The sequence below is a fragment of the Streptomyces sp. NPDC051217 genome (assembly GCF_044455465.1).
Taxonomy (GTDB): Bacteria; Actinomycetota; Actinomycetes; order Streptomycetales; family Streptomycetaceae; genus Streptomyces.
The window spans coordinates 352,103-464,105 of the sequence record NZ_JBITEV010000004.1; the positions used below are offsets into that span (position 1 = coordinate 352,103).

The following is a 112,003-nucleotide window of genomic DNA, read 5'->3' on the forward strand; positions in this document are numbered from 1 at the left end:
CCAGGGCGTCCCCGCACCGTGCTGGAGCACGTCACGCAGCCCCTCGGAGAGGGCCGAGATCGGCAGCAGACCGAGCAGCGTCTGTGCCACGTCCGGGAATTTCTCCATCGGCACGGTCACGCCGCCGCCCACCAGCAGCAGCACGAACACCAGATTCGCCGCGGCCAGCGTCGCCTCGGCCCTGAGCGTGCCCGCCATCAGCAGCCCGAGCCCGGAGAAGGCCGCCGTACCGAGGACGAGCAGCAGCAGGACGGCGAGGGGGTTGCCCTCGGGCGACCAGCCGAGCGCGAACGCGATGACCGTCAGCAGCACGATCTGGAGCACTTCGGTGACCAGGACGGAGAGCGTCTTGGCGGTCATCAGGGCCCAGCGCGGCAGGGGCGACGCGCCGAGCCGCTTCAGTACCCCGTAACGCCGTTCGAAGCCCGTCGCGATGGCCTGTCCGGTGAAGGCCGTCGACATCACGGCCAGCGCGAGGACACCGGGGGCCAGGAAGTCGACCGACGCGCCCGAGCCCGTGTCGATGATGTCGACCGTCGAGAACAGCACCAGCAGCAGACTCGGGATGATCACGGTCAGCAGCAGCTGCTCGCCGTTGCGCAGCAGCATCCTCGTCTCGAAGGACGTCTGCGCGGCGATCATCCGGGGCAGCGGCGCCGCGCCCGGTGCGGGGGAGTACCTGCCGGCGCCCCTGTCCGTACCCGTGGTCATGGACGCAGCTCCTTGCCGGTCAGTTCGAGGAAGACGTCCTCCAGCGTGTGCCGCTCGACGGAGATCTTCTCCGGCATCACACCGTGCTGCGCGCACCAGGTCGTCACCGTCGCGAGCAGCTGCGGATCGATCGTGCCGCCGATCCGGTAGGCGCCCGGCACCAGTTCGGCCGCGGCCGATCCGTCGGGCAGCGCCTTGAGCAGCGAGCCGAGGTCGAGCCCGGGGCGGCCGGTGAAGCGCAGGGTGTTCTCGGCGCCGCCCCGGCACAGCTCCTCGACGGTGCCGTGCGCCACGACCTGGCCGGCGTCGACGATGGCGACGTCGTCGGCCAGTTCCTCGGCCTCGTCCATGAAGTGCGTGGTCAGCACCGTGGTCACGCCGTCGGCGCGCAGCTCGCGCACCAGGTCCCAGGTGGAGCGGCGGGCCTGCGGGTCGAGCCCCGCGGTCGGCTCGTCCAGGAACACCAGCTCGGGCCGGCCGACGACCGCCATGGCCAGCGAGAGCCGCTGCTGCTGGCCCCCGGAGAGCCTCCGGTAGGCCGTTCGGCCGCAGCCGCCGAGCCCGAGACGCTCGATCAGCGCAGTCACGTCCAGCGGGTTCGCGTGCAGCGCGGCCATGTGGCGCAGCATCTCCTCCGCGCGGGCGCCGGAGTACACGCCCCCCGACTGGAGCATCACGCCTATGCGGGGGCGCAGCCGCGCCGCGTCCGCCACGGGATCGAGGCCGAGGACGCGTACGTCTCCCGCGTCCGGTCTGCGATAGCCCTCGCAGGTCTCGATCGTGGTGGTCTTGCCGGCTCCGTTGGGGCCGAGGACCGCCGACACCGTGCCCGCCCGGACGTCGAGATCCAGGCCGTTCACCGCGGTTCTGGCCCCGTACCGCTTGACCAGGCCCCGGACCTGGACCACCGGCTCTCCGACGACGCTGCGCATGCCGTGAGTCTAGGCAGCGGCCAGGGAGGCCCCGGGTCCGGGGGCGGGCGAACCCTCACCGGCGCATCAGCCCCGGAGTTCTTAGGTAACCCTAAGTGACGCAGGGCACGACTCGTCGTACCGGACGGCTGTTGTCACTGTCGAGGGAATTACGCAACAATGGCGTTGTGAAATACGTTGGCGAGGCTCCGCAGGAGGAACTCGCGACCGGTGAGCGTTCGACACGCAACCGGGTCGCGCGCTCCATCCTGGACCACGGCCCCTCCACCGTCTCCGACCTCGCGGGGCGCCTGAGGCTCACCCAGGCCGCCGTCCGCCGCCATCTCGACGCGCTCGTCGCCGACGACGTCGTGGAGCCGCGCGACCAGCGGGTCTACGGCTCACGGGGGCGCGGCAGGCCCGCCAAGGTGTTCGCCCTCACCGACTGCGGCAGGGACGCCTTCGACCAGTCGTACGACAAGCTCGCCGCCGACGCCATCGAGTGGATCGCCCGCGGCGCGGGCGGCGGCGCCAAGGGCGACGCGGCGGTCGCCGCGTTCGCGCGCGACCGGATCGCCACCCAGGCGGGGGCGTACCGGGAAGCCGTCGGGGCGGCGGCGCCCGAGAAGCGCACCGAGGCGCTCGCCAAGGCGCTGAGCACCGACGGGTACGCTGCTACGGCTCGTAGCGCGCCGAACCAGCAGGGCGAGCAGCTCTGCCAGCACCACTGCCCGGTGGCCCACGTGGCCGAGAAGTATCCGCAGTTGTGCGAGGCGGAGACGGAATTCTTCTCCGAACTGCTCGGGACCCATGTGCAGCGGCTGGCGACCATCGCCCACGGCGACGGGGTGTGCACGACGTTCATCCCCCACGGCGCCGGGCACGGCGCGCCACCTGGTCCCCCCGGGACCGGCGGCACCCCACAGACCGATCCACCGAAGATCAGCCAGCAGACCGATCATCACGCATCCGAAAGCACGGCCGGGAGGAACCCCGCATGACGCTCCCCACGGAGACCGCCCATCCTGAGCTCGATGGACTGGGCAAGTACGAATACGGCTGGGCCGACTCCGACAAGGCCGGTGCCACCGCCAAGCGCGGTCTCTCCGAAGAGGTCGTCCGCGACATCTCCTCGAAGAAGAACGAGCCGGAGTGGATGCTGAAGCTCCGTCTCAAGGGACTGAAGCTGTTCGGCAAGAAGCCGATGCCGAGTTGGGGCTCCGACCTGTCGGGCATCGACTTCGACAACATCAAGTACTTCGTCCGGTCGACGGAGAAGCAGGCGGAGTCCTGGGAGGACCTGCCCGAGGACATCAAGAACACGTACGACAGGCTCGGCATCCCCGAGGCGGAGAAGCAGCGCCTCGTCGCCGGTGTCGCGGCCCAGTACGAGTCCGAGGTCGTCTACCACCAGATCCGTGAGGACCTGGAGGAGCAGGGCGTCATCTTCAAGGACACCGACACCGCCCTCAGGGAGAACCCGGAGCTCTTCCAGGAGTACTTCGGCACGGTCATCCCGGTCGGCGACAACAAGTTCGCCTCGCTGAACTCGGCCGTGTGGTCCGGCGGTTCGTTCATCTACGTGCCGAAGGGTGTGCACGTCGAGATCCCGCTCCAGGCCTACTTCCGTATCAACACGGAGAACATGGGCCAGTTCGAGCGGACGCTGATCATCGTCGACGAGGACGCCTACGTCCACTACGTCGAGGGCTGCACCGCGCCGATCTACTCCTCGGACTCGCTGCACAGCGCCGTGGTCGAGATCATCGTGAAGAAGGGTGGCCGCTGCCGTTACACGACCATCCAGAACTGGTCGAACAACGTCTACAACCTCGTCACCAAGCGTGCCGTGGCCTACGAGGGCGCGACCATGGAATGGGTCGACGGCAACATCGGCTCCAAGGTCACCATGAAGTACCCGGCCGTCTATCTGATGGGCGAGCACGCCAAGGGCGAGACCCTGTCCATCGCCTTCGCGGGCGAGGGCCAGCACCAGGACGCCGGCGCCAAGATGGTCCACATGGCACCGAACACCTCGTCGAACATCGTCTCCAAGTCGGTGGCGCGAGGCGGCGGCCGCACCTCCTACCGAGGTCTCATCGAGATCGGTGAGGGCGCCCCCGGTTCGAAGTCCAACGTGCTCTGTGACGCGCTCCTGGTGGACACGGTGTCGCGCTCCGACACCTATCCGTATGTGGACGTCCGCGAGGACGACGTGTCGATGGGGCACGAGGCGACGGTCTCCAAGGTCTCCGAGGACCAGCTCTTCTACCTGATGAGCCGCGGTATGACCGAGTTCGAAGCCATGGCGATGATCGTGCGCGGCTTCGTGGAGCCGATCGCCAAGGAACTGCCCATGGAGTACGCACTGGAGCTCAACCGGCTGATCGAGCTCCAGATGGAAGGCTCCGTCGGCTGACGCCGCCGCGCGCGGCAGTCAGCAGCAGCGACCGATTCCCCAAGAGGCAGAGAGAGAGCACGACGACAGCCATGGCTGAGGCTTTGAACATTCCGGTGGGTTCGACCACCACCGGTTCGATCGCGGTGGCCGCCGAGTCGACCGTCGCCACGCGCATGAGTGCGCCGCCGTCCTACGACGTCGCGGACTTCCCCGTTCCGCACGGCCGCGAGGAGGAGTGGCGGTTCACGCCGCTGGAGCGGCTGCGCGGTCTCCAGGACGGTACGGCCGTCGCCGACGGCCTCATCCGTACGGAGGTGTACACCCCCGCCGGTGTCACCCAGGAGACCGTCGGCCGCGACGACCCGCGCGTGGGCAAGGCCGGTGTCCCGGCCGACCGGGTGGCGGCCCAGGCGTACACCTCGTTCGAGAAGGCGTCGGTCGTCTCCGTTCCCAAGGAGACCGTGCTCACCGAGCCGATCAGGATCACCGTGCACGGCCAGGGCGGCACCGCCTTCGTGCACCAGGTGATCGAGCTGGGCGCCTTCGCCGAGGCGGTCGTGGTCATCGACCACACCGGTGACGCGGTGGTCGCCGCGAACGTCGACTTCCTCGTCGGCGACGGAGCCAAGCTGACCGTCGTGTCCGTGCAGGACTGGGACGCCAAGGCCGTCCATGTCGCCCAGCACAACGCGCTGGTCGGCAGGGACGCCTCGTTCAAGTCGATCGTGGTGACCTTCGGCGGCGACGTCGTACGGCTCCACCCGCGCGTGCAGTACGGGGGCCCCGGCGGTGAGGCCGAGCTCTTCGGTCTCTACTTCACCGACAAGGGCCAGCACCAGGAGCACCGGCTCCTGGTCGACCACAACGCCCCGCACTGCAAGTCCAACGCCGTCTACAAGGGTGCGCTGCAGGGCGACGACGCGCACGCCGTCTGGATCGGCGACGTACTCATCCGCGCGCTCGCCGAGGGCACGGACACCTACGAGATGAACCGGAACCTGGTCCTCACGGACGGCGCCCGGGTCGACTCCGTACCGAACCTGGAGATCGAGACCGGCGAGATCGCCGGCGCCGGTCACGCGTCGGCCACCGGCCGGTTCGACGACGAGCAGCTCTTCTACCTGATGTCCCGCGGCATCCCGGAGGTCGACGCCCGCCGCCTCGTCATCCGCGGCTTCTTCGCCGAGCTGGTCCAGCAGATCGAACTGCCGGACGTCGAGGAGCGGCTGCTCGCCAAGATCGAGGCGGAGCTGGAGGCGTCAGTCTGATGGCCTTCGTCCGTGTCTGTGGACTGACCGAGCTGGAGGACGGCACCCCCAAGCGGGTCGAACTCGACGGCATACCGGTCTCCGTCGTCCGTACCGAGGGCGAGGTGTTCGCGATCAACGACATCTGCTCGCACGCGAACGTCTCCCTCTCGGAGGGCGAGGTCGAGGACTGCTCGATCGAGTGCTGGCTGCACGGCTCCAGCTTCGACCTGCGTACGGGCAAGCCGAACGGCCTCCCCGCGACGCGGCCCGTCCCCGTATACCCCGTACAGATCCAAGGGGACGATGTGCTCGTCTCCGTCACCCAGGAGTCCTGAGTCACCCATGGCAACCCTTGAAATCAACGACCTGCACGTCACTGTCAACGCGGAGGGCGGTGCCCGCGAGATCCTCAAGGGCGTCGACCTGACCGTCAAGCAGGGCGAGACGCACGCCATCATGGGCCCCAACGGCTCCGGCAAGTCGACCCTCGCGTACTCCATCGCCGGCCACCCCAAGTACACGATCACCGGTGGCACCGTGACGCTGGACGGCGAGGACGTCCTGGAGATGACGGTCGACGAGCGCGCCCGCGCCGGGCTCTTCCTCGCGATGCAGTACCCGGTCGAGGTCCCCGGCGTCTCGGTCTCCAACTTCCTGCGCACCTCCGCCACCGCCATGCGCGGTGAGGCACCCAAGCTGCGGACGTGGGTGAAGGAGGTCAAGACCGCGATGGAACAGCTTCAGATGGACCCGGCGTTCGCCGAGCGCAACGTCAACGAAGGCTTCTCCGGCGGCGAGAAGAAGCGCCACGAGATCCTTCAGCTCGAACTGCTCAAGCCCAAGGTCGCGATCCTCGACGAGACGGACTCCGGTCTGGACGTCGACGCGCTGCGGGTGGTCTCCGAGGGCGTCAACCGCGTCCGGGAGAGCGGAGAGGTCGGCACGCTGCTGATCACGCATTACACGCGGATCCTCCGCTACATCAAGCCCGACTTCGTGCATGTCTTCGCACAGGGCCGTATCGCCGAGTCCGGCGGCGCGGAGCTGGCCGACAAGCTGGAGAACGAGGGCTACGAGGCATACGTGAAGGGTGGCGTATCCGCGTGACACAGCCGTCAGGCCTCCTCACCGGGTCGGACCGACTGCTCGATGAGGCGCTCCGTAAGGACTTCCCCCTGCTGGACCGGCTGGTCCACGACGGGAAGAAGATCGTGTATCTGGACAACGCGGCGACGTCCCAGAAACCGCGCCAGGTGCTCGATGCCCTCACCGAGTACTACGAGCGGCACAACGCCAACGTGCACCGCGGCGTCCATGTGCTCGCCGAGGAGGCCACGGCCCTGTACGAAGGCGCCCGTGACAAGGTCGCCGCCTTCATCAACGCGCCGAGCCGCGACGAGGTGATCTTCACCAAGAACGCCTCCGAGTCGCTCAACCTCGTGGCGAACATGCTGGGCTGGGCCGACGAGCCCTACCGCGTGGACCACGAGACCGAGATCGTCATCACGGAGATGGAGCACCACTCCAACATCGTGCCGTGGCAGCTGCTCTCGCAGCGCACCGGAGCGAAGCTCAAGTGGTTCGGTCTCACCGACGACGGCCGGCTCGACCTGTCGAACATCAACGAGATCATCACCGAGAAGACGAAGATCGTCTCCTTCGTGCTGATCTCGAACATCCTGGGCACGGTCAACCCCGTCGAGGCGATCGTCCGCCGCGCCCAGGAGGTCGGCGCGCTGGTGCTGATCGACGCCTCGCAGGCGGCCCCGCACGTCGCGGTCGACGTGCAGGCGCTACAGGCCGATTTCGTGGCCTTCACCGGCCACAAGATGTGCGGCCCGACCGGTATCGGCGTCCTGTGGGGCCGCCAGGAGCTGCTGGAGGACCTTCCGCCGTTCCTCGGCGGCGGCGAGATGATCGAGACCGTGTCGATGCACTCCTCCACGTACGCCCCGGCCCCGCACAAGTTCGAGGCGGGTACGCCCCCGGTCGCCCAGGCCGTCGGCCTCGGCGCGGCCGTGGACTATCTGACCGCGATCGGCATGGACAAGATCGCCGCGCACGAGCACGCCATCACCGAGTACGCGGTGAAGCGGCTGCTCGAAGTCCCCGACCTGAGGATCATCGGCCCGTCCACGGCCGAGGAGCGCGGCGCCACGATCTCCTTCACACTCGGAGACATCCACCCCCACGACGTGGGTCAGGTGCTCGACGAGCAGGGCATCGCGGTCCGGGTCGGTCACCACTGCGCACGGCCGGTCTGCCTGCGGTACGGAATTCCGGCGACCACGCGGGCGTCTTTCTATCTGTACTCCACGCAGTCCGAGGTCGATGTCCTGGTCGACGGGCTGGAGCACGTCCGTAATTTCTTCGGATGAGGGACTGACCGGTGAAGCTGGATTCCATGTACCAGGAAGTCATCCTGGATCACTACAAGCACCCCCACGGGCGCGGTCTTCGCGACGGCGACGCGGAGGTGCACCACGTCAATCCGACGTGCGGTGACGAGATCACGCTCCGCGTGAAGTACGACGGTTCGCGCATCGAGGACGTGTCGTACGAAGGGCAGGGCTGCTCCATCAGCCAGGCCAGCGCGTCCGTCCTGAACGATCTGCTGGTCGGCAGGGAACTGGACGACGCGCGGAAGATCCAGAGCACGTTCCTGGAACTGATGCAGTCCAAGGGCCGGCTCGAACCCGACGACGCGATGGAGGAGGTGCTGGAGGACGCCGTGGCGTTCGCCGGTGTCTCCAAGTACCCCGCCCGTGTGAAGTGCGCGCTGCTGAGCTGGATGGCGTGGAAGGACGCGACGGCCCAGGCACTGGGCGACCCCGCGCATAAGGAGACGGCATGAGCGAGAACGAGACCGTGATGATGAAGCCGGCCTCCGAGGAGGAGGTCCGCGAGGCGCTGTACGACGTCGTCGACCCGGAGCTGGGGATCGACGTCGTCAATCTGGGCCTCATCTACGGCGTCCACATCGACGAGTCGAATGTCGCCACCCTCGACATGACGCTGACGTCGGCGGCCTGTCCGCTGACGGACGTGATCGAGGACCAGGCGAAGTCGGCGACCGAGGGCATCGTCAGTGAGCTGAAGATCAACTGGGTCTGGATGCCGCCGTGGGGGCCCGACAAGATCACGGACGACGGGCGCGAGCAACTGCGCGCGCTGGGCTTCAACGTCTGACATCGCAAGGCGGGAACGGGCTCGGATACGGATACGGATACGGGTTCGGGCCCGCGTACGGGCTCGGGTGAGCGGGCTCCGCGGTCCTCAGTGACCGTGGGGCCCGCTCTTCCGTGTGGGGTCAGGTATGAGGGGGAGCCGGGCGGCGCGGCCGGTGCCGCTTGTGCGGCCGCTGCTGGAGCACCATGCCCGCGATCGACGCGATCACGAAGGCCGGCAGTGAGATGCCGCAGACCCGCCACCAGGAGCCGCGCACCAGCTCGACCGAGCGGTGCAGCGCGTCGACGGGTCCCCGCGACTCGATCACCACCGCCGCTGGTGCGGCGGCCGGGAATCCGCCGCTCTTGTGTACGGAAGTACGCATCCGATGCGTACACTCGTACACATGGCCCTGGGATACGGATTGCTCGCCATCGCGATCGTGGCGGAGGTGGCCGGCACGACGGCCATGAAGTACAGCGAGGGCTTCACCCGGCTCTGGCCCTCGCTGGGAGCCGTGGCCGGTTACGTGCTGGCGTTCGCCCTGCTCGCCCAGACGCTCAAGACCCTCTCCGTCGGCACCGCGTACGCGATCTGGGCCGGTGTCGGGACGGCAGCCGTCGCCGCCATCGGCATGGTCTTCCTGAGCGAGGCGGCCACCCCGGCCAAACTCGCCGGCATCGTGCTCGTCATCGCCGGTGTCGTCCTCCTCAATCTGGGCGGGGCGCACTGATGGCGCGGCGTTACGACCCCGAGCGGCGACAGCGCATCATCGACGCGGCGATCCGGGTGACCGGGCGCGCCGGGATCGCCGGGCTGAGCCATCGCACCGTCGCCGCCGAGGCCGATGTGCCGCTCGGCTCCACGACGTACCACTTCGCCTCCCTGGACGAGCTGTTGGTCGCCGCGCTGCGACAGGCCAACGAGGGCTTCGCCGCCGTCGTCAGGGAGAGCGGCGCCCTCGCCCGGCCCGACTGCGACATCGCGGACGAGCTGGCCCGGATCACCGGGCGGTGGCTGGCGGCGGACCCCACCGGCGTGGAACTGGAGTACGAGCTGTACCTCGCCGCCCTGCGCCGCCCCGCGCTGCGGCCGGTGGCGGCCGAGTGGTGCGACGGGATCACGGAGATCCTGGCCGACCGGGTCGACCCCGTCACCGCCCGCGCGCTGGTGGCGCTGCTCGACGGCGTCTGCCTTCAAGTACTGCTCACCGGACGGGAGTACGACGCCGGATACACGCGCGAGATGCTGGGCCGGATCCTCGCCGGGGCCTCGGCAGCCGGTGGCGGGGTCTCGGCGAAGCACGGCGCGCTCCCGGTAGATTGACCGGATGACCAATCCGCCCGCCAAATCCGTGCCGGAGCGCGCGCCGGATCCCGGCCCGGAACCCGCGGCCGTCATAGGCCCCGAGATCACGTACGCCGAGTGCCGCCAGTGCGGCACGCTCATCGCCGGGCTCGACGGCCGCTACAGCTGCGGGGTCTGCGGCTGGGTGAACCACCACTCCGAGGGACACCGGCTGCTGCCGCGCCCCGAGGACGACACGGGGCGCGCCGCGGGCGACACGGACGACAACCGGCTCGGCTGAACCTCCCCGGCCGAATCTCCCCGGCCTGACCGCCGCGGACCCGGCGCCGGGTCCGCGGCGTACCGCGTGAACCCGTACCGGCGCATCGGGAAACAGGTGGTGGAAGCACACCTGGACACGCCGCATACGGAGGGCCCGTGACCGGAGGACCACCGGACGACCAAGAGGATGACGACGCAGCCGTCATCGATCAGTCCCTGGAGCGCCCGGAGGTCTTCGCGCTCCTCTACGACCGGCACGCCGCCGACATCCACCGCTACGCCGCCCGCCGGCTCGGCGACGGCGCGGCCGACGACATCACCGCCGACACCTTCCTGACGGCGTTCCGTCTCCGCGCGCGCTTCGACACCACGCGCGAGAGCGCACGCCCCTGGCTCTACGGCATCGCCGCCAACCTGATCGGCAAGCAGCGCCGTAAGGAGGTACGGGGGCTGCGCGCCCTCGCGCGTACGGGACGCGATCCCGTGGCCGAGTCGTGGGTGGAGCAGGCCGACAGCCGTGTCACCGCCGAGTCGGCGCAGGCGGCGCTCGCCGAGGCCGTCGCCGATCTGTCCGGCAGGGACCGGCACGTCCTGCTGCTCGTCGCCTGGGCGGACTTCAGCTACCAGGAAGTGGCCGACGCGCTCTCCATACCGATCGGCACGGTCCGGTCGCGGCTCAACAGGGCCCGGCGCAAGGTACGTACGGCGCTGGGCGACGCCGACCCCACCCGAGTGACAGACGTTGCGGAGGCGACGATCCGTGGATGAGACGACATTCGTACGTGAACTGCGGGCCGACGCACCGCTACCCGACCGGGCCAGGCTGGCACCGGGCAGGCAGAAGCTCCTCGACTCGGCGGCGTCCGGCGGCCGGATCCGGGGGCTGCGCTCCGACTGGCGTACGGCGGCGGTCGGCGCCGTGGTGGCGATCACCGCGGCCGCCCTCACGGCGACGCTGCTGGTGGGCGACGGCGGCCGGGACGAGGCGCCCGCGACACTGCTGAGCGGGGCGGGCGAGGTCGGCAGCGCCAAGGACGTGCTGCTGGACGCCGCCGCGATGGTCGAGGACGACCCGGTACCGAGCCCCGGCCCCAAGCAGTGGATCTACACGCGGGAGAGCAGCTACAACGCGTCCTTCGGGAAGAACTCCGGCCTCATGGTCACGCTCTCACCCGGTGAGAAGCCGCCTCCGGGGGCGTCGGTGAAGAATGTGCCGGGTATCGGGAAGGCCGTGATGCAGGCGGGCCCGGGGCCGCACGAGAGGGAGGAGTGGATCCCCTTCGGCAACCCGGCGGCGGAGAAGGGGAAGAACGACGACGACCACTCGGCCCGCCAGATCTTCGACTTCCTCGCCGCACTGCCCGACGACCGGAGCGAGGTGCTGGACAAGGTCCTCAGGTTCTACCCGGCCGACTCCGCAGCCCCGGAGACGCCCGAGGAGCACGCGTTCCGGGCGCTCGGGCTGATGTTCACCGAGCAGCCGATCGTCCATCCCAAGGGCCTGGCGAAGGTCTACCGCGCGATGGCGGAGATCCCCGGCATGGAGGCGAGCCGGGTCACGGACGTCGCGGGCCGCGAGACCGTCGCCATCGGCCGGAAGGATTCCGGAGGCCCCGACGCCGACATCCGGATGTATCTGCTGGATCCGGTGACAGGTCTGCCGGTCGGCCGGCAGTGGCTGGCGGGGAAGGACAGCCGGACCGCCGACCAGGCGAAGGCCGTGCGCGAGCGGGACGCCGTCTGGAACAAGGGCGACGTCTTCATGGCGGACCTGGTGCTGGATTCGGCACTCGTCGCCAAGGACCACGAGCGCCCCTGAACCACGGGCCGGCACGCGCGGCTCCGGGGCCGCGGTTCCGCCCAGGCGCCGAGGGGGTCACCGGCCCGGCCGACGCCTGGGCTTCGTCCGGACGGGGCCAGGTGCCCGTACGCCGAGACCGGTTGGCCTCCGCGTACGGGCGCCCGTTAGGTTTCGCTCATGACCGACACGACTGCTACTCGCACCACCGGCGCCGTCGCCGCCGGGCTCGCCACTCTTACCGAGGACGGGACCGTCCTCGACACCTGGTACCCCGCCCCCGTGCTCAGCGACGAGCCGGGCCCCGCCGGGACCGAGCGGCTGACCGCCGACCGTGCGGCCCAACTGCTCGGCGACGCCGCCCGGAAGGCCGTCGGGCCCGACGCGCGCCGTGGGGTCGAGGTCGTCGCCGTCCGTACGGTCATCGCCTCGCTCGACGACAAGCCCCTCGACGCGCACGACGTGTACCTGCGTCTGCACCTGCTCAGCCACCGTCTGGTCAAGCCGCACGGCCAGAGCCTCGACGGCATCTTCGGTCTGCTCGCCAACGTCGCCTGGACCTCGCTCGGCCCGGTCGCGGTCGACGCGCTGGAGACGGTGCGTCTGAACGCCCGTGCGGAGGGCCTGCACCTCCAGGTCGGCTCGGTCGACAAGTTCCCGCGTATGACGGACTACGTCGCCCCCAAGGGCGTGCGTATCGGCGACGCCGACCGCGTCCGTCTCGGCGCGCACCTCGCCGAGGGCACCACCGTCATGCACGAGGGCTTCGTCAACTTCAACGCGGGCACTCTCGGCGTCTCCATGGTCGAGGGCCGGATCTCCGCGGGCGTCGTCGTCGGCGACGGCTCGGACATCGGCGGCGGGGCCTCCACCATGGGCACCCTCTCCGGCGGTGGCACGGAGCGCATCGTGATCGGCGAGCGCTGCCTCATCGGCGCGGAGGCGGGCGTCGGTATTCCTCTGGGCGACGAGTGCGTGGTCGAGGCGGGCCTCTACCTCACCGCCGGTACGCGTGTGACGCTGCCGGACGGGGAGATCGTCAAGGCGCGTGCGCTGTCCGGCGCTTCGAACATCCTCTTCCGTCGCAACTCGGTCACCGGCAAGGTCGAGGCCCGCCCGAACAACGCGGTCTGGGGCGGCCTGAACGACGTTCTGCACAGCCACAACTGACGGCACGCCGGCGGCGCGTACGACAGTCGCGTACGCGCCCGCGTACGCGCCCGCGTGCGCGCACATCACGGGGGACGGGGAACCGATGACGAGGCGACACCGCCCGGCCGCGCTGCTGGCCGGGGCGTTCGTCCTGCTGCTGACGGTGGCGGGCTGTTCGGACGTGATGAGCGAGATCGAGGCGGAGAAGGGCGGTGGCCCCGCCCCGGCCACACCGAGCCGGCCCACGCCCTCGTCGGTCGCCCCACGGCCCTCCATCGAGCCCTACCCGCCGCCGACCGCGTCCGCCCCGGCGTCCCCGTCCGCCGGGGCGAACGCGCCCGGGTGCCCGCCGTCGGGCCTCGACGTCGTGATCGGCGGCGAGGACGCCGCCATGGGCCACCGCGTGGTCACCGTCCAGCTCTGGAACTGCGGCGACGAGCCCTACCGCGTCAAGGGCTACCCGGGCGTCGAACTCCTCGACGAGGCCCGCGAACCGGTCGACGTCAAGGTCACTCATGAGAGTGATTACACCTACACCGGCAGGCGCGACGACCGACCCCGGCAGCTGACCCTGGCCCCGGGCGGCCTCGCGAGCGCGGTGCTGCACTGGAACAACCGCGTCACTGCCCTGGACGGCGCCCCCACCCCCGGCGCCCACATCCTTGTCACGCCCGCCCCCGGCGAGAAGCCCGTCTCCCTGCCGCTCCCCATCGATCTCGGCACGGACGGCACCCTGGACGTGACCTCGTGGGCGGCGGTCGATCCTGTCGGTGGTCGGTGATCCAATGGGACGTATGGACACCGAACGTGCCGATCCCTCCGACCTCGACGCGCTGCGCGCCGCCTTCCCGCCCGAGCTCCGCAGACCCCCGCTGGGCTGGGACGCCGTCCACGACTTCGAGCGGGAGCAGGGCATCGTGCTCCCGGAGCCGTACCGCACGCTCGTCGCCGAGGTATGCGACGGCAGCGGTGAGGGTCCCGCCGATGTCGACGGGCTGATACCGCTGAAGTGCCTCCCCGCGGACTGGGGTTCGGGGGGCGCGCAGCGCGCGCCCGCGAAGGCTTTCCCGCTCACCGGGGCATGGGTGTGGGAGGACGACCCCCGGCCGTACGAGGAGATAGAGCCGCTGATCGACGACGTCAGCAACGACGGCAGCATCGTGCTGGGCACCGACGGCTGCGGGCTGTACTGGCACCTTGTCGTCACCGGCACGCAGCGCGGCCGAATATGGGCCGTCAGCGACGTGGGCGCCGCGCCTTTCGGCAAGGAGCCCGGCTTCGCCGAGTGGGTGGCGCACTGGGCGGAAAGCTTCTGATCTCAAGACCGGTTCATAGGTGAGCAGCGTGACCGTCGCCGCACCACGGGCATGCGGCGAACGAGAAGGAGCATCATGTCCGTGCGGATCACCACCCTCCCCGAGATCACCCGTCCCGGTGTGGGGGTGGTCAAGGTCGGCACCTGGCTGGTCGACAAGCCCGAGCGGCAGCGGGCGACGGTGAACGCGATCGGCGAGGTGGGGCCGAGCCAGGAGTGGCCCGACCCTCGTCTCCTGTCGTGGAGTCTCATGGTCGGTGAGGACGGCCGGAGCCTGCTGCACTACTCGCAGTGGCGCGACGAGGCGGGGTATCAGGACTTCTTCCGTACGGGGCGGGACGCCTACGAGGCGGAGATCGACGCGGCAGTGCCGGAGATCGAGCGGGCCGGGCCCGGTTCGTACGAGCTGTACCGCAGCGAGACGGCGGCCGAGGGCGACACGCGCGAGCCCGGCTGCGTGGTGATCGTGGACATCGAGTTCGAGGGACCCGACCGCGGACGCCAGCGGGAGTGGACGGACACCGTCGTCGCGGCCCTCGACAACGACGCGCACCTGGGGCCGGCCGCGATCTCCGCGCACTTCCATGTGAGCACGGACGGCACGCGGGTGCTCAACTACGCCGAGTGGGAGAGCGCGGCGGGACATATCGCCGCGCTCAACTCGCCCGGCGAGGGCATCGGTTCGGCCACGGAGCTGTGGGAGCAGGTGCGGAACTTCCCGGGCCGCGTGAGCAGCACGGTCAACAGGTACACACCCGCGATCACCCTCAGCCCCGGCCCGGACGACCAGCTCCGCTAGGCCCTGTCCGGCGGATCTTCGCGGGCCCGGGACCCCTGGTACGGCACCTCGCTTCGTTGTCGGCTCGTCCAAGTACGTCCAGTACGGGCACGATCCTCCGCCTTGCGATGCACCGCACCAGACGTCCCGGGCTCATCCACGAAGATCCGCCGGACAGGACCCAGGCCCTGTCCGGCGGGTCAGGCCGGATCATCCGGGCTCCCGCGACGGACGCCCGGCGCGGGCCGGGGAAGCGGTGGTCCGGCCGTATGTGGGGTACGGCCGGGCCACCGCCGTTCAGGGAGCGATGGGCCCGGTCAGGGGCGGAAGCGCAGCACCTGCGGGTCGTGGTCGCTGTTCTGGTCGGCGAACTCGGCGTTGATGTGGACGCTGTCGTAGTCGAAGTCGTCGATCGACGGGCTGGTCAGGATCTGGTCGAGAACCTGGCTGTTGCCCTGGTAGACGTACGAGTAACGCTCCGGCGCCGGCAGGGACTTGACCGCCGGGTACAGCGCGCCGCCGGCGGCGAGCGCCTTCGTCGTGGCGGAGAACTCGAAGTCGTTGATGTCGCCGACGACCAGGACGTCGGCGCCAGGCTGGATCTTCTGGAGGTCCTTCACGAACGTGTTGACGGCCTTCGCCTGGAGGTGCCGCTGCGGCTCGGAGATCCGGTTCGGCGGCTGGTGGTGCGAGACCAGGCTCTCGTCGCCGCCCTTGGAGCCGAAGTGGTTGGCGATCACGATGACCGGCTTGCCGCGGAAGGTGAACTCACCGGCCAGCGGCTTGCGGCTGTTCTCCCAGGCCGCGTTGGCCGGGTCGATCCGTCCGGGGGAGAGGCTCAGGGCGGCCTTGCCACCTTCGCGTACGGCCTCGGTCGCCGTCGTGGCGTCGCCGCCCGCGCGGTCGGTGAAGGAGACCCGCTCGGGGTTGAAGAGGAAGACCTGGCGGATGTTGCCGCCGGGCTCGCCGCCGTCGGTCTTGTTCTCGGGGTCGACGGTCCGCGCCTCGTACGCGGGACCGCCGGCCGCCACGATCGCCGCCGTGAACTTGGCGATCGTCCGGTCCGCGGAGACGGTGCCGTCGTCCGTGGCGCCGTTGTCGTCCTGGATCTCCTCCAGCGCCAGGATGTCCGGCGCCGAGAGGTTGCCGACGACCGCGGCGGCCAGCGCGTCGAACTTCTCCTGCGGGTCGGACGGGTCGAGGTTCTCGACGTTGTACGTCGCCACCGCCAGCTCGTCGCGGCGCTGCGCACGCGTCCTCTCGGGCTCCGCACCGTTGCCGGTGACCTTGCCGAGCGTGCGGGCGGTCAGCGTGTAGCCGCCGAACTGGTTGAAGTCCAGGGGGCCTTCGGTGTCGCCCGACAGCACGTCGCCGACGTCGGCCTTCGGGAACGGCTGCTCGGCGATCGGGGCCAGCTGCTGGATCTGGAGCCGGCCGGTGTTCTGGTCCTCGTACGAGCTGTAGAGCGTGCCGCCGCGGCGGGTCTCGTTCTCGCTCGGCTTGACCGTCACCCACAGCTCCGAGTACGGGTCGGTGGCGCCGACCACGCGCGAGGTGCCGACGCGGACGTTCATGCCCTCCAACGACTCGTAGTAGTCCAGCGCGTAGCTGCGGGGCTTGAGCTGAAGGCCGTTGATGCTGTTGCCCGTCGCGGCGGTGCCCTGCGGCGCGTACGCGGCCGGGACGGTCTTGGCCGAGATGGTCTCCGGCGCGGGGACCTTGTTGCCGGAGGAGACGACCGTGGTCTTCGGCGACGAGATCTGGGTGAGGGACTGGTTCCCGGAGGCGGCGCCGCCGGGGATGTACTCGGTGACCGTGCCGGACACCTTGATCGAGTCGCCCACGGCGACCGTCGGGACCGCGCTGGTGAAGACGAAGATGCCCTCGCTGGTCGCCCGGTCCTTGTCGGGGTTCGGGTCCTGGAACCAGAAGCCCCGGGAGCCGTAGGTCCGTACACCGGTCACGATGCCGGGCACGTCCGCCACCGGGGTACCCACGAGCGGCGATATCCGGCCAGGGCCCTGGATGCCGTGGATCCTGATCTCGGCGGCCGAGGCCGAGGAGGATCCGGCGAGCAGACCGGCGGCCAGTGCGGCGGCGACGAGGGCCGAAACGGCGGCGGTTCTCGGTACGGAGGAAGGCATTACGGGACTCCGGAAGTGAGGAAGGAAGGAGTGTGGGAGGCGGAGTTGGAGACGTAGTTCTACGCGCGTCACACTCTTGTGCGGGCCCATATGTTGTCAAGGGTGCGCGGGTGTACACGCGTTGTCGGCCAAGTGAACCGGGTGGGATGGGGTGAAATACGTCTACGCTTGGCCGCCCTGGACCCCGTAAGGCGCAAGGAGAATCACCAGATGTCGGGAGACCGCCCCACCCTGCCGCCGGTGCGGCTGCCCTCGGACGCGGAGCTGGCGCGGGACGCGCTCGCGGTACCGCTGCTCGCCCGGGCGGTGCGCCTCGCCCGCTGGGCCGGGCCGGAGACGCGCGTCGGCGCGGGCGGTGAACTCGTCGAGGAGCAACTGCCCGCGGCGGCCCAGGCGCTGGGGTTCGTCGGGACCGAGAGCCCCGAACCGACGGAGAGCGACGAGGCGCTGGCAGCGCGGGCGCGGGCGGAGGCGGAGGCCGACGCGAGCGAGGCGTGGCGGGTGGCCGTCGACACCGGGCTGGTCGAGGTCGAGGACCCCGGCCGGGACGAGGAGACGGACGGAGGCGGAGGCGGGGGCGGGGACTCCGGGGCCGACGGGACCGTGAGCGCCGGGGCCGCGCTCGAACTGATCGCGTCCGGCGGCCCGCAGGACATCCTCTCCCTCTGGCTGGACGCCCTGGACGTCGTCTTCGCCGACGCGACGGCGCCCGTGCTGGAGGATCTGGCCGGTGCGATCGGTGACGACGGTGAGATCGACCTCGACGCGCTGGACTGGGACCCGGAGGTGGAGGCCGAGTTCCTGGAGGGCGTGCTCGGCAATCTCTATCTGCTCACCGTCGGCGAGGGCGGGACGGACCCCGTCCCCGTACCGCTGCCGGTTCTCGCCGCGTCGATGATCGTGCCGGACGACATGGGCGAGCCCACCGACGACGTCCTTGAGCAGGTGTCGGAGGCGATGATGCGGCTGGACGACCAGTTCGCGCTGCTGGAGCCGATCGGGCTCGTCACCTACGTACCCGTGGACGAGGCCCTGATGGTCGAGGACGCCGAAGGCGGCTCCGACGCCATGCCGTCCGGCGACGACGAGGACGTGTCCCGGTACGGCGTGGTCACGCTGACCCCGCTCGGGCTGCACGGGATCAGGTCCCGGATGCGGGACGCGGGCGTCGAGGCGCCCGCCGTCGGCGACCTGGCCGACAAGGGCGCCGACGCGCTGCTCGACGGCGTCGCGCACTTCCCCGAACCGGCGGCCCGCGCCGAGACCGAACAGTGGCTGGCCCGCCGCGAACCCGCCGGGGCGGCGCGCGAACTCCTCCTCGCCGCCAAGGGAACCGACCCCGGCGCCCCGCTGCGCCGGCTGCACTGCCAGCAGGCGCTCGCGCTCGTCGGCGCCGAGGCGGAGCCCGCGGTGCGCGAGGTCCTGGACGACACGGAGCTGGGCGGGCTCGCCCGCGTCTGGCTCGCCGAACTGGGGGCCGCCGACGTGCCGCCGCCGCCCGAGTCGATGATCTTCTGGCTGGCGATCGACACGATCGCCGCCCAACTCGACGCGGAGGATGAGCCGGTGGAGCTCCAGGAGCTGGTGGAGGGCCTGGTCGGCCAGCACAGCGGCTTCTTCGACGCGGCGTGGCGGGTGGACCACCCGGCGACGGCGGACGTGCTGGAGGCGATGGGCCGGCTGCACCAGGACCGCAAGGCGGCGAAGGACGCCCGCAAGGCGGCGTTCAAGGCGCGCTCGCGCAACGGGGGTTGAGAGCGGGCGGGGGAGCGCTCCGCGCCCCCGTGGGCGGGGTCCCGCCCATCGGGGTCATCGCGCTCCCGGCGGGCGGTGCTCAGCAGGTCTCCTGGCGGCTCGCCGCCGCCGGCGTCACCCGTGCGACGACGCTCGTCCCCAAGCCCGGCTGCCCCCGAGAACGCCTTCTCCGCGCCCGTCCGAGCCGGTGACTCCCCTCCCTCAAGTCCGCAGGTAAGACGCGCCTCCTCAAGTCCGCAGGTACGACGCGCCGTTGAGGTCCAGTACGGTCCCCGACGACCACTCCGCCTCCGGCGAGGCCAGCCACCGGACGGCCGCTGCGATCTCCTCCGGGCTCGCCACCCGGCCGAAGGGGCTCTGCGCCCGGATCGCCTCGCCCTCCGCCCCCGTCAGCCGGTCGGCCACCCGTTCCGTTTCGAAGAAGCCCGGTGCGACGGAGGCGACGCCGATGCCGTACGGCGCGAGCGACACCGCGAGTGACTGGCCCAGCGCGTGCACCGCCGCCTTCGTGGCGCCGTACGCGGGATGATCGGGCTCGCCCCGGAACGCGCCGCGTGAACCGATGTTGACGATCCGGCCGCCCGTGCCCCGGTCGATCATGGACCGTGCGGCGCGATGGCTGAGCAGCGCCGTACCGAGCAGGTTCACCGACAGATGGCGCTGCCAACTAGCCGCCCAGTCCTCGTACGAGGTGGTGGGGAGCGGATGACGCTCGTTGACCGCCGCGTTGTTCACGAGCACGTCGATGCCGCCCAGCGCCTCGTGCGCCGCGTCGGCGATCAGTGCCGCGCCCTCGGGGTCCGACAGGTCGCCGCCCAGGAGCGTGTGGCCCGTGCCGTCGAGGGAGTCCAGGGTGCGGCGCGCGTCGTCCTCACGGGTGCCGTAGTGGACGGCGACGCGGTCGCCGTTGGCGGCGAAGGCGCGGGAGACGGCGCGGCCGAGCCCTCGTGAGGCACCGGTGACCAGGACCCGGCGGCCGGTCTGGGGGAAGTTCATGAAGCGGCCCTTCGGAGGGGGAGGCGGACGGAGAGGGGGACTTGGGTGGGCCCGGCGTCAGTTGTCGACGCCGTTGTACGCCCGTACCGCCGACGTGCCGATCCGGCCGTACCAGCCCGACGCGTCGGCCGCGAGCCCGTCGATGATCTCAGGCAGCGACCACGCGCGCCGTGGCGCGCCGTCGGCGAGGCGCAGCGCGGTGCAGGTGTCGCCGGACGCCGCGTAGACCGTGTCGCCCGCGACGACCGGCGGTACCTTCGCGATCCCCGTCAGCCGACGCGTCCAACGGGGCTCGCCGGACGTGAGGTCGACGGCCTCAAGGGTGTCCGCCTTCGACCAGTGCAGCACCAGACCGCCCGCCGAGACCGGACCGCGCAGTCCGCCCGTCCGCCGCGGCCAGCTCGTCTCGACGCCGAGCGTGGGGCGAGACCGCGCCCAGCGCCGTCTCGCGCCGACCGGGTCGAAGCCGTGCAGCTCGCCCGCCGTGGCCAGCAGGCCGGTGCCGCCCGCCGCGCCGATGGCCGTGGCGCCCTGGGTCACGGCGTAGCCGCCGGCCCCGACGGCGACGCGCTCCCCGCCGCGCGCGCGGATGAGGTGCAGCTTGCCCTCCGTGGTGAGCACGGCGAAGTTCCCCGCGTCCGGCAGCGCGGTGGCGGCGAGTATCTGGCCGTTCCCCTCCTTCAACCCCTCGTACGTCCAGATCGTCCTGGCCGACGCGGCGTCCACACCGTCCACCCGCCACCCGAGGGTGGTGGCCAGCAGCATCGTGCGGCCCAGTACCGCCGGTGGCTGCGTGCTGCCGAGTTCGCGCTCCCAACGCTTCGCCCCGGTGGCCAGATCGACGGCCATCAGCTCCTTCGCGTCTTCGTCTTCCTCGTACGCCGAGATCGACGCACCGTCGGCGACGGTGACCCAGACCGGTGGCAGCCTTTGGATCGGATCGGCCTCGGCGCGTTTCTTTCCGGAACCGACGGCGACGACCGGCAGCCCGACGTCGGGCGCCACGAGAGCCCCGTCCGCCACGCCCCACACACTCGGCGTGCTCCCCGTGGACTCCAGCTCCCAGCGGCGGGCACCGTCGGAGGCCGCGCAGGCGCGGACGTAACCCGTGGTGCTGTCGAGTCGACCGTGCAGCAGCAGGGTGCCGCCGGAGAGCAGCAGGGCGTCGATGCCGTCCGGCTCGGCGGTGAGGCTCCAGCGGAGCGCGCCCGGCGCCGCCGAGCCCTTCTTGAGGGTGAGTCGCGCGCCGTCGCCGGTCGTGGGACTGGCTGACGTGGGGTTTCCCCAGTCACGCACGACGGACACGCCGAGCAGCCCGGTGAGGGTGGAGGCGCCGGCCACCAGCATCCCCCGGCGCGCCAGTTGACCGCGCCGACGGATGCGCTTCGCCCGCTCGAAGGCGAGGTCGGGGTCTGGATCGGAGTCTGGGTCGGGGGTGCGTTCGGGGGTGCGGTCGGGACGAGGCGCCGCAGGGCGGGTGGCCGTCGCCGCCGTCACCTGCTTCGTGGGAACCACCGCTGTCTTCTCGCGCGACGGGTCCTCGTCGTTGCCGTCGTCGTTGGCGCCGTCGTCACCCCGGACCAGGCTCCGCAGCGGCTCCTCGCGCCACCACAGCGGCGCCTCCGGATCGGCTGTCCGCTCCAGCACCTCGCCGACCGAAGGCCGTTGCCCCGGCTCCTTGTCCAGACAGTCGGCGACCAGCCCTCGCAGCTCTGGAGGCACGTTGTCCAGGTCCGGCTCCTCGTGCACGGCCCGGTAGAGCAGGATCGCCACCGTTGCGTCTCCGAAGGGATTACGGCCGGTGGCGGCGAAGGCGAGGACCGCGCCCAGCGCGAACACGTCGGCCGCCACGGTCACCGGCGAGTTGCCGGTGATCTGCTCGGGCGCGATGAATCCTGGCGTCCCGATGATGTCCCCGGCCTCGGTCATCCCGTGGTCCCCGAGCGCACGCGCGATCCCGAAGTCGATGACGCGCGGCCCATCGGCCGTCACCAGGACGTTGGACGGCTTCAGGTCACGGTGGACAAGTCCCGCGCCGTGGATGCTCGTCAGCGCCTCGGCGAGCGCCGCGCCCAGCGACCGTACGACCGTCACGCCCAGCGGCCCGGCCGCGGCGACCGCCCGCCGCAGCGTGACGCCCGGCAGGTAGGCGGTGGCCAGCCACGGCACTTCGGACGCGGGATCGGCGTTGAGCACCGCCGCCGTGTGTGCCCCCGTCACGGCGCGGGCGGCGGCGGCCTCGCGCCGGAACCGCTCGCGGAAGTGCGGCTCGGCCGCGAGGTGCGCGTGGACCGTCTTGACCGCGACGAGCCGGCCACCGGCCGTACGGCCCAGATAGACCCGGCCCATGCCACCGGCGCCGAGCCGGCCGAGGAGCCGCACGGAGCCGAGGGTGGTGGGGTCGCCGGGGAGCAGGGGATCGGTCATGTAAGCTCCGGTACGGCGAAGGTGGACAGGGTGCCCGAGGCCGACACGACATGGACGAGCCCGGCCTCCGCACCGGCGGCCTCCGCACCCGCACCGTCCTCGCCCGCGCCGTCGTCACCCCCGGCGCCCGGCCGGACGATCACCGTGCGCACTTCGCCCGTCCCGGCCGCCCACACGAGCGCGCCCGTCGCCGCGTTCCGCGCGTGCACCCCCCACCCGGGGCTGTCGCCGATCTCCTCGTCGCCCTCCGGCGCCGTCCCCATTCCGTAGACCAGCCCGCCGGCCACCGTCAGCGAACCGTCCTCCAGCAGGCCGACGTCCGTCAGGCTCCAGCGGGTGCGGCCGGTGTCCGCGTCGAGTGCCTTCAAGGTGCGGTGATCGGCGGTGTGCACGAGCCCGGCGGTGGCCGTGGAGGTGATGACGGCGTCGGTGTCCTCCTCGTCCGGGCCGAGGGACCAGCCCGTGCGCCGGGTCGCGAGGTCGACGGCCTTCAGCCGTCCGGCTCGCGCGTAGTAGCGGATGCCGCGCGCGCCGAGGTGGGACTCCGGATAGCGCGCGCCGCCCGGTATCCGACGGTCGAGTGTGCCGTCGGCGGTGCGCAGCACGGTCAGCGGTTCGTCCGTCTCCTTCTCGTCGGCGCTGAAGGGGTTCGCGGCCGCCACACCGATCCGGCCGTCCTTCTCATAGAGCCCCGCCACCTCCGCCGGCGCGCCCTCGTGGAACCAGAGCGGGGCTCCGGTGCCCGGGTCGTAACCGTAGGCGCGCCAGGGGCGCTTCCGCGCGGCGCGTTGGGCCCACAGCGTCGCGTACGAGCTGTAGGTGACGACACAGAGGATGTCCGGGGAGACCGAGAGCGCGCAGTGTTCGCCGTCGACCGAGAGGGCCGGGTCGGACGTGGCGGAATCGCGTGTTTTCGCAGGGCGGTGAGGGTTGCGCACCATGGGATTGGCGGACCACTTCTCGGCCCCGGTCGCCGCCTCCAGGGCGATGATGTCGGTCATGAAGATCCCGGGGGAGCGCGTGACGTGGACGAGTTCGTCACCTGGCACGACACGGGTGATGCCCCCGCCCGGGTAGCTCCAGGCGATGGCCCCGGTTCGTGGGTCGATGCGGGTCAGCGCGTCGGCGGACACCAGGTAAAGGGCATCGCCGTGCCGCATCGGGGTGTCCTCGCCGATGTCGCGGGTCCACAGGGCGCGGCCGAGCGTGTACGGGCCCGGTGCACCGGGCGGGCCGGACTCCGCGTCGTCCTTGTCGTCCTCGCCGCCGGTGAGTTCGGTGAGCCAGGTGACCGCGCCGATCGCCGAGCCGCCCGCGAGGGCCGCGCCGCCCCATCGCAGGAACCGCCTTCGTGACGCGCCCCGGCCCCCGCTCACGACCGTGCCGGCGCCCGCGCCGGGCGCGAGCGTCGTCCGGGGGGCCGGGTCCCGGACGGGCGCGGCCGGTGCTCGGGGTTCGTCGGCCGGTTCGTCCCGTGGTGCGTCCGCCCCTTGCTCCCGCGCTTCTTCGGTGTCCGCCACGGCTTCCGCCTCCGGCGCCTTCGCGACCAGCGCGGCCACTTCCTCCTCGCGGCGCCGGATCAGGCCGGACACCGCCTCCCGCTCCCACCAGGGATCGCCCTCGGTCCACGCCGCGCACGCGCTCAGCAGTTCGGCCACGGTGGGCCGGTCGCCCGGCTCCTGGCTCAGACAGCGACCGAGCAGTTCCCGCCACCCCGCCACCCCGTCGAGATCCGCGGGGCCGTGCATCGTCCGGTAGAGCACCTGGTGCACCGGGCCGGTGCCGAACGGCGGACGGCCGGTCGCCGCGTACGCGAGGAGTGCCCCGAGCGCGAACACGTCGACGGCCGGGCCTGGTTCACCCGTCCCGGTGAGCAGTTCGGGCGCGATGAAGCCGGGCGAGCCGACGACCTCACCACTGGCGGTCAGGCTCTCGTCGGCGGCGGTCCGCGCGATCCCGAAGTCGATGACCATCGGGCCGTCGCGCGTGACGACGATGTTCGACGGTTTGAGGTCGCGGTGGACGAGGCCCACCGCGTGCACGGCGGCGATCGCCTCGGCCAGCGCGGCCCCGAGCGCGGCGACTTCGCCGGAAGCGAGCGGGCCCAGGGCCGAGACCGCCCCGGTGAGGGTGGGGCCCGTGCAGAACTCGGTGGCCAGCCAGGGGCGTACGGCCTCCGGATCGGCGGCGAGCACGGCGGCAGTGAACGGCCCCGCCACCGAGCGGGCGGCAGCCGCCTCGCGCCGGAACCGCTCCCGGAACCGCGGGTCCGCCGCCAGGTGTGCGTGCACCGTCTTGACGGCCACCAGCCGCCCGGACGCCGCCCTGCCGAGATGGACCCGGCCCATGCCGCCCTCGCCGAGCAGGGCGACCAAGCGGTACCCCCCGAGTTCTTCCACTGTGGCTCCCCCTCCGGACCCGCCGCCGCGTACAGGGCCGATCACTGCGACGCGCGATGAGCGTCCCAAGGTTGCGGCATCCTCCGCGATACGGGTCCTTTTCCTGTCCGGGAACGGTCCCACCACGCGCCCGGACCGGGCCCCGCACCGGCGTTAAACCCGTGGCAGCTGATCGGCCGCTCTCCTAAAGTCATATCTGTCCAGGTGCGAAGGCGGGACCTACTTCCACTGTTAATGGGGCGGTCGCAGGTTCGAGTCCTGCCATCGGCTCACAAGCCGGTGTAGCTCAGTCGGTAGAGCACCTTGTCGGTTCCGCCGGCCTTGATCTCTGGACTTTTCATCGAATTCGGGGGAATTCCCATGGCACGTTTCAACACCCGCCTTTCCGTGCTCCGCGGCAAGTCGCCCGTGCGTTCGACCGGCGGTAACACCCGTACCCACCAGGGCGGCACCGGACATTCGCGCGACGCCAGGTCCGAGCTGTTCCTGCTGGCCGTCGCCAACTTCGTTTCCCAGCAGACGTTCTACGAGTCCGGGGACGACCGGGACAATCGCTTCGCCGCCCTCGTACGTGAGCTCGCCGTTGACGACCCGCGGTGGACGGCCGGTCTGCTGAGCTGGCTGCGCCGTGACGGCAACATGCGGACCGCCGCCATCGTCGGCGCCGCCGAATATGTCAAGGCGCGTCTCGAACTGGGTGTCAGCACCGGCCCGTCGAACCGTCAGGTCATCGATTCCGTACAGCTGCGTGCCGACGAGCCCGGTGAAATGCTCGGTTACTGGACGTCCCGTTACGGACGCCAGGTTCCCAAGCCCGTGAAGCGTGGAACGGCCGACGCGGTGAAGCGGCTCTACAGCGGAAAGTCGCTGCTGAAGTACGACACCGCGTCCAAGGGTTATCGATTCGGGGACATCCTCAATCTCGTGCACGCCTCGCCCGACCCGGCGAAGGCATGGCAGGGCGAGTTGTTCCGTTACGCCCTGGACCGCCGGCACCACCCCGACACCGCCGTTCCGCCCGCGTCGAACCGCACTCTCACCGCGCACCGGGAGCTGATGGCGCTGCCCGTCGCCGAGCGGCGCGCGGTGATCACGGCTCCCGGCGCCGCCGAGCGGCTGGCCGGGGCGGGCATGACATGGGAGATGCTGGCGGGCTGGCTCCAGGGCCCTATGGACGCGGCGGCGTGGGAGGCCGTCATCCCGTCCATGGGGCCGATGGCGCTGCTGCGCAATCTGCGGAACTTCGACGAGGCAGGGGTGAGCGACGAGGTCGCGGCGAAGGTCGCCGCCGAGCTGTCGGACCCGGCGGTGGTCGCCCGTTCGCGGCAGTTCCCGTTCCGCTGTCTCGCCGCGTACCAGCACGCGCCGTCGCTGCGCTGGTCCTACCCGCTGGAGCGGGCGCTCGGCCACTCGCTGGCCAATGTGCCCGCGCTGCCGGGACGGACGCTGGTCCTGGTCGACCGCTCCGGCTCGATGTGGTCGCCGCTCTCGGACCGCTCGCAGCTCAACCGGGCGGACGCCGCGGCGATCTTCGGTACGGCGGTGGCGATGCGGGCGGCCGACGCCGATCTGGTCGAGTTCGGTTCGAGCAGCGGCAAGGTGAGGTACCGCGAGGGCGAGTCCGTGCTGAAGGTCCTCGGGCGCTTCGGCAGCCTGGGTGGTACGGACACGTCCCGGGCGGTCCGGTCGCACTACCGGGGCCATGACCGGGTGCTGATCGTCACGGACGAGCAGGCGACGTACAGCCACTACGGCGACCCGACCGAACAGGTCCCGGAGCGCGTTCCCGTCTACACCTGGAATCTGGCGGGATACCGGGCCGGACACGGTCCGTCGGGTACGCGGAACCGGCACACGTTCGGCGGTCTCTCCGACGCCGCGTTCCGTATGGTTCCCCTGCTGGAGGCGGGCCGGGACGCCGACTGGCCGTGGGCCGACTGAGTGCGGGAACGGGGGGCCGGGGAGGGCCGTGGGGTCACTGGGGAACGAGTGATCCCGCGGCCCGTCGGTTGTCGGGCATGGCGCGGCGGGGGCCGTTGGGCGCATACTCCAACTAATGACAAAGTCAGCCGGTTCCCGGCGCCACCTGCCGTCCAGTCCCTTCAACCGCCAAGGCCCGGCCTCACCTCCGCCCGAGCACTTCGACGTGGGAGACCGTGTCTCCCATGATCAGTTCGGGTTGGGCAGAGTCATCGGAGTCGAGGGTGAGAACGCCGTGCTCATCGACTTCTCGGGCCGCCAGGGTCGGATCCTGAGCCCCTTCTCCAAACTGACCAAGCTCTGAAGACCCAGGCCTACGGGCCGCCGCGATCCCCGTGACCGCGGCGGCCCGTCAAGGCATGTCCGAAAGCGGCGGTCAGAGGGACTTGGCCGCGGGCTTGACCATGCCGCGGACCGTACGGGACTTCACGAACTCGCCGACGGCGGTCATCTCCCACTCACCGGAGTACTGCTTGATCAGCTTGGCCATGATCACCCCGGTCTGCGGCTCGGCGCCCGTCAGGTCGAAGCGGACGAGCTCCTCGCCCGTCCCCGCGTCGAGCAGGCGGCAGTAGGCCTTCGCGACCTCGTTGAACTTCTGGCCGGTGAAGGAGTTGACCGTGAAGACCAGGCCCGTGGCCTCGGCCGGCAGCCGGCCGAGGTCGACCACGATCGTCTCGTCGTCCCCGGCGCCCTCACCGGTGAGGTTGTCGCCGGAGTGCTTGATCGAGCCGCCCAGGATGGCCAGCTTGCCGAAGTAGCAGCTGTCCAGATGGTTGCGGTTGGGTCCGTAGGCGATCACGGAGGCGTCGAGGTCGATGTCCTTGCCGCGGAAGGCGGGCTCCCAGCCGAGGCCCATCTTGACCTGGCTCAGCAGAGGGGCGCCGCCCTTGACGAGCGACACCGTCTGGTTCTTCTGGAGGCTGACGCGGCCCTTGTCCAGGTTGATCTTCCCGGTGCCCTGCGCAGGGGCAGGAGGAGCGGACGGCGGGACGGGCGCCGAGGGAGTGACGGGGGCCGCGACCCGGGGGTCGGCCGCCGTGGGGGACGGAGCCGGGGGCGGGACGGGCGCGGAGGGCGGCACCGGCGCCATGGGGGTCACCGGCGCCTGCGGGGCCCGCGGGGTGGCCGCGGCGGGCGCCGTGGGCTCCTCCACGGAGACGCCGAAGTCGGTGGCGATACCCGACAGCCCGTTCGCGTACCCCTGGCCGACCGCGCGGACCTTCCAGGCGCCGTTGCGCAGGTAGACCTCCACGACCACCAGAGCGGTCTCCGAACCCAGGTTCGGCGGGGTGAAGGTGGCGAGCGCGCCGCCGTCGTCGGCGTTGCGGATGGTCGCTGTGGGCTCGATGCCCTGGAAGCTCTGTCCCGCCGCGTCCGGGCTGGCCGTGACGACGATCTTCTCGATTCCGGCGGGGACGGCGGAGGTGTCCACCACGATCGCGTCCGGAGCCGAACCGCCGCCGGACCGGTAGGTCACACCCGGGCCCGTCGGCTGGTTGTAGAAGATGAAGTCGTCGTCGGAGCGCACCTTGCCGTCGGCGGTGAGCAGCAGGCCCGATACGTCGAGCCGCACCGGTGCGGCGACGTCCACCGCCACGCGGGTGGCGGAGAGGGGGATGTTCGAGCCGGGGGTCATAGCTGTCATGCCAGACGTAACGAACGACCCCTCTTTGCCGTTCCCTTACCCTCGTGCCCCTGACCCGTACGGGTCAGTACGGCCACTGGGGCGGGTGGGTGCAGAAGTGGCCGCCCAGATGGGCGTGGTCGGGATTCTCCGGGTCCAGCTCACCCTGTTCGGCGACGAGCTTGTCCGCGTACTGCTCGGAGTCGTCCCTCGGCTCGTACCCGAGCGCCCGCGCCGTCGAAAGGTCCCACCACAGGCGCGTGTTGGCGGACGAGCCGTAGACGACACTGTGCTGGACGTCCTCGGCCGTGAGCGCGGCGTGGAAGAGCCGCGCGCCGTCGCCGGGGCTCATCCAGACCGACAGCATCCGTACGGAGGTCGGCTCCATGAAGCAGGACCCGATCCGCACGGAGACGGTCTTCAGCCCGTGCTTGTCCCAGTAGAACTGCGCCAGGTCCTCGCCGAAGCACTTGGAGAGGCCGTAGAACGTGTCCGGGCGGCGCGGGGTCCCGATCGGGATCAGCGCGTCCGAGTCGAGCGGGTGGGAGCCCCGCGGCCGTGGTGTGAACCCGACGGCGTGGTTGCTGGAGGCGAAGATCACGCGTGCGACGCCCTCCTCGCGCGCCGCCTCGTAGAGGTTGTACGTCCCCTCGATGTTGGCCCGCAGGATCTTGTCGAACGACGCCTCCAGCGAGATGCCGGCGAGGTGGATGATCGCGTCGACACCCCGGACGGCCTCGCGGAGCGCGTGCTTGTCGCCGAGGTCGGCCGTGATCGCTTCCGGCTCGCCTTCTATGGGTGTGGCGTCGAAGAGCCGGAGTTCGTACCCGTAGGCGGGCAGCAGGCCGCGCATCAGGGTGCCGAGGCCGCCCGCTGCGCCGGTGAGCAGGACGGTTCGCGGTTGGGGCATGGGCGTGAATCTCCTCGGACGTACGGGGGGCGGACTCGAAACGATCAGAATCGATCAGATCCATGGATGTAATTCATATCTGTGGACACGCTAAGGAGCGTCGAAGTCACCGTCAAGTGTCGCGCGGAGGTGGCCGATCCGCTCGTGGGTTGCGGTTTTCCGTCTTGACCGGCGCCACGCGGCTGCCCTAGCGTGGCGCTGTTCAGAAATATGGACGCCGATCAGAATTGTGCACGAGCGTGAGTGCTCGCCGCACGGCCCAGGGAGCGCCAGTGACCTCAGCCCCGCTCGCCGCCCGCCTCGACAGAGTCGCCGGGCCGCTGTTCTTCCCCGTCACCGCGTACGGTCCGGACGGCGCCCTCGACCTCGACGCTTTCCGCGCGCACGTCAGAAGCGGCGTCGACGCGGGAGCCGCCGCGGTCTTCGCCTGCTGCGGCACGGGCGAGTTCCACGCGCTCACCCCGGAGGAGTTCGGGGAGTGCGTGCGGGCGGCCGTGGAGGAGACCGCGGGAGCGGTCCCGGTCGTGGCGGCCGCCGGTTACGGTACGGCAATCGCCGTCAGATACGCGGAGATCGCCGAGGCCGCCGGCGCCGACGGACTCCTCGCGATGCCGCCCTACCTGGTCGTCGCCGACCAGGAGGGCCTGCTGCGCCACTACTCGGCGCTGGCCGCCGCCACCGGCCTGGAGATCATCGTCTACCAGCGCGACAACGCCGTCTTCACCCCCGAGACCGTCGTCGAACTCGCCAGGGTCGACGGCATCATCGGCCTGAAGGACGGCCACGGCGACCTCGACCTGATGCAGCGCATCCTCAGCGCCGTACGCACCGCCGAGCCCGGCCGGGAGTTCCTCTACTTCAACGGCCTGCCCACCGCCGAACTCACCGGACTCGCCTACCGCGGCATCGGCATCACCCTCTACTCCTCCGCCGTCTTCGCCTTCGCGCCCGAGATCGCCCTCGCCTTCCACCGCGCCCTCACCTCCGGCGACGACACAACCGTGAACAGGCTCATCGACGGCTTCTACCGGCCGCTGGTCGAACTGCGCTCCAAAGGACGCGGATACGCCGTCTCACTCGTCAAGGCGGGCGTCAGACTGCGCGGTTACGACGTCGGCGAGGTACGCACCCCCCTGAGCGAACCGCGGCCCGCGCACATCAAGGAACTCACCGAGATCATCGAACGCGGCTACGGGCTGCTCCGCGACGAAGAGCCGGGAGAGGGCGCGTGAAGACCTCCGCCTTCCTCTACCCCTGGGACGTCGTGGGCGACCCCGACGCCCCCGCCCGCGTCATGGACCTCGGCGTCCGGCAGGTCACCCTCGCCTCCGCCTACCACTCCACGCGCGCCCTGACCCCGCGCCACCCGCGACACCGTGTCGTCACCGCCGAACACTCGGCCGTGCTGTACCCGACCGACGAGGACCGCTGGGCGGACGCCGAGCTTCGCCCGTACGCCCCCGGTGGCTGGGCCCCCGGCGACGCCTTCGGCGAGGCCGCGGCGGCGCTCGCCGACGCCGGACTCGACGTGCACACCTGGGTCGTCCTCGCGCACAACTCCCGTCTGGGCGCCGAGAATCCCGGCACCTCCGTGGTCAACGTCTACGGCGACCGCTACCCCTGGGCCCCGTGCATCGCGCGACCCGCCGTCCGTACATATGTCGTCTCGCTCGCCGCGGAAGCCGCCGTACGGCCCGGCGCGGCAGGCACCGAACTGGAATCCCTCGGCTGGTACGGGCTCGCGCACCTGCACGCCCACGACAAGATCGGCGGCGTCCCGCTCGGCGAGGCGGCGCAGTATCTGATGTCGCTCTGCTTCTGCACGGTCTGCCGCGCCGGATACCTGTCCCTGGGCCTGGACCCCGACGAGCTGAACGCTGCCGTCAGGCGCGCCCTGGAGCCCGTCTGGAACGGGGCACAGGCCCCCGGCGGCCCCCCGGGCCTGCCCGGGATCGAGAAGCTCCTCGGGGCGGAGCTCACGGCCGCCACCCTCGACTGGCGCGTCGCCGCGGCCCGTACGCTCCAGGAGACCACCGTCGCCGCCGTACGCGCACACGGCGGGCCCGGCTTCCAGGTGCTGCTCCACGCGGACCCGCACACCCACCGCACCGGGGCCAACGCCGGTGTCGACCCCGCGCACATCCTGGACGCCGCCGACGGCGTCGTCCTGCCGTGCACCGGCGGCGCGGCGGAGGCGATGCTCACACCGTTCGCCGCCCACCGCCGCGAATCCACGGTACTGGCCGCCAACTTCACCGTTGTCGCGGGCATGGGCGGGGGCCCCGGCACCCTCGCCGACGACGCGGCGCGGGCGCGTGCGCTCGGCGCGACCGAACTGCGGCTCTACCACGCGGGCCTGGCGTCGGACGCCGATCTGGCCGCCGTCGCCGCCGGGCTCTCACGCCTCGGCTGAACCACCCCGGGGCAGCCCTCCCCAGAAGGCGAGGCCGACCGCCGCCAGCAGCCCGATCACCCCGGTGACCGGCAGCAGCACCGTGATGTCGACGAACGCGATCAGTCCCGCGCCGAGCGCGAGGGACACCGCGTTCGGCACGTAGATCAGGGTGTTGGCGGTGGCGGCCGTCCGCCCGAGCACGGCCTCCGGAGTCTCGCGCTGCACCGCCGTCAGCGCGACGATCAGCACGCACGGCAGCCCGATCCCCACCGCCACCGCGCTCGCCAGCACCACGGCGTCGTACGGCAGCGCCCGCAGTCCCACCGCGACGGCGAAGAGCGCGATGCCACCGGCGGCGAACAGCCGCTCCGGCATCCTGCGCATCAGCGGGCCCGCCAGCAGCCCGACGGCGACCGAGCCGACGCCCTGGAGCCCGTAGAGCAGACCTACGTACGTAGGGGCGTGTCCGAGGCCCTTGTCGACCACCGCGTAGATCGCGGCGCCGTTGAGCCCCGCGAGCAGCATCGTCACCGATCCCGCCAGGACGAGGGGGCGCAGGACCGGCGAGTTCCGCAGCACCCGCGCGCCCGCCGCAGTACGGGACAGCCAACTGCCGGTGCGCTCCGGCACCGGCTTCTCCTCCCGGACCCGCATCAGCGCGAAGAGCCCCGCCGACAGCGCGAACGTAGCGGCGTCGAGCAGCGCGACCTTCCCGCCGCCGTACGCCGCGAACAGCCCGGCGCCCGCGAGCGGCGCGAGGAGCTTCATGCCCTCGTTCGCCGTCATCCGCAGCCCGTTGAAGTCACCGAGCAGCCGCTTGTCCACCGCCGTCGCGACCAGGGCGGCCTCGGCCGCGTCCTGCACGACACCACTGACGCCGTACACGAACAGCACCGCGAACAGGATCCAGATCCGGTCGGCCGAGTCGACCACGAGGAGCAGGGGCAGCAGCGCGGCCATGGCGAGGTTGCAGAACACCAGCAGCGGTCTGCGCCGCCACCGGTCGGCGACGGCCCCCAGCAGGGGTCCCACCAGCGTCGGCGCCCACATCGCGAAGACGGTCAGGGCCGCCAGACTGTCCGACCCGGTGAGGGACTTCACCCAGATCCCGCCGACCAGCCACATCGCCGACGTACCGAAACCGGACACCACCACACCGGACAGATACAGCCCGGCGTTACGGTCCCGGAGGACGGTGCCTACGGCCCACTTCTTCCCCAGCCCCATCGGCACATCCTGGCACGGGGGTCCCGGACGCCGGCGGGGTTATCGGGTCAGCGCAGCGCCGCCTCCATCATCTTCTTGGCGATCGGCGCCGCCAGACCGTTGCCGCTGACCTCCGAGCGTGCCGCTCCCGAGTCCTCGACCAGGACGGCCACCGCCACCTCCTTGCCCGTCGACGCGTCCTTCGCGTACGAGGTGAACCAGGCGTACGGCGTCTGGCTGTTGTCCACACCGTGCTGGGCCGTGCCCGTCTTGCCGCCCACCTCGGCGCCGTCGATCCGGGCGTTGGTGCCGGTGCCCTCGTCGACCACCGTCACCATCGCGCTGCGCAACTGCTCGGCCGTCGAGGACGAGACGATCCGGCGCGACGACTCGTCCTCGTAAGAGGTGAGCGTGTCGCCGCCCGCGTCCACGACCTTGGACACCATGTGCGGCGATTCGAGGATCCCGTCGTTGGCCAGCGCCGACGAGACCATCGCCATCTGGAGCGGCGTGGCGGTGACCTCGAACTGGCCGATGCCCGTCAGCGCCGTCTGCGCGTCGTCCATGCCGGACGGATAGACGCTCTCGGCGGCCCGCACCGGTACGTCCTGTTCGGGATCGTCGAAGCCCAGCTTCGACGCCATCGCGCGCACCTTGTCCTCGCCGAGGTCGGCGGCCATCTTCGCGAAGACGTTGTTGCACGAGTACTGGAGCGCGGTGCGGATCGTCGCGTTCTCGCAGGGCGCCGACGCGTTCTCGTTCTGGAGGACCGTGCGCGTGCCGGGCAGTGTGAACGGGTCGGGGCTCTGGGTCCGGGTGTCCAGCGAACCGTAAAGACCGTCCTCCAGCGCCGCCGCGGCCACCACCAGCTTGAAGGTCGAACCGGGCGGCAGAGGCTGCCGCAGCGCCCGGTTCACCATCGGCTTGTCCGCGTCGGCGTTCAGCCGGCTCCACGCGTCGCCGTCGGTCGTGCCGCTGATCGCCGACGGGTCGTACGACGGGGTGCTGACCATCCCGAGGATGCCGCCGGTCGCCGGGTCGATCGCGACGGCCGCGCCCTTCTTGTCACCCAGCGCGTCGAAACCGGCCTTCTGGACCCCCGGGTCGATCGTCGTCACGACACTGCCCGGCGCGGTCTGCTTGCCGGTGAGCGCGTCCAGCGGATTCTTCAGCCGGGGGTCCGTGCCGTCGAGGACGTGCGAGTAGATGCCTTCGAGCTGCGTGGAGCGGTACGCCTGCGAGCTGTAGCCGGTGACCGCCGCGTACAGCTCACCGTCCGTGTACGTCCGCTTGTACTTCAGGTCGTCGCTGCCCGACGTCCTGGCGGAGCCCGTGACGGCGGAACCGGCCACGACGATGTCGCCCAGCGGCTGGGCGTACTGGTCGATGAGCGTGCGTCGGTTGCGTTCGTTGTCCGCGAGGGCCTTGCCCTGGTACGCCTGCACCCAGGTGGCCCGCACCAGCAGGGCGAGCACCATGAGCAGACAGACGACCGCGGTGCGCCTGATTGTCTTGTTCATCCCACCCGGAGGACGAACGGGACCGGACGGCGCGTTCCGCCCCGCGCCTCTTCTCAGAAACTCTTCATACCGAACAGGCCGGCCGGTGGGCCGGAGGTGTCGGGGGTGTCACCGAGGACTGATGAACCCCGACTCGTACGCCGCGATCACCGCCTGCGTACGGTCCCTGACACCCGTCTTCGCGAGCACCGCCGCCACATGCGACTTCACCGTCGCCGGGCCGACGCCGAGCCGTCCGGCGATCTCCGCGTTCGTCAGACCCGTCGCCATCAGCCGCAGCACGTCCGACTCGCGCTCGGTCAGCCGGCGCGCCCAGGGCGGCGGCGCGGGCCGTCCGCGGGCGTACTCCGCCGCCAGCCCCCGCAGCGCGGCCGGGAAGAGCAGCGAATCGCTCCGTGCCACCAGCCGGACCGCCTGGACGAGGTCCTCGGCCGCCGCCCGCTTCAGCAGGAACCCGGAGGCGCCGACGCGCAGCGCGTCGTACACGTAGCTGTCGTTCTCGAAGGTCGTCACCACCACGACACGCGGTCCCGGGTCGGCGGCGCCGAGGATCTGCTCGGTCGCGCGGATGCCGTCGATCTCCGGCATCCGGACGTCCATCAGCACGACGTCCGGGCGGAGCGCGCGCACCACGGAGACCGCCTCCGTGCCGGTCGCCGCCTCGCCGACGACCGTCATGTCCGGCTCGGCCTCCAGGATGACGCGCAGCGCCGTACGGACCATCCGCTCGTCGTCGGCGAGCACCACCCGGATCTCGTTCACCGGCGGGTCCCGCGGGAGCCGCCGTCGGTGGGCAGCGGGAGGGCGACCGTCAGCCGCCACAGCGGGCCGTCCCGCCCCGCCTCGGCGTGTCCGCCGAGCAGCGTGGCCCGTTCGGCGACGCCGCGCAGTCCGCGCCCGCCCCCGGGCCGTACGACGGGCGCCGGCGCGGCGCCCGGCAGCGGATTCTCCATCGATATCTCCAACTTCTCGGTGCTCAGGGCGACATGGAGCGTGACGGGCGCGGCCCCGCCGTGCCGAAGGGCGTTGCTCAGCCCTTCCTGGACGATGCGGTACACCTCGCGGGACACCGGCCCGGGCACCGCCGCCGTATCGCGGTCGCCCGCGACGGTCAGGGCGACGGGTACGCCGCAGTGGGCCAGCAGCCCCTCCAGCGCGTCGAGCGTCGGCCCCGACGCGGCGCCCCCGTCCGCGTCCGGCTCGTCGCCCTGGCGCAACAGGCCCAGCACGGAGTCCAGTTCACCCACCGTGCGCCGGGTGGTCTCCTCGATCGCGGTCAGCGCCTCCCGTACGAACTCCATGTCCTTCGGCGCGCCGCTGTCCAGGATCCGGCGCGCCGCGCCCGCCTGGAGGGTCACCGCGCTCAGCGCGTGGCCGACCGAGTCGTGCAACTCGCGGGCGAGCCTGTTGCGTACGGCGAGATCCGCCGCGCGGCGTTCGGCGGCGGCCAGCCGGTCGGACGGCGTGGGCCCGAGCAGTACGGGCGCCAGGCGGGCCAGGAGCGCGCCCGCGGCCGCCGCGCACGCGGCCAGCGCGACGAGCGACGCAATCCCGGCGAGCGGCGCGAGAGCCACGACCCAGCCGTGGCTGAAGACACGGGGCATCCCCAGCCGGGACTCCCGCAGCGCAGACGACAGCGGCAGCGCCACCAGTGCCGCCGCGAACGGCGGCAGCGCCAGCGACATACCGCTGATGATCCCGCCGAGCCCGACATGCAGGGTGAACCAGCCGGTCGTACGCACCCTGGCCGCGCGCGAGCGGGCGGGACCGTCGGCCAGTGATCCCTCCGGAATCCCGCACAGCGCCCGCGCCGCCGCCACCGACAGCGGCCGTACGACAGGGAACAGCGCGCTCGCCGCCGCGATCGGCAGGGCGACCGCGTACGCGCCGAACTGGAGCCCGAGGGAGTTGGAGAACATCGTGTCGGCGTCCACGAGCGGGCTGACGATCACGGTGCCGAGCAGCCAGTAGGGCATCAGCAGAGCGCCGCCGAGGATCAGATGCGTCCAGCGCAGCCGCGCCCGTCCCCCGACGAGGGGGCGCAGAAGTGCCGCGGCCGACCGCCGGAGCAGCGCCTTCATGCCGCGCGGCGCCGCGGGACGGAGACGACGCCGCTGAGCGGCAGGAACCCGGCGACCATCGATACAGCGTAGGCGGCGGGAGATGTCCGGGTCATGCCGCCCATGCTTCCGGCCCGTGGCCCGCCCGCACCTCCTGCGCCCCGACGATCCCCCTCCGCCGCACGGGGGAGAGCGGCCGTACCGAAGAGCGCGCGGTCAGAGCCTGCGGGTGGCCAGCGTCAGACGGTCGCGCGCGTCGAACAGCGCGTCCTTGATCATCTGCTCGTGCGCGGGCGTGAGCCGCGCCACCGGCACCGAACAGCTGATCGCGTCCCGCGCGGGGGTGCGGTACGGGATCGCGATGCCGAAGCAGCGCAGCCCGAGGGTGTTCTCCTCACGGTCCACGGCGTACCCCTGCTCGCGGATCGTGTTCAGTTCCTCGATGAGCTTCTCGCGGTCGGTGATCGTGTGCTCGGTCAGCGCCGACATCGTCTCCGGCAGCATCTTGCGCACCTGCTCGTCACTGTGTGTCGCGAGCAGCGCCTTGCCGAGCGAGGTGGAGTGCGCGGGCAGTCGGCGGCCGACGCGGGTGAAGGGCCGCAGATAGTGCTGCGACTGGCGGGTGGCGAGATAGACGACGCTGGTGCCGTCGAGCCGCGCCAGGTGGATCGTCTCCGTCGTGTCGTCGGAGAGCCTGTCCAGGGTGGGGCGGGCGGCGGCCACCACCTCGTCACCGTCGATGTACGAGGTGCCGACGAGCAGCGCCCGTACGCCGATGCCGTACCGCGTGCCCGTCGCGTCGGTCTCCACCCAGCCCAGCTCCACCAGGGTCCGCAACAGCATGTAGAGACTGGACTTCGGGTAGCCGACCGCTTCCTGCACCGAGGCGAGGGAGTGCATCCCGGGGCGTCCGGCGAAGTACTCCAGCAATTCCACCGTCCGCACAGCGGACTTGACTTGTGCTCCACCCGTTTCCGCAGCCGACATTGTCCCTCGCCCCTATCTTGACCACTCTTGACCACACAGAACGCACAGAAATAGAGTCCCCTTGGATTCATCATCAGGAACTCTGTTCAGAATACCGAACAGCGCCTCGGTGATGACAGCGGACGACACAGGAATTGGAAGGAAGCCGCGGTGGCAGCAGTACCAGTCTGGAGTGTCGACCCCCGAACCGGGAAGCCGCGTGAGCAGGTCGCGGTCGAGGCCACCGCCGAGGAGGTCGACCGCGCGGTGGGCCGCGCGCACGCCACCCGGCCCGCGCTCGCCGACCGTACCGCGCGTGCGGCGCTCCTGCGTACGGCGGCGGATCTCCTCGACGAGTCGGGGGCGTACGCCATCGAGGCGGCGGACGCCGAGACCGCGCTGGGACCGGTCCGCCTCACCGGGGAACTCGCGCGTACGACAGCCCAGTTGAGGGCCTTCGCGGACGTCGTCGACGAGGGCGCCTTCCTCGACATACGGATCGACCACGCCGACGGCGACCGTACGCCGCCCTGGCCCGACCTGCGGCGGTGGAAGGTGCCGCTCGGCGTCGTCGCCGTCTACTCGGCCAGCAACTTCCCGTTCGCCTTCTCCGTCCCGGGCGGCGACACCGCGAGCGCGCTCGCCGCCGGCTGCCCCGTGGTCGTCAAGGCGCACCCCGACCACCCCGCCACCTCCGAGATCTGCGCCGCCACGCTGCGCAGGGCCGCGGCGCGGGTCGGCCTGCCTGAGGACGTGGTGGTCCTGGTCCACGGCTTCGAGGCCGGTGTGGAGCTGGTGAAGCATCCGCTGGTCGCCGGGGCGGGCTTCACCGGTTCGGTACGCGGCGGACGCGCCCTCTTCGACGCGGCGGCGGCCCGGCCCGCCCCGATCCCCTTCCACGGCGAACTCGGCTCGCTCAACCCCGTCGTGATCACCGAGGCGGCGGCGGCCGAGCGCCCCGAGCAGCTCGGCGCCGGACTGGCCGGGTCGATGACGCTCGGCGAGGGACAGTTCTGCACCAAGCCCGGCTTCGTGCTGGTCCCGGAGGGCGACGCGGGCGACAGTCTGCTCAAGTCGCTGACGACGGCCGTCAGCGAGACCGAGCCCGGCGTGATGCTCGACCACCGGATGCGGGACGCGTTCGTCGCGGGAGTGCGCGAGCGGGCCCAACTGCCCGACGTGGCATCCCCGATCACCCCGGGCGCGGGCGGCGACCACACCGTCAGCGCGGGCTATCTGACCGTACCGGCGCGGCACCTCGCCGCGAGAGGGCCGCATGATCTGCTCCTGGAGGAGTGCTTCGGCCCCGTGACGGTCGTCGCCCGGTACGGCTCCGACGCCGAGATCGGCGCCGTCCTCGGCCGCCTCCCCGGCAACCTCACCGCCACGCTGCACCTCGCCGACGGCGAGGCCGGGGACGCGGACTCCGGCGCCGCGCGGCTGCTCGCCGACCTGACGCCGCTCGCCGGACGCGTCCTCGTCAACGGCTGGCCCACCGGCGTCGCCGTCGCCCCCGCGCAGCAGCACGGCGGCCCCTACCCGGCGTCCACCTCCACGTCGACCTCCGTCGGCGCCACGGCGATCGAGCGCTGGCTGCGGCCCGTCACCTACCAGTCCACGCCCGCCGCGCTGCTCCCGCCGGAGCTGCGCGACGACAACCCGGCGGGACTTCCGCGCCGGGTGGACGGCCGCGCGGAGCCGGCGACCGCCCCGTAGACCGGCGGAGCCCGACCCGGGCCCCACCCCGACACCTGGGCCAACACCCCGACCCCCGACACACCCGGTAAATCGCTTGCCGGGAGGTCGGGGGTTTGCTGTACTCCCCGACGTCAAGCGGAGCGGCCGAGCCGCTCCTCCGTCGAGCCGCTCCTCCGTCGAGCCAAGCAACCCAGGAGCCGTCATGCGCCGAGCGTCAGTGTCCGTCCAGCAGAAGGAAACCCCTGCCTGTTCAAAGGACATGACGCTTAGTGAGTACGCTCAACTTGGGAATCCTGGCGCACGTCGACGCCGGTAAGACCAGCCTGACCGAGCGGCTGCTGCACGCCGCCGGAGTCATCGACGAGATCGGCCGTGTCGACGACGGGAACACCCAGACCGATTCCCCGGCACTCGAACGCCGGCGCGGCATCTCCCGGGCGACCGGGCGGACAAGGGCGCGCTGCACGCCGGGCTCACCCAACTGGCCGAGCAGGACCCGCTGATCAATCTGCGGCAGGACGAGATCCGGCAGGAGATCTCGGTCTCGCTCTACGGCGAGGTACAGAAAGAGGTCATCCAGGCGACGCTCGCCGACGAATACGGCGTCGACGTCACCTTCCGCGAGACGACGACGATCTGTGTCGAAGGGATCGCAGGAACGGGAAACGCGGCGGAGGTCATGGGGAAGGAACCCAATCCGTTCCTCGCGACCGTCGGACTCCGGGTGGAACCGGCGCCGCCCGGCAGCGGCGTGGAATTCCGGCTGGAGGTCGAACTCGGCTCCATGCCCTACGCGTTCATGAAAGCCATCGAGGACACCGTGCGGCTCACCCTGCGCGAGGGGCTGTACGGATGGGCGGTCCCCGACTGCGTCGTCGTGCTGACCCGCAGCGGCTACGCGCCCCGGCAGAGCCACGCCCACGCCACGTTCGACAAGAACATGTCGAGCACCGGCGGTGACTTCCGGCTGCTGACCCCGCTGGTGCTGATGGCCGCGCTGAAGGACGCGGGCACGATCGTGTGCGAACCGATGCACCACTTCCGCCTCGACGTACCGGCCGACACCTTCGGAGCGGTCCTGCCCGTCCTCGCCCGGCGGCGGGCCGTACCCCGGCCCGCTCCCGCACCGATCACGACCCGCTCAACCGAAAGGAGTACCTGCTCAGCGTGGTGCCCAGGGTCTCGGCGGGGGCCGGGTGAGACGGCCGGGACGGCCGGGAATGGGACGTGTGTCCGACGGGTTGCGGTAGGAGCGGAGGGAGGCTCCGCACCGACCTGCCCTGGAGAGAAGCAGACACATGCGCGTGGAGATCTGGAGCGACATCGCCTGTCCCTGGTGCTACATCGGCAAGGCCCGGTTCGAGAAGGGACTCGAATCCTTCAAGCACCGGGCCGACGTCGAGGTGGTGCACCGTTCCTTCGAGCTCGACCCCGGGCACGCCAAGGACGATGTCGCTCCCGTGGTCGACATGCTCGCCGCCAAGTTCGGCCGCTCCCGGCAGGAAGCCCTCGCCATGGAGGAGCAGGTGGCCTCGCACGCGCGCTCCGAAGGGCTCGGCTACCGCGTCGGCGACCGGGATCACGGCAACACCTTCGACATCCACCGGCTGCTCCATCTGGCCAAGGCGCGCGGCCGGCAGGACGAACTGCTGAGCGTGATCTACCGGGCGAACTTCGCCGAGGAGCGTTCCGTCTACCACCTGGACACGCTGGTCGATCTCGCCGTCGAGGCGGGCCTGGACGAGGCCGAGACGCGGGTACTCCTCGCGGACGAGGACGCGTTCGCCGACGAGGTACGGGCCGACGAGCGGGAGGCCGCCGAACTCGGCGCGACCGGCGTGCCCTTCTTCGTCCTCGACCGCCGCTACGGCGTCTCCGGGGGCCAGCCCGCAGAGGTCTTCACCCAGGCACTGGAGCAGGCGTGGCAGGGACGTGCGGTCACCCCCCTCGCCGCGGCCGGCACGGCGAACGACTCGGCCGCCACCTGTGACGCCGACGGCGGCTCCTGCGAGATTCCGGGGGCCCACAGTCATTGACGCAGGCCCAGGGCCATTCATAAGCATCCCTTGGGTCTTCCCCTCAGGAACGCGCAATTGACGGGGAGAGAGACCGGTCCCAGGGTGAGGTCATGGACACTCTGGGAGGGACCGAGTTCGAGCCCGCGACGACGTATCTGAACACCTCCACCTGCGGTCTGCTGCCGCGCCGGGCCGTCGAGGCGGTACAGGCGCTGGCCGCCGAGAACGGCACCGGGGCAGGGGACGGGGCGGGCAGTTTCGACTCCGTGGACGCGGCCCGCGCCTCGTTCGCCCGCCTCGTGGGGGTTCCCGCCGGGCGCGTGGCCGTCGGGGGCTCCGTGGCGGTCCATGTCGGTCTGATCGCGGCCTCGGTGCCGCCGGGCAGCGAAGTCCTCATGGCCGAGGGCGAGTTCAGCTCCGTCGTCACCCCCTTCGCCGTACGCGGTGACCTCAAGCCGCGCTATGTGCCGCTGGAGTCGCTGGCCGACGAAGTACGGCCGGAGACCGCGCTGGTGGCCGTCTCGGCCGTCCAGTCCGGCGACGGCCGCATCGCCGATCTGCCGGCGGTACGGGCCGCCGCCGCGGCGCACGGCGCCCGTACGCTGCTCGACACCACCCAGGCGGCCGGCTGGCTGCCCGTGGACGCGGGGGCGTACGACTACACGGTCACCGGTGGCTACAAGTTCCTGGTGAGCCCGCGCGGCACCTCGTTCCTGACCGTCAGCGAGGAGGCGCAGGAGAGGCTGGTGCCCATCCACGCGGGATGGGTCTCGGGCGAGTCCATCTGGGCCAGCACGTACGGCCCCGTCGAGCAACTGGCCCACTCCGCCCGCCGGTTCGACGAGCCGACGGCCTTCCTCGCGTACCACGGCGCCGAACAGCCCCTGGCCGTGCTGGAGGAGGTCGGCGTCGAGCGGATCCACACGCATGTCACCGCGCTCGCCGACCGCTTCAGGGCCGGCCTGGTCTCCCTCGGACACGAGCCGGCCGCCGCCCCCGGCTCCACCGTCGTGGCCGTCCCCGGCCTCGGCGACCTGCGTCCCCGGCTCATCGCGGCGGGCGTGAAGGTGGCGGTCCGCGCGGGTAATCTGCGCGCCGCCTTCCATCTGTACAACTCCACGGCGGACGTGGACCGCGCCCTCGACGTCCTCGCGGGCTGAGCGATGAACGAGGTGCGGGGCCGGTCGTGACGACCGGCCCCGCACCCTTCTGCGCAGGCGGACTCAGCGGACCGGCGTGAAGTCCCTGGAGCCGATGAACGACGGCCGTGGGGAGGGCGCCGCGAACGGCTCGACCGCCGTGTTCTCCACGCTGTTGAAGACGATGAAGACGTTGCTGCGCGGGAACGGGGTGATGTTGTCGCCCGAGCCGTGCATGCAGTTGCAGTCGAACCACGTCGCCGCACCGGCCTTGCCCGTGAAGAGCTTGATGCCGTGCTCCGAGGCGAGAGCGGTGAGCGCCTGGTCCGAGGGCGTCCCCGCGTCCTGCATCTTCAGCGACTGCTTGTAGTTGTCCTTCGGCGTCTCGCCCGCGCAGCCCAGGAAGGTCTTGTGCGACCCGGGCATGATCATCAGGCCGCCGTTGGTGTCGAAGTTCTCGGTCAGCGCGATCGACACGGAGATGGTCCGCATGTTCGGCAGACCGTCCTCGGCGTGCCATGTCTCGAAGTCCGAGTGCCAGTAGAAGCCCGAGGCGCCGAAGCCCGGCTTCACGTTGATACGGGACTGGTGGACGTACACGTCCGAGCCGAGGATCTGCCGGGCCCGGCCCACCACACGCTCGTCGCGGACCAGACCGGCGAAGAGCTCACTGATCTTGTGGACCTCGAACACGGACCGCACGTCCTGGGACTTGGGCTCGATGATCGAGCGCTCGTCGGACCGGACGGACGGGTCGGTTACCAGCCGGTCGAGTTCGGCGCGGTAGAGCGCCACCTCGTCGGGGCCGATCAACTGGTCGACGGTGAGGAACCCGTCCCGCTCCAGACCCTGGAGCTCGCCAGGAGTGACCGGGCCGGGGGTGCCGGGCGGTGACCAGACGACGGGGTCCTGACGCGGGGTGGTCACCTCACCCACGCCACGGGTCGGGTACAGGTCGGTGCGTGCAGGGGCGGTGGTCATGGTGGTTCAGCCCTCCTCGGTCAGCAGCGGGTATACGCCGTTCTCGTCGTGGTCCTCCCGCCCTGTCACCGGCGGGTTGAAGACGCAGACACAGCGGAAGTCGGTTTTCGGCCGGAGCGTGTGCTTCTCGTGGCCGTCGAGCAGATACATCGTGCCGGGGACGATCCAGTGGGTCTCGCCCGTGTCGTCGTTGGTGAGTTCGGCCTCACCCTCCACGCACAGCACCGCCTCGATGTGGTTCGCGTACCACATCGGTGTCTCGGTACCCGCGTAGAGCACGGTCTCGTGCAGGGAGAAGCCGACCTTCTCCTTGGCGAGCACCAGGCGCTTGCTCTCCCATGTGCCCGACGCCGATTTCACATGGCGGCCGGTGTTCTCGATGTCCTTCAACGATCGAACGATCACGGTGGCTGGGACCCTTCTGTGCTGCGGCGTGCTGTGGTGCTGTGCCGCGTTGTCCTGGTTCTGGTGCCCCCCTGGGGCCCGGGTCAGACCCGGGCCCCAGGGGTGACCTTCGCGGTCAGGCGGTCTCGCGTACGGCGCGGGCCAGCGTGCGCAGACCCTCGTCCAGTTCCTCGGGCGTGACGGTCAGCGCGGGAAGGAGCTTCACGACCTCGCTCTCCGGGCCGGAGGTCTCCAGCAGGAGCCCCAGCTCGAAGGCGCGGCGGCAGATCGCGCCGGCCCGCGGCTTGTCCTCGAACTCCATGCCCCAGACGAGCCCACGGCCGCGGAAGCTCACGCTGCCGGGCGGGCACTCCTCGACCATGGCCAGCAGGGCGCGCTCGACCTGCTCGCCGCGCGCCAGGGTCTGCTTCTCCATCTGGCCGTCGGCCCAGTAGGTGTTCAGCGCGGCGGCGGCCGTCACGAAGGCCGGGTTGTTGCCGCGGAACGTGCCGTTGTGCTCTCCGGGCTCCCAGATGTCCAGCTCCGGCTTGAAGAGCGTCAGCGCCATCGGCAGGCCGTAGCCGCTGATGGACTTCGACAGCGTGACGATGTCCGGGGTGATGCCGGCCTCCTCGAAGGAGAAGAACCCGCCGGTGCGTCCGCAGCCCATCTGGATGTCGTCGACGATGAGCAGCATGTCCTGGCGCTCGCACAGAGAGGCGAGCGCGCGCAGCCACTCGGCGCGGGCGACGTTGATGCCGCCCTCGCCCTGCACCGTCTCGACGATGACGGCGGCGGGCTTGTTGAGCCCGGAGCCCTGGTCGCCGAGCAGCCGCTCGAACCAGAGGAAGTCCGGGACCTGGCCGTCGAAGTAGTTGTCGAACGGCATCGGGGTGCCGTGGACCAGCGGGATGCCCGCTCCGGCCCGCTTGAACGCGTTGCCGGTGACGGCGAGCGAGCCCAGCGACATGCCGTGGAAGGCGTTGGTGAAGGACACGATCGACTCGCGGTTCTTCACCTTGCGGGCCAACTTGAGGGCCGATTCGACGGCGTTGGTGCCCGTGGGGCCCGGGAACATCACCTTGTACGGCAGATCACGGGGCCGCAGCACCACATTCTGGAACGACTCCAGGAAGGCGCGTTTCGCGGTGGTCGCCATGTCCAGGCCGTGGGTGATGCCGTCGCGCTCGATGTAGTCGATCAGCGCCCGTTTCAGTACGGGGTTGTTGTGCCCGTAGTTGAGAGAACCGGCGCCGGCGAAGAAGTCGAGGTAGCTGTGACCGTCCTCGTCGGTGAGACGGCTGCCCTTCGCGCGGTCGAACACGGCCGGCCAGCCGCGGCAGTAGCTCCGCACCTCGGATTCGAGGGTCTCGAAGATACTCAGGACGGGCGGGGTGATGGTCATGGCAGTCTCCTGAAGGGTGGGGGAGAGAGGAGTGAGGGATTGGGGGAGTGGCGCTCTGCTCAGGTCGTGAGCGGGCCGATCCGGTACAGCACCTCGGGCTGGTGTCCTCCGTCGGGGAAGAGCTCCCCGTCGAAGAGCACCTCGCGCTCCAGGGTCGCGCCATGACGCTCGGAGAAGGCGTGGAACATACGGTCCGACGCCGTGTTGTCGGGGGTGACGGTCGTCTCGACAGAGGTGATCCCCTGCTCCTCGGTGACCCGCCCGACGAGTGCGTCGAGCAGGGTGCCCGCGAGGCCCTTGCCCCGGTGGGCGCTGTCGACGGCCACCTGCCAGACGACCAGGGCCTCCGGGCGTTCGGGTCTGATGTAACCCGTGACGAAGGCGATGGGGGCCCCGTCGGCTCCGGAGGCGGTGTCGCGGGCCACGACCGAGGTCGCGGCGAAGTCACGGCACCACAGCAGATAGCTGTACGAGGAGTTCAGGTCGAGCACCTCGGAATCGCGGGCGATGCGCCAGATCGCAGCCCCGTCCTCCACTCGTGGGGCGTCGATCCGGAGGGATCGCGTGAATTCGCTTCGGACACCTGCAAGGTCTGCTTGGGCGGCAGTCATGTCTATTGAATTTACCCAGCGGATTCCGAAATCGCATCGTCAGCAGGGGTTGGTCGGCGAACCGATCTGTGTTATCACGCGGGCGCGTGCGCCAAGGTGACGGAGAGGTGATCTGGGCTGGTTTGTCTGGGAAATATCGGGCAAGACGGGCGCGCTTGTGTGCTCGGTCACATATGCGTAACGCTCTCGACCCTTGTCGGAATTACGCCGTCGCCGTTGTTGAAACCTTGGCGTTTAGGATCAGAAAAAGCGGGCAGACGAATACGGGAAGCTGCGCGGAGAAGAATACATTCCCGTATTCTCGAATTAACGCCGCCTTTGTTTTCGGGATGCGGTTCCGGGCCAACTGTCGGATACTGCCTTCTCGGCCGCCGCGGGATTGATATCGGCGCCCGCGGCCTTGAGCGCGACGCCCAGTGCGGCGAGCGAGGAGCGCACCGCTCCGGGGGTGGCGTCGGAGCCGTAGTGGTTGACCCGGATCATCTCCTTGGCCAGTGCCCCGCCCCCGGCTATCAGGGGCAGCGAGGGGTCGGCGGCCAGGGCGTCGGCGACCAGCGCGGCGGCGTCGAGCCCCGCGGGGGTGCGCAGCGTGGTCGCGACCGGGGCGGCGTCCCGCGCCGCGTACACGTATGGCTCAATTCCACCGCCGAGTGCGAGCGCGCCCGACCGGGTGGCCGAGGCCGCCGAGGCGTGTGCCGCCATTCGGGTGGCGAGCCCCTCTTCCTCGATGCGCTCCAGGCACGCCTCCAGGGCCAGCATCTCCAGCTGGGCCGGGGCATGCGGCAGAGCCGCGCGGCCGGTGTCGATCCAGCGCTCCTTCCAGTCGAGGAGCGAGAGGTACGAGCGGCGCGGCGCCCCCGGGTTCGAGGCCAGCCGCTCCCAGGCGCGGGCGCTCACCGACACCGCGGAGACCCCGGCGGGGCCGCCCATGGCTTTCTGCGCGCCGATCACGCACAGGTCGACGCCCCAGGCGTCGGGCAGCAGCGGCTCGGCCGCGACGGACGCGACGGCGTCCAGCATGAACAGGGCCCCGTGGGCGCGGACGACCTCACCGATCTCGGCCACGGGATTGGTGTTTCCCGTGGCCGCCTCCGCGTGCACCAGCGACACGAAGTCGATCTCCGGGTGCTCCGCCAGCGCCCGCTCGACCTGCTCGGCGGTGGCCGCGCCGTGGAAGGGCACTTCCAGGTCCACGACCGAGGCACCGCAGTCGCGAAGCCAGTTGCCGAAGGTCTGGCCGTAGGGACCGGTGACGACGTTCAGCGCGGTCGAACCGGGGCGGGCGCCGCCGCGGACGCAGCCCTCCAAAGGAAGCAGCGCCTCACCCTGCATGATCACCACGTCCTGCTCGGTGTCGAGCAGGGCGGCGACCCGTCGCTCGACGGCCGCGAAGCGGGCGGGGGTGAGGGGAGGGAGATCCAGCAGGGGGTGGGTCACGGCGATGTGCTCTCTTCGGGTCGGGCGGGTCGGTCGGGTGGGGCGGGTTCGGTCGTCGCTCGAACGGTGTTCGGACACTCCCTCGTCGAGAGTACTCAGCGCCTCGTAAAGTTCGGCCCATGAGTGATCGCACGGTGCTGCATGTGAAGGGGCGGGTACTCGTCGGTCCCGACGACGTCAGGGACGAGCTGTGGGTCGTGGACGGGCGGACAACCTACGAACGCCCGTCCGGCGCGCGTGACATCCGTACGGTCGCGGGCTGGGCCGTGCCGGGCCTGGTCGACGCCCACTGCCATGTGGGCCTGGACACCCGGGGACCGGTCGACGAGGCGACGAGCGAGAAGCAGGCGCTCGCCGACCGGGACGCGGGCACGCTGCTGCTGCGCGACGCCGGATCGCCGTCCGACACCCGTTGGATCGACGACCGTGACGATCTCCCGAAGATCATCAGGGCCGGCCGGCACATCGCGCGCACCCGCCGCTACATCCGTAACTTCGCCCATGAGATCGAGCCCGGCGACCTCGTCGCCTTCGTCGCCCAGGAGGCCCGGCGGGGCGACGGCTGGGTCAAGCTCGTCGGTGACTGGATCGACCGTGAGGCCGGGGACCTGACCGCGTGCTGGCCGCGCGGCGAGGTCGAGGCGGCGATCGCCGAGGCTCACCGGCTCGGCGCCCGCGTGACGGCACACTGCTTCGCGGAGGTCGCGCTGCGCGATCTCGTCGAGGCCGGGATCGACTGCGTCGAGCACGCCACGGGGCTCACCGACGACCTGATCCCGCTCTTCGCCGAGCGCGGCGTCGCGATCGTCCCCACGCTGGTCAACATCGCCACGTTCCCGGACCTGGCCGCCGGCGCCGAGACCAAGTTCCCGCGCTGGTCGGCCCATATGCGGCGGCTGCACGAACGCCGTTACGACACGGTGCGCGACGCGTACGACGCGGGCATCCCGGTCTTCGTCGGCACGGACGCGGGCGGTTCCCTGGCGCACGGTCTGGTGGCCGACGAGGTCGCGGAGTTGGTGAAAGCCGGTATTCCGCCGGTGGAGGCGGTATCGGCGACCGCGTGGGGAGCAAGGGCCTGGCTGGGGCGTCCGGGCCTTGAGGAAGGCGCTCCGGCCGATCTGGTGGTGCTGGACGCGGACCCGAGGGTCGATGTGCGGGTGCTGGCGGCCCCGCGGCGGATCGTGCTCAACGGGCGGGTCGTGGGCTGACGTTCGGCGCGCGCTCTTCGGCGAGGTCTCGGCGCGTTGTCGGGTGCGCTCCCGTTGTCGCGTCGTTGACGGCATGGGAGTTGCTGGTCAGCGGCCGTACGCCTGCCGGAACGGGCGGCTGCGCGACCGTACGCCCCCCGTGCGGGTGGCCGGAAGGAACGCTCGTACCCGCAGATTCGAACGTGGACGCGGAAACCCCACTTTGGAGTGAACTCACCGCAGGTGTCCGCCAGTTCACTCTCGGTGCGTAAAGATTCCGGTGTCTCGGTCGCCGCCGCCCATGTGTCCCCGTGCCGGCCGGTCGGCGACGTCAAAACTCTGTGGGGGTTCCACCATCGTGAACAGCAATGTCTTCCGCATGCCCGCACGCCGCTCCGCCGCACTGGCCGCCGCCGTGGCCCTGGTCGCGGGACCCGCCGTGCTCGCCGCCCCGGCGCAGGCCACCGGAGGAACCGGAGCGACCTCAGGAAAGGGCAAGGCGGGCGCGGTCGTTCTGCGGACCGCCCTCGATGTGTCCCTGCTCGACAAGACGGTCGAGGTGCCGCTGCGGGCGTCGCTCAACGAGGTGCGGGCCCCGGCCGGCGCCGACAGGACCGCGCTGACCGTCGAACTCGACGGGGTCGACCAGGGCAGGCCGTTCACCCTGCTGCGCGCCGACGTCGCGACCGCGCGGGCCACCGCCGACGACCACAAGGCCGAGGGCTATGCCAACATCGCCCACGCCAAGGTCCATGTCCCCGGGCTGCCTCTGCTGTCGCTCATCGAGGTCCAGGAGGTCACCTCCAAGGCGGTCTGCGAGGCTGGGAAGAAGCCCGTCGCCGAATCCAACCTGCTCGGCTCCGTCACCGTCCTCGGCAAGAAGGTCACGCTCTCCGCGGGCGGACCGACCCGCGTCGAGGTGCCGGGCGTCGGCGAGGTGACGCTCGACCTGTCGAAGACGCGGACCACGTCCCGTACGGCCGCCGCGACCGCGCTCGAACTGCGGGTGGCGGTGAATCCGCTCAAGCTGAACGTCGCCGACGTCCAGGGCACCCTCACGCTCGCCGAGGCGACCTGTGAGGCGCCCGCCGAACCGGTGGAGCAGGAGCGGCCGGAGCCGGAGAAGGAGGGTGTCGAACCGCAGACCGCCTCCGAGCCGGCCCCCGAGAACCTCGCGGAGACGGGCGGCGGTTCGACGACGCCGTATCTGGCGGGCGGGGCGGTGCTGTTGCTCGCCGTGGGCGGCGGCGCGATGGTGCTGGTGCGAGGGCGCGGCAGGAGCTGACGGGGGCGCGCCGGTCGCCGGTCGCCGGTCGGGGCGGGGGCCGCCCGACGACCGGTCGCGTACGAGGGCGCCTGTCAGGCGCGGACCGGCGACAGGGCGCGGCCGAGCGCCTGGAGGAAGCGGTCCGTCGTCGCCCGGTCCCGCACCGCGATCCGCAGCCACCGGGGCCCGAGCCCCGGGAACGTGTCACCGCGCCGCGCCGCGAAGCCCAGCGCGCGCAGCCGCTCCCGTACCGTGTCGGCCGAGTCCATCGCCACGAGCACGAAGGGCCCCGCGGCCGGTTCCACGGCGCGTACGCCGTCGAACTCGGCCAGCCCGGCCAGCAGATGGGCCCGCTCCACCGCCGTGCGGCGCGCGGCAGCCTCGGCCTCCGCGATCGCGGCGGGTGTCGTACACGCCTCGGCGGCGGCCAGCGCGGGCGTGGAGACCGGCCAGAGCGGCTGGGCCGCCGCGAGGGCCGCGACGGTCGCCGGATCGGCCAGTACGTAGCCGATCCGCAGACCGGCGAGCCCCCACGTCTTGGTCAGACTGCGCAGCACCACGAGCCCGGGTACGTCGCCGTACGCAGCCAGCGCCTCCGGCTCCCCGGGGACCGCGTCCATGAACGCCTCGTCCACGACCAACGTCCGCCCCGGACGGGCCAGTCGAAGGAGGTCCTCGGCCGGATGCAGCACGGACGTCGGGTTCGTCGGATTGCCGACCACCACCAGATCCGCCTCCTCGGGGACGGCGCCCGGATCCAGCCGGAAGCCGTCACGGGCGTCGAGCAGCACGCGCCGTACGGTGTGCCCCGCGCCGACCAGCGCCGCCTCGGGCTCCGTGAACTGCGGGTGCACCACGACGGGGTGGCGCGCGGCAAGGGCGCGGGCGAGCAGGACGAACGCCTCGGCGACGCCCGCGGTCAGTAGCACGCGCTCCACCGGCAGCCCGTGGCGCGCGGCGACGGCGGCCCGTGCCGCGCGTCCGTCCGGGTAGGCCGCGAGGGTGGTGAGCGACGCGGCGATCCGCTTCCGCAGCCAGTCGGGGGGCGTGCCGGGGCGGACGTTGACCGCGAGGTCGGTCAGGTCCGCGCCGTCGTCCCGTACCTCGGCGTCGCCGTGGTGCCGCAGGTCGTGGTGGGCGAGGTCGGGGTGCACGGGGTCGTGGGCGTCAGTGCGCGTGCGCATGACTGCCGTTGCCGTTGTCGCTGCCGCGATGATGTCCGTGCCCGTGGTGCCCGTGGTGCCCGTCGTCGTCGGGGTGGAAGTGCGGCTGCTGCGGCGCCCCCACCTTGGCCTCGAAGCCGGGCAGGGCGATCCGGTAGACGCACGAGTCGCAGTTCATCCGCAGATCGCCCTGGACCGCCTCGTGATAGCGCTCCATGACCAGGTCCAGCAACTCCTCGGTGGGACCCACCACATCGGCCGACGCCACCTCCGTCTCCGGATGCGCCACCGCCCACTCCCGCGTCTGCCGCACGACCCGCTCCGGCAGGATCCCGGTGAACAGGAAGTACGGCAGGACCACGATCCGGCGCGCCCCGAGCCGTACGCAGCGGTCGAGCCCGCTCGGCACGTCCGGCGCCGCCAGTGACACGAAGGCCGTCTCCACACCCGCGTAACCGCGACCCTCCCAAAGAAGGCGCGCCGCCTTCAGCACCTCCGCGTTGGCGTCGGGGTCGGTCGAACCGCGCCCCACGAGCAGCACGGTCACCTCGGACCTGTCGCCGTCGAACCCCTCCAGGCCCGCCAGCGCCTCCTCCAGGCGCCGTTCGAGGACCGTCAGCAGCCCGGGGTGGGGGCCGAGCGGACGGCCGTAGGTGTACGAGATCCCCGGGTGCCGCTCCCGCTCGCGCTTGAGCGCGGCCGGTATGTCGCCCTTGGCGTGCCCGGCGGACACCAGCATCAGTGGGACGGCGGCGAACCGGGTGACGCCCCGCTCGACGAGTTCGGCCACGGCGTCGCCGATGGGCGGCGCCGACAGCTCGATGAACCCGCCCGCGACGGGCAGTTCGGGGTGCCGCCTGCCCAGCTCCCGTACGAACTCCCGGAAGGCCTCGGCGCCCCCGGTGTCCCTGGTGCCGTGGCCGGCGATGAGCAGTGCGGGTCGGGGGGTGCTCACGCGTTCTCCTTGGCGAGGTGGTGCTGGGGCGGGTGGTACGGGTGGTAGAGCAGGGCGTTGAGCGCGGCGGCGGCCACGGCGGAGCCGCCCTTCTCCGAGACGTTGCTCATCGCCGGCAGCCCGCTCTCGCGCAGCGCGGCCTTGGACTCGACGGCGCCGACGAAGCCGACCGGGAGCCCGATCACGAGCGCGGGCGCCGCGTCCAGGAGCAGCAACTCCTCCAGCGCGGTCGGGGCGCAGCCGATCACCCAGAGCGCGCCGGGGCCGACCTCTTCGTACGCCAGGCGCACCGCGTGCGCGGAACGGGTGAGCCCCGGCCCCGACACGGCCTCCTCAAGTCGGCAGACCGCCGTGCGGCGGGTGATGCCGGCGGCGACCATCCGCACGTCGGCGACGACCGGGGCGCCCGCGTGCAGCGCGCACTGCGCGGCGGACAACGCGGCCTCGTCGCAGACGAGATCGCTCAGATACGCCGGATCGGCCGCCGAGTGGATGACGCGCTCCACGACCGCGCGGGTGAGCGGTGCGAGGTGCGAGGTGTCGACGCGGGCGCGCAGCCTGCGGAACGACTCCTCCTCGATGGGGTGGACGACTCGGTCGAAAGCGGGGTCGAGGCTCATCGGGCTCCCTCCGACTGCCACCGGTAGCCCCGGGGCGTGACCATGCGGCCCGCGATCTCACGGGTGGCCGTGTTGCCCACCGTCACCACCGTCATCATGTCCACCGTCGCAGGGTCGAGCCGGGCGAGCGTGGTGAGGTGGCTGGTGCCGTCCGGGCGGGACGCGTTGCGTACGACTCCGACAGGCGTCGTCGCCGTACGGTGCTCCGCCAGCAGGGCCAGCGCCTTGGGCAGTTGCCAGTCCCGGCCGCGGCTGCGCGGATTGTAGAAGGTCACCACGATGTCGGCCTCGGCCGCCGCGCGGACGCGGCGTTCGATGACCTCCCACGGCGTGTGCAGGTCGGACAGGCTGATCGAGACGTGGTCGTGTCCCAGGGGCGCGCCGAGAATCGCGGCGGCGGCCAGCGCGGCCGTCACCCCCGGTACGCCGACCACCTCGATGTCGTCGGCCGCCTCCGCGAGCGCGGGCGACGCCATCGCGTACACGCCCGCGTCGCCGCTGCCGATGAGCGCCACGGCGTGGCCCGCCTGGGCCTCTGCCACCGCCGTACGGGCCCGCTCCTCCTCGTGGCCGAGCCCCGACTCGACGACACGCGTGCCGGGCCGGAGGAGGTCCCTGATCTGGTCGACGTACTGGTCGAGCCCGACGAGCACCGAGGCGCGCCGCAGTTCGGCCGTGGCGCGCGGAGTCAGCAGGTCCCGCGCGCCCGGCCCGAGCCCGACGACGGCGAGCCGCCCGCGCGGAGGCCTGCGCACGACGGCACAGGTGGCCATAGCGGGCCGCCCCTCCGGGCTGGACTTCCGCTTCTGTACGAGGAGTTCACCGCCGCGCCCGGCGGCGAGCGCCGCGGCCTCGGCGACGGACGGGGTGCCGACGGCCGCGAGGGGCGCGTCGGACGGGTTGGGCACGGCGATCCCGGCCAGCACGCCGGCCGGGTACGTCCTGACGGGCACCCCGAACCTGCCGGCCGCCTCGACGATCCCGGGCTCGTCCGCCTTGGCGTCGACGGTGGCCAACTCGGCGACGCTGAGGACCGACAGCCCGGCGTCCCGCAGCGCGTCCCGGACGACGTCGTACACCTCGTCGCCGCTCACGCCCTTGGCGGCACCCACCCCGACGACGAGCGACGGCGGTCGCAGGACGGCGTCCGTCGGCCCGAGGGGCACGACCCGGTCGGTGAGGAGGATGGTGGCCCCGCCCGGTGCCACGGTGTCCGGTGTCACGGTGTCCGGCGCCCCGCCCCCCGTCACGTTCGGCGGCAGCGGGGGCAGGGGCCACACCGCGTCCGCCCGTAGCGTCACCGGCGTGCCGTCGAGCAGCGCCCGCGTGACCGCCGCCGGCGCGCCCTCGACCGGCAGGCCCAGCGTGTCGAGGCCCGGGACGCCCGTGGCGTCCGTCGCCGTCGTGATCACCGGGGTGGCCGCCAGGACCGACGCGACCTCCGCCGCCAGGGAGTTCGCCCCTCCGCCGTGGCCGCCGAGCAGCGAAACCGCGTACCGCCCCGCCTCGTCCACGCACACGACGCCCGGGTCCGTCGTCTTGTCGGCGAGCAGCGGGGCCAGGAGCCGTACCGTCGCCCCCGTGGCGAGGAAGCACACCAACTGTTCGCACTCGGCGAACGCGCGCTCCGCCGCCTGGCGTACCGGGCCGTCGTAGACGCGCGTGCGGCCGGGCCAGGCCGTGGCCAGGCGGTCGCGGGCCGAGGCGCCCGCCGCCGTCGCGGAGATCAGGCCGATCACTGGGTCGCTCCTCGCGGGGGGTCGGGATCCGGCGCGGCGGGACGGTCGCCCCACAGCAGGAAGACAGGGTTCGTGCCCGCGAGCCGGGTCACGTCGCCCGGGAGCGGCGCGAGCCGCGAGGAGTGCAGCAGTACGCCGCCGGTGGCGAAGCCGGCGTCGGCCAGGGCTTCCCGCACCGCCGGCACCCGGTCCAGCGCGGCCACCGACACCACGACCGTCCGGCGCGCCCGGCGCGCGCACTCCGTGACGACGGCGGACAGGTCACGGCCGCCGCCACCGACGAACACGCCGTCCGGATCGGGCAGTCGGGACAGCGCCGCGGGCGCGGAGCCGTGCACTGTCTGGACGTCGACGCCGTGCGCCAGCGCGTTGGCGCGGACTCGCTCGATGCCGTCGGGCGACTTCTCCACCGCGATCGCCGCCGCGCCGAACCGCGCGCACTCCACGGCCACCGACCCCGAGCCCGCGCCGACGTCCCACACCAGGTCGCCCGTCCTCGGCCCGAGCCTGGCAAGTGCCAGGGCACGCACCTCGAACTTGGTGATCATCGAGTCGCGGTACGCGAACTCCTCCTCGGCCAGGGCCCAGCGTGCGGGTCCGGGGGTGCGACCGGCCAGCGTGCGGGGGACCGGGGCGTGCGCCCGCGCCTCGTCCAGGCAGAGCACCACGGTGAGCGGCTCCGGCCAGTCGCGGGACGCCGCCTCGGCGGGGGACAGGCGCTCGACCCGCTCGCCGTCCGGGTCGCCCAGCGCCGACGCGACGACCAGCGTGCGCGGCAGCCCGGTGCCCGCGAGCGCGGCGCCCAGCTCGGCCGGGCCCGCTCCCGGACCGGTCAGCACCGCCGCCTTGGGATGCGCGCGGCAGACGTTGACCGCCGTACGGAGGTCGCGTCCGTGCGCGCTGACGACGACCGCGTCGTCCCACGGCAGGCCGATCCGGGCGAACGCCACGGCGACGGACGGGGCGGCGGGCCGTACGTCGAGAGCTCCGGCCCCGAAACGCCCGGCCAGCGCCCGTACGATCCCGAACAGCCCCGGGTCGCCCGAGGCCAGCACCACGGCACGGCCGGCGTCCTCACGGGCGTGGTGCCGAGCGATCACGTCCAGCGCGGGCGCCAGCGGTCCGAGCTCCACCCGCGGGATCCCTCCGGGCAGTCCGGCCACCGCCGCGGCCTCCTTGAGATGCCGCCGCCCGCCCACGACCAGCGTCGCCTCGGCCACGGCCCGCAGGGAGTCCCCGGAGAGCGGTGTCCCCGTCCCCGTGCCGATGACGGTGATCACCGCGCGGCGCCCCGGGTCCGCTCCTCGCGCAGAGCCTTGCGGGCGGCCGGGTCGGCCCGCCGGAACCCGTGGAAGTGCCCGGGGTGGTAGAGGTGCGAGCGCGTCCCCGACGCCGACAGCGCCGGTCCGACCAGGAACAGCGTGTGCTTCCAGAGCTTGTGCTCCTTGACGGTCTCCTCCAGCGTGCCGATGGTGCAGCGCACGACAAGCTCCTCCGGCCAGGTCACCTGATGGGCGACGACGACCGGCGTCGAGGTCGGATAGCCGCCCTCCAGAAGCTCCTGCGTGAGCTGTCCCGACCGCGCGGCCGACAGGAACACCGCCATCGTCGTGCCGTGCCTGGCGAACTCCCGTACCTCCTCACCCGGCGGCATCGGCGTCTTGCCGCCGCCCAGCCGGGTCAGGATCACGGACTGCGCGATCTCCGGAATCGTCAACTCCCGCCCCGCGACGGCGGCGACGGCCGAGAACGACGAGACGCCCGGCACGATCTCCACCTCCAGACCGAGCGCGTCGCAGCGGTCCACCTGCTCCTGCGTACCGCCCCAGAGGGCCGGGTCCCCGGAGTGGATCCGGGCGACCTTCAGCCCCTCGCGCGCCGCCCGTTCGTACACGGCGACGACGTCCTCCAAAGAAAGCGCCGCCGAGTCGAGGATCTCGGCGCCCTCGCGCGCGTGGTCGAGCACCTCCGCCTGCACCAGGCTGGCCGCCCAGATGACGACGTCGGCGGCGGCGATGGCGCGCGCGGCGCGAAAGGTCAGCAGGTCGGCGGCGCCGGGGCCCGCGCCGACGAAGGTCACCTTGCCGGCGGTGTGATCGGTCATGAGCGGTGGTCCTCGCGGGTCAACGGGGCGGGGGAACGGAAGGGGTGAACATGGATGTGCGGACCGGGGGTCCGATCGGCTAGCAAGGGCGCATGGCGGTGTTCGTCGCGCTCGGCGCGTTCCTCATGACGCTCTTCGGCGGGTGGACGGCGCAGCGCGTCACCGACCGCCGACATCTGGTACTCGGCCTGGCCGGCGGGCTGATGCTCGGTGTGGTCGGCCTCGAACTGCTGCCCGAGGCCATGGACGCGGCCGGCGAGGACTTCCTGGGCGTCCACCGGGCGCTCCTGCTGTTCGTCGGCGGATTCCTCTTCGCGCACGTCGTGGAGCGCCTGCTGGCCGTACGCCGGGCCGCGCACGGCGCGGCGGACGCCGAGACCACGCACGGCCACGCGGGGGGCCACGGCGGCGGCGCCGGCCGGACCGACCGCGCGCCCGAGGTGGGCCTGACGGCGGCGTCCGCGATGGTGCTGCACAGCCTGATGGACGGCGTCGCACTCGGCGCCGCGTTCCAGGTCGGCGGCGGCATGGGCGCGACCGTCGCGCTCGCCGTCATCACCCACGACTTCGCCGACGGCTTCAACACGTACACGCTCACCAGCCTCTACGGGAACGACCGCCGCAGAGCGTTCACGATGCTCTTCGCCGACGCCCTCGCGCCCGTCGTCGGGGCGGCCTCCACACTGCTGTTCACCCTTCCGGAGGAACTGATCGGCAGCTATCTCGGGTTCTTCGGCGGCGCGCTGCTGTATCTGGCCGCCGCCGAGATCCTGCCCGAGGCGCATCACGAACACCCGGCGCTGTCGACGCTGCTGTGCACCGTCGGCGGCGTGGGCTTCATCTGGCTTGTCGTGGCGCTGGCCAACTGACCCGCGCCGGCCCGCGCTCACAGCTTGCCCCCGCGCCCGCCGTCGCGCCGCGCGGGTGCGATGAGCGTCGAGAGGTACGGCAGCGTCCCCTGCTCAAGCTCGGACGCGGGGCGGATCGACTCCTCCGGCAGCCCGAGCGCCGACCCCCACACCGCGCCCTCCGTACGGCCGGTCTCCCGCAGCGCGGTGGCGACCTCACCGGCCAGCCGCCCGAACTTGTAGGCCACGACGGTGCCCGGACCGTCCAGGGCGTCCTTCAGTACGGAGGCGCCCGCCGTCACGGGGACCAGCGTCAGCGGCTCGGTCCCCTCGGTCAGTACGGCGCCGCCCCGCGCGGCCAGGTCCTGCATGGCGGTGATCCCCGGCACGGTCTCCACGACCGTCCCCGGCACCAGCTCACCGATCGTCTGGGCGAGATAGGTGAAGGTCGAGTAGACGTTCGGGTCGCCGAGCGTCGCGAACGCCACGCTTCCGTACGGATGCGCGCGCAGCAGCTCGGCGACGTGGCCGCCCGCCGCGTCCCAGGCGGCCTCGCGACGGGCCCGGTCGGCCCGCTCGTTGAGCGCGAAGACGACACGCCGGACCTTCTCGGCGCCGATGTAGTGCAGCACGGTCGCCTCGGCCCGGCCGGGCTCCCCGCCGTCCGTGCCGTCGGCCGCCGCCATGACGGGTACGACGACGACGTCCGCCTCCCGCAGAAGACGTACGCCCTTCACCGTCACCAACTCGGGGTCACCGGGCCCCACCCCGACCCCGACGAGTCTGCCGCTCATGCCGTGCACCTTTCGACGAATCTCCGTGCCATGCCGGGCGCCGCCGCCCAGTGCGTATGCAGATAGCTCGCGTGCACGCCCCGCTGTACGAACCCCTCGACCCGGCGCTCGGGCCGCACGAGCCCCCACGCGGGCGCCGCGCCGGCCCCCGGTTCGAGCACCGTCCGGTGGAACTCGTGTCCCCGAAGGCGTGTCCCGGCAGCGGCGAGGACGCTGTCCCCGACGGCGACGGCCTCCCGGTACCCGAGCGTCAGCCGCTCCGACATCCGCGCGTCGGCGCCGAGCACGCCACACATCGGCGCCCCGTCCAGCGAACGCGCGAGATAGAGCAGCCCGGCGCACTCGGCGGCCACGGGGGCGCCGGAGTGGGCCAGTTCGGCGACGGCTTCGCGGAGGGGTTCGTTGGCCCCCAACTCGGGCGCGTAGACCTCGGGAAACCCGCCACCGATGACCAACCCCTCGGTGCCGGGCGGCAGTCGCTCGTCCCGGAGGGGATCGAAGACGACGACATCGGCGCCGGCGGCGCGGAGAAGCTCGGCATGCTCGGCGTACGAAAAGGTGAAGGCCGGTCCCCCGGCGACGGCTACGACGGGCCTCTCCGGCCTCTCCGGCGTTTGAGGAGCGGGGCCCGGGGCGGAACCCTGAAATACAGCCCGCCCGGCGTTTGAGGGCACGGCCGAAGCCCGTACGGGGCCCGGGGCTGAGACCCGGTCGAGGGAAGGGGCGGGTAGGAGAACAGGCCCGCCGCCGACGCCACCCCCCACCTCCCGCCCCGCATCCCAAACCGCAACCTCCAAGGAGGGCGCACTCCGCGCCAACCGGAGCAGCCCCTCCACGTCACACCCCACCCGCACCCGCTCCGCCACCCCCCGCACAACCCCCACCGCGTCCCCCCGCCGCTCCGCCACCGGCACCAACCCCAGATGCCGCGACGGCGTCTCGATCTCGGCCGCCCGCCGCAGTACGCCGAGCACCGGCACCCCGGACTCGTCCAGCGCCTCACGCAGCAACGCCTCGTGCCGGTCGGACGCGACCTTGTTGAGGATCACCCCGCCGATCCGCACCTCCGGGTCCCACGACGCGAACCCGTGCACCAGCGCCGCCACCGACCGGGACTGCGACGACGCGTCCACGACGAGCACCACGGGCGCGCGCAGCAGCTTCGCCACCTGGGCGGTGGACCCGAGTTCGCCCTGCCCGGCGGCGCCGTCGTACAGCCCCATCACGCCCTCGACCACGGCCAGGTCACAGCCGGCCGCGCCGTGCGCGAAGAGCGGTGCGACCAGCTCCGTACCGCACAGATACGCGTCGAGGTTCCGGCCCGGCCGCCCCGTCGCCAACGCGTGGTATCCCGCGTCGATGTAGTCGGGCCCGACCTTGTGCGGGGACACGGCGAGGCCACGCGCGGCGAAGAGCGCCATCAGCCCGGTGGCGACGGTGGTCTTGCCACTGCCGGACGCCGGCGCGGCGATGACGAGTCGCGGCACGGACACCCGTGAGACGGCGCGGACCGGGGCGGTGCTCACCACTCGATGCCCCTCTGCCCCTTCTGCCCCGCGTCCATCGGATGCTTGACCTTCGTCATGTCGGTGACCAGATCGGCGAGTTCGACCAGCGGCTCGGGCGCGTTCCGCCCGGTGATCACGACGTGCTGCGTCCCCGGCCGCTCCCGCAGCACCCGTACGACCTCGTCGGTGTCCACCCAGCCCCAGTGCATCGGGTACGCGAACTCGTCCAGCACGTACAGCCGGTACGTCTGCGCCGCCAGGTCGCGCTTGACCTGCTCCCAGCCCTCGCGCGCCGCGTCCTCATTGGAAAGCTGCTTGTCGCGCTGGACCCAGGACCAGCCCTCACCCATCTTGTGCCAGTCGACCGAACCGCCCTCGCCGCTCGCCCCGAGCACCTTCAGCGCGTGCTCCTCGCCCACCTTCCACTTCGCCGACTTGACGAACTGGAACACCCCGATCGGCCAGCCCTGCGTCCAGCCGCGCAGCGCCAGCCCGAACGCGGCCGTCGACTTGCCCTTGCCGATGCCCGTGTGGACGACGACGAGCGGGCGGTTACGGCGCTGCCGGGTGGTGAGACCGTCGTCCGGCACGACCACCGGCTGTCCCTGCGGCATCAGGCAACCCTCCTCTGCGCGCCCGAAGCGCCCCGGGCGCCCCGCACATCCCTGACCAGCCCCGCGATGCTGTCCGCCCGCAGCTCGTCGAGCGTGACGGCCGTGCCGCCCAGCTCACCCGCGAGCGCGACCGCCAACCCCAGCCGTACCGGCCCCGACTCGCAGTCGACGACCACCGACGCCGTGCCCTCGGCGGCGTGCAGCCGCGCCGCGCGCGTACCGAGCGCCACCGGATCGGCCCCGCCGGTCGCCCGCCCGTCCGTCACCACGACGAGCAGCGGGCGCCGCGCGGGATCGCGCATCCGCTCCACCCGCAGGACGTCCTGCGCCTTCAACAGCCCGGCGGACAGCGGGGTCCGCCCGCCGGTGGGCAGCGACTCCAGCCGTACGGCCGCCGCGTCGACCGAGGAGGTCGGCGGCAGCGCCACCGTGGCGTCCTTCCCCCGGAAGGTGATCAGACCGACCTTGTCGCGCCGCTGGTACGCGTCCAGGAGCAGCGACAGCACGGCGCCCTTGACGGCCGACATGCGCTGCCGCGCGGCCATCGACCCGGAGGCGTCCACCACGAACAGCACCAGATTGCCCTCGCGCCCCTCGCGGGTCGCCTGCCGCAGATCGTCGCGACGCACGACCAGCCCGCGCCCCGAACGGCCGCGCGCCCGCTGGTGCGGCGCGGCGGCCCGGACAGTCGCGGCCAGATGCAGCTTGGTCAGCGCGCCCCGGGGCCGCCGCGCCCCGGTCGTACGACCATGATCGGTACGCGCCCGTGAACGGCGCCCCGCCGCGCCCTCACCGAGACCGGGCACGCTGAGCATCTTCGTACGGAAGGGCTCGGCGGCGCGTACGGCGGACTGCTCGCCGCCCCCGGCGGGCCGGCCGCCCCGCGCCTCCTCGGGCTGCGCGGGGGAGTCCGCCGGGTCGGCCGAACCCTCCGGCGCCTCCGGCCCCCGCGGGCCGTCAGAGCCGTCAGAGCCGTCCCTGGGTGGCTGCCCGCCCCCGGGCCCGTCGGGATCCGGGTCGTCGTCCGGCGAGTCGTCCTCGCCCCCGCCGAACTCCTCCAGCGTGTCGTCCAGCTTCTCCTCGTCGAGACCGGGCGCGTCGAACGGATTGCGTCGCCTGCGGTGCGGCAGCGCCAGCAGCGCGGCCTGCCGAACGTCCTCGGCCAGTACGACCGTGCGCCCCGCCCACGCGGCGAGCGTCGTCGCCGTCCGCGCCATCACGATGTCGGCCCGCATGCCGTCCACCTCGAACGCGGCGCACGTCGCCGCGATCTGCCGCAGCGCGGCGTCCCCGAGGCGTACCTCGGGCAGCAGCGCCCGCGCGGCCACGATGCGCGCCCGCAACTCGTTCTCCTCGTCGGCCCAGCGCGCGGCGAAGGCGGCGGGGTCGTCGTCGTAGGCGAGCCGCCGCCGTACGACCTCCACCCGCAGATCGGGCTCGCGCGACGCGGCGACCTCGACGGTCAGCCCGAACCGGTCGAGCAACTGCGGTCGCAGCTCGCCCTCCTCGGGGTTCATCGTCCCGACGAGCAGGAAGCGGGAGGCGTGCCGTACGGAGACGCCCTCGCGCTCCACGTAGGAGGCGCCCATCGCGGCGGCGTCCAACAGAAGGTCCACCAGGTGGTCGTGGAGGAGGTTGACCTCGTCGACGTACAGCACGCCCCGGTGCGCGTCGGCGAGGAGCCCCGGCTCGAACGCCTTCACGCCCTCGGCCAGCGCACGCTCGATGTCGAGCGCGCCGACAAGCCGGTCCTCGGAGGCGCCGACAGGCAGTTCGACCATCCGCGCGGGCCGCGCCGCGCCGACGCCGCCCTCGTGCGGCCCGTCAGGACACGCCGGGTCGGGAGCCCCCGGGTCGCAGGAGAACCGGCATCCGACGACGACGGACACCTCCGGTATGAGAACCGAGAGGGCGCGCACGGCCGTGCTCTTCGCGGTGCCCTTCTCGCCGCGCACGAGAACCCCGCCCACGGCGGGGGAGACGGCGTTGAGCAGCAGCGCGAGCCGCAGATCGTCCTGCCCGACGAGCGCGGTGAAGGGGTAAGGCGTACTCACAGTGCCTCCATGGCATGGGTCAGGGTGCTCGGCCGGTCCGGCGTTCGGAAGCCGGCCCCGGCGACGACTGGGCTCGCGCTCACTCCCGGTCCCCCTCCAGATCGCCCTCAAGTTCCAGATACGTCGCCCGCAGCCGCTCCAGCGTCCGCTCGTCCGGCTCCCCCCACAGCCCCCGCTCGGCGGCCTCCAGCAGCCGCTCCGTGATGCCCCTCAGCGCCCACGGGTTGGACTGCCGCATGAACTCCTGGTTCTCCGGCGCGAAGACGTACTCCGCCGACAACTTCTCGTACATCCAGTCGTCCACGACCCCGGCCGTCGCGTCGTACCCGAACAGGTAGTCCACCGTCGCGGCCATCTCGAAAGCACCCTTGTAGCCGTGCCGCCGCATCGCCGCCATCCAGCGCGGATTGACCACCCGCGCCCGGAACACCCGGTGCGTCTCCTCGCCCAGCGTCCGCGTCTTGATCTGGTCCGGCGTCGCGCTGTCACCCACGTACGCCTCGGGCGACTCACCCGTCAGATGCCGCACCATCGCGACCATGCCGCCGTGGTACTGGAAGTAGTCGTCGGCGTCGACCAGATCGTGCTCCCTCGTGTCGACATTCTTCGCCGCCACCTTGATCCGCCGGAACGCCGTCTCCATGTCGCCGCGCGCCGCGCGCCCGTCGAGCCCGCGCCCGTACGCGTAACCGCCCCACACCGCGTACACCTCGGCGAGGTCCGCGTCCGACTGCCAGTTCCGCGCGTCGATCAGCGGCAGCAGACCCGCCCCGTACGCACCCGGCTTCGACCCGAAGATCCGCGCCGTCGCGCGCCGGCGGTCGCCGTGCTCCGCCGTGTCCTGATCGGCGTGCGCCCGTACGTAGTTGGCCTCGGCCGGCTCGTCCAGCTCCGCCACCGCCCGTACCGCGTCGTCGATCAGCCCCACCACATGCGGGAAGGCGTCCCGGAAGAAGCCCGAGATCCGCACCGTCACATCGATCCGGGGCCGCCCCAGCTCCGCCGCGGGCACGATCTCGAAGCCGGTGACCCGCCGCGACGCGTCGTCCCACACCGGCCGGCAGCCCAGCAGCGCCAGGATCTCGGCGATGTCGTCGCCCTGGGTGCGCATCGCGGACGTGCCCCAGACGGTCAGCCCCACCGACGCCGGATAGGCGCCCGCGTCGGCCAGATACCGGGCGACCAGCGAGTCGGCCAGGGCCTGGCCCACCTCCCACGAAAGCCGCGACGGAATGGCCTTGGGATCGACCGAGTAGAAGTTGCGGCCCGTCGGCAGGACGTTGACGAGCCCGCGCGTCGGCGACCCGGAGGGGCCCGCCGGGACGAAACCACCGTCCAGGGCGCGCAGGATGTTCTCGATCTCGTCCGTCGTACGGGCCAGTCTCGGCACCACCTCAGTAGAGGCGAAGCCCAACACGGCCACCGCGGAAGCCAGTTCGTGCCCCAGGACCTCACCGACCAGCGGGGCCGCCGCCGACAGCTCCCAGGCCCGCTCCTCCATGCCCTCCGCGAGCCGCCGGCAGAGCTGCTCCAGCAGATCGATCGCGTCCGCCGCCGACCGCGCCGGACCCGCCACCAGATCCGTCAGCTCGACCGGCACCTTCACCGGCGCCCCCGGCTCGCCCAGCAGCTCCTTCTCGACCAGCCCGAAGTGCTCGGCGAGCGCCGCCCGCAGGCCCGGCAGGGCGTTCGCCTCGCCGCCCCACACCTGCGAGGCGCGCAGCACGGCGAGCACCAGGTTGACCCGTGCCCCGCCCTCGGGGCCGCCGCCGAGGATGTGCAGACCGTCCCTGATCTGGACGTCCTTGATCTCACAGAGATAGCCGTCGACATGCATGACGAACGAGTCGAAGTCGTCCTCGCCCGGCTGCTCGTCGACATGCAGGTCGTGGTGCAGCTCGGCGGCCTTGACGAGCGTCCAGATCTGGGCCCGCACGGCCGGGGCCTTCGTCGGGTCGAGATCGCTGACCAGCGCGTACTCGTCGAGCAGTTGCTCCAGCTTGGCCAGGTCGCCGTAGGTGTCGGCGCGTGCCATCGGCGGCACCAGATGGTCCACGACCGTGGCGTGGCCTCGCCGCTTGGCCTGGGTGCCCTCGCCGGGGTCGTTGACGATGAACGGGTAGATCAGCGGCAGTTCACCGAGCACCGCGTCCGGGCCGCAGCCCGCCGACAGGCCGAGGCCCTTGCCGGGCAGCCACTCCATCGTGCCGTGCTTGCCCATGTGGACGACCGCGTCCGCGCCGAAACCGTTCTGGTCGGCCGCCGTCTCCAGCCAGCGGTACGCCGCCATGTAGTGGTGCGACGGCGGCATGTCCGGGTCGTGGTAGATCGCGATGGGGTTCTCGCCGAAGCCGCGCGGGGGCTGGATCATCACCACGACGTTCCCGAACCGGAGCGACGCGAGCACGATGGCGTCGCCGTCCACGTACAGCGAGCCCGGCGGCTCGCCCCAGTGCTCCAGCATGCCCGCGCGGAGCCCCGGCTCCAGCTTGTCGAACCAGGCGCGGTAGTCGGCGAGCGGCACCCGCGCGGGTGCCACGGCCAGTTGCTCCTCCGTCAGCCACTCCACGTCGTGGCCACCGGCGTTGATGAGCCGGTGGATCAGCTCGTCACCGTTGTCCGGGTGCGCGTCCGCGCCCTCCCCCACCCGGTAACCGGCGTCGCGCAGGGCGTCCAGCACCCGCACCGCCGACGCGGGGGTGTCGAGACCGACCGCGTTGCCGACGCGTGAGTGCTTCGTCGGGTACGCGGTGAAGACCACCGCCAGTTTCTTCTCCGCGTTCGGCTTGTGCGCCAGCCGGGCGTGCCGCACCGCGATCCCGGCGACCCGGCCGGCCCGCTCGGGATCGGCGGCGTAGACCGGGACCCCGTCCGGGCCCTGCTCCTTGAAGGAGAACGGGACCGTGATCAGCCGCCCGTCGAACTCCGGGATCGCGACCTGCATCGCCGCGTCCATGGGGGACAGGGCGGCGTCCGACGCGTCCCAGGCGGCCCGTGAGGACGTCAGACAGAGCCCTTGCAGGACGGGTATGTCGAGGTCGGCCAGCGCCCCGATGTCCCACGCCTCGTCGTCGCCGCCCGCCGACGCGTCCGAGGCGACGGTGCCGCCGGCCGCGAGCACGGTCGCGATCAGCGCGTCCGCCGCGCCGAGCCGTTCGTAGAGGGCGGGATCGGCGCCGCGCAGTGAACCGCAGTACACCGGAAGGGCGTTGGCGCCCCGCTCCTCGATGCGGTCGCACAGCACGTCCACGAAGGAGGTGTTCCCGGACAGCTGGTGCGCGCGGTAGAAGAGCACCCCGACCGTCGGCCGCCCTTCTACGAAGGAGCGCTCGCCGTGCACACCCCACTCGGGCATCGGGCGCGGCGCCTCGAACCCCTCCCCGGTCAGCAGCACGGTGTCGGAGAGGAACCGCGCCAGCTCCGCCAGATTCTCCGGCCCGCCCTCGACCAGGTAGCGCAGCGCCTCGGCCACCACACCGGCGGGCACCGACGAGTCGGCCATCAGCTCCGCGTCCGGTACGGACTCCCCGCCCAGCAGCACGGTCGGTATGCCGGAAGCGGCGAGCGCGGCGAGCCCGTCCTCCCAGGCGCGTTTGCCGCCGAGGAGCCGTACGACGGCGATCCGCGCCCCGGCGATCAGCGCGGGCAGGTCGTCGGTGGCGTCGACCCGGGTCGGGTTGCCGATGACGTACGGCGCCCCGGAGGCGCGGGCGGCCAGCAGATCGGTGTCGGCGGTGGACAGCAGCAGGACGGTGTTCGCCTGCTCGCTGCCCCGGTCGCTCACAGTGCTCGTGCTGCTCACGGTGGTCATGGCGCTCCAGGTGCGATGAAGGGAAGTCCTGACGGGGCGCCCGACTCGATCAGCCGCAGCAGCGCGTCCGTGTCCGCGTGTTCCTCGATCAGATCGCCGAGAAGGTCGAGTTGCTCCTCGCGCAGGGCGGCGAACGAGGTGTCCGGGGCGGGTACGAAGCGGCGCCCGGCCGCCCCGGAAACCTCGCGCAGGAAGGCGCGCCGGAAGCCGTCGCTCTCCAGCGAGCCGTGCCAGTGCGTGCCCCACACCTGGCCCGAACGGCACCCGTCCAGACGACGGCCGGCACCGTCGATCAGGAACGGATCGCCGCCTTCCACGGAGGCGACGCCGTGGTGGATCTCGTAGCCCTCGACGCTCTCGCCCAGCGCCTCGCCGACGGGTCGCGCCAGGGTCTTCTCGCGGGCGAACTCGATGCGAACGGGCAGCAGTCCGAGGCCGTCCACCGAGCCCGCGCCGGACTCCACGTCGTCCTCGATGTGCTCGCCGAGGAGCTGGTAACCACCGCAGATACCGAGGACGGGGCGGCCCTCGGCGGCGCGCCGCAGCAGCGCGCCGGCGAGACCCCGCTCGCGCAGCCAGGCCAGCGCGCGCACCGTGCCGCGGGTACCGGGGACGATCACCAGGTCCGCGTCGGTGATCTCGTCGGCGCGGTCCACGAACCGCACCACCACACCCGGTTCGGCCGCCAGCGCGTCCACGTCCGTGAAGTTGGACATCAGCGGCACCGCGCAGACGGCGACCCGCAGGACGTCCTCTCCGTACGGAGGGGCCACCACCGACTCGCGCACGGCGCCGCGCGGCGAGACCCGCAGACCGTCCTCCTCGTCGATGCCCAGACCGTGCCGGAAGGGCAGCACACCGTACGTGGCACGGCCGGTCAGCCCGCGCAGCATCTCCAGACCCGGTTCCAGCAACGACACGTCGCCCCGGAACTTGTTCACGAGATAGCCCGCGACCAGTGCCTGGTCCTCGGGGCTCAGCAGCGCCGTCGTACCGAAGAAGGACGCGAAGACACCGCCCCTGTCGATGTCGCCGACCACGACGACCGGCAGCCGGGCCGCCCGCGCGACGCCCATGTTCACGATGTCCGTACGCCGCAGATTGATCTCCGCCGGACTGCCCGCGCCCTCGCAGATCACCGCGTCGTGTGTACGCCGCAGTTCCTCCAGACACTCCACGACGGTGCCCAGGAGGGTCTCCTGGCGGCCGGGCCCCGCGCCGTCGCCGTGGTAGCCACGGGCGCTCAGTTCACCCACCGGCCGCCCCATCAGGACGACTTGACTGCTGCGGTCGCTGCCCGGCTTGAGCAGGACGGGATTCATCAGCGCCGTCGGCTCCACGCGCGCCGCCTGTGCCTGCATCGCCTGTGCCCGGCCGATCTCGGCGCCCTCGCGCGTCACGAACGAATTCAGTGACATGTTCTGCCCCTTGAAGGGCGCCACCTTCACGCCCCGGCGGACGAGCCAGCGGCAGATACCCGCCGTCACGACGCTCTTCCCGGCGTCGGACGTCGTCCCGGCTACGAGCAGCCCACCACCGGGCCGGCCTCCCGTGCTCATCGGCGCCCCCTCCCAAGGAGGTTGTCGGCCAGCAGCCGCCCGGCCACGCAGACCCCCAACGCCAGCACGCCCACCCGGCGCGACAGTTCGGCCGCCCGCTCGATGTCGGCCACCTCGACCGGCCGCCCGGCGCCGTTCAGCACCGGCCGGTGCTCGACCCGCCCGCCGTACGCGAGGGTGCCCCCCAGCCGCACGCCCAGCGCGCCCGCGAACGCCGCTTCCACGGGGCCCGCGTTGGGGCTCGGATGACGGCCCGCGTCGCGCCGTACCGCCCGCAGCGCCCGCGCGGGCGCGCCGCCCGCCACCGCCGCCAGCGCCGCCGTCAGCCGGGCGCCCGGCCAGCCGGCCACATCGTCCAGCCGCGCCGACGCCCAGCCGAAGCGCAGATGGCGCGGCGACCGGTGGCCGACCATCGCGTCCAGCGTGTTGACGGCCCGGAACGCGACCAGCCCCGGCACCCCGCCCAACGCGCCCCAGACCAGGGCTCCCACGACGGCGTCCGAGGTGTTCTCGGCGACGGACTCCACGACGGCGCGGGCGATCTGCCCCTCGTCCAGTTCCTGCGGATCCCGCCCGCACAGATGCGGCAGCCGCTCGCGCGCGACCTCGACGTCCCCGGCCGCCAGCGCCCCGCCGACGGCACGGGCCTCGCGCCCCAGCGACGTGCCGCCCACCACGGTCCAGGTGACGGCGGCGGTCAGCGCCACCGAGGCGGCCGTACGGCCCCGCAGCCCGCGCGTCACGAGTGCGGCCACCCCGGCCGCACCCCCGGCGCACACGGCGGCGTGCAGCGCGCCCCAGCCCCGGTGGTCACGCCACAGCAGGCGCTCCACGGCGTTCGCCGTACGTCCGAAAGCGGCGACCGGATGGCCGCGCCGGGGATCGCCGAAGAGCCGGTCGGCGAGGAGACCGGCGACGGCGCCGTACGCGAAAACGCTTCCCTGGGCCGGTACTTCGCGGCCCGCCGAATACTCGGCACGCATCGCTCAGCCCGCCGATACGCCTCGGGACGCTCTCGGGGTTCTCGTACTCGAAGGTCTGAACGCGACAGCAGAACCGCAGCCGGGCATGGCGACTTGTCCTCACTCAGGGTCCGCGCCCTGGTTCGACGTGATGCGGCGACAAGAGTTCCTGGCTCCCGGGGACATGGCTGTCCCCGGTCACAGTGGCGGGACCGCGCCGGATTCGCACCGGCTTCCTCTCGCTGTCGCCGTATTGGCCTCGGCAGTCCACCACGCGTGCGAATTCCCGTCAACCAGGCTTTGACCTGCGGCGGGGCAGTGTGCTGAGGCCCACACGGCGGGGGCGCCCACGGCACCCGGCCCGCCCGCGGCGGGCATGGCGGCCGGCCCGTCCACCCGCCGGCCGGCACCGGCATCCGGGGCCGGCACCCCGGCTCGTACCACATCGGCCACGCGAGGTGCGCGGACGCACGCTGCTCTCCAACGGAGGCACGGTCGACCTCGACACCCCCAGCACCTGGTCCAAGGAGGCGTACTCACTGATCACGCGTGATCTCGGCATCGACCTCAAGCGTCTGGAAGGGACCATCGACGATGCCGCGGACGACGCGTACCGGGCGGTGCGCGAACCGCGCTGACGCGCGCACGCGGTGGAGGGGATGGCCCGTGACGTACGGGCCACCCCCTCCACCGCGTCCGGTCAGGCGACGATCATGTAGATCCCGTACGACACGGCGGCCAGGCACAGGGCGAAGCAGACGTACGCGCCGGTGCGGGCGACGGCGACGGACCCGGTGCCCGTAGTGCCGCCCCCCGTGGGTGCCGCGCTCTTCGAGAGCCCGACGATGCCCAGGGTGAACAGGCCCACCAGAGCGACGGTGGCCACGAGGCTGACGCCGAAGACGGAGCCGAGCGCCGCCCAGTCGATGTTCATGCTGAAAGAGTCCTTCGCTTCGTCAGTCGGTGTCGGGCCGTCGGTGTCGGGCCGCTGATGTCGGGCCCCTGATGTCAGACGGCCGCGGGCCGGGCCGGTTCGGTGGTCGGGTCCGCGGCGCCCGTCCCCGTGGCCGGGATGGTGGCGGCGATCTCCGACACCGGACCGCCCACAGGGGGCGGGGTGACGGCGGCGACGGCCGCGGTCACGACACCCGAGGGCCCGTCGGCGCCGGCGGTTTCGTCCGCCGCGTTGACATTGGTGTGGTCGATCGGCTGACGCCGCGACGCGAACCAGATGACCGCCGAGAGCACGACGAGCAGCGCGGCCGTGGCCGCGATGCCCCACGGGCCCTGACCGGTCAGGAATTCGGCGCCCGCCGCGACCAGAGCGGCGGCAGGCAGGGTCAGCCCCCAGGCGATGAACATCCGGGTGGCGGTCGACCAGCGGACGACTCCGCCCTTGCGGCCGAGGCCCGCGCCCATCACCGCACCGGAGCAGGACTGTGTGGTGGAGAGCGAGAATCCCAGGTGGGACGAGGCGAGGATGACGGTCGCCGCGCTGGTCTGGGCGGCGAAGCCCTGTGGCGGGCGGAGGTCGGTGAGGCCCTTGCCCATCGTGCGGATGATGCGCCAGCCGCCGAGATAGGTGCCCAGTGCGATCGCGACACCGGCGGAGACGATCACCCACAGCGGGGGGTTGGAGCCGGGGGCGAGGACGCCGCCGGTGACCAGCGCGAGGGTGATGACACCCATCGTCTTCTGCGCGTCGTTGGTGCCGTGGGCGAGGGACACGAGGCCGGCCGACGCGATCTGTCCCGCGCGGTAGCCCTTCGCCGTGGCCTTCTCGTCCGTGTCACGGCCGACGCGGTACGTCAGCCGGGTGGCGAGCATCGCGGCCAGACCGGCGACCAGGGGCGCGGCGAGCGCCGGGAGCAGGACCTTGGTGACGACGACCCCGCCGTTGACACCCGAGGCGCCGACGGACATCAGCGTGGCGCCGATGAGACCGCCGAAGAGAGCGTGGGAGGAGCTCGACGGAAGGCCGAGCAGCCAGGTGAACAAGTTCCACAGGATGGCGCCGACGAGCGCCGCGAAGATCACTTCTGTTCTGATGCCCTGCTCGTTGATGAGCCCGCCGGAGATGGTCTTGGCGACCTCGACCGACAGGAACGCGCCGACGAGGTTGAGCACGGCGGACATCGCTACCGCCGTCTTGGGTTTCAGCGCGCCGGTCGAGATGGTCGTCGCCATCGCGTTGGCGGTGTCGTGGAAACCGTTCGTGAAGTCGAACACGAGAGCTGTCACGATCACGATCGCTAGCAGCAGCGTGAGGTGTTCCATTAACCCTGACAATCCCTTGACATCATCGGCCGTTCAGGAACGTAGGTACGTTGAATGAACGGAAGATGAACTGGGGCAGGCTTTGCGGTGACTCTCGCCAGGGGGTATTCGTTCCGCGCTCCTTCCGGGCGCGGAGCACGGGCCTCGTCGCCGGGTCGGACGCCTCGCCGAGATTCACCCGAAGGTGGCCACCAGGGACCCGCGCGACCCCGGGTGGGCCACCTGGCAGGATCGCCGCATGACGGAAACCGGAGACGGGCACGCGGGCGAAGACGCGCAGGAAGACGCGCACGACGACAGTCACGAAGAGGCCCGGGAGCAGGCGATCGAACAGGCGTGGCGGGATCTCGTCGCCACCGCCCGCCGGAGCGCGGCCGACGGCCTTGTCGTCGGCACCTCCGGCAATGTGTCCGTACGGGTCGGAGATCTGGTCCTCGTCACGCCCAGCGGGGTGCCGTACGACCGGCTGACGCCCGAGGACACCGTCGCCGTGGACCTGGACGGCCACCAGGTCATCGGCCGTCTCAAGCCCACCAGCGAGCTGCCGATGCATCTGGAGGTCTACCGGAACGCGGACGCCGGCGCCGTGGTCCACACGCACGCCGTCCACGCCACCGCCGTCTCCACCCTCGTGCCCGAACTGCCCCTGATCCACTACATGGCGGCGGACTTCGGCGGTCCGGTCCGGGTCGCCCCGTACGCGATGTACGGCACGGACGCCCTGGCCGAGAACATGGTGCGCGCGCTGCGCGACCGCACGGGCTGTCTGCTCCAGAACCACGGCACCGTCACGCACGCAGCCACCCTGGACAAGGCCTACGACCGCACGGCCCAGCTGGAGTGGATGTGCCGCCTCTGGCTCACGGCGAGCTCCGTCCCCGGCCACGCGCCCAGCCTGCTCTCCCGGCGGCAGGTGCGGGACGTCGAGCGTCAGCTCAAGGGTTACGGCCAGCCGGGCTGATCACGCGCGCCCGACGGGCCCCGGCGGTTGCCCCCCGTCACCCCGGACGCCTGCTCCGCTGGCCGTACCGGCCGTCCGTACCGACACTGGGAAAATGCGCCCGGCCAGAGCGACGGCAGCAGCCGTCACCACAGTGATCGGTGTCGGCACGGCCGCTGTGGCGGCCGGCCGGTACGCCAGCGACGCCGCGCTCAAGGCGCCTCCCGGGCGACCACTGCCGGGCGACCCACGGCTCACCGTGCATGCCACGGCCGCCGGCCGGGTGACCCTCACGCGCTGCCTGGCCTCCCTGCGCCCCGGCACCTACGGGCTGGAGTCCGCGGACGTCCAGGCGGTCGTCGGACCGGTCATCGACGACGTACCGCATCCCGCCGACACCGTCGTCCGCCGGCTGGAGCGCGTCGGCCGCGGCACCCTCGCCGCCGGCAGCCGTGTCCGGCTCACCCCCCAGATCCACCAGGGCGACCCCGGCAGCGCGCTCGGCCTGGAATACGACCGGGTGGAGATCCCCGGCGAACTCGGCGCGCTGCCGGGGTGGTTCGTGCCCGGCAGCCGGGAGACCTGGGCGATCACGGCGCACGGCCTCGGCGCGACCCCCGAGCACCCGATGAACGTCATGGAGTTCCTGGTGGATCAGCATCTCCCGGTGCTGAACCTGTTCTACCGGGGCGACCCGGGCGCCCCGCGTTCCCCGGACGGCCTCGGGCACCTCGGCGACTCCGAATGGCGGGACCTCGACGCCGCGATCCGCTTCGCCGTGCGGGGCGGCGCCGAGCACGTCATCCTGTACGGCTGGTCCGTCGGAGCCACGATGGCCCTGCATGCCGCCGGGAAGTCCGGACAGCGCGACCGCATCAAGGGACTCGTCCTGGACAGCCCCGTACTCGACTGGGAGGCCACCCTGCGCGCCCTGGCCACCGCCCGCCGCACCCCCGGCCCGCTGCTGCCGCTCGCCGTCCGCGCGGCGCAGGGCCGGACGGGACTGCGCGGCGGCCGGCTGCCCGTGGTCGCCGATCCGGGGAAGCTCGACGTCCCCACGCTGATCATCCACGGCCCCGACGACGGTCTGGCCCCCTGGTACCCCTCCCGCGAACTGGCCGCCCGCCGAACCGACCTGGTCGTCCTGCACACGGTCTCGGACGCCCCGCACGGCGCCATGTGGAACGCGGACCCCACCGGTTACGAGGAGACGCTCCGCCGCTTCCTCACCCCCCTCATGTAACCCCGCGTCACCCTCACTCACCCCCGAGCGCAACCTCCGTGCGGTATCGCCCCCGGCGCCTCCCGGCCGCCCCCGACCACCCTCCGCTCCGGTGTCTTCCCGGGCATGTGACCGGCGGGTGGAGGCTTGGGCGGGAGGTTCCGTTTGGGCTTTCGGGCAATCAGCGGGAAGACTGCTCCCGTGACGTCCCGAAAGCCTGATGAGCAATTGGCGCGCAACTCCAGACTCCGACTCGTCCGTCCCCGGGCCCTGACCACGGCCCGCAGGGCCGTGACCACCGGGCGAACACGTCCGGCGCCCCGTCCGCCGGAGGGCACACCGCCGCCCGCGGAGCTGGCCCGTCAGGCGCGGGCCGTCCTCGCCGACGCCGTACGGATCGCCCGCTGGGCCGCGGCCGACCGGGACCCCGGAGCGGGCCCGCTCGCCCCGAAGGCCCGCGAACGGGCCGCCGCCGCCCTGGAGTTGACGCCGGACCAGGTGAGCGCGGGCTGGGACCGCGCCAGGCTCGCCGGGCTCGTCGAACTGCACGGCGGCACCGCGCGCCCCGGCTGGCGCCTGCGCGCCTGGGACCGTGACGACTCCGCCGTCCTGCGCGGCTGGGTCGCCCTCTTCGACGCCTGGTCGCTCGTCCACGCCGCCCCGGACGACCTCGCCCCGGCGACGGTCGCCGAGGTCGTGGAAGCCGTCCCCCAGGTGCTCTCCCTCCTCCAGCTGTCGGCCGGCCCCGTGCTCGTACCTGCCCTTCTCGACCTGCTCCAGCAGCGCGTCGCGGAACTGCGCGACGAGCGCTGCGAGGTGCCGTACGACCCCACGACCGCGTCCGGTCCCACGGCGCCGACCGCCTCCGCGCCGAAGCCCGGCTCCGAGGCCGCCCCGGCCACCGCCACGACCGTCCCGCTGCCGCACCTTCTCGACTGGGCGCTGGAGGGCCTGGCCGCCGTCGGCGCCCTGACCCTCGGCGAGGGCCAGGCGACCCTCACCCCGCTCGGCAACTGGGCGGTCTGGGTCAAGCTGGAGCAGATCTGTGTCGCCGCGCAGAGCCCGGCGGGCAACATCGAGCAGTCCGCCGAGAACATGCTGCGCGGCTGCGCCCGGCTCACCCCCGGACCGGCCCGCGCCGAATACCGCGCCTGGCTCGCCGCCCGCACCGTCGGCAGCGCGGTCACCGAACTCATCGCCGTGGCACGCGGCGATGACGCGCTCCTGCGCGGACTCGCCTTCGAGGCGCTGCGCGTCGTCGGCGCCCCCGCCGAGCCGGAGGTGCGCACCGCATCGGCCGAACCCTCCCTGCGCCCCTACGCGTTGCTCTGGCTCGCCGAGTACGAGGGCGCGGACCCCGAGGACGCTCCGGACGTCCTCACCCGTGAGGAGTCGACCTGGCTCTGGGTCGACACCGCCGCCGCCGTCGCCGACCACGGCGAGACCGCGCTGCTGGTCCGCCACCTCGACTCGGCCGTCCAGGGCACCGTCCCCGCCCTGCTCGACGAGATCAGGGCCGTCGGCCATCCCCGCACCGTGCAGGTGCTGGTCGCCCTGGCCGCCGCGCACCCGGACCCGGCGCTCGCGAAGGCTGTACGCCGGGCGGCGTTCCAGGTCCACACCGGAGGCGCCTGACCGGCCCGCGCACCGGTCCACCCGCCACGCACCGGAGCGTCAGCCGCCCAGCCGCCCAGCTGCCCAGCCGCCCGGCCGCCCAGCTACCCAGTCCCCGGGCCCGGAGCCGGAAGGCTCAGCTGCCGGCGCCCGGGGCGTACGTCCCGAAGCTCCACACGTTGCCCTCCGCGTCGCGCGCCATGTAGTCCCGGGAGCCGTAGTCCTGGTCCGTGGGCGGCATCAGGATCTCCACTCCCTGTCCCGCGGCGCGCGCGTGGTGCGCGTCGACGTCCTCGACGACCACATAGACCCCGGCGGGCCCGCCGCCCGCCATCGCCTCGGCGAAGACACCCTCGCTCTTTCTGGAACCCAGCATCACCATGCCGTTCCCATGGGCCAGTTCGGCATGGAGGACGCTGCCGTCCTCGCCCTCGTACACACTCACCTCCGTGAAGCCGAAGGCGTCCTTCAGGGTCCTGATGGCCGCCTTCGCGTCCTCGTAGACGAGCGTCGGACAGATACTCGGCGCACCCGCCATGCTGATCACCCTTCTCCAAGCTCGGATGTGACCTGTGTCTCAGTTCCTCCAGTCTGGCACCGGCCACTGACAACGCAGCCCGGCCGCGTGCCCCCGGGGGACCCCGTGGGGCGTAAACCAGTTGTGCGGCCCCGGTAGACTCGACCGCATGGCATTTCTCCTTGTGCATTAGCCGGCGTCGAAGAATCCCCTCCGCCCGCCCTTCCGCCGTCCATACCCGCCTTGGAGTTTTTCCGTGATCACCGCCACCGGTGTCGAGTTGCGCGCCGGCGCTCGCGTCCTCATCGACTCAGCCTCCTTCCGTATCGCCAAGGGCGACCGCATCGGCCTCGTCGGCCGCAACGGAGCCGGCAAGACCACCCTCACCAAGTGCCTCGCGGGTGAGGGCATCCCCGCCGCCGGGACCATCACCCGCTCCGGCGAGGTCGGCTATCTGCCGCAGGACCCCCGCACCGGCGACCTCGACACCCTCGCGCGCGACCGCATTCTCTCCGCCCGGGACCTCGACTCCGTCCTGAAGAAGATGCGCGAGAACGAGGACCGGATGGCGAACGGCAAGGGCGCCACCCGCGAGAAGGCGATGAAGAAGTACGAGCGCCTGGAGACGGAGTTCCTCACCAAGGGCGGTTACGCCGCCGAGTCCGAGGCCGCCACCATCGCCGCCGCGCTCGGCCTGCCCGACCGGGTCCTCGGCCAGGCCCTCCATACGCTCTCCGGCGGTCAGCGCCGGCGCGTCGAGCTCGCGCGCATCCTCTTCTCGGACGCCGACACCCTGCTCCTCGACGAGCCGACGAACCACCTCGACGCCGACTCCGTCGTCTGGCTGCGGGACTACCTCAAGACGTACCGCGGCGGCTTCATCGTCATCTCCCACGACGTCGATCTCGTCGAGACGGTCGTCAACAAGGTCTTCTACCTGGACGCCAACCGCTCCCAGATCGATGTCTACAACATGGGCTGGAAGCTCTACCAGCAGCAGCGCGAGTCGGACGAGAAGCGCCGCAAGCGTGAGCGGGCCAACGCGGAGAAGAAGGCCGCCACGCTCAACTCGCAGGCCGACAAGATGCGCGCCAAGGCCACCAAGACCGTCGCCGCGCAGAACATGGCGCGCCGCGCCGAGCGCCTGCTGTCGGGCCTGGAGGCCGTACGCCAGTCGGACAAGGTCGCCAAGCTGCGCTTCCCCGCCCCGGCGCCGTGCGGCAAGACGCCGCTGACCGCCGAGGGCCTGTCGAAGTCGTACGGCTCCCTGGAGATCTTCACCGACGTCGACCTGGCCATCGACAAGGGCTCACGCGTTGTCATCCTCGGCCTCAACGGCGCGGGCAAGACGACCCTGCTCCGGCTGCTGGCCGGGGTGGAGAAGCCCGACACCGGCGAAGTCACACCGGGCCACGGACTCAAGCTCGGCTATTACGCGCAGGAGCACGAGACGCTCGACCCCGAGCGCTCCGTCCTGGAGAACATGCGGTCCTCCGCCCCGGACCTGGATCTGGTGGAAGTCCGCAAGACCCTCGGCTCCTTCCTCTTCTCCGGGGACGACGTCGACAAGCCGGCCGGTGTCCTGTCCGGCGGTGAGAAGACCCGCCTCGCCCTCGCGACCCTGGTGGTCTCGTCGGCCAATGTGCTGCTCCTGGACGAGCCCACGAACAACCTCGACCCGGCCAGCCGCGAGGAGATCCTCGGCGCGCTGCGCACGTACAAGGGAGCGGTCATCCTCGTCACCCACGACGAGGGCGCCGTCCAGGCGCTCGAACCTGAACGGATCATCCTGCTGCCCGACGGTGTCGAGGACCTGTGGGGCGCGGACTACGCGGATCTGGTGGCGCTGGCCTGACCCGGGACGGGCGTGATCCACTCCGTATGGATCATTCGGCTCAGTGGTGATCCATCATCTGAGTGAGTGCGTCTCGTACTTTGGCGTGGCGCGCCGACGATCAAGCCGTTCCGTGACCAGTTGGATCAGCTTTCCGGCACACCGGGTCTGACCTGCTGTTTCTTATGCTTCTTCGACGTTCTGCCTGCGTACGCCGCTCTGGAAGTAGTAATTCCGTTCGTGTTCGAACGCTGCGCTCCATCGAAGCTTGTGGTGCGAACCTTGCTGAATGGGTGGCCAGGAGCGGCCCGAGGGGTGATCATGAGAAGTCCAGAGCGCACTTTCATGAGGAGGCACGGGTGGCCGAGACTCTGAAGAAGGGCAGCCGGGTAACCGGCCCCGCGCGCGACAAGCTCGCGGCAGACCTGAAGAAGAAGTACGACTCCGGTGCGAGTATCCGGGCACTGGCCGAGGAAACGGGCCGGTCATACGGATTCGTCCACCGGATGCTCAGTGAGTCCGGAGTCACGCTCAGGGGACGCGGCGGAGCGACACGCGGCAAGAAGGCCTCGGCCTGACGACCGCGTACGGCTCCTCCGGCCACCGGTTCCCCCGGTGACCACCCGGCCGGTCGTCGCGGACGACCGGGTGGTTACTGTGCAGTCACTTAGCTAGTTTGAGCTGACCGCACCGAACCGGAGGCACCCCATGACGTCGCTTGATCCCGTACTCGACAAGGACGGCGTACGGCTCACCGTCGAGGACGCGGTTGCCACGGTGACCCTGACCAACCCGGCCAAACGCAACGCTCAGTCTCCCGCTCTGTGGCGGGCGTTGACGGAAGCCGGGCAGTCACTGCCGGGCAGCGTGCGGGTCGTCGTGCTGCGCGGCGAAGGCAAGTCCTTCTCCGCGGGCCTCGACCGGCAGGCGTTCAGCCCCGAGGGCTTCGACGGTGAACCTTCCTTCCCGGAGCTGGCACGCCGTTCCGACACGGACCTGGACGCGGCCATCGCCGCGTACCAGTCCGCCTTCACCTGGTGGCGCCGGAGCGACATCGTGTCGATCGCCGCTGTCCAGGGACACGCCATCGGCGCCGGATTCCAGCTGGCGCTCGCCTGTGACCTGCGTGTCGTCGCGTCGGACGTGCAGTTCGCCATGCGCGAGACCAGCCTGGGGCTGGTCCCCGACCTCGGCGGCACGCACCCTCTCGTCGGCCTGGTCGGCCACGCCCGCGCGCTGGAGATCTGCGCGACGGGCCGTTTCGTCCAGGCGGACGAGGCCGAGCGCACGGGCCTGGCCAATCTGGTGGTGGAGCCGGCGGAACTCGACGCTGCGGTGAAGGACCTGACCGCCGCGCTGCTCGCCGCGCCGCGCGACGCGACGGTCGAGACGAAGGCCCTGCTGCAAGGTGCCTCGTCACGCACGTACGACGAACAGCGCACCGCCGAGCGCGCGGCCCAGGCACGCCGCCTGCGCGACCTGGCGGGCCTGGGCGACTAGGGCGTGTCCGGCGGACACCCCCTAGGCCCTTCGCAAGTCCCGCCTGGCCCGCAGGCGGACAGCGCTGCTCGGTGGGCACGCCCCGGGGTGCGTTCCGGAAGCCTTACGCCCCGGGATTTTTCGTGGATCCGCCCGTGGCGTCGACCGCCGTGACCAGTACGGCCACCGTCGGGTGACTCGGCAGTGATGCCGTGACCGCCCGGCGGACGGCGCGTACCACCTCCGGCGGGTGGTGGCCCGGCGAGGTCGCCAGCTCGATCCGGACATGGCCCTTGGTCACCAGCACCGCCGCACCGAGCGACCCCGCCAGATGGGCCACGCCGGGGACGTTCGCCGCGATGACGGCCGCCGTGCCCTTCGGGGCCACCGCGGTTGCCCCGAAGGGCTCAGTGCCCGCCACAAATTCCCCGGCCCCGCCCTCGGGACCGGCATCCGGCTCCTTTTCCAGCAGCGCCGTCACCCGCAGATCGACCTCCGTGACCCGCAGGCCGAGCCGGTCCACGGCGTGCGCGTACAGCGCCGTACGCAGCCGCTCGGCCACGTCCGGCAGCGGTTCGCCCGCCACCGCCGCGAAGTCGCCCTCGATACGGAGCAACCCCGGCGGCAGCGCACTGGGCGGCGGTTCTACGGCGGGCCGCTCCGCCGAGCCGGGATCGGCCAGACACACCCTCAGTCGGCCCAGTACGGCCCCCGGCACTTCCGCCGCCGTACGCCGCAGCGCGGTTGTCGCCGCACGTTCGGCCAGCCACGCCCCGTCAGGCGTATCACCGAGCGGGAGCAGCCGGCCGAGGCCGAGCCGTTCGCGTACCGCCGCACTCCAGCCGTCCGCACCCTTTCCGTCCTGCCCAGTCGTCATGTCCCCAGACTGCCGCATTCCCGGCGCGAGACCGAGCAAGGCGCCCTAATGTGGACAACGAGTCCATCAGCGCCCGGAAAGGGGCGAATCGCTATGTCTGACACCGCACAGCGCAACCAGTCCGAGCCCGCCGCCAAGACGTCGGCCGACGAGCAACGGAGGGCCGCCATGAAGAAGGGCGGCGGCGACCCGGGCGTCCGCGGCCGGACCACCATCGCCGACGGGGTCGTCGAGAAGATCGCCGGCCTCGCCGCGCGTGACGTGCTCGGTGTCCACGCGATGGGCAGCGGCATGTCCCGCACCTTCGGCGCGGTACGGGACAGGGTCCCCGGTGGCACCAAGTCCGTCTCGCGCGGCGTGAAGGCCGAGGTCGGCGAGGTGCAGACCGCACTCGACCTGGAGATCGTCGTCGACTACGGCGTGGCGATCTCCGATGTCGCCCGTGATGTACGGGAGAACGTGATCTCCGCCGTGGAACGGATGACGGGCCTTGAGGTCGTCGAGGTCAACATCGCCGTCAGCGACGTGAAGCTGCCCGACGAAGAGGACGAAGAGCCCGAGTCACGGCTCCAGTAACGGCCGGATCCGGAAGACCGAAGAGGAGTCACTCGATGAGCATGGCGCTGGTCGGCCTGTTGGCCGGTATGGCCCTGGCGTTCGCCGGATACTTCGGCGGTTTCGGAGCCTTTCTGCTGGTGGCCGCCTTGGGCGCGGTCGGGTTCGTGGCCGGCCGGTTCCTCGACGGCGATCTGGAAGCGGGCGATCTCTTCCGCGGTCGCGGTCGCGAACGCGACGAACGTCGGCGGTGACCGCGCGTGGCCGGTGAGCGGGTGGCGGCCGCCGAGCGCGGGGCGACCACGATCGCCGACCGCGTCGTCGCGAAGATCGCGGCGCAGGCGGCACGGGAGGCACTGGGTGGCGTACCGGAGGGCGGTGCGGCGCCGCACGCGGGCGTCCTGGTCAACCATGGAACGGCGCGCGTACGGATCGGTGTCGAGCTGGACTACCCCTCCGACATCGGCGCCCAGTGCGGCGCGGTGCGTCGCCGGGTCGTTCAGCGGGTACATGCTCTGGCGGGGATGGAGGTGCCCGAAGTGGTGGTCAAGGTCGAACAGCTCCACTCCGTCCACACCCGCGCGGCGCAGGGGAGGATCCAATGAGCGAGCCGGAGGGCAAGGGGACGGAGAGCGCCCCGGGTGCCGTCCGCGCGGACGTGATCGAACTGGACCAGTCTTCCTCCGCCGCGCGGTACGAATCGAGGCGCCCGACGCTGGAGCACGGTGCCGGTGCCGGTGACGGGGACACCAAGGCCGGCCGCTTCTGGGCCTGGCGCCGGATCCCGGCCGCCGTGGTCGCGGCGATCCTGCTCGGCGCGGCGGCCCTGCTCCTGTACGACGTCGCCGCCGTACGCGCCGAACATCCCGCCATGTACTGGCGCCGCTGGCTGGCCGACCAACTCGCCACCGTGCCCCTGGACGACACCTGGCTGCTGGTCGGCTCGGGCGTCGCCGGGCTCGTCGGCCTGTGGCTGATCGTTCTCGCCCTGACACCGGGTCTGCGCCAGGTGCTGCCGATGCGGCGCGGCCCCTCGCGCGTACGGGCCGGGCTGGACCGGGAGGCGGCGGCGCTGATGCTGCGCGACCGGGCGCTCGAAGTCTCCGGTGTGCAGTCCGCACGGGTGCGGGTCCGCCGCTCGAAGGTCCGGGCGCGGGCCCTGTCCCACTTCCGCGATCTCGACGACGTACGCGCCGATCTCGACACCGCTCTCGGTGCCGGCATCGGAGAGCTGGGCCTCGTCAAGCCGCCGGCGCTCTCGGTGCACGTCCGCCGGCCGAAGAAGGGATGACGGGATGCTCAGGGTCGTCAACCGTGTCCTGCTGGGCGTCGTCGGGCTCGTGCTGCTCTGCGTGGGCGGCGGGGTGCTCGCGACGGGCCTGGGCGTGTCCGTGCCGTCCTGGTGGCCCTACACCGGTCGCCACGACGTGCTGCTGAGCGACGCGGACCGGGAGCGGTGGAGCGCCCAGGGCTGGTGGTGGCCGGTCGTCATCGCGGTGCTCACGGTCCTGGTGCTGCTGACGCTCTGGTGGCTGCTGTCCCAACTGCGCCGCGGGCGGCTGGGGGAGGTGCTGGTCGAGAGCGGCAACGGTGAGGGCGCGCTGCTGCGGGGGCGGGCGCTGGAGAACGTGCTTCAGAGTGAGGCGGAGTCGCTGCACGGTGTGTCCCGGGCCCGGGTCCGGCTGACGGGCCGGCGCAGTGCGCCGGAGGCGCGGGTACGGCTGCTGCTTGAGCCGCACGCGGCGCCGGGGCAGGCGCTGGAGGAGCTGACGGAGGAAGCGGTGGCGCATGCGCGGGACTCGGCGGGGCTGGAGGCGCTGCCGACGGAGGCGCGGCTGCGTGCCGCCAAGCATCGGGCGCAGCGGGTGACATGAGGAGGGGGGCGCCTGCGGCGGGCCTGTCCCCCTACCCGCCCCTTCCCTCAACCGGGGCTCAGCCCCGGGCCCCGTACGGCCTTCGGCCGTGCCCTCAAACGCCGGGCGGGCTGTTTTTCGGGGCTCCGCCCCGGGCCCCGCTCCTCAAACGCCGGAGGGGCTGAATGGGCCCGTCGGGCTCAAGGCGCTGGAGGGGCTGAATGGGCCCGTCGGGCTCAACGCGCTGGAGGGGTTGGGGTGGGCCCGTCCGGTTCAGGGCGCTGGGAGGGGCTGAGTGGGCCCGTCAGTAGCCGTGGCGCGTGCCGCCGTCCACCGGGAGCATCAGGCCCGTGAGGTAGGACGCCGCGGGCGAGAGCATGAACGCCGCCGTACGCCCGAACTCGTCCGGCGTGCCGTAGCGGCGCAACGGTATTCGGGCCTCCTGCGCCGCGCGCGCCGCCGCCGGGTCGCCGGCCAGTGAGTCCAGCTCACGGACCCGGTCCGTGTCGATCCGGGCGGGCAGCAGGCCGATCACGCGGATACCGCGCGGCCCCACCTCGCCGGCGAGCGACTTGGCGAATCCCGCGAGGCCCGGCCGCAGGCCGTTGGAGACCGTGAGACCGCGGATCGGTTCGTAGACCGAGCCGGACAGGACAAGACCGATGACCCCGCCGTCACCCAGTTCCGTCGCCGCCGTACGCGCCAGCCGTACCGCGCCGAGGAAGACCGAGTCGAACGACGACCGCCATTGCTCGTCCGTCGTGTCCAGCGCGAGCCCCGGCGCCGGGCCGCCGACGCTGATCAGGATCCCGTCGAAGCCGCCGAACCGCTGACGTGCCACGGCTATCAGGCGCTCCGCGACAGCGGGATCGGCGTTGTCCGCGACCACGCCGAACGCGTTCGGCCCGATCGCTTCCGCCGCCTCCGTGACGGACTTCTCGTCGCGCCCGGTGACGACCACTTTCGCACCGTCCGCCGCCAGCGCTTCGGCGGACGCGCGCCCCAGCCCCCGGGACGCGCCCGTGACGATGTAGACGCGGTCCTTCAGTCCAAGATCCATGGCCCCTATCCTGCCTCGTCCTCCTGGGCCAGGGCGAGGGCCGTCCCCACGAGACCGATGTGGCTGAACGCCTGCGGGAAGTTGCCCAGTTGCCGGCCGACCGCCGGATCGTACTCCTCGGCGAGCAGACCGACGTCGTTACGCAGGGCGAGAAGGCGCTCGAAGAGTTCCGTCGCCTCCTCTCGGCGACCGGTCATGAGCAGGGCGTCCACCAGCCAGAACGAGCAGACGAGAAACGTTCCTTCGCCACCCGGCAGTCCGTCGATCGACGAACCCTCCGTGCTGTAGCGGTGCACCAGCCCGTCCCCTCCCAACTCCGCCCGCACCGCGTCGACCGTGCCCACCACCCGCGGATCGTCCGGCGGCAGAAAGCCGAAGCGTGGGATCAGGAGTGTCGCCGCGTCCAGTTCCGTCGAACCGTACGCCTGCGTAAAGGTGTTACGAACCGGGTCGAAACCCCTCTCGCACACCTCCCGGTGCACCTCGTCGCGCATCGTCCGCCACCGGTTCACATCGCCGCGCAGCGACGGGTCGGCCTCCAGCGTCTTCACCGCGCGGTCGGCGGCGACCCACGCCATCACCTTGGAGTGCACGAAGTGCTGACGGGGGCCGCGCACCTCCCACAGCCCCTCGTCCGGCTCGCGCCACTTCGACTCCAGGAAGCCCAGCAGGGCGAGCTGGAGGTCCCAGGCGTGCGGCTGCCCGGCGAGGCCGACTTCCCGCGCCACGTAGAGGGAGTCGATGACCTCGCCGTACACGTCGAGCTGGAGTTGCTGGACCGCCTCGTTCCCCGTCCGGACCGGGCGGGAGCCCGCGTAACCGCTCAGCCACGGCAACTCCGTCTCCGGCAGCCGCCGTTCGCCGGCGACCCCGTACATGATCTGGAGGTCGGAGGGGTCACCGGCGACCGCGCGCAGCAGCCAGTCACGCCACGCCCTGGCCTCGTCCACGTAGCCGGCGGCCAGCAGGGCGTTCAGGACGAGCGCCGAGTCACGCAGCCAGCAGTAGCGGTAGTCCCAGTTCCGTACGCCTCCCAGCTCCTCGGGGAGCGAGGTCGTGGGCGCCGCCACGATGCCGCCGGTCGGGGCGTAGCTGAGCGCCTTCAGCGTGAGCAGGGAGCGCAGGACGGCTTCGCGGTACGGCCCCTTGTACGTACAGAGGCCCGCCCACTCCTCCCAGTCCGCCTTGCTGTGCTCCAGGGCCTCGAACGGGTCGACCAGGCCGGGGCGCGGCAGGTGCGAGGGGTGCCAGGTGAGGACGAAGGCGACCTTCTCCCCGGCGCCGACGGTGAACGACGAACAGGTGCTGAACTCCTGCCCCCACGTCTTGACCAACGGCTTCTCGTTCGGCGCCAGTTCACCCCCGACCGGCCGGGCCCGCGAGATGCTCCGCAGCCACACCGAGTCGGGCCCGGCGACGGCGACGCGCTGCCCGTCGGTCCTGCGCACCCACGGCACGATGGAGCCGTAGTCGAAGCGCAGCCGCAGGGTGGCGCTCATCTCCACCGAGCCGCTGACACCCTCCACGATGCGTACGACATCGGGCGCGACATCGCGCTGCGGCATGAAGTCGGTGACCTTCACCGTGCCGCCCCTGGTCTCCCAGAGGGTCTCCAGCACCAGCGAATCCCCCGCGTACCGGCGGCTGGTGCAGCGGCTCGCACCCCGGGGAGCGAGCAGCCAGTGGCCGTTCTCCTTGTTGCCGAGCAGGGACGCGAAGCACGCGGCCGAGTCGAAGCGTGGCAGGCACAACCAGTCGATGGAGCCGTTCATGCCGACGAGAGCCGCGGTCTGCAAGTCGCCGATGAGGGCGTAGTCCTCGATGCGTTGGGTCACTTCTGCCCTGTTCCCGCAGGACAGGCGCGTTATGCGGCGGCCGTCTCGCGCTCGGGGGCGCCCCGGGCGGCGCTTGCCGCGCGGTCGCGCCTTTCGCGCCGTACGAGAACGACCCATCCCACGGGCACGCCGGCGGTGAACAGCCACCACTGCACGGCGTACGCCATGTGCGGGCCGATGGAGCCGGAGTCGGGCTCGGGGATCTGCCGCGGGCTGCCGCCGGCCGCCGCGGGGGCGGTCTGCTCGATGTAGCCGCCGAGGACGGTCCGGCCGAGCGACCTGGCCTGCTGCTCGCTGTTGATCAGCATGACCTGGCGGTCCGGGAGGTCGCTCAGCTCCTTGATACCGCTGGTGCCGGTCGTCTCGTCGGCCTTGAGGCGGCCGGTGACGGTGACCTCGCCCTGGGGCGCCGCCGGGATGTCGGGGAAGGAGCGCTGGTCCGCGCCGAAGGGGATCCAGCCCCGGTTGACGAGGACCGCGCGGCCGTCGTCGAGGACGAGCGGGGTCAGGACGTGGAAGCCGACGGTCTCGTCGGCGTTGGTCCGGCGGCGTACGACGACCTCGTGCGCCGTGTCGAAGGTGCCGGTGGCCTCGACCCGCCGCCAGAAGTCGGCGCGCGGCACGGTGTGGCCGGGGGAGGTGAGCTCGGTGACCGGGACCGGCTTCGCCTTGAGGTTGTCCGCGATCAGTGAGTTCTGCGCCACCCGGTGTTCGTGCCGGTGCAGCTGCCAGAAGCCGAGCTCGATCATCACGGGGATGAGGACGAGGGCGAGCAGGGTGAGAATCACCCACTGCCGCGACAAGAGGAACCGGTACACGCCTTTGACGGTACCCGGCGGGTCCGCCGTCCCCGGCAGCGGGTCCGGCGGTCCGGACGGCCCCGCACCGCCTGCCGAGTGCCCGTACGCCCGCCCGTACGTCTGTCCGACGGTCCTCAGACCCGGTCGACGATGCCCGCCTTCCCCTCGGCGCGGGCGCAGTGGGCGCCGCAGAACCACTGGCCCTCGACCTCGACCCCCTGCCCGATGATCTGGACGCGGCAGTGTTCACAGACGGGCGCCATGCGGTGAATGGCGCAGGAGAAGCAGTCGAAGACATGCACGGCGCCCTGCGCGTGCACCTCGAAGGACATGCCGTATTCGTTTCCGCAGACTTCGCAACGTGCCATGCGCCACAGGTTGGGACGCGGCGGCGCGGTGTGCGAGCGGAGCGCGGGCGAGTCGCGGCGCAATCACCCGTCTGCCGGGGGCACCGCCGCCGGCCGCGCGGGAGCCACGTCGCGCAGCAGGTGTGTGAACGCGGCTTCGTCGACGACCGGTGTGCCGTACTCCGCCGCCTTCACCGCCTTGGACGTCGCCGAGCGGGGATCGTTCGTCACGAGCAGACTCGTCTTGCGCGAGACGCTCGTGGCGACATGCAGCCCCGCCTCGATGGCCCGGTCCTCCAGCAGCTCACGGTCGACCGACGTGTCACCCGAGAAGGCCACCCGCATCCCCTGCGCGAGGGGCTTGTCGCTCTCGTACCGCCCGGGGTTCGGATACGGACAGGGCGGCAGCCGGCGCGACGGCCGCCAGGTCGTCGGGCGGTGCGTCGGCTGATGGCCGATCAGCGGCTTCGCCGGGCTGTCCGACCACTCCGTGAGCGGCCGGCATTCGAGCAGCGGCAGCCGCACCCCGTCCCGGGCCGCCGCGTGCAGGCTCGGCCGGAACGCCTCCGCGAGCACCCGCGCGTCGTCCAGCGCGTGGTGCGCCCGCCGCTGCGCGACGCCGAAGTGCTCGGCGAGCGTGGCCAACTTGTGGTTGGGCAGCGGCAGTCGGAGCTCCTTGGCGAGCGCGATGGTGCACAGCCGCTGACGCGTGGGGGCGACCGCCCTCGCGCGCGCGTACTCCCGGGAGATCATCGACCAGTCGAAGAACGCGTTGTGCGCGACGAGCACCCGGTCCGCGAGCCGCTCCGAGAACTCCCGCGCGACATCCCTGAACAACGGGGCGTCCGCCAGCACATCGGTCGTCAGCCCATGGATCCAGACCGGCCCCGGGTCCCGCTCGGGGTTGACCAGCGTGTACCAGTGGTCCTCGACGTCGCCCCGCGCGTCCAGCCGGTACACGGCCGCGGACACTATCCGGTCGTCGCGGGCGAGTCCGGTGGTCTCCACGTCGACGACCGCGTATCCCTGGGGGTACGCGGCCGGCCACATCGTCGAAGTCGCGGGGTCGTCGAGCATGGTCACAGAGAATACGGGCCACGACTGACAGCCCGTGACGCGCCTCTGACCAGCCGTCGCCCGTCCCGCACCGTACGGGTGTTGACGGGCCGTCCGGTCACCCGTTGGTGGAAGCCACCAAAATCCGCTGACAGGATGTCTCATATACTTGTCAGTAACAACATCTAGCCGGGGCCGCGCACCCACCCCTACGGTGCTGGCATGCCGCCGAACCTGCCCGATGTCGTGCTGTGGTCGATCCCCGCGTTCGTCCTGCTCACCCTGGTCGAAGTGGTGAGTTACCGGCTCCATCCCGACGAGGACGCCGCCGGGTACTCGGGCAAGGACGCCGCTACCAGCCTCTCCATGGGGCTCGGCAGCCTCGGCTTCGACCTCCTGTGGAAGATCCCCGTCGTGGCCGTCTACACGGCGGCGTACGAACTGACGCCCCTGCGGGTCCCCGTCCTGTGGTGGACGATCCCGCTGATGCTGCTCGCGCAGGACTTCTTCTACTACTGGTCGCACCGAGGCCACCATGTCGTGCGGATCCTGTGGGCCTGCCACGTGGTGCACCACTCCAGCCGGAAGTTCAACCTCAGCACCGCACTGCGCCAGCCCTGGACCTCACTCACCGTCTGGCCGTTCTACCTCCCGTTCATCCTGCTCGGGGTCCATCCCGCGGCGCTCGCCTTCTGCTCGTCGGCGAACCTCGTCTACCAGTTCTGGGTGCACACCGAGCGGATCGACAAGCTGCCGCGGCCCTTCGAGTACGTCCTGAACACGCCCTCCCACCACCGGGTGCACCACGCCTCCCAGGGCGGCTATCTGGACCGCAACTTCGGCGGGATCCTGATCGTCTGGGACCGCCTCTTCGGCTCCTTCGCGGCCGAGACCGAGCGGCCGGTCTTCGGGCTCACGAAGAACATAGAGACCTACAACCCGCTGCGGGTCGCCACCCACGAGTACGCCGCCATCGCACGCGACGTACGGGCCGCCCGCGACTGGCGCGAACGGGCCGGACGGGTCTTCCGGGGCCCCGGCTGGCAGCCCGAGTGACCACCCGGCCTGCGAGGCCGCTCCTGGTGGCCTTCGCGCCGGCCGCCGTCGGCGAGCCGGTCTGCGTCGCCGTCGGCTCACGTACCGGTCAACTCGTCGCCAGGCCCCCGCTGATGCCGCTCCTCGCCGCGTACGTGGGCCGCCCGGGGTGGCCCCCGGCTGCTCGTCGCCGCGCTCTTCCTGTTCTCCGACACGCTCATGGCCACCGGCGTCGCCGGGTGGCCCCGGCCGCCCGGCGCCGATCTGTGGATCATGCTGACCTACCTCGCGGGCCCGGACCCTGGTCACGGCGGGCATCCTGCGGGCCCGCACCGGCCCCTCGCCCACCCCGGGCGCCCGGACGGCCCCGTACACGACTGAGCGGGCCGCCCCACCGGGACGGCCCGCTCACCTGTTCACACTGTCGTGCTCAGCGGCGGACGGCGTCCAGCGCGTCCACCACGCCGACACCGTAGAAGCCGTTCTTGTACTTGTTGCCCTCGCACACCGCGTCGACGGTGCCGTCACCGTCGATGTCGTACGGGTTGGTGCACGACGTCGCGTCGGCCTGGACGTTCATCAACGTCTTGACCAGCCACGGCGAGGCGTACGGGTGGGTCGACTTGATCAGCGCCGCGACACCCGCCGCGTGCGGGGACGCCATCGACGTGCCGCCCTTGTAGCCGAAGCGACCACCGGGAAGCGTGCTCAGGATCAGACCGTTGACGGCGGGCGCCTCCGGGGTCTGGTACGCCGTCAGGTCGCCACCGGGAGCGGCGATGTCGACGGTCCCGAGACCGTAGTTGGAGTACGACGCCTTCAGGTTCTTGGCACCGGTCGCGGAGACCGTGACGACACCCGACACCTGGGACGGGATGTCCAGGCACTCGGACGGGTCGATCACACGGTCGGCCGGGGTGGTGTCGTTCGGGCTGGAACCGTCGTTGAGTTCGTCGGCGGCCAGGTCCATGTCGGAGTTGCCGGCGGCGGCGACATTCACGATGCCCTTGCCCTCGGCGTACCGGGTGGCCCGCGTGACCGCGTCGGCCAGAGCCTTCTGGTCCGGGTCGTCCTCGCAGTTGAACAGCCACGGGTCGGTGTAGTAGCTGTTGTTCGTCACATCGACGCCGTGCTCGGCGGCCCAGACGAAGCCGCAGACGACCGCCTCGGTGTAGAAGAAGCCGTCGGGCTGCGACACCTTGATGCCGGAGACCTTCACGCCCGGAGCGACTCCGGTGACGCCGGTGCCGTTCTTGGCCGCGGCGATCGTGCCCGCGACGTGCGTGCCGTGGTCACTCTCTCCGGGGCCGGGACGCCAGGCGCCGTCCGCCGTGTTGGGCGTACCGCCCACACAGCTGACCGACGCGCGACGGTCGAAGTTCGGCGCGAGGTCGGGGTGGGTGTCGTCGACACCCGTGTCGATCACACCGACCGTGACCTTGCTGCTGCCGAGCGACTGCTGGTGCGCCTTGTCGGCCTTGATGGCCGGCAGGTCCCACTGGAGGGGCTCCAGCGCGTCCTGGTCGTTCGACGCCTTCGCCGTGGCGGCCTTCGCCTCCTTGGCGGAGAGCGGCTGCTCGGCCTCGATGTCCGTGGTGGTCTGGGCCGTCAGCGGCTTCGTACGGGTGGCGCCCGCCGAAGCGACGCCCCGGACCTTGCGGATCGTCGAACCGAACTCCGGGTTCTGCGAGTGGACGACGATGACACCTATCTGGTCATAGGCGATCACCACAGTCCCGCCGGCCTTGGTGATGGCTTTCTTCACCGACTTGACGGTGGAGTGTCCGCCGCTGGTGTTCACGACGTACGACAGCTTCGGGCCGTCCGTCGACACAGCGGCCGGGACGTCGTCGACCGGCGCCGCCGACGCGGACCCGGCCGGCAGGAAGCCGAGCGAGGCGATGAGCGCCAGACCGACGGGCAGAGCCAGTGCGTGCCGCCGTCTGGATCTCAGATGAGCCATGGGTTCTCCACATCATCCGTGAGGCCGCCCCTGCGCACAGCGCGCATGGACGGGTACATGACGAGCGAAGCTATCGCTGATCATCCCTGCTCATCAATGATTTCGGCCAGAAAATCGCCGGTGTTGAACCACTTCGCCGCGCTCTCCGTGCCGTTGTCAGGGGGTGGACAACATCACCCCCTCAGTGAGCGCCCCCCCGACCACCCCTATCGCACCCGCGTCACGAGGAGATTCCGTGGCTACCGATGGACCGCCGCCGCCCAAGGGCAACCCGGACCCCAGCACCCCCGCCCAGCCCACGACAGCACAGTTCGTAGAGGTCCAGGAGAGCGCCGAATTCGGCGAACTGCGCCGTACCTACCGCTCCTTCGCCTTCCCCCTGACCATCGCCTTCATCACCTGGTACCTGCTGTACGTGCTGCTGTCCAACTACGCCGGCGGTTTCATGGGTACCAAGCTCTTCGGCAACATCAACGTCGCCTTCGTCTTCGGCCTCGGTCAGTTCCTCACCACGTTCCTCATCGCCTGGTTCTACTCGAAGTTCGCATCGCAGAAGCTCGACCCCAAGGGCGCGGCGATCAAGTCCCGTATGGAGGCCGACCTGTGAGCCCGACCATCCAGCTGACCCAGGCCGCGGGAATCCAGCTGGCCGCCAACACCGATGCCAGCGAGCACCGGCCGCTGATCATCACGCTCTTCGCGCTGTTCGTCGTCGCGACCCTCGTCATCACCGTCTGGGCCGGCCGGCAGACCAAGAGCGCCGCCGACTTCTACGCGGGTGGACGCCAGTTCACCGCCTTCCAGAACGGCCTCGCCGTCTCCGGCGACTACATGTCCGCCGCATCCTTCCTCGGAATCGCCGGCGCCATCGCCCTCTTCGGCTACGACGGCTTCCTCTACTCCATCGGCTTCCTGGTCGCCTGGCTCGTCGCGTTGCTGCTGGTCGCCGAACCGCTGCGCAACTCCGGCCGCTACACCATGGGTGACGTCCTCGCCTACCGGATGCGCCAGCGCCCCGTCCGTACGGCGGCGGGCGCCTCCACCATCGTCGTCTCGATCTTCTACCTGCTCGCCCAGATGGCCGGCGCGGGCGTGCTCGTCTCCTTGCTGCTCGGCATCACCAGCGACGCGGGCAAGATCCTGATCGTCGCCCTGGTCGGCATCCTGATGATCGTCTACGTCACCATCGGCGGGATGAAGGGCACCACCTGGGTCCAGATGGTCAAGGCCGTTCTGCTCATCGCGGGCACCCTGCTCATCACCTTCCTGGTGCTGCTCAAATTCAACTTCAACGTCTCCGACCTGCTCGGCAGCGCCGCCTCCAACAGTGGCAAGGGCTCGGCCTTCCTGGAGCCGGGACTCAAGTACGGGCTGACCGAGACCTCGAAGCTCGACTTCATCTCGCTGGGCATCGCGCTCGTCCTCGGCACCGCCGGACTGCCGCACATCCTGATCCGCTTCTACACGGTGCCCACGGCCAAGGCGGCCCGTAAGTCCGTCAACTGGGCCATCGGCATCATCGGCGGCTTCTACCTGATGACCATCGCCCTGGGATTCGGCGCCGCGGCGCTGCTCACCCCGGAGGAGATCACCAGTTCCAACGCGGCGGGCAATACGGCCGCTCCACTGCTGGCGATGGAGATCGGCGGCGGCGGTGACTCCACCGGCGGCGCCATCCTGCTCGCCGTCATCTCCGCGGTCGCCTTCGCCACCATCCTCGCGGTCGTGGCCGGCCTGACGCTGGCGTCATCGTCGTCGTTCGCGCACGACATCTACGCCAACGTCATCCGCCGGGGCAAGGCCACCGAGAAGGAGGAGGTGCGCGCGGCCCGCTACGCGACCGTCGCCATCGGCGTGGTCTCCATCGCGCTCGGCGCGCTCGCCCGCGACCTGAACGTCGCCGGTCTGGTGGCCCTCGCCTTCGCGGTCGCCGCCTCCGCCAACCTGCCGACGCTTCTGTACAGCCTCTTCTGGAAGCGGTTCACCACGGTCGGCGCGCTCTGGTCGATCTACGGCGGTCTGGCCTCGTCCGTCCTGCTGGTGCTGTTCTCGCCGGTCGTCTCCTCCAAGCCCACCTCGATGTTCCCGGACGTGGACTTCGCCCTCTTCCCGCTGGAGAACCCGGGCCTGATCTCGATCCCGCTGGGCTTCCTGCTCGGCTGGCTCGCGTCGGTCCTCTCCAAGGAGGAGCCCGACGTCAAGAAGTACGCCGAGCTGGAGGTCAAGTCGCTCACCGGCACCGGAGCGCACTGATCTGATCGATTCACTGATCGATTTCAATCGAAGAGCGAGCCTTTGGCGTGGCCGCGTCGTAGAGTCCTACGACGCGGCCACGCCGCTCCTCGTGGCAAACGGGACCTGTGGATGTCACAGGTCTGCCGTACGCTCGGAAGATCGGTCGCTACGAGCACCGGGACGCCAGTCCCAGAGGTATTCAGAGGCACCACGAGGAAGGGGGCTCAGAGTGCTCATCGACACTTACGGCCGGGTGGCCACCGACCTGCGAGTCTCGCTCACCGACAAGTGCAATCTCCGGTGTACGTACTGCATGCCGGAAGAGGGCCTGCAGTGGCTCGCGAAGCCCGATCTCCTCACCGACGACGAAATCGTCAGACTCGTCCGTATCGCCGTGACCCTGCTCGGCGTGCGCGACGTCCGCTTCACCGGCGGGGAGCCGCTGCTGCGGCCCGGACTCGTCGGGATCGTCGAGCGGTGCGCCGCCCTCGCGCCCCGCCCCAAGATGTCCGTGACGACCAACGGCATCGGGCTGAAGCGCACGGCGGCGGCGCTCAAGACCGCCGGTCTCGACCGGGTGAACGTCTCGCTCGACACGCTGCGCCGCGACGTCTTCAAGACCCTCACCAGGCGCGACCGCCACCAGGACGTGCTCGACGGGCTGGCCGCCGCGCGCGACGCGGGCCTGACCCCCGTCAAGGTCAACACCGTCCTGATGCCGGGGCTCAACGACGACGAGGCCCCCGAGCTGCTGGCCTGGGCCGTCGAGAACGACTACGAGCTGCGCTTCATCGAGCAGATGCCCCTCGACGCCCAGCACGGCTGGAAGCGGGACGGGATGATCACCGCGGGCGACATCCTCCAGTCGCTGAGGACCCGCTTCACGCTCACCGAGGAGGGCGGCGAGGAGCGCGGATCCGCCCCCGCCGAGCGCTGGATCGTGGACGGGGGACCGCACAGGGTCGGCGTCATCGCCTCCGTCACCCGCCCGTTCTGCTCGGCCTGCGACCGCACCAGGCTCACCGCCGACGGTCAGGTGCGTACGTGTCTGTTCGCCCGCGAGGAGACCGACCTGCGCGCGGCCCTGCGCTCGGACGCCACCGATGAGTCCATCGCGAGGCTCTGGAAGCTGGCGATGTGGGGCAAGAAGGCGGGCTCCGGCCTGGACGACCCGCTGTTCCTCCAGCCCGACCGGCCCATGTCAGCCATCGGCGGGTGAGGTGCCCCGCTCCCACTCGGCCAGGGTGACGACGTCCTTGAGGAAACCGCGGACACCGAGGAACGACGACAGGTGGTCGCGGTGCTCCTCGCAGGCCAGCCAGGTCTTCCGGCGCTCGGGCGTGTGCAGCTTGGGGTTGTTCCAGGCCAGCACCCACACGGCGGCGGCGCGGCAGCCCTTGGCCGAACAGACAGGTCCGTCGGGTCCGTCGGAGGCGCCGGGAGAATCGAAGAGGTCCACGGCCTCAAGCCTAGAGCGTGACCGGGGCGTGGCCGACAGCCGCTGATCCTGGGGAGATACACCCCGAAAAAGGCGACGCCGAGCAGCCACGGGGGGAGCTGCCCGGCGTCGGTCCGTCGCTCCGACGGGGGATGCGGAGCGCCTACAAAGTATGTCACGGGTAACCGGCTCAAGTGCACCGGAACTTCATGATTGATCTGAGCTTTTCTTGAGCTTCGAGAGCGTTCGAGTCAACTCCGGCCGTGCGGGGGACCCGGGTGTTCGAAGTTCGTGGACCGCGCGCCGGATTCCGCTCCACCCGGCACGGTGGCGGGAGCGATCATCGGCCGGGCCGGCGGGGGCAGGTGGGTCGACGGCAGGGAACCGGCGTTCTCCCGGCCCCCGTTGGCGATCACCACGGCCACGTACGGCAGCAGGACGCCGAGCACGAGGCAGCCGATCGCCACATAACGCTCCACATTCCACAGAGCCACGGCCAGGATCACCGCGAGGGTGCGCACCAGCATGGAGATGACATAGCGCCGCTGTCTGCTGCGCACGTCCTCGTCGAGCCCCCGCCTCGCTCCCGTGATACGGAAAACCTCGGTGCTGCGCTGCTTCCGCATCACGGTCCACCATCCGATTCCCTCGCCGGCCGCTCCCAGTGCCGGACCCGCTCCACGGTACGCCCGCGGTGCGCCTCCTACGAGAGGGGGTACCGCCTGATGGCGTCGCACCCTGTCCCCGCACGATCACGTACGGCCCGGTACGCGTGTGGGCGTACCGGGCCGTATCGGTGTCTCAGTTGTCTCCGTTGTCTCCGGCTCAGGAGGCCGTTTCCGCCGTGACCTCGATCGCGGCGAGGTTCTTCTTGCCACGGCGCAGCACCAGCCAGCGCCCGTGCAGCAGCTCCCCGGCGTCCGGTACGGCTTCGGCGTCCGTGACCTTGGCGTTGTTCACGTAAGCCCCGCCCTCCTTCACCGTGCGACGCGCCGCCGACTTGCTCGGCGCCAGCCCCACCTCGGTCAGCAGGTCCACCATCGGCGCCAGCTCCGCCACCCGCGCGTGCGGCACCTCGGACAGGGCCGCCGCCAGCGTCGCCGCGTCCAGCCCGGTCAGCTCACCCTGGCCGAACAGCGCCTTCGACGCGGCGACCACACCGGCGCACTGCTCGGCGCCGTGGACGAGCGTCGTGAGCTCCTCGGCCAGCGCACGCTGCGCCGCCCGTGCCTGCGGACGCTCCTCGGTCAGCTTCTCCAGCTCCTCGATCTCCTCGCGCGTCTTGAAGCTGAAGATCCGCAGGAACTTGGAGACGTCCCGGTCGTCCGCGTTGAGCCAGAACTGGTAGAACGCGTACGGCGTCGTCCGCTCGGGGTCCAGCCAGACCGTGCCGGTCTCCGTCTTGCCGAACTTGGTGCCGTCGGCCTTCGTGATCAGCGGGGTCGCCAGGGCGTGCACCGACGCCGCGGGCTCGACCCGGTGGATCAGGTCGGTGCCCGCCGTGAGATTGCCCCACTGGTCACTGCCGCCGGTCTGGAGGGTGCAGCCGTAGCGCCGGTACAGCTCCAGGAAGTCCATGCCCTGGAGGATCTGGTAGCTGAACTCGGTGTAGCTGATCCCCGCGTCGGAGTTCAGCCGCCGCGCGACCGCCTCCTTCGCGATCATCTTGTTGACGCGGAAGTACTTCCCGACGTCGCGCAGGAAGCTGATCGCCGACAGACCCGACGTCCAGTCCAGGTTGTTGACCATGGTCGCCGCGTGCGGACCCTCGAAGTCCAGGTACCGCTCGATCTGCGCGCGCAGCCGCCCCACCCACTCGCCGACGACCTCGGGCTCGTTCAGCGTCCGCTCCGAGTTCGGCTTCGGGTCGCCGATCAGCCCCGTCGCCCCGCCGACCAGCCCCAGCGGACGGTTCCCCGCCAGCTGGATCCGGCGCATTGTGAGGATCTGGACCAGATTCCCCAGATGCAGGCTGGGCGCGGTCGGGTCGAAGCCGCAATAGAACGTGACGGGGCCGTCCGCGAACGCTTTGCGCAATGCGTCCTCGTCGGTGGACAGGGCGATCAGCCCACGCCACCGCAGCTCGTCGACGATATCCGTCACGTTTCTCAGCTCTCCTTCGGTGAGTCAGGTCGGCCCGGCGTCCACGACGCCGGAACCCCTTCGAGGTTATACGCCCTGGCTGACCGAACTCATATTGAAATCAGGCACCCGCAGCGCGGGCATCGCGGCCCGGGTGAAGTAGTCGCCCCACTCGCGCGGCAGCGTCTTCTCCGTCCGTCCCGCCTCCGACGCGCGCGACAGCAGGTCCACCGGCGACTCGTTGAAGCGGAAGTTGTTCACCTCGCCGACGACCTCACCGTTCTCGACGAGATAGACGCCGTCCCGGGTGAGCCCCGTCAGCAGCAGCGTCGCCGGATCGACCTCGCGGATGTACCACAGGCACGTCAGCAGCAGCCCGCGCGTGGTGCCGGCGACCATCTCCTCCAGCGAACGCTCACCGCCCCCGTCCAGGATCAGGTTGTCGACGGCCGGTGCGAGCGGCAGCCCGGTCAGCTCCGCGCTGTGCCGGGTGGTGACCAGCCGTTCCAGCCTGCCGTCCCGTACCCAGTCCGTCGCGGACAGCGGCAGACCGTTGTCGAACACCGACGAGTCGTCGCCCGACGCGTGCGCGATCACGAACGGCGCGGACTCCAGGCCCGGCTCGTTCGGATCGCTGCGCAGCGTCAGCGGCAGCTCGGCGAGGGTGTCGCCGACGCGGGTGCCGCCGCCGGGCTTCGAGAAGACCGTACGGCCCTCGGCCGCGTCCCGCGCGGAGGACGACCACAGCTGGTAGATCAGCAGATCGGCCACCGCGGTCGGCGGCAGCAGCGTCTCGTAACGGCCGGCGGGCAGATCGATACGGCGCTCCGCCCAGGCGAGACGCCGGGCCAGCTCGGCGTCGAGCGCCGCAGGATCCACATCCTTGAAGTCACGGGTCGACCGCCCCGCCCAGGCCGACCGCGATCGGTCGGGGGACTTGGCGTTCAGCTCCAGCGTGCCGTTGGGCTGGTCATGCCGGAGCCGTACACCCGTGGACGTACCGAGGTACGTCGACGTCAGCTCGTGGTTCGCGAAGCCGTACAGCTCCCGGCCACCGGCACGGGCGCGCGCGAAGGACTCACCGAGCGCCGGCGCGAAGTCCGCGAAGACCGCGGACGTCGTCTCGGCGGGCCCGTCGGTGAAGTCCTCCGACGCCGGACCGGCCTCGACGAGCGGCCGGGCGTCCTCGGCGGGGCCCGCACCACGGGCGGCCGCCTCGGCGGCGCGCACCAGCGGCTCCAACTCGTCGGCGGTGACGGCGGACCGCGATACCACACCGGAGGCGGTGCCCTCCTTGCCGTCGACGGTCGCGATGACGGTGAGCGTACGGCCCCGGGTCAGACCGTTCGTCGTCAGCGCGTTGCCCGCCCAGCGGAGGTTCGCCGTCGAGTGCTCGTCGGCGATGACCACGCAGCCGTCGGCGGTCGACAGTTCGAGGGCCCGCTCGACGATCTCGTGCGGCTTGCCACTGCTGCTCGTGCTCATCGTCCGGCCTCCTGCGTCGTGTTGAGGATGTTCACGCGGCGGAACAGGGCGGAGGGGCAGCCGTGGGAGACCGCCGCTACCTGGCCCGGCTGGGCCTTGCCGCAGTTGAAGGCGCCGCCGAGCACATACGTCTGCGGTCCGCCCACGGCCTCCATCGAGCCCCAGAAGTCCGTCGTCGTCGCCTGGTAGGCCACGTCCCGCAGCTGACCGGCGAGCTTGCCGTTCTCGATCCGGAAGAACCGCTGCCCGGTGAACTGGAAGTTGTAGCGCTGCATGTCGATCGACCACGAGCGGTCGCCGACCACATAGATCCCGCGCTCCACACCGCCGATCAGATCCTCCGTGGCGAGCCCGCCCGGATCCGGCTTCAGCGAGACGTTCGCCATGCGCTGCACCGGCACATGGCCCGGCGAGTCCCCGTACGCGCAGCCGTTGGAGCGGTCGAAGCCGGTGAGCTTCGCGATCCGCCGGTCCAGCTGGTAGCCGACGAGAGTGCCGTCCTTGACGAGGTCCCACGACTGGGCCTCGACCCCCTCGTCGTCGTACCCGATCGTCGCCAGACCGTGCTCGGCGGTCCGGTCACCCGTCACGTTCATGATCGACGAGCCGTACGCCAGCTTCCCCAGCTGATCGAAGGTCGCGAAGGACGTCCCGGCGTACGCCGCCTCGTACCCCAGCGCCCGGTCCAGCTCCGTCGCGTGCCCGATCGACTCGTGGATCGTCAGCCAGAGGTTCGACGGGTCGACGACCAGGTCGTACGCCCCCGCCTCGACACTCGGCGCGCGCATCTTCTCGGCGAGCAGCGCCGGGATCCGCTCCAACTCGGAGTCCCAGTCCCAGCCGGTGCCCGTCAGATACTCCCAACCCCGCCCGACCGGCGGGGCGATCGTGCGCATCGAGTCGAACTCACCGGTCTCACCGTCCACCGCGACCGCCGAGAGCTGCGGGTGCAGCCTGACGCGCTGCTGCGTGGTGACGGTGCCCGCCGTGTCCGCGTAGAACTTGTTCTCGTGGACGGTCAGCAGCGAGGCGTCCACATGCGCGACACCCTCCGCGCGCAGCAGCCGCGCGCTCCACTCCGCCAGAAGTCCACTCTTGTCCTCGTCGGGTACCTCGAAAGGGTCGATGTCGTACGCCGACACCCAGGTCTTCTCCGCGTGCACCGGCTCGTCGGCCAGCTCCACACGCTCGTCCGAACCCGCCGCCGCGATGACCTTCGCCGACAGCTTCGCCATCGCCACGGCCTGTCCCGCGACCCTGGCCGCGGCGTCCATCGTCAGGTCGACCCCCGAGGCGAACCCCCAGGCGCCGCCGTGCACGACACGTACCGCGTAGCCGACATCGGTGGAGTCCGACGACCCGGCGGGCCTGGCGTCCCGCAGGCGCCAGTCCGCGCTCCGTACCCGCTCGAACCGGAAGTCGGCATGATCGGCGCCGAGCGCACGCGCTCTGGCGAGGGCCGCGTCGGCGAGCGCCCTCAGCGGCAGTGCCAGAAACGACTGATCGACCTCATGGGGCACGTCGGCCTCCCTTTCACACGCCTCGGTAAAGGTGTCCGCAGTGAATCATGCGGTACGGAGCGGGGTTTCGCCGCGTTTATGTAGGGACCCCACAGTGACCGTACCGAGGCGCTGTCCATGCCCGAGTCCACGGACCGGCGGCTCGGGCGATAGGTTTTCCAGGTACCAGACAGCTACGAAAGGTGCTCCGTTGAGCCGCTCGGTTCTCGTCACCGGAGGAAACCGGGGCATCGGTCTTGCCATCGCCCTGGCTTTCGTCGGCAACGGCGACAAGGTCGCCATCACTTACCGCTCGGGCGAACCGCCCAAGGCCCTGACGGAGTCGGGCTGCCTGGCCGTCCGCTGTGACATCACCGATTCCGAGCAGGTGGAGCAGGCCTACAAGGAGATCGAGGAGACGCACGGTCCCGTGGAGGTGCTGGTCGCCAACGCCGGCGTCACCAAGGACCAGTTGCTGATGCGGATGTCGGAGGAGGACTTCACCTCCGTCCTCGACACCAACCTCACGGGCACCTTCCGCGTGGTCAAGCGCGCCAACCGTGCGATGCTGCGCGCCAAGCGCGGCCGCGTCGTTCTCATCTCGTCCGTGGTCGGGCTGCTCGGCTCGGCCGGCCAGGCGAACTACGCGGCCTCCAAGGCCGGCCTTGTCGGCTTCGCCCGCTCGCTCGCCCGTGAACTCGGCTCGCGCAACATCACGTTCAACGTCGTGGCGCCCGGTTTCGTCGACACCGACATGACCAAGGTGCTCACCGACGAGCAGCGCAAGAACATCGTCTCCAACGTCCCCCTCGGCCGTTACGCACAGCCCGAGGAGATCGCGGCCGCGGTCCGCTTCCTCGCCTCGGACGACGCCGCGTACATCACTGGAGCCGTCATTCCCGTTGACGGCGGATTGGGCATGGGTCACTGATCACATGAGTGGAATCCTCGCCGGCAAGCGCATTCTCGTCACAGGCGTCCTCACCGACGCCTCCATCGCCTTCCACGCGGCCAAGGTCGCGCAGGAGGAAGGCGCGGACGTCATCCTCACCGGCTACGGGCGCCTCTCGCTCGTCGAGCGCATCGCCAAGCGGCTGCCCAAGCCCGCCCCCGTCATCGAGGTGGACGTCACCAACCAGGAGCACCTGGACTCCCTCGCCGACCGGATCCGGGAGCACCAGGGCGAGGGCGCGAGCCTCGACGGTGTCGTGCACTCGATCGCCTTCGGCCCGCAGGGAGTCTTCAACTTCCTGGAGGCGGAGTGGGAGGACGTCGGCACGGCGGTGCATGTCTCGGCGTACTCGCTCAAGTCGCTGACCATGGCCTGCCTTCCGCTGATGGAGCGCGGCGGCTCGGTCGTCGGGCTCACCTTCGACGCTCAGTTCGCCTGGCCCAAGTACGACTGGATGGGCATCGCCAAGGCGGCACTCGAATCCACCAACCGCTATCTCGCACGTGACCTGGGCGCCAAGAACATCCGCTGCAACCTGGTCTCGGCCGGCCCCCTCAGGTCGATGGCCGCCAAGTCCATCCCGGGCTTCGAGGAGCTGGCGGACGTGTGGAACCACCGCGCGCCGATCGGCTGGGACCTGTCCGACCCGGACCCGGCCGGCCGTGGTGTCGTCGGACTGCTGTCGGACTTCTTCCCGAAGACGACGGGCGAGATCCTGCACGTCGACGGCGGCGTCCACATGATGGGTGCCTGACCGAAGGTTCACGACCGGCAGGACTGCCACGACCAGCTGGACAGCCCGACCACGAAACCGCGTGACCGCCCCACGGCGGCACGCGGTTTCGTGCGTCGCGCAGCGTCACTCATCACTGTCCGTGTCCGTACGAGTCGAGAAGAGCGACAACTCCCCGCACACTGGTCGGGGAGGAGGTGTCGCTGTGTACCGGAAAGCACGCAAGGCGGCTGCCTCACTGACGGTGGCGGTGCTGATCGTGGCGGGCCTCGCCGTCACCGCCGTCGTACGGGACGAGTCGCCGCCCCCGGCGGCCAAGACCTTGGCGGCGGACGTGCTGGGTGTCGACCGCGTCGCGGTGGACGCGGACAGTGACGAAGCCCGTGACGACCGCGACAAGGACCGCGAGCGCGAACCGTTCGGGGCCTCCTGCCGTACGGCGGCCGAGGGCTCCCTGGTGACCGCGTTCTGCCACAACCCGTACCCGGAGACCGACCGGGTCCAGCTGCACATCGAGTGCGCGCGCTGGTGGGACATCGACTCCGACAGCGCGCCCGCCGAGGCCCGTGCCGCCGGCTACGTCCGGCTCACCGGGCGCTGCTGGAAGGAGATCGAATCGGCTTGGGTCAGCCATGAGCGCGTCGTGCCCTGACGAGGGCTCTCGGCCGCCCTCAGGCCGTCTCGCGCAGACAGCTGAAGGCGTGGCTCGCCGCCTCCGCCCCCGCCGTCTCCGCGTCCCCCGCCCTGATGGCCTCCACCAGCCGTGAGTGGTCCAGATGGAACGCCGGGCGCAGCTCACGGCCCACATCGGCGCGCAGCCCGTCGCGCAGCAGATCGCTCAGATCCGCGTAGAGCGCGGTGAGCACCTCGTTGTGCGAGGCCGAGACCACCGCCAGGTGCAGGGTCGCGTCCGCGGCCACGAACAGATCGGCGTCCCCGCCGGTCCACGCCTCCTCGCGGTGCGCCAGCAACGTGTCCAGCTGCCGCATGTCCCGCTCCGTACGGCGCTCGGCCGCCAGCCGGGCCGCCGAGGCTTCGAGGGTGGAGCGCACCTCCGCGATGTGCCGGGCGTCGGCGCCGGCGAACCTGCGGTGCATCACACCGGCCAGCTCACTCGTGGCGACGACGTAGGTGCCCGAGCCCTGCCGGATGTCCAGGAGCCCGTTGTGCGCCAGCGCGCGGACCGCCTCGCGGACGGTGTTACGGGCCACGCCCAGCTGCTCGACCAGCTCGGGCTCGGTGGGGATGCGTGAGCCGACCGGCCATTCGCCCGACGTGATCTGGTTCCGCAGCTCGGTGATCACCTGATCGGAGAGCGCGGATCGCCGGGGAGAGGTCAGGGCCATGGTGCTCCAAGTTCTCGGTGCCGAGGGGCGGCGTGAGTTTCGCCGGGGGACGACGTGGGTTCTACGGACCGGACGAGCCGGACGCCGGGTGAGTGACGTCAGGCGATTGGACAACCAATCATCCCATGATTCTATGATGGCTTCATGCTGGACGAGACTACGACCCCGCTCCCGCTCCGGGAGGCCGCCGCGCCCCTGCCCGCCGATTCTCCCGCGTCCTCACCCCGGAAGACCGTGTGGCTGACCCGGCTTCTCGTCGTCGGGCTCGTCCTCGCGGCCGTCAATCTCCGCCCCGCCATCACCAGCCTCGGCGCGCTCCTCGAAGACGTACGCGTCGGACTCCATATGAGCGGCAGCGTCGCCGGCGTCCTCACCTCCGTCCCGGCGCTCTGTTTCGCCGTCTTCGGCGTCACGGCCCCGCGCCTGGCCCGCCGGTTCGGGCCCGCCACGGTGGTCTGCGCGGGCCTGGTGGCCATCACGGCCGGTCTGCTGATCCGCCCTTTCACCAGCGGGACGGCCGCCTTCCTCGCGGCGAGCGCGCTCGCGCTGATGGGCATAGCCGTCGGCAACGTGCTGATGCCGGTGATCGTGAAGCGGTACTTCCCCGACCGGGTCGGCACCATGACCGGGCTCTACTCGATGGCGCTGTCCGCCGGCACGGCCGTGGCGGCGGCCGCGACCGTCCCCATGACCTCGGCGCTGGGCGGCAGTTGGCGCCTCGGCCTGGGTCTGTGGGCGGTGGTCGCCGCCGTCGCCGTACTGCCGTGGGCGGCGCTTCTCGTACGCGACCGGAAGGTCGCGGGGCGGCGGCCCGAGCCCGAACAGGCGTCGGCGTCGGCGTCGGCAGTGGCGCGGGCGGCGGGGCCGAGGATCGCCCGCAGCCGTACCGCCTGGGCGCTCGGCTGCTTCTTCGGCCTCCAGGCCACCGGCGCGTACATCACCATGGGCTGGATGCCGCAGATCTTCCGTGACGCGGGGGTCTCGGCCGGTACGGCGGGGCTGCTGCTCGCCGTCACCATGGTCATGGGCGTCCCTCTGGCCTTCGTGATCCCCCGGCTGGCCACCCGGATGAAAAACCAGGGTCCGATCGTCGTCGCCCTGGGAGCCTGCGGTCTGACCGGCTACACGGGGCTCTTCCTCGCGCCCGCCGCCGGGGCCTGGGTGTGGGCGGTACTGCTGGGCGTCTCCAACTGCGCCTTCCCGCTGGCACTCACGATGATCGGCATGCGCGCGAGGACCGGCGCCGGGGTCGTACGGCTGTCCGCCTTCGCGCAGAGCACCGGCTATCTGATCTCCATCCCGGGTCCGCTGCTGGTGGGCGTGCTGTACCAGCACAGCGGCGGGTGGGGGCTGCCGATCACGCTGATGGCCGGGCTCATGGTGCCGCAGATCATTCTGGGGGTCGTCGCGGGCCGGGACCGGACGATCGAGGACGAATGCTGAGATGAGAAACTGGGCGCATGCCAGTCCTTGATCCGAATCCCCAGAACGGCCAGAAGAAACTGCTGATGATGTTCGGCACGATTATCGGCATCATGGTCGTGATCGCCGTCATCGCCTCGATCGCCTCCCCGTGACGCCCCTCCCGGCGAGTGAGCCGAAGGGCGCGCCGCTGTCGAAAGGGAGAGCGCGCGCAGGTCCGTGAGGAACGAGCGGACCGAGCACGGTCGACCGTCGACAGCGGCTCAAAGCCCCCGGAGGCGAACCGGACCCTTGAAAAGAAGGGGGACGGTGGGGCTGGCCCCACCCTCCCCTAGGGGGTCAGGGTCAGGGTCGAGTAGGTGGGTCTCCGGATGGGAGCGGGGGCCGCTGATCCGTAGCTTTGAGGTACTTCAACCGCTGACCTACGGAGGCGGCCATGCCGGCCCCTACGCACACCCGGTCCCACCACTCGCCCCCCGACAGCGTCGACATCCGTCTGCCCTGGTGGGCGGTAGTGCTCCCGGCCCTCGCGTTCGCCGCGCTCCTGCTGCTGATGGCCGGTCCCGTCCCGGCCGGCGCCGCCGCGAGCGAGCCCGGTGTCGGCGGCGTGGTGATCCAGATCCAGCAGACGCTCGCCCGGTAGTGCCGTCGTTGTCACGCTCACCCCTGTCGGGCGGCCCCTCCAACACCCCGCGCCTGACGGCGCATTTCGTGCGAAGCTGGGATGCATGAGCGTCGAAACACCCCGCAGGATTGTCCTACTCCGGCACGCGAAGGCCGACTGGCCCGACGTGGCCGACCACGAGAGGCCGCTCGCAGAGCGAGGCCGCGCGGACGCCCCGGTGGCCGGCCGCCGGATTGCGGAGACCGGCATCGCCTTCGACCTGGCCCTCTGCTCGACCGCGGCCCGTACGCGCGAGACCTGGAAGCTGGCGGTGCACGAGTTGCCGTCGCGGCCCAGGACCGTCTACGAGGACCGGTTGTACGACGCCACGCTCGGCGACCTCCTGGCGCTGGTCACCGAGACGCCGGACGAGGTGAAGGACCTCCTTCTGATCGGCCACAACCCCGGTGTGCACGCCCTCGCCGACGCCCTCTCGGCGCGCGCCGAGGGCGACGCCCTGGGCCGGCTGACCGCGAGCGCGTTCCCGACCTCGGCGTTCGCCGTGATCGAGATCACCGGCTCGTGGAAGACCGTGGAGCCCGACGTGGGGACGCTGCTCGAATACTGGGCCCCGCACGACTGACCGCGCGCGTCCCCCACCCTCCCCGACCGCCCCAACTCCCTTACGACAGAGCCCCGGCACGGTGTGCGTGCCGGGGCTCTTCCGTCTCTCGTACAGGTCCGGCGGGGCCCCGCCTCAGAGCGACGGGCCCGCCTGCGCCGTCCCCTCCGTGTCCCCTCCCGCCTCCGCGGCCTCCACCTCTTCGACCTCTTCGCGCGTGATGCCCAACAGATAGAGCACGGTGTCGAGGAAGGGCACGTTCACCGCCGTGTGCGCGGCCCTGCGGACCACGGGCTTGGCGTTGAACGCGACCCCGAGCCCCGCCGCGTTCAGCATGTCGAGGTCGTTGGCGCCGTCGCCGATCGCCACGGTCTGCGACAGCGGCACCCCGGCCTCGGCGGCGAACCGGCGCAGCAGCCTGGCCTTGCCCGCCCGGTCGACGATCTCGCCCACGACCCGCCCGGTGAGCTTCCCGTCCACTATCTCCAGCGTGTTCGCCGAGGCGAAGTCCAGCCCGAGCTGATCCTTCAGCCCGTCGGTCACCTGGGTGAACCCGCCTGACACGACGCCCACTTGATAGCCGAGCCGCTTGAGCGTACGGATGAGGGTGCGGGCGCCGGGCGTGAGCCGTACCTCCGCGCGTACCTTCTCCACCACCGACGCGTCGAGTCCGGCCAGCAGCGCCACGCGCGCGTGCAGCGACTGCTCGAAGTCCAGCTCACCGGCCATCGCCCTGGCCGTCACCTCGGCGACCTGCTCCTCGCAGCCCGCGTGCGCGGCGAAGAGTTCGATGACCTCGTCCTGGATGAGGGTCGAGTCGACGTCCATGACGACCAGCCGCTGCGCCCGGTGGTGCAGTCCGGCCGAGACGACGGCGATGTCCACCCCGATCTCGGCGGCCTCCGTCGCCAGCGCGGTGCGCAGCGGTTCGGTCGCCGTGCCGGACACGGCGAACTCCACCGCCGTGACCGGGTACTTGGCCAGCCGGAAGATACGGTCGATGTTCCCGCCGGTCGAGGTGATGCGGGCGGCGATGGCCGCCGTCGACTCGGCGGACAGCGGATGCCCGAGCACGGTGACATGGGAACGGCCGCTGCCGCGCGGCCTGTTGTCGCCGGTCCCGGAGATGATCTCCGCCTGGAGCTTCAGGGAGTCGGCCCAGCTGTGGACGGTCGCGCGCAGCTCGCCCTCCGTGCTGCCGCCGGCCTCGGGCGAGGTGACGAGCGCGCACAGGACGATACGGCCACGGGTGACGACCTGCTCGATGTCTATGACGTCGAGCGAGTAGGCGGCGAGGGTGTCGAAGAGGCCGGCGGTGATCCCCGGTCGGTCCTTCCCGAAGATCTTGACGAGAAGCGTGGGGGCTGCGTCAGTGGTCTGACGGGGCTGCGATGCGCTCATGGTGTTCCCACCGTATCGGGCGGGACGGGTGGTGCGACCCGGTGTTCCGCGTGCCGGACAGCCCTCTCCGAACCCTCCGCCGGCATACGTCCAGACCCGCGTCCCGCTTGTGGGGTTTGAGCGTGTTCACTTACGTTTCGCCGCGCCACGAACGGGATTTTGCGCTCTTTCGTGAGGCCCGACTTTCGTATAAGGGGCCGGGCCTGAAATAGTTCCCCACGATGTTCGCCATCCCTAGACTCCCCGCGAGGGGGGTAACCCGGGGGACAACCAGTGGGGCATGGAGTGCCGGAACTCGTACTTGAAATGAACGGAAGGACCTGGGCGCTCGATCAGTCCAGGTCGTACAGCCTGGGGCGTGATCCGCAGGGCGACTTGGTGATCGATGACGCGCGCGTCTCGTGGCGTCACGCCACCATCAGCTGGGGGGGCCGTAGTTGGGTAATTGAGGACCACGGCAGCACCAACGGCACTTATGTGCGGGGCCAGCGGATCCACCAGATGGAAATCGGTCCTGGTACCGCTGTGCATCTCGGCAATGCGACCGACGGACCGCTGCTGAATCTCAACGGTGCGGCAGCGCCCCAGGCGCCGCAGGTGCAGCACGCGCCCGCGCAGCCGCAACAGCAGCCGCAGCCGCAGGGTGGCCCCGGCTGGGCCCCTCAGCAACAGCAGCCTCCTCAGCAGCAGGGTTGGCCGCAGCAACAGCAGCAGCCTGGCTACGTACCGTCGCAGCACGGAGGGCCGGGGGGCCCCGGTGCCGGCGGTCCCGGATCCGGTGGCGCGGCGGGGGCCCCACCGGTGTACGGGGACCGCAGCCCGACCACCTTCCACCAGATGGCCCTCGGCCGGGTGATGCGCATCGGCCGTGCGCTGGAGAACGAGCTGGTCGTCTCCGACCTCCAGGTCTCGCGTCTGCACGCCGAGTTCACGTCGACGCCCGACGGCCGTTTCCAGATCCGCGACCTCGGATCCCACAACGGCACGTACGTCAACGGTCAGCCGATCCCGAAGTCCGGTACGGCGCTCCTCGGCCCGAACGACATCGTCGGCGTCGGTCACTCGACCTTCCGCCTCGTCGGCGACCGGCTGGAAGAGTTCGTCGACACCGGTGAGGTCTCGTTCTCCGCCCGCCACCTCACGGTGACGGTCGACGGCGGCAAGCAGATCCTCAAGGACGTCTCCTTCGGCGTCCCCGAGAAGTCGCTGATCGCGGTTATCGGCCCCTCGGGCTCCGGAAAGTCCACGCTCCTCAAGGCGCTCACCGGCTACCGGCCCGCCAACGAGGGCGACGTCCTGTACGACAACAGGAATCTGTACAAGCAATTCGCCGAGCTGCGCCAGCGCATCGGTCTGGTCCCGCAGGACGACATCCTGCACAAGGAGCTGACCGTACGGAAGGCACTCAAGTACGCCGCCAAGCTCCGGTTCCCCGGTGACACCGCCGAGTCCGAGCGTGAGGCCCGTATCGGCGAGGTGCTGCGCGAGCTCAAGCTCGACATCCACAAGGAGAAGCGGGTCACCTCGCTCTCCGGCGGCCAGCGCAAGCGTGTCTCCGTGGCGCTCGAACTGCTGACCAAGCCGTCGCTGATCTTCCTGGACGAGCCGACCTCCGGCCTCGACCCGGGCATGGACCGCGACGTCATGCAGCTCCTGCGCGGCCTCGCCGACGACGGCCGTACCGTTCTCGTCGTCACCCACTCCGTGGCCGAGCTGGCGATCTGCGACAAGCTGCTCGTCATGGCGCCCGGCGGCTCTGTCGCGTACTTCGGACCGCCGCAGGAAGCGCTCAACTTCTTCGGCTACACCACCTGGGCCGATGTCTTCTCGGCGTTCGAGAACTACCGCGACTACGACTGGGCGGGCCGCTGGCGCGGTTCGCAGCACTATCAGATGTACGCCGCCGACATCGACGCCGTCGCCGCGCAGTCCGTCCATATGCCCTCGCCGCAGCAGATGCGCCCGCCGAAGCCGCAGAGCTGGGGCTCCCAGCTCTGGACGCTGATCCGCCGCTACTCCTCGGTGATCGCCTCCGACCGGGGCTTCCTCGGTCTGATGGTGATATTGCCCGCCGTCCTCGGCGTGGTGAGCGTCGTGATCCCGGCGGAGTTCGGTCTCGGCCCGCCCGACCCGCCGTCCAGGTTCAACGGCAAGGCCGGAACGATCCTGCTGATCCTCGCGGTCGGCATGTGCTTCTCGGGTGCGGCCAACTCGGTACGTGAGCTGATCAAGGAACGGGTGATCTACGAACGGGAACGGGCCACCGGTCTGTCCCGCTCCGCGTATCTGATGTCCAAGGTCATCGTGCTCGGCGTGATCACGGCCTTCCAGGGCGTCATCATCTGTGGCATCGGTTTCGCGCCGCGCGCGCTGCCCGACGAGGGTCTGATCATGCCGCCGGCCGTCGAGATGTGCGTCATGATCATCGCGCTGGGCTTCACCTCGATGATGTTCGGCCTGGTGATCTCCTCGCTGGTGAAGACCGCCGAGAAGACCATGCCGCTGCTGGTCATGTTCGCGATCGTCCAGGTCGTCTTCACCGGCACGCTCTTCCAGGTCTACGGTTCGCCCGGCCTGGAGCAGTTCGCCTGGCTGATGCCCTCGCGCTGGGCGATCGCCGGCACCGGCTCGACCCTCGATCTGGCGCATCTGATGCCGCCGTGGGACCCGAAGAGCCCCAACGACCTGGACCCGCTCTGGGACCACTCGATCGGGCAGTGGGGCTTCAACCTCTCGGTCCTGCTGTTCATCGGCATCCTGTGCGGATTCGTGGTGGCGCGGTTGCTGCGCCGCCACGAGCCGGAGGTCATGCGCAAGTAACGCGGAACACGCACGCCGCCGGTGGGCGGCACCCCTTCGCGGGGTGCCGCCCACCGGCGTCTGTGCGTGTCGCGCGTGCCACGCGTCTGTGCGTGGTGCGTGGTGCGTGGTCTGGCCTTGTCGTGCGGTGTCTCAGTAGGCGCTGTCGACGTTGTCGATCGAGCCGTACCGGTCGGCGGCGTAGTTGGCCGCGGCCACGATGTTGGCGACCGGGTGGTACTGGCTGTCCGGCGTGCCCTTGACGTGGTAGGTGTCGAAGGTCGGCTTGATCACCTGGAGCAGGCCGATCGACGGGACGCCGTTCTTCGCGTTGATGTCCCAGTTGTTGATCGCCTTCGGGTCGCCGCTGGACTCACGCATGATGTTGCGGTGCAGACCCTCGTACGTGCCGGGGATCTTCTCCTTCTTCATGATGGACAGGGCTTCCTTGATCCATCCGTTCAGGTTGTTGGCGTAGGCGGGCTTGCGGTCGGCGGAGCGGTTGGCCTTCTCCTTCGTGGCCGCGCGCTTCTTCGCCTTCGCGGCTGCCTCTTCCTTGGCGTCGGCCTTGGCCTTCGCCTTGGCCTTCGACTCGGCCGAGTCCTGCTTCGCGTGAATCTCCGCGATGCGGTCGGCCATGCTGTGCTGCTTGGCCAGGCTCTTCTGGATGGCGGCGGCCTGCGTGCCGCCCGTGGTCGAGTTGAACGCCACCGGGGCGGTGGACGTGGACGCGGCCACGGCCTTGCCCGAGCCCTCGGCGGATGCGTTGCCCGGGATCAAGGAGAAGGTGAGGGCCGCGGCGGCGACGGCTGTCACGCCGGCGATCGAGAGCTTGTGGCTCTTGTTCAGTCGGTTGCCAGGGGTGCTGGACGCGGTCATACGACATACCTCTTCGAATAGCGGGGCGTCGCGGAGGCCGGTTAGCCAGATGCCTGAACGGCGGCGACGGCTGCAATTCTTAGCGGCAGCAAAACTCTGTGGCAAAGGTGTGACGTACGACCCGTGATAGTTGAAAGGGGTGTAAATGAGACACCCCGCTACCCACTCATGGCATCTCTACACCCATCGAAATGTCCACTACGTACCTTCGTAAGTGATCTGCGTCCTATGTGCGGCGTCACATCGGGGAAGGTCCGACTTCACCAGAGGTTGCTGGCGCAACTCGGAGAGTGAGCGTTCTCATCCGGCAGTACGAGGTGGACGTCGCCGAACTCGTGCCAGAGGTAGAGATGCCGTACAGCCTCGGTATAACCGGCCTCCAGCGCCTCGCGGCCGGCGATCGCCTCCAGCATCAGCAGATGCGAGGCCTCCGGCTCGTGCAGCCCGGTCAGCAGCCCGTCGACGACGCGCACCCCGCGCCGCGGCGTGATGACCAGATCCGTCCAGCCCGAGGCCGCCCGGACGCCCCCGCGGGGACCGGCCGCCGACTCCAGCGCCCGTACGGCCGTCGTCCCGACCGCGACGATCCGCCCGCCGCCCGCCACGGCCGCGTTCACCAGCCGGGCCGTCGTCGCCGGCACCTCGAAGCGCTCCGGGTACGGCGGCTCGTACGCCTCCGCCGACGCCACCCCCGTGTCCAGCCTGATCGGCGCGAACTGCACGCCCCGGCTCACCAGCTCCGCCACCAGCCGCGCGGTGAAGGGCCGGCCGGCACTCGGCATCTCCGCCGAGCCCGTGCCGTCGGGGGAGGGGAGCGCGAAGACCGTCTGGTACGCCGAGAGCGGCTGGTCCCGCTCCGTGTACCCGTAGCGGATCGGACGGCCGTGCCGGCCCAGCAGCCCCGGCACGCCCCCGCCGTCGACCCGCGCCCACCACAGCCGCGTGCCCGCCGGGTCCAGCGGCTCCTCCAGTACGAGGTGCCCGCCGCCCGGCAGCCGTACGACCGCCCCGGCCGGACCCCCCGCACGCGCCTGCGTCGCCCCCTTGCGCCCGCCCCGGCCCGGCGCCCCCAGTGCCCCCGGCGTCCGCAGCTCCACCGCCCACCGGCCGTCGTCCCCCCGCGTGGAGAAGTGAACGACCAGCCGCTCCGCCCCGAGCCGCCCGTCGACGGCCGCCGGCAGTGTCCGCGAGGTGTTCACCACCAGCACGTCCCCGGCCCGCAGCTGCCCCGGCAGCTCCCCGAAGACGTGGTGCGACACCACCGTGCCCCGGGACACCAGCAGCCGTACGTCGTCCCGCCCCGAGCCGCGCTGTTCGGCCGGCACCCGCGCGGAGAGCGCGTCCGGCACCCGAAGCCCCTCCAGCCCCTTCGGGCCGCCCGGCCCCTCCAGGCCCGTCCGCCGCACGGTCGCCCCGGTCATGAGGCCACCCCCAGCAGCGAGGTGGCCGAGTAGCGCCCGCTCGTCGGCCGCTGCCGGAGCAGCCGCAGGAAGCCCGGCACCACGGACCGCGGATCCGGCCGTGGGTCACCGTCGTCCGGCACGGCCGCCGCGTACAGATCGGTCTGCATGTCGCCCGGATCGACCGTCCACACCCGCAGCTCCGGCTCCTCCACGGCGAGCACGGCGGCCAGGTGGTCGAGCGCGGCCTTGGACGCCCCGTACCCGCCCCAGGTCTCGTACGCCTCCGCAGCCGCGTCCGAGCTGACGGCGATCACCGTGCCCGCGCCGCCGGCCCGCAGCAGCGGCAGGGACTCCTGTACGAGCCCGAGCGCCGCCACCACATTCGTCTCCAGCGCGGCGCGCAGCCCGTCGAGCGCCAGCGTGTCCAGCCGTACGAGGGGCTCCGCGCCCAGCGCGCTGGCATTGCTCACCAGCAGATCGAGCCCGCCGAGCGCTGCCGCCGCCGCGACCAGCTCCGCGCGGTGGACGGGATCGATCACATCCCCGGGGACCGCCGTCACGCGCGTCCCGTGGGCCCGGATCTCCCGGGCCGCCTTCTCCAGCGCGCCCGGCGTCCTGGCGTCCAGCACCAGATCCCACCCGTCCTCGGCGAGCGCCCCGCCGAGTGCGCGCCCCAGTCCCTTGGAAGCCCCCGTGATGATCGCTACCGACATGGCGTCCGCTCCTTCTCGCCTCGCGTCGGCCCCGGACGTCGCCGAGAGCCGTTGTCCTCAACATAGAAAGGACAAGCGACCCGCCGCCTCGGGCGCGGGTCCCGCCCCCCGGAGGCACTTCGGCCTAGGGCGTGCGTGCCGGGCGTCGCGGGCCGGACGGGACTTTCACCACACGACCTAGGTCGTGTCCGAAAAGTCCCGCCCGACCCGCGACGCCTGCGACGAGTGGGGCGACTTCGGCGCGTACGCCGACTGGGAGCACGGCACCTCGCCGCCTTGTCTCCAGGCGGCCAAGTACGTCCAGTACGAGCACGATCCCCCGCCCCGCGGCGCACCGCACCAGCCGCCGCGGGCCCCGCCCTGCGGGCGGACGGCGCTACTTCGCGGACACGACCTAGTCCGCAAGCCCTCGTCCACTGCGTCCGAGGTCCGATCCGGCCGGTCCCGGCCGCCGGTACCGTGAGGCCATGAGCCATCGACCGAGCTCCGGGCTCGCGGCCGTGAGCACCGCACTTCTCGCGATGAGCAGGCATCTGGAGGTGCGGGACGTCCTCAAGACGATCGTCGCCTCCGCCCGTGAACTGCTCGACGCGGAGTACGCCGCGCTCGGAGTGCCCGACGACCACGGCGGCTTCGCCCAGTTCGTGGTCGACGGAGTCAGCGACGCGCAGTGGAAGGCCATCGGCCCGCTCCCGCGCCAGCACGGCATTCTCGCGGCGATGCTGCACGACGCGCGGCCCGAGCGGCTCGCCGATGTGAAGGAGGACCCCCGCTTCGAGGGCTGGCCCTCCGCCCACCCCGACATGTCCGACTTCCTCGGCCTGCCC

At 71.4% G+C, this 112,003-nt stretch carries 106 protein-coding genes, 1 tRNA gene, 2 pseudogenes and 1 riboswitch (2 of these 110 cut by a window edge); of the genes and pseudogenes, 56 read left to right on the plus strand and 53 right to left on the minus strand.

Features of this window, described 5'->3' with window-relative positions; all coding sequences use genetic code 11:
- Both ACIBBB_RS12825 and ACIBBB_RS12830 read right to left on the minus strand, forming a co-directional pair.
- Positions 1-711 carry the 5' portion of an ABC transporter permease gene (locus ACIBBB_RS12825; protein WP_398981068.1) on the minus strand. The gene continues 75 nt to the left of window position 1, outside the view, so 711 of the gene's 786 nt are visible here — the first part of the coding sequence; its start codon is at positions 709-711; its stop codon lies beyond the left edge, outside the window.
- Entirely contained in the window at positions 708-1,643 is a 936-nt protein-coding gene (locus ACIBBB_RS12830; RefSeq protein WP_398981069.1) for an ABC transporter ATP-binding protein, read from the minus strand. The genes ACIBBB_RS12825 and ACIBBB_RS12830 overlap by 4 nt, the downstream gene beginning before the upstream one ends.
- A 167-nt stretch (positions 1,644-1,810) precedes the next feature.
- Here ACIBBB_RS12830 and ACIBBB_RS12835 point away from each other — a divergent pair, with 167 nt between their 5' ends.
- The 8 genes from ACIBBB_RS12835 (at position 1,811) to ACIBBB_RS12870 (ending at position 8,462) form a co-directional block, all read left to right on the plus strand.
- Entirely contained in the window at positions 1,811-2,623 is an 813-nt protein-coding gene (locus ACIBBB_RS12835) for a helix-turn-helix transcriptional regulator (RefSeq protein WP_398981070.1), read from the plus strand.
- Positions 2,620-4,041 (plus strand): Fe-S cluster assembly protein SufB, encoded by a 1,422-nt coding sequence (gene sufB / locus ACIBBB_RS12840; protein WP_398981071.1) that lies wholly within the window; start codon positions 2,620-2,622, stop codon positions 4,039-4,041. The genes ACIBBB_RS12835 and sufB overlap by 4 nt, the downstream gene beginning before the upstream one ends.
- A 71-nt stretch (positions 4,042-4,112) precedes the next feature.
- Complete coding sequence (sufD, locus tag ACIBBB_RS12845; protein ID WP_398981073.1) at positions 4,113-5,291, plus strand: Fe-S cluster assembly protein SufD; 1,179 nt, start codon at positions 4,113-4,115, stop codon at positions 5,289-5,291.
- On the plus strand, positions 5,291-5,608 hold the full coding sequence (locus ACIBBB_RS12850) for a bifunctional 3-phenylpropionate/cinnamic acid dioxygenase ferredoxin subunit (RefSeq protein WP_023542533.1): 318 nt from the start codon (positions 5,291-5,293) through the stop codon (positions 5,606-5,608). Before sufD ends, ACIBBB_RS12850 begins: the two co-directional genes overlap by 1 nt.
- A 7-nt stretch (positions 5,609-5,615) precedes the next feature.
- Positions 5,616-6,380 (plus strand): Fe-S cluster assembly ATPase SufC, encoded by a 765-nt coding sequence (sufC, locus tag ACIBBB_RS12855; protein ID WP_398981075.1) that lies wholly within the window; start codon positions 5,616-5,618, stop codon positions 6,378-6,380.
- Positions 6,377-7,651, plus strand: coding sequence for a cysteine desulfurase (locus ACIBBB_RS12860; protein ID WP_398981077.1), 1,275 nt, complete (start codon positions 6,377-6,379; stop codon positions 7,649-7,651). Before sufC ends, ACIBBB_RS12860 begins: the two co-directional genes overlap by 4 nt.
- Before the next feature lie 11 nt (positions 7,652-7,662).
- Positions 7,663-8,127 (plus strand): Fe-S cluster assembly sulfur transfer protein SufU, encoded by a 465-nt coding sequence (sufU, locus tag ACIBBB_RS12865; RefSeq protein ID WP_398981079.1) that lies wholly within the window; start codon positions 7,663-7,665, stop codon positions 8,125-8,127.
- Positions 8,124-8,462 carry a metal-sulfur cluster assembly factor gene (locus tag ACIBBB_RS12870; protein ID WP_189108654.1) on the plus strand — a complete coding sequence of 113 codons (339 nt, stop codon included), beginning with the start codon at positions 8,124-8,126 and terminating at the stop codon, positions 8,460-8,462. The genes sufU and ACIBBB_RS12870 overlap by 4 nt, the downstream gene beginning before the upstream one ends.
- A 121-nt stretch (positions 8,463-8,583) precedes the next feature.
- Here ACIBBB_RS12870 and ACIBBB_RS12875 read toward each other — a convergent pair whose 3' ends face one another.
- Positions 8,584-8,826, minus strand: coding sequence for a hypothetical protein (locus ACIBBB_RS12875; protein WP_398981081.1), 243 nt, complete (start codon positions 8,824-8,826; stop codon positions 8,584-8,586).
- A gap of 21 nt (positions 8,827-8,847) precedes the next feature.
- Here ACIBBB_RS12875 and ACIBBB_RS12880 point away from each other — a divergent pair, with 21 nt between their 5' ends.
- The 9 genes from ACIBBB_RS12880 (at position 8,848) to ACIBBB_RS12920 (ending at position 15,074) form a co-directional block, all read left to right on the plus strand.
- Positions 8,848-9,174 (plus strand): DMT family transporter, encoded by a 327-nt coding sequence (locus tag ACIBBB_RS12880; protein WP_398981083.1) that lies wholly within the window; start codon positions 8,848-8,850, stop codon positions 9,172-9,174.
- The gene (locus ACIBBB_RS12885; RefSeq protein ID WP_398981085.1) at positions 9,174-9,767 is read left to right on the plus strand and encodes a TetR/AcrR family transcriptional regulator; all 594 of its coding nucleotides are present in this window, start codon (positions 9,174-9,176) and stop codon (positions 9,765-9,767) included. Before ACIBBB_RS12880 ends, ACIBBB_RS12885 begins: the two co-directional genes overlap by 1 nt.
- Positions 9,768-9,771: 4 nt before the next feature.
- A complete protein-coding gene (locus tag ACIBBB_RS12890; protein ID WP_398981088.1) occupies positions 9,772-10,029 on the plus strand; it encodes a hypothetical protein in 258 nt (85 codons plus the stop codon).
- Between the two features lie 137 nt (positions 10,030-10,166).
- Complete coding sequence (locus ACIBBB_RS12895) at positions 10,167-10,778, plus strand: RNA polymerase sigma factor (protein WP_398981090.1); 612 nt, start codon at positions 10,167-10,169, stop codon at positions 10,776-10,778.
- Positions 10,771-11,829 carry a CU044_5270 family protein gene (locus ACIBBB_RS12900; protein WP_398981092.1) on the plus strand — a complete coding sequence of 353 codons (1,059 nt, stop codon included), beginning with the start codon at positions 10,771-10,773 and terminating at the stop codon, positions 11,827-11,829. The genes ACIBBB_RS12895 and ACIBBB_RS12900 overlap by 8 nt, the downstream gene beginning before the upstream one ends.
- Positions 11,830-11,988: 159 nt before the next feature.
- On the plus strand, positions 11,989-12,978 hold the full coding sequence (dapD, locus tag ACIBBB_RS12905; RefSeq protein ID WP_398981094.1) for a 2,3,4,5-tetrahydropyridine-2,6-dicarboxylate N-succinyltransferase: 990 nt from the start codon (positions 11,989-11,991) through the stop codon (positions 12,976-12,978).
- Positions 12,979-13,063: 85 nt separating this feature from the next.
- On the plus strand, positions 13,064-13,741 hold the full coding sequence (locus ACIBBB_RS12910) for a DUF4232 domain-containing protein (protein ID WP_398981096.1): 678 nt from the start codon (positions 13,064-13,066) through the stop codon (positions 13,739-13,741).
- Positions 13,742-13,754: 13 nt separating this feature from the next.
- Positions 13,755-14,276, plus strand: a complete 522-nt coding sequence (locus tag ACIBBB_RS12915; RefSeq protein WP_398981099.1) for an SMI1/KNR4 family protein — start codon at positions 13,755-13,757, stop codon at positions 14,274-14,276.
- A gap of 75 nt (positions 14,277-14,351) precedes the next feature.
- Positions 14,352-15,074: an antibiotic biosynthesis monooxygenase gene (locus ACIBBB_RS12920; RefSeq protein ID WP_398981101.1), complete on the plus strand. Its 723-nt coding sequence runs from the start codon at positions 14,352-14,354 to the stop codon at positions 15,072-15,074.
- 296 nt (positions 15,075-15,370) lie between these two features.
- On the opposite strand, the gene ACIBBB_RS12925 is transcribed toward ACIBBB_RS12920, so the two are convergent.
- Positions 15,371-17,197, minus strand: coding sequence for an endonuclease/exonuclease/phosphatase family protein (locus ACIBBB_RS12925; RefSeq protein WP_398981104.1), 1,827 nt, complete (start codon positions 17,195-17,197; stop codon positions 15,371-15,373).
- A 210-nt stretch (positions 17,198-17,407) separates the two neighbouring features.
- On the opposite strand from ACIBBB_RS12925, the gene ACIBBB_RS12930 reads away from it, so the two are divergent.
- Positions 17,408-18,952: a hypothetical protein gene (locus tag ACIBBB_RS12930; RefSeq protein WP_398981106.1), complete on the plus strand. Its 1,545-nt coding sequence runs from the start codon at positions 17,408-17,410 to the stop codon at positions 18,950-18,952.
- 228 nt (positions 18,953-19,180) lie between these two features.
- On the opposite strand, the gene ACIBBB_RS12935 is transcribed toward ACIBBB_RS12930, so the two are convergent.
- Genes ACIBBB_RS12935 through ACIBBB_RS12945 form a run of 3 tightly spaced genes read right to left on the minus strand, consistent with a single transcriptional unit; the run spans position 19,181 to position 24,774 of the window.
- Positions 19,181-19,948, minus strand: a complete 768-nt coding sequence (locus tag ACIBBB_RS12935; RefSeq protein ID WP_398981108.1) for an SDR family NAD(P)-dependent oxidoreductase — start codon at positions 19,946-19,948, stop codon at positions 19,181-19,183.
- Between the two features lie 57 nt (positions 19,949-20,005).
- A complete protein-coding gene (locus ACIBBB_RS12940) occupies positions 20,006-22,375 on the minus strand; it encodes a protein kinase (protein WP_398981110.1) in 2,370 nt (789 codons plus the stop codon).
- Positions 22,372-24,774, minus strand: a complete 2,403-nt coding sequence (locus ACIBBB_RS12945) for a protein kinase (protein ID WP_398981112.1) — start codon at positions 24,772-24,774, stop codon at positions 22,372-22,374. Before ACIBBB_RS12945 ends, ACIBBB_RS12940 begins: the two co-directional genes overlap by 4 nt.
- Before the next feature lie 197 nt (positions 24,775-24,971).
- On the opposite strand from ACIBBB_RS12945, the gene ACIBBB_RS12950 reads away from it, so the two are divergent.
- The 3 genes from ACIBBB_RS12950 to ACIBBB_RS12960 all read left to right on the plus strand — a co-directional run bounded on the left by ACIBBB_RS12950 (position 24,972) and on the right by ACIBBB_RS12960 (position 27,058).
- A tRNA-Asn gene (locus tag ACIBBB_RS12950) sits at positions 24,972-25,041 on the plus strand.
- 93 nt (positions 25,042-25,134) lie between these two features.
- On the plus strand, positions 25,135-26,715 hold the full coding sequence (locus ACIBBB_RS12955) for a TROVE domain-containing protein (RefSeq protein ID WP_398981114.1): 1,581 nt from the start codon (positions 25,135-25,137) through the stop codon (positions 26,713-26,715).
- Between the two features lie 115 nt (positions 26,716-26,830).
- Positions 26,831-27,058: a hypothetical protein gene (locus ACIBBB_RS12960; protein ID WP_037784015.1), complete on the plus strand. Its 228-nt coding sequence runs from the start codon at positions 26,831-26,833 to the stop codon at positions 27,056-27,058.
- Positions 27,059-27,130: 72 nt separating this feature from the next.
- Here ACIBBB_RS12960 and ACIBBB_RS12965 read toward each other — a convergent pair whose 3' ends face one another.
- Together ACIBBB_RS12965 and ACIBBB_RS12970 are read right to left on the minus strand one after the other, a co-directional pair.
- Positions 27,131-28,402 (minus strand): TerD family protein, encoded by a 1,272-nt coding sequence (locus tag ACIBBB_RS12965; protein ID WP_398981117.1) that lies wholly within the window; start codon positions 28,400-28,402, stop codon positions 27,131-27,133.
- Positions 28,403-28,466: 64 nt separating this feature from the next.
- Entirely contained in the window at positions 28,467-29,291 is an 825-nt protein-coding gene (locus ACIBBB_RS12970; protein ID WP_398981119.1) for an NAD-dependent epimerase/dehydratase family protein, read from the minus strand.
- A gap of 272 nt (positions 29,292-29,563) precedes the next feature.
- Between ACIBBB_RS12970 and ACIBBB_RS12975 the strand changes: the two genes are divergently transcribed.
- Together ACIBBB_RS12975 and ACIBBB_RS12980 are read left to right on the plus strand one after the other, a co-directional pair.
- Positions 29,564-30,523, plus strand: a complete 960-nt coding sequence (locus ACIBBB_RS12975; RefSeq protein WP_398981121.1) for a 5-dehydro-4-deoxyglucarate dehydratase — start codon at positions 29,564-29,566, stop codon at positions 30,521-30,523.
- Complete coding sequence (locus ACIBBB_RS12980) at positions 30,520-31,704, plus strand: hypothetical protein (RefSeq protein WP_398981123.1); 1,185 nt, start codon at positions 30,520-30,522, stop codon at positions 31,702-31,704. Before ACIBBB_RS12975 ends, ACIBBB_RS12980 begins: the two co-directional genes overlap by 4 nt.
- Here the strand turns inward: ACIBBB_RS12980 and ACIBBB_RS12985 are convergent.
- From ACIBBB_RS12985 to ACIBBB_RS13005, 5 genes are all read right to left on the minus strand, one after another.
- A complete protein-coding gene (locus ACIBBB_RS12985) occupies positions 31,690-32,913 on the minus strand; it encodes an MFS transporter (RefSeq protein ID WP_398981125.1) in 1,224 nt (407 codons plus the stop codon). The genes ACIBBB_RS12980 and ACIBBB_RS12985 overlap by 15 nt on opposite strands.
- Before the next feature lie 47 nt (positions 32,914-32,960).
- Positions 32,961-34,412 carry a peptidoglycan D,D-transpeptidase FtsI family protein gene (locus tag ACIBBB_RS12990; RefSeq protein ID WP_398981127.1) on the minus strand — a complete coding sequence of 484 codons (1,452 nt, stop codon included), beginning with the start codon at positions 34,410-34,412 and terminating at the stop codon, positions 32,961-32,963.
- Between the two features lie 108 nt (positions 34,413-34,520).
- Positions 34,521-35,174, minus strand: coding sequence for a response regulator (locus tag ACIBBB_RS12995; RefSeq protein WP_398981129.1), 654 nt, complete (start codon positions 35,172-35,174; stop codon positions 34,521-34,523).
- Positions 35,171-36,493, minus strand: a complete 1,323-nt coding sequence (locus tag ACIBBB_RS13000; protein WP_398981131.1) for a sensor histidine kinase — start codon at positions 36,491-36,493, stop codon at positions 35,171-35,173. Before ACIBBB_RS13000 ends, ACIBBB_RS12995 begins: the two co-directional genes overlap by 4 nt.
- A gap of 195 nt (positions 36,494-36,688) precedes the next feature.
- Positions 36,689-37,459, minus strand: a complete 771-nt coding sequence (locus ACIBBB_RS13005) for an IclR family transcriptional regulator (RefSeq protein WP_189108673.1) — start codon at positions 37,457-37,459, stop codon at positions 36,689-36,691.
- 150 nt (positions 37,460-37,609) lie between these two features.
- On the opposite strand from ACIBBB_RS13005, the gene ACIBBB_RS13010 reads away from it, so the two are divergent.
- The 5 genes and pseudogenes from ACIBBB_RS13010 (at position 37,610) to ACIBBB_RS13030 (ending at position 42,314) form a co-directional block, all read left to right on the plus strand.
- Positions 37,610-39,154, plus strand: coding sequence for an aldehyde dehydrogenase (NADP(+)) (locus ACIBBB_RS13010; RefSeq protein WP_398981133.1), 1,545 nt, complete (start codon positions 37,610-37,612; stop codon positions 39,152-39,154).
- A 251-nt stretch (positions 39,155-39,405) separates the two neighbouring features.
- Positions 39,406-39,588 (plus strand): annotated as a pseudogene (locus tag ACIBBB_RS13015) (GTP-binding protein); the annotation flags it as partial.
- A pseudogene (locus tag ACIBBB_RS13020) lies at positions 39,585-40,254 on the plus strand (GTP-binding protein); the annotation flags it as partial. The pseudogenes ACIBBB_RS13015 and ACIBBB_RS13020, both read left to right, overlap by 4 nt.
- A gap of 180 nt (positions 40,255-40,434) precedes the next feature.
- Complete coding sequence (locus ACIBBB_RS13025) at positions 40,435-41,172, plus strand: DsbA family oxidoreductase (RefSeq protein ID WP_398981135.1); 738 nt, start codon at positions 40,435-40,437, stop codon at positions 41,170-41,172.
- Between the two features lie 92 nt (positions 41,173-41,264).
- A complete protein-coding gene (locus tag ACIBBB_RS13030) occupies positions 41,265-42,314 on the plus strand; it encodes an aminotransferase class V-fold PLP-dependent enzyme (protein WP_398981137.1) in 1,050 nt (349 codons plus the stop codon).
- 63 nt (positions 42,315-42,377) lie between these two features.
- On the opposite strand, the gene thpD is transcribed toward ACIBBB_RS13030, so the two are convergent.
- From thpD to ACIBBB_RS13055, 5 genes are all read right to left on the minus strand, one after another.
- Positions 42,378-43,274, minus strand: a complete 897-nt coding sequence (gene thpD, locus ACIBBB_RS13035) for an ectoine hydroxylase (RefSeq protein WP_398981140.1) — start codon at positions 43,272-43,274, stop codon at positions 42,378-42,380.
- A gap of 6 nt (positions 43,275-43,280) precedes the next feature.
- A complete protein-coding gene (locus ACIBBB_RS13040; RefSeq protein ID WP_398981143.1) occupies positions 43,281-43,679 on the minus strand; it encodes an ectoine synthase in 399 nt (132 codons plus the stop codon).
- A 115-nt stretch (positions 43,680-43,794) separates the two neighbouring features.
- Complete coding sequence (ectB, locus tag ACIBBB_RS13045; protein WP_398981145.1) at positions 43,795-45,063, minus strand: diaminobutyrate--2-oxoglutarate transaminase; 1,269 nt, start codon at positions 45,061-45,063, stop codon at positions 43,795-43,797.
- 59 nt (positions 45,064-45,122) lie between these two features.
- The gene (ectA, locus tag ACIBBB_RS13050; RefSeq protein WP_398981147.1) at positions 45,123-45,674 is read right to left on the minus strand and encodes a diaminobutyrate acetyltransferase; all 552 of its coding nucleotides are present in this window, start codon (positions 45,672-45,674) and stop codon (positions 45,123-45,125) included.
- A 306-nt stretch (positions 45,675-45,980) separates the two neighbouring features.
- Positions 45,981-47,111 carry a pyridoxal-phosphate-dependent aminotransferase family protein gene (locus tag ACIBBB_RS13055; protein ID WP_398981149.1) on the minus strand — a complete coding sequence of 377 codons (1,131 nt, stop codon included), beginning with the start codon at positions 47,109-47,111 and terminating at the stop codon, positions 45,981-45,983.
- A 119-nt stretch (positions 47,112-47,230) separates the two neighbouring features.
- On the opposite strand from ACIBBB_RS13055, the gene ACIBBB_RS13060 reads away from it, so the two are divergent.
- Together ACIBBB_RS13060 and ACIBBB_RS13065 are read left to right on the plus strand one after the other, a co-directional pair.
- Positions 47,231-48,322, plus strand: coding sequence for an amidohydrolase family protein (locus tag ACIBBB_RS13060; protein WP_398981151.1), 1,092 nt, complete (start codon positions 47,231-47,233; stop codon positions 48,320-48,322).
- 337 nt (positions 48,323-48,659) lie between these two features.
- Entirely contained in the window at positions 48,660-49,586 is a 927-nt protein-coding gene (locus tag ACIBBB_RS13065; protein WP_398981153.1) for an SCO1860 family LAETG-anchored protein, read from the plus strand.
- A 74-nt stretch (positions 49,587-49,660) separates the two neighbouring features.
- Here the strand turns inward: ACIBBB_RS13065 and cobC are convergent, their stop codons facing one another.
- From cobC to cobM, 6 genes are read right to left on the minus strand one after another with little or no spacing between them, the layout of a single operon-like run.
- Positions 49,661-50,752, minus strand: coding sequence for an Rv2231c family pyridoxal phosphate-dependent protein CobC (gene cobC, locus ACIBBB_RS13070; RefSeq protein ID WP_398981155.1), 1,092 nt, complete (start codon positions 50,750-50,752; stop codon positions 49,661-49,663).
- Entirely contained in the window at positions 50,736-51,686 is a 951-nt protein-coding gene (locus ACIBBB_RS13075; RefSeq protein ID WP_398981157.1) for a sirohydrochlorin chelatase, read from the minus strand. Before ACIBBB_RS13075 ends, cobC begins: the two co-directional genes overlap by 17 nt.
- Positions 51,683-52,306: a precorrin-8X methylmutase gene (locus ACIBBB_RS13080; RefSeq protein WP_398981159.1), complete on the minus strand. Its 624-nt coding sequence runs from the start codon at positions 52,304-52,306 to the stop codon at positions 51,683-51,685. Before ACIBBB_RS13080 ends, ACIBBB_RS13075 begins: the two co-directional genes overlap by 4 nt.
- Entirely contained in the window at positions 52,303-54,045 is a 1,743-nt protein-coding gene (gene cobJ / locus ACIBBB_RS13085) for a precorrin-3B C(17)-methyltransferase (protein WP_398981161.1), read from the minus strand. Before cobJ ends, ACIBBB_RS13080 begins: the two co-directional genes overlap by 4 nt.
- Entirely contained in the window at positions 54,042-55,325 is a 1,284-nt protein-coding gene (gene cbiE, locus ACIBBB_RS13090; protein WP_398981163.1) for a precorrin-6y C5,15-methyltransferase (decarboxylating) subunit CbiE, read from the minus strand. Before cbiE ends, cobJ begins: the two co-directional genes overlap by 4 nt.
- Positions 55,322-56,149 carry a precorrin-4 C(11)-methyltransferase gene (gene cobM / locus ACIBBB_RS13095; RefSeq protein ID WP_398981165.1) on the minus strand — a complete coding sequence of 276 codons (828 nt, stop codon included), beginning with the start codon at positions 56,147-56,149 and terminating at the stop codon, positions 55,322-55,324. The genes cbiE and cobM overlap by 4 nt, the downstream gene beginning before the upstream one ends.
- 92 nt (positions 56,150-56,241) lie before the next feature.
- Here cobM and ACIBBB_RS13100 point away from each other — a divergent pair, with 92 nt between their 5' ends.
- On the plus strand, positions 56,242-57,018 hold the full coding sequence (locus ACIBBB_RS13100; protein WP_398981167.1) for a ZIP family metal transporter: 777 nt from the start codon (positions 56,242-56,244) through the stop codon (positions 57,016-57,018).
- A gap of 17 nt (positions 57,019-57,035) precedes the next feature.
- Here the strand turns inward: ACIBBB_RS13100 and cobI are convergent, their stop codons facing one another.
- From cobI to ACIBBB_RS13135, 7 genes are all read right to left on the minus strand, one after another.
- The gene (cobI, locus tag ACIBBB_RS13105) at positions 57,036-57,791 is read right to left on the minus strand and encodes a precorrin-2 C(20)-methyltransferase (protein WP_398981170.1); all 756 of its coding nucleotides are present in this window, start codon (positions 57,789-57,791) and stop codon (positions 57,036-57,038) included.
- Positions 57,788-59,284, minus strand: coding sequence for a cobyrinate a,c-diamide synthase (locus ACIBBB_RS13110; RefSeq protein WP_398981326.1), 1,497 nt, complete (start codon positions 59,282-59,284; stop codon positions 57,788-57,790). Before ACIBBB_RS13110 ends, cobI begins: the two co-directional genes overlap by 4 nt.
- Before the next feature lie 29 nt (positions 59,285-59,313).
- Positions 59,314-59,913 carry a cob(I)yrinic acid a,c-diamide adenosyltransferase gene (cobO, locus tag ACIBBB_RS13115; RefSeq protein WP_398981172.1) on the minus strand — a complete coding sequence of 200 codons (600 nt, stop codon included), beginning with the start codon at positions 59,911-59,913 and terminating at the stop codon, positions 59,314-59,316.
- Positions 59,913-61,967 carry a putative cobaltochelatase gene (locus tag ACIBBB_RS13120; protein ID WP_398981174.1) on the minus strand — a complete coding sequence of 685 codons (2,055 nt, stop codon included), beginning with the start codon at positions 61,965-61,967 and terminating at the stop codon, positions 59,913-59,915. Before ACIBBB_RS13120 ends, cobO begins: the two co-directional genes overlap by 1 nt.
- 79 nt (positions 61,968-62,046) lie before the next feature.
- Positions 62,047-65,709 carry a cobaltochelatase subunit CobN gene (gene cobN, locus ACIBBB_RS13125; protein ID WP_398981328.1) on the minus strand — a complete coding sequence of 1,221 codons (3,663 nt, stop codon included), beginning with the start codon at positions 65,707-65,709 and terminating at the stop codon, positions 62,047-62,049.
- A 65-nt stretch (positions 65,710-65,774) separates the two neighbouring features.
- The gene (locus ACIBBB_RS13130; RefSeq protein WP_398981176.1) at positions 65,775-67,337 is read right to left on the minus strand and encodes a cobyric acid synthase; all 1,563 of its coding nucleotides are present in this window, start codon (positions 67,335-67,337) and stop codon (positions 65,775-65,777) included.
- Positions 67,334-68,320 carry a cobalamin biosynthesis protein gene (locus ACIBBB_RS13135; protein ID WP_398981178.1) on the minus strand — a complete coding sequence of 329 codons (987 nt, stop codon included), beginning with the start codon at positions 68,318-68,320 and terminating at the stop codon, positions 67,334-67,336. Before ACIBBB_RS13135 ends, ACIBBB_RS13130 begins: the two co-directional genes overlap by 4 nt.
- Positions 68,321-68,462: 142 nt before the next feature.
- Positions 68,463-68,539: riboswitch (cobalamin riboswitch) on the minus strand.
- 218 nt (positions 68,540-68,757) lie between these two features.
- Here ACIBBB_RS13135 and ACIBBB_RS13140 point away from each other — a divergent pair.
- Complete coding sequence (locus ACIBBB_RS13140; RefSeq protein WP_398981181.1) at positions 68,758-68,937, plus strand: hypothetical protein; 180 nt, start codon at positions 68,758-68,760, stop codon at positions 68,935-68,937.
- A 62-nt stretch (positions 68,938-68,999) separates the two neighbouring features.
- Here ACIBBB_RS13140 and ACIBBB_RS13145 read toward each other — a convergent pair whose 3' ends face one another.
- Together ACIBBB_RS13145 and ACIBBB_RS13150 are read right to left on the minus strand one after the other, a co-directional pair.
- Positions 69,000-69,233 (minus strand): hypothetical protein, encoded by a 234-nt coding sequence (locus tag ACIBBB_RS13145; protein WP_398981183.1) that lies wholly within the window; start codon positions 69,231-69,233, stop codon positions 69,000-69,002.
- A 74-nt stretch (positions 69,234-69,307) separates the two neighbouring features.
- Entirely contained in the window at positions 69,308-70,576 is a 1,269-nt protein-coding gene (locus tag ACIBBB_RS13150; RefSeq protein ID WP_398981185.1) for an anion permease, read from the minus strand.
- A gap of 238 nt (positions 70,577-70,814) precedes the next feature.
- Here ACIBBB_RS13150 and ACIBBB_RS13155 point away from each other — a divergent pair, with 238 nt between their 5' ends.
- From ACIBBB_RS13155 to ACIBBB_RS13165, 3 genes are all read left to right on the plus strand, one after another.
- A complete protein-coding gene (locus ACIBBB_RS13155) occupies positions 70,815-71,537 on the plus strand; it encodes a class II aldolase/adducin family protein (protein ID WP_398981187.1) in 723 nt (240 codons plus the stop codon).
- A gap of 94 nt (positions 71,538-71,631) precedes the next feature.
- A complete protein-coding gene (locus tag ACIBBB_RS13160) occupies positions 71,632-72,759 on the plus strand; it encodes an alpha/beta hydrolase (RefSeq protein WP_398981189.1) in 1,128 nt (375 codons plus the stop codon).
- A 180-nt stretch (positions 72,760-72,939) separates the two neighbouring features.
- Complete coding sequence (locus tag ACIBBB_RS13165) at positions 72,940-74,373, plus strand: hypothetical protein (RefSeq protein ID WP_398981191.1); 1,434 nt, start codon at positions 72,940-72,942, stop codon at positions 74,371-74,373.
- 115 nt (positions 74,374-74,488) lie between these two features.
- Here the strand turns inward: ACIBBB_RS13165 and ACIBBB_RS13170 are convergent, their stop codons facing one another.
- Positions 74,489-74,890 carry a VOC family protein gene (locus ACIBBB_RS13170; protein ID WP_398981193.1) on the minus strand — a complete coding sequence of 134 codons (402 nt, stop codon included), beginning with the start codon at positions 74,888-74,890 and terminating at the stop codon, positions 74,489-74,491.
- Between the two features lie 235 nt (positions 74,891-75,125).
- Between ACIBBB_RS13170 and ACIBBB_RS13175 the strand changes: the two genes are divergently transcribed.
- The 3 genes from ACIBBB_RS13175 to ACIBBB_RS13185 all read left to right on the plus strand — a co-directional run bounded on the left by ACIBBB_RS13175 (position 75,126) and on the right by ACIBBB_RS13185 (position 78,203).
- Entirely contained in the window at positions 75,126-76,724 is a 1,599-nt protein-coding gene (locus ACIBBB_RS13175) for an ABC-F family ATP-binding cassette domain-containing protein (protein ID WP_398981195.1), read from the plus strand.
- A gap of 338 nt (positions 76,725-77,062) precedes the next feature.
- On the plus strand, positions 77,063-77,281 hold the full coding sequence (locus ACIBBB_RS13180; protein ID WP_023542602.1) for a helix-turn-helix domain-containing protein: 219 nt from the start codon (positions 77,063-77,065) through the stop codon (positions 77,279-77,281).
- Between the two features lie 130 nt (positions 77,282-77,411).
- The gene (locus tag ACIBBB_RS13185) at positions 77,412-78,203 is read left to right on the plus strand and encodes an enoyl-CoA hydratase/isomerase family protein (RefSeq protein ID WP_398981197.1); all 792 of its coding nucleotides are present in this window, start codon (positions 77,412-77,414) and stop codon (positions 78,201-78,203) included.
- Positions 78,204-78,306: 103 nt separating this feature from the next.
- On the opposite strand, the gene ACIBBB_RS13190 is transcribed toward ACIBBB_RS13185, so the two are convergent.
- A complete protein-coding gene (locus ACIBBB_RS13190) occupies positions 78,307-79,059 on the minus strand; it encodes a hypothetical protein (RefSeq protein WP_398981199.1) in 753 nt (250 codons plus the stop codon).
- Between the two features lie 93 nt (positions 79,060-79,152).
- On the opposite strand from ACIBBB_RS13190, the gene ACIBBB_RS13195 reads away from it, so the two are divergent.
- Genes ACIBBB_RS13195 through amaP form a run of 5 tightly spaced genes read left to right on the plus strand, consistent with a single transcriptional unit; the run spans position 79,153 to position 81,488 of the window.
- On the plus strand, positions 79,153-79,635 hold the full coding sequence (locus ACIBBB_RS13195; protein WP_398981201.1) for an Asp23/Gls24 family envelope stress response protein: 483 nt from the start codon (positions 79,153-79,155) through the stop codon (positions 79,633-79,635).
- A 35-nt stretch (positions 79,636-79,670) separates the two neighbouring features.
- Positions 79,671-79,868, plus strand: a complete 198-nt coding sequence (locus ACIBBB_RS13200) for a hypothetical protein (protein ID WP_398981203.1) — start codon at positions 79,671-79,673, stop codon at positions 79,866-79,868.
- A 6-nt stretch (positions 79,869-79,874) separates the two neighbouring features.
- The gene (locus ACIBBB_RS13205) at positions 79,875-80,219 is read left to right on the plus strand and encodes a hypothetical protein (RefSeq protein WP_398981205.1); all 345 of its coding nucleotides are present in this window, start codon (positions 79,875-79,877) and stop codon (positions 80,217-80,219) included.
- Complete coding sequence (locus ACIBBB_RS13210; RefSeq protein ID WP_398981207.1) at positions 80,216-80,905, plus strand: DUF6286 domain-containing protein; 690 nt, start codon at positions 80,216-80,218, stop codon at positions 80,903-80,905. Before ACIBBB_RS13205 ends, ACIBBB_RS13210 begins: the two co-directional genes overlap by 4 nt.
- Before the next feature lie 4 nt (positions 80,906-80,909).
- Positions 80,910-81,488 carry an alkaline shock response membrane anchor protein AmaP gene (amaP, locus tag ACIBBB_RS13215; protein ID WP_398981209.1) on the plus strand — a complete coding sequence of 193 codons (579 nt, stop codon included), beginning with the start codon at positions 80,910-80,912 and terminating at the stop codon, positions 81,486-81,488.
- 283 nt (positions 81,489-81,771) lie between these two features.
- Here amaP and ACIBBB_RS13220 read toward each other — a convergent pair whose 3' ends face one another.
- The 5 genes from ACIBBB_RS13220 to ACIBBB_RS13240 all read right to left on the minus strand — a co-directional run bounded on the left by ACIBBB_RS13220 (position 81,772) and on the right by ACIBBB_RS13240 (position 86,592).
- Complete coding sequence (locus ACIBBB_RS13220; protein WP_398981211.1) at positions 81,772-82,527, minus strand: SDR family oxidoreductase; 756 nt, start codon at positions 82,525-82,527, stop codon at positions 81,772-81,774.
- A 5-nt stretch (positions 82,528-82,532) separates the two neighbouring features.
- Positions 82,533-84,362, minus strand: coding sequence for a glycoside hydrolase family 15 protein (locus tag ACIBBB_RS13225; RefSeq protein WP_398981213.1), 1,830 nt, complete (start codon positions 84,360-84,362; stop codon positions 82,533-82,535).
- A gap of 29 nt (positions 84,363-84,391) precedes the next feature.
- Complete coding sequence (locus ACIBBB_RS13230) at positions 84,392-85,180, minus strand: SURF1 family protein (protein WP_398981215.1); 789 nt, start codon at positions 85,178-85,180, stop codon at positions 84,392-84,394.
- Between the two features lie 116 nt (positions 85,181-85,296).
- The gene (locus ACIBBB_RS13235; protein WP_329389300.1) at positions 85,297-85,530 is read right to left on the minus strand and encodes a hypothetical protein; all 234 of its coding nucleotides are present in this window, start codon (positions 85,528-85,530) and stop codon (positions 85,297-85,299) included.
- 63 nt (positions 85,531-85,593) lie between these two features.
- Positions 85,594-86,592 carry a DEDDh family exonuclease gene (locus tag ACIBBB_RS13240; RefSeq protein WP_398981217.1) on the minus strand — a complete coding sequence of 333 codons (999 nt, stop codon included), beginning with the start codon at positions 86,590-86,592 and terminating at the stop codon, positions 85,594-85,596.
- A 195-nt stretch (positions 86,593-86,787) separates the two neighbouring features.
- On the opposite strand from ACIBBB_RS13240, the gene ACIBBB_RS13245 reads away from it, so the two are divergent.
- Positions 86,788-87,621 carry a sterol desaturase family protein gene (locus tag ACIBBB_RS13245; protein ID WP_398981219.1) on the plus strand — a complete coding sequence of 278 codons (834 nt, stop codon included), beginning with the start codon at positions 86,788-86,790 and terminating at the stop codon, positions 87,619-87,621.
- 77 nt (positions 87,622-87,698) lie between these two features.
- Here ACIBBB_RS13245 and ACIBBB_RS13250 read toward each other — a convergent pair whose 3' ends face one another.
- Together ACIBBB_RS13250 and ACIBBB_RS13255 are read right to left on the minus strand one after the other, a co-directional pair.
- Complete coding sequence (locus tag ACIBBB_RS13250; protein ID WP_398981221.1) at positions 87,699-87,875, minus strand: hypothetical protein; 177 nt, start codon at positions 87,873-87,875, stop codon at positions 87,699-87,701.
- 155 nt (positions 87,876-88,030) lie between these two features.
- On the minus strand, positions 88,031-89,563 hold the full coding sequence (locus ACIBBB_RS13255; protein ID WP_398981223.1) for a S8 family peptidase: 1,533 nt from the start codon (positions 89,561-89,563) through the stop codon (positions 88,031-88,033).
- A 235-nt stretch (positions 89,564-89,798) separates the two neighbouring features.
- On the opposite strand from ACIBBB_RS13255, the gene ACIBBB_RS13260 reads away from it, so the two are divergent.
- The 3 genes from ACIBBB_RS13260 (at position 89,799) to moaA (ending at position 93,017) form a co-directional block, all read left to right on the plus strand.
- On the plus strand, positions 89,799-90,170 hold the full coding sequence (locus ACIBBB_RS13260; protein ID WP_398981225.1) for a DUF485 domain-containing protein: 372 nt from the start codon (positions 89,799-89,801) through the stop codon (positions 90,168-90,170).
- Positions 90,167-91,816: a cation acetate symporter gene (locus tag ACIBBB_RS13265; RefSeq protein ID WP_398981227.1), complete on the plus strand. Its 1,650-nt coding sequence runs from the start codon at positions 90,167-90,169 to the stop codon at positions 91,814-91,816. Before ACIBBB_RS13260 ends, ACIBBB_RS13265 begins: the two co-directional genes overlap by 4 nt.
- Positions 91,817-92,027: 211 nt before the next feature.
- Entirely contained in the window at positions 92,028-93,017 is a 990-nt protein-coding gene (gene moaA / locus ACIBBB_RS13270; protein WP_398981229.1) for a GTP 3',8-cyclase MoaA, read from the plus strand.
- On the opposite strand, the gene ACIBBB_RS13275 is transcribed toward moaA, so the two are convergent.
- The 5 genes from ACIBBB_RS13275 to ACIBBB_RS13295 all read right to left on the minus strand — a co-directional run bounded on the left by ACIBBB_RS13275 (position 93,000) and on the right by ACIBBB_RS13295 (position 98,323).
- Complete coding sequence (locus tag ACIBBB_RS13275; RefSeq protein ID WP_398981231.1) at positions 93,000-93,257, minus strand: hypothetical protein; 258 nt, start codon at positions 93,255-93,257, stop codon at positions 93,000-93,002. The two genes, moaA and ACIBBB_RS13275, sit on opposite strands and share 18 nt — an antisense overlap.
- A 230-nt stretch (positions 93,258-93,487) precedes the next feature.
- The gene (locus ACIBBB_RS13280) at positions 93,488-93,862 is read right to left on the minus strand and encodes a DUF3099 domain-containing protein (RefSeq protein ID WP_398981233.1); all 375 of its coding nucleotides are present in this window, start codon (positions 93,860-93,862) and stop codon (positions 93,488-93,490) included.
- 199 nt (positions 93,863-94,061) lie between these two features.
- Positions 94,062-95,339, minus strand: a complete 1,278-nt coding sequence (tyrS, locus tag ACIBBB_RS13285) for a tyrosine--tRNA ligase (protein ID WP_398981236.1) — start codon at positions 95,337-95,339, stop codon at positions 94,062-94,064.
- Between the two features lie 66 nt (positions 95,340-95,405).
- Positions 95,406-96,803: a metallopeptidase TldD-related protein gene (locus tag ACIBBB_RS13290; RefSeq protein ID WP_398981238.1), complete on the minus strand. Its 1,398-nt coding sequence runs from the start codon at positions 96,801-96,803 to the stop codon at positions 95,406-95,408.
- Positions 96,800-98,323 carry a TldD/PmbA family protein gene (locus ACIBBB_RS13295; protein WP_398981240.1) on the minus strand — a complete coding sequence of 508 codons (1,524 nt, stop codon included), beginning with the start codon at positions 98,321-98,323 and terminating at the stop codon, positions 96,800-96,802. Before ACIBBB_RS13295 ends, ACIBBB_RS13290 begins: the two co-directional genes overlap by 4 nt.
- A gap of 190 nt (positions 98,324-98,513) precedes the next feature.
- On the opposite strand from ACIBBB_RS13295, the gene fabG reads away from it, so the two are divergent.
- The 3 genes from fabG (at position 98,514) to ACIBBB_RS13310 (ending at position 100,639) form a co-directional block, all read left to right on the plus strand.
- A complete protein-coding gene (fabG, locus tag ACIBBB_RS13300; protein WP_398981242.1) occupies positions 98,514-99,233 on the plus strand; it encodes a 3-oxoacyl-[acyl-carrier-protein] reductase in 720 nt (239 codons plus the stop codon).
- Between the two features lie 4 nt (positions 99,234-99,237).
- Positions 99,238-100,008 (plus strand): enoyl-ACP reductase FabI, encoded by a 771-nt coding sequence (fabI, locus tag ACIBBB_RS13305; protein ID WP_398981244.1) that lies wholly within the window; start codon positions 99,238-99,240, stop codon positions 100,006-100,008.
- 184 nt (positions 100,009-100,192) lie between these two features.
- Positions 100,193-100,639 carry a hypothetical protein gene (locus ACIBBB_RS13310; protein ID WP_398981246.1) on the plus strand — a complete coding sequence of 149 codons (447 nt, stop codon included), beginning with the start codon at positions 100,193-100,195 and terminating at the stop codon, positions 100,637-100,639.
- Positions 100,640-100,658: 19 nt separating this feature from the next.
- On the opposite strand, the gene ACIBBB_RS13315 is transcribed toward ACIBBB_RS13310, so the two are convergent.
- Positions 100,659-101,333, minus strand: coding sequence for a FadR/GntR family transcriptional regulator (locus ACIBBB_RS13315; protein ID WP_398981248.1), 675 nt, complete (start codon positions 101,331-101,333; stop codon positions 100,659-100,661).
- A 144-nt stretch (positions 101,334-101,477) separates the two neighbouring features.
- On the opposite strand from ACIBBB_RS13315, the gene ACIBBB_RS13320 reads away from it, so the two are divergent.
- The 4 genes from ACIBBB_RS13320 (at position 101,478) to ACIBBB_RS13335 (ending at position 104,002) form a co-directional block, all read left to right on the plus strand.
- Entirely contained in the window at positions 101,478-102,776 is a 1,299-nt protein-coding gene (locus ACIBBB_RS13320; protein ID WP_398981250.1) for a CynX/NimT family MFS transporter, read from the plus strand.
- A gap of 17 nt (positions 102,777-102,793) precedes the next feature.
- Positions 102,794-102,910: an SGM_5486 family transporter-associated protein gene (locus ACIBBB_RS13325; protein ID WP_268240593.1), complete on the plus strand. Its 117-nt coding sequence runs from the start codon at positions 102,794-102,796 to the stop codon at positions 102,908-102,910.
- A 281-nt stretch (positions 102,911-103,191) separates the two neighbouring features.
- Positions 103,192-103,398: a hypothetical protein gene (locus ACIBBB_RS13330; protein WP_398981252.1), complete on the plus strand. Its 207-nt coding sequence runs from the start codon at positions 103,192-103,194 to the stop codon at positions 103,396-103,398.
- 85 nt (positions 103,399-103,483) lie between these two features.
- Complete coding sequence (locus ACIBBB_RS13335; protein WP_398981255.1) at positions 103,484-104,002, plus strand: SixA phosphatase family protein; 519 nt, start codon at positions 103,484-103,486, stop codon at positions 104,000-104,002.
- A 114-nt stretch (positions 104,003-104,116) separates the two neighbouring features.
- Here the strand turns inward: ACIBBB_RS13335 and serB are convergent, their stop codons facing one another.
- Positions 104,117-105,382, minus strand: coding sequence for a phosphoserine phosphatase SerB (gene serB / locus ACIBBB_RS13340; RefSeq protein ID WP_398981257.1), 1,266 nt, complete (start codon positions 105,380-105,382; stop codon positions 104,117-104,119).
- Between the two features lie 306 nt (positions 105,383-105,688).
- On the opposite strand from serB, the gene ACIBBB_RS13345 reads away from it, so the two are divergent.
- Entirely contained in the window at positions 105,689-108,202 is a 2,514-nt protein-coding gene (locus ACIBBB_RS13345) for an FHA domain-containing protein (protein ID WP_398981259.1), read from the plus strand.
- Positions 108,203-108,334: 132 nt separating this feature from the next.
- Here ACIBBB_RS13345 and ACIBBB_RS13350 read toward each other — a convergent pair whose 3' ends face one another.
- From ACIBBB_RS13350 to ACIBBB_RS13360, 3 genes are all read right to left on the minus strand, one after another.
- Positions 108,335-109,060, minus strand: coding sequence for a transglycosylase SLT domain-containing protein (locus ACIBBB_RS13350; protein WP_398981262.1), 726 nt, complete (start codon positions 109,058-109,060; stop codon positions 108,335-108,337).
- Between the two features lie 260 nt (positions 109,061-109,320).
- On the minus strand, positions 109,321-110,481 hold the full coding sequence (locus ACIBBB_RS13355) for an S-adenosylmethionine:tRNA ribosyltransferase-isomerase (protein WP_398981264.1): 1,161 nt from the start codon (positions 110,479-110,481) through the stop codon (positions 109,321-109,323).
- Positions 110,478-111,176: an SDR family NAD(P)-dependent oxidoreductase gene (locus tag ACIBBB_RS13360; protein WP_398981266.1), complete on the minus strand. Its 699-nt coding sequence runs from the start codon at positions 111,174-111,176 to the stop codon at positions 110,478-110,480. Before ACIBBB_RS13360 ends, ACIBBB_RS13355 begins: the two co-directional genes overlap by 4 nt.
- Before the next feature lie 467 nt (positions 111,177-111,643).
- Here ACIBBB_RS13360 and ACIBBB_RS13365 point away from each other — a divergent pair, with 467 nt between their 5' ends.
- On the plus strand, positions 111,644-112,003 hold the beginning of the coding sequence (locus tag ACIBBB_RS13365) for a GAF domain-containing sensor histidine kinase (RefSeq protein WP_398981268.1). 786 nt of this gene lie beyond the right edge of the window; 360 of the gene's 1,146 nt are visible here — the first part of the coding sequence; the start codon lies at positions 111,644-111,646; its stop codon lies off the right edge, out of view.

Bases quoted from the DNA above. Each gene is read 5' to 3' on its own strand.
- ACIBBB_RS12830 (WP_398981069.1), bottom strand. From the start codon at position 1,643: ATGCGCAGCGTCGTCGGAGAGCCGGTGGTCCAGGTCCGGGGCCTGGTC.
- sufB (WP_398981071.1), top strand. From the start codon at position 2,620: ATGACGCTCCCCACGGAGACCGCCCATCCTGAGCTCGATGGACTGGGC.
- sufD (WP_398981073.1), top strand. From the start codon at position 4,113: ATGGCTGAGGCTTTGAACATTCCGGTGGGTTCGACCACCACCGGTTCG.
- ACIBBB_RS12850 (WP_023542533.1), top strand. From the start codon at position 5,291: ATGGCCTTCGTCCGTGTCTGTGGACTGACCGAGCTGGAGGACGGCACC.
- sufC (WP_398981075.1), top strand. From the start codon at position 5,616: ATGGCAACCCTTGAAATCAACGACCTGCACGTCACTGTCAACGCGGAG.
- ACIBBB_RS12870 (WP_189108654.1), top strand. From the start codon at position 8,124: ATGAGCGAGAACGAGACCGTGATGATGAAGCCGGCCTCCGAGGAGGAG.
- ACIBBB_RS12875 (WP_398981081.1), bottom strand. From the start codon at position 8,826: ATGCGTACTTCCGTACACAAGAGCGGCGGATTCCCGGCCGCCGCACCA.
- ACIBBB_RS12880 (WP_398981083.1), top strand. From the start codon at position 8,848: ATGGCCCTGGGATACGGATTGCTCGCCATCGCGATCGTGGCGGAGGTG.
- ACIBBB_RS12885 (WP_398981085.1), top strand. From the start codon at position 9,174: ATGGCGCGGCGTTACGACCCCGAGCGGCGACAGCGCATCATCGACGCG.
- ACIBBB_RS12890 (WP_398981088.1), top strand. From the start codon at position 9,772: ATGACCAATCCGCCCGCCAAATCCGTGCCGGAGCGCGCGCCGGATCCC.
- dapD (WP_398981094.1), top strand. From the start codon at position 11,989: ATGACCGACACGACTGCTACTCGCACCACCGGCGCCGTCGCCGCCGGG.
- ACIBBB_RS12910 (WP_398981096.1), top strand. From the start codon at position 13,064: ATGACGAGGCGACACCGCCCGGCCGCGCTGCTGGCCGGGGCGTTCGTC.
- ACIBBB_RS12915 (WP_398981099.1), top strand. From the start codon at position 13,755: ATGGACACCGAACGTGCCGATCCCTCCGACCTCGACGCGCTGCGCGCC.
- ACIBBB_RS12920 (WP_398981101.1), top strand. From the start codon at position 14,352: ATGTCCGTGCGGATCACCACCCTCCCCGAGATCACCCGTCCCGGTGTG.
- ACIBBB_RS12925 (WP_398981104.1), bottom strand. From the start codon at position 17,197: ATGCCTTCCTCCGTACCGAGAACCGCCGCCGTTTCGGCCCTCGTCGCC.
- ACIBBB_RS12930 (WP_398981106.1), top strand. From the start codon at position 17,408: ATGTCGGGAGACCGCCCCACCCTGCCGCCGGTGCGGCTGCCCTCGGAC.
- ACIBBB_RS12935 (WP_398981108.1), bottom strand. From the start codon at position 19,948: ATGAACTTCCCCCAGACCGGCCGCCGGGTCCTGGTCACCGGTGCCTCA.
- ACIBBB_RS12940 (WP_398981110.1), bottom strand. From the start codon at position 22,375: ATGACCGATCCCCTGCTCCCCGGCGACCCCACCACCCTCGGCTCCGTG.
- ACIBBB_RS12955 (WP_398981114.1), top strand. From the start codon at position 25,135: ATGGCACGTTTCAACACCCGCCTTTCCGTGCTCCGCGGCAAGTCGCCC.
- ACIBBB_RS12960 (WP_037784015.1), top strand. From the start codon at position 26,831: ATGACAAAGTCAGCCGGTTCCCGGCGCCACCTGCCGTCCAGTCCCTTC.
- ACIBBB_RS12965 (WP_398981117.1), bottom strand. From the start codon at position 28,402: ATGACAGCTATGACCCCCGGCTCGAACATCCCCCTCTCCGCCACCCGC.
- ACIBBB_RS12970 (WP_398981119.1), bottom strand. From the start codon at position 29,291: ATGCCCCAACCGCGAACCGTCCTGCTCACCGGCGCAGCGGGCGGCCTC.
- ACIBBB_RS12985 (WP_398981125.1), bottom strand. From the start codon at position 32,913: ATGGGGCTGGGGAAGAAGTGGGCCGTAGGCACCGTCCTCCGGGACCGT.
- ACIBBB_RS12990 (WP_398981127.1), bottom strand. From the start codon at position 34,412: ATGAACAAGACAATCAGGCGCACCGCGGTCGTCTGTCTGCTCATGGTG.
- ACIBBB_RS13000 (WP_398981131.1), bottom strand. From the start codon at position 36,493: ATGAAGGCGCTGCTCCGGCGGTCGGCCGCGGCACTTCTGCGCCCCCTC.
- ACIBBB_RS13005 (WP_189108673.1), bottom strand. From the start codon at position 37,459: ATGTCGGCTGCGGAAACGGGTGGAGCACAAGTCAAGTCCGCTGTGCGG.
- ACIBBB_RS13025 (WP_398981135.1), top strand. From the start codon at position 40,435: ATGCGCGTGGAGATCTGGAGCGACATCGCCTGTCCCTGGTGCTACATC.
- ACIBBB_RS13030 (WP_398981137.1), top strand. From the start codon at position 41,265: ATGGACACTCTGGGAGGGACCGAGTTCGAGCCCGCGACGACGTATCTG.
- thpD (WP_398981140.1), bottom strand. From the start codon at position 43,274: ATGACCACCGCCCCTGCACGCACCGACCTGTACCCGACCCGTGGCGTG.
- ectB (WP_398981145.1), bottom strand. From the start codon at position 45,063: ATGACCATCACCCCGCCCGTCCTGAGTATCTTCGAGACCCTCGAATCC.
- ectA (WP_398981147.1), bottom strand. From the start codon at position 45,674: ATGACTGCCGCCCAAGCAGACCTTGCAGGTGTCCGAAGCGAATTCACG.
- ACIBBB_RS13060 (WP_398981151.1), top strand. From the start codon at position 47,231: ATGAGTGATCGCACGGTGCTGCATGTGAAGGGGCGGGTACTCGTCGGT.
- cobC (WP_398981155.1), bottom strand. From the start codon at position 50,752: ATGCGCACGCGCACTGACGCCCACGACCCCGTGCACCCCGACCTCGCC.
- ACIBBB_RS13080 (WP_398981159.1), bottom strand. From the start codon at position 52,306: ATGAGCCTCGACCCCGCTTTCGACCGAGTCGTCCACCCCATCGAGGAG.
- cobM (WP_398981165.1), bottom strand. From the start codon at position 56,149: ATGACCGATCACACCGCCGGCAAGGTGACCTTCGTCGGCGCGGGCCCC.
- ACIBBB_RS13100 (WP_398981167.1), top strand. From the start codon at position 56,242: ATGGCGGTGTTCGTCGCGCTCGGCGCGTTCCTCATGACGCTCTTCGGC.
- cobI (WP_398981170.1), bottom strand. From the start codon at position 57,791: ATGAGCGGCAGACTCGTCGGGGTCGGGGTGGGGCCCGGTGACCCCGAG.
- cobO (WP_398981172.1), bottom strand. From the start codon at position 59,913: ATGCCGCAGGGACAGCCGGTGGTCGTGCCGGACGACGGTCTCACCACC.
- ACIBBB_RS13130 (WP_398981176.1), bottom strand. From the start codon at position 67,337: ATGAGCACGGGAGGCCGGCCCGGTGGTGGGCTGCTCGTAGCCGGGACG.
- ACIBBB_RS13135 (WP_398981178.1), bottom strand. From the start codon at position 68,320: ATGCGTGCCGAGTATTCGGCGGGCCGCGAAGTACCGGCCCAGGGAAGC.
- ACIBBB_RS13145 (WP_398981183.1), bottom strand. From the start codon at position 69,233: ATGAACATCGACTGGGCGGCGCTCGGCTCCGTCTTCGGCGTCAGCCTC.
- ACIBBB_RS13150 (WP_398981185.1), bottom strand. From the start codon at position 70,576: ATGGAACACCTCACGCTGCTGCTAGCGATCGTGATCGTGACAGCTCTC.
- ACIBBB_RS13155 (WP_398981187.1), top strand. From the start codon at position 70,815: ATGACGGAAACCGGAGACGGGCACGCGGGCGAAGACGCGCAGGAAGAC.
- ACIBBB_RS13160 (WP_398981189.1), top strand. From the start codon at position 71,632: ATGCGCCCGGCCAGAGCGACGGCAGCAGCCGTCACCACAGTGATCGGT.
- ACIBBB_RS13170 (WP_398981193.1), bottom strand. From the start codon at position 74,890: ATGGCGGGTGCGCCGAGTATCTGTCCGACGCTCGTCTACGAGGACGCG.
- ACIBBB_RS13185 (WP_398981197.1), top strand. From the start codon at position 77,412: ATGACGTCGCTTGATCCCGTACTCGACAAGGACGGCGTACGGCTCACC.
- ACIBBB_RS13190 (WP_398981199.1), bottom strand. From the start codon at position 79,059: ATGACGACTGGGCAGGACGGAAAGGGTGCGGACGGCTGGAGTGCGGCG.
- ACIBBB_RS13195 (WP_398981201.1), top strand. From the start codon at position 79,153: ATGTCTGACACCGCACAGCGCAACCAGTCCGAGCCCGCCGCCAAGACG.
- ACIBBB_RS13200 (WP_398981203.1), top strand. From the start codon at position 79,671: ATGAGCATGGCGCTGGTCGGCCTGTTGGCCGGTATGGCCCTGGCGTTC.
- ACIBBB_RS13210 (WP_398981207.1), top strand. From the start codon at position 80,216: ATGAGCGAGCCGGAGGGCAAGGGGACGGAGAGCGCCCCGGGTGCCGTC.
- amaP (WP_398981209.1), top strand. From the start codon at position 80,910: ATGCTCAGGGTCGTCAACCGTGTCCTGCTGGGCGTCGTCGGGCTCGTG.
- ACIBBB_RS13220 (WP_398981211.1), bottom strand. From the start codon at position 82,527: ATGGATCTTGGACTGAAGGACCGCGTCTACATCGTCACGGGCGCGTCC.
- ACIBBB_RS13235 (WP_329389300.1), bottom strand. From the start codon at position 85,530: ATGGCACGTTGCGAAGTCTGCGGAAACGAATACGGCATGTCCTTCGAG.
- ACIBBB_RS13245 (WP_398981219.1), top strand. From the start codon at position 86,788: ATGCCGCCGAACCTGCCCGATGTCGTGCTGTGGTCGATCCCCGCGTTC.
- ACIBBB_RS13250 (WP_398981221.1), bottom strand. From the start codon at position 87,875: ATGATCCACAGATCGGCGCCGGGCGGCCGGGGCCACCCGGCGACGCCG.
- ACIBBB_RS13255 (WP_398981223.1), bottom strand. From the start codon at position 89,563: ATGGCTCATCTGAGATCCAGACGGCGGCACGCACTGGCTCTGCCCGTC.
- ACIBBB_RS13280 (WP_398981233.1), bottom strand. From the start codon at position 93,862: ATGCGGAAGCAGCGCAGCACCGAGGTTTTCCGTATCACGGGAGCGAGG.
- ACIBBB_RS13290 (WP_398981238.1), bottom strand. From the start codon at position 96,803: ATGAGCACGAGCAGCAGTGGCAAGCCGCACGAGATCGTCGAGCGGGCC.
- fabI (WP_398981244.1), top strand. From the start codon at position 99,238: ATGAGTGGAATCCTCGCCGGCAAGCGCATTCTCGTCACAGGCGTCCTC.
- ACIBBB_RS13315 (WP_398981248.1), bottom strand. From the start codon at position 101,333: ATGGCCCTGACCTCTCCCCGGCGATCCGCGCTCTCCGATCAGGTGATC.
- ACIBBB_RS13320 (WP_398981250.1), top strand. From the start codon at position 101,478: ATGCTGGACGAGACTACGACCCCGCTCCCGCTCCGGGAGGCCGCCGCG.
- ACIBBB_RS13325 (WP_268240593.1), top strand. From the start codon at position 102,794: ATGCCAGTCCTTGATCCGAATCCCCAGAACGGCCAGAAGAAACTGCTG.
- ACIBBB_RS13330 (WP_398981252.1), top strand. From the start codon at position 103,192: ATGCCGGCCCCTACGCACACCCGGTCCCACCACTCGCCCCCCGACAGC.
- ACIBBB_RS13335 (WP_398981255.1), top strand. From the start codon at position 103,484: ATGAGCGTCGAAACACCCCGCAGGATTGTCCTACTCCGGCACGCGAAG.
- serB (WP_398981257.1), bottom strand. From the start codon at position 105,382: ATGAGCGCATCGCAGCCCCGTCAGACCACTGACGCAGCCCCCACGCTT.
- ACIBBB_RS13345 (WP_398981259.1), top strand. From the start codon at position 105,689: ATGAACGGAAGGACCTGGGCGCTCGATCAGTCCAGGTCGTACAGCCTG.
- ACIBBB_RS13350 (WP_398981262.1), bottom strand. From the start codon at position 109,060: ATGACCGCGTCCAGCACCCCTGGCAACCGACTGAACAAGAGCCACAAG.
- ACIBBB_RS13355 (WP_398981264.1), bottom strand. From the start codon at position 110,481: ATGACCGGGGCGACCGTGCGGCGGACGGGCCTGGAGGGGCCGGGCGGC.
- ACIBBB_RS13360 (WP_398981266.1), bottom strand. From the start codon at position 111,176: ATGTCGGTAGCGATCATCACGGGGGCTTCCAAGGGACTGGGGCGCGCA.